At 44.5% G+C, this 81,973-nt stretch carries 65 protein-coding genes and 3 pseudogenes; 23 read left to right on the top strand and 45 right to left on the bottom strand.

Annotated features, from left to right (window positions below):
* The coding region (locus tag QUB56_RS16505; RefSeq protein WP_332956529.1) for a four helix bundle protein at positions 1 to 191 on the top strand (191 nt) is incomplete at its 5' end.
* A gap of 85 nt (positions 192 to 276) precedes the next feature.
* Here QUB56_RS16505 and QUB56_RS16510 read toward each other — a convergent pair.
* The 3 genes from QUB56_RS16510 to QUB56_RS16520 form a co-directional block, all read right to left on the bottom strand.
* A complete protein-coding gene (locus tag QUB56_RS16510) occupies positions 277 to 3,678 on the bottom strand; it encodes an EAL domain-containing protein (RefSeq protein WP_332956530.1) in 3,402 nt (1,133 codons plus the stop codon).
* A gap of 211 nt (positions 3,679 to 3,889) precedes the next feature.
* On the bottom strand, positions 3,890 to 4,747 hold the full coding sequence (locus QUB56_RS16515; protein ID WP_332956531.1) for an RNA-guided endonuclease TnpB family protein: 858 nt from the start codon (positions 4,745 to 4,747) through the stop codon (positions 3,890 to 3,892).
* Positions 4,748 to 4,780: 33 nt separating this feature from the next.
* A complete protein-coding gene (locus tag QUB56_RS16520) occupies positions 4,781 to 5,905 on the bottom strand; it encodes a transposase (protein WP_332956532.1) in 1,125 nt (374 codons plus the stop codon).
* A 44-nt stretch (positions 5,906 to 5,949) separates the two neighbouring features.
* On the opposite strand from QUB56_RS16520, the gene QUB56_RS16525 reads away from it, so the two are divergent.
* The 4 genes from QUB56_RS16525 to QUB56_RS16540 all read left to right on the top strand — a co-directional run bounded on the left by QUB56_RS16525 (position 5,950) and on the right by QUB56_RS16540 (position 9,347).
* Positions 5,950 to 6,135, top strand: a complete 186-nt coding sequence (locus QUB56_RS16525) for a hypothetical protein (RefSeq protein ID WP_332956533.1) — start codon at positions 5,950 to 5,952, stop codon at positions 6,133 to 6,135.
* 291 nt (positions 6,136 to 6,426) lie between these two features.
* Positions 6,427 to 7,428, top strand: a complete 1,002-nt coding sequence (locus QUB56_RS16530) for a zinc-dependent alcohol dehydrogenase family protein (RefSeq protein WP_332956534.1) — start codon at positions 6,427 to 6,429, stop codon at positions 7,426 to 7,428.
* 319 nt (positions 7,429 to 7,747) lie between these two features.
* On the top strand, positions 7,748 to 8,440 hold the full coding sequence (locus QUB56_RS16535; protein WP_332956536.1) for an Npun_F0296 family exosortase-dependent surface protein: 693 nt from the start codon (positions 7,748 to 7,750) through the stop codon (positions 8,438 to 8,440).
* A 214-nt stretch (positions 8,441 to 8,654) separates the two neighbouring features.
* Positions 8,655 to 9,347: an Npun_F0296 family exosortase-dependent surface protein gene (locus QUB56_RS16540; RefSeq protein WP_332956538.1), complete on the top strand. Its 693-nt coding sequence runs from the start codon at positions 8,655 to 8,657 to the stop codon at positions 9,345 to 9,347.
* Positions 9,348 to 9,770: 423 nt separating this feature from the next.
* Here the strand turns inward: QUB56_RS16540 and argJ are convergent, their stop codons facing one another.
* The 4 genes from argJ to QUB56_RS16560 all read right to left on the bottom strand — a co-directional run bounded on the left by argJ (position 9,771) and on the right by QUB56_RS16560 (position 12,146).
* Positions 9,771 to 11,012: a bifunctional ornithine acetyltransferase/N-acetylglutamate synthase gene (gene argJ / locus QUB56_RS16545; protein ID WP_332956540.1), complete on the bottom strand. Its 1,242-nt coding sequence runs from the start codon at positions 11,010 to 11,012 to the stop codon at positions 9,771 to 9,773.
* 312 nt (positions 11,013 to 11,324) lie between these two features.
* Positions 11,325 to 11,465, bottom strand: coding sequence for a hypothetical protein (locus QUB56_RS16550; RefSeq protein WP_332956622.1), 141 nt, complete (start codon positions 11,463 to 11,465; stop codon positions 11,325 to 11,327).
* 61 nt (positions 11,466 to 11,526) lie between these two features.
* Positions 11,527 to 11,721, bottom strand: coding sequence for a hypothetical protein (locus QUB56_RS16555; RefSeq protein WP_332956542.1), 195 nt, complete (start codon positions 11,719 to 11,721; stop codon positions 11,527 to 11,529).
* A 125-nt stretch (positions 11,722 to 11,846) separates the two neighbouring features.
* Complete coding sequence (locus QUB56_RS16560) at positions 11,847 to 12,146, bottom strand: hypothetical protein (protein ID WP_332956544.1); 300 nt, start codon at positions 12,144 to 12,146, stop codon at positions 11,847 to 11,849.
* Between the two features lie 134 nt (positions 12,147 to 12,280).
* On the opposite strand from QUB56_RS16560, the pseudogene QUB56_RS16565 reads away from it, so the two are divergent.
* A pseudogene (locus tag QUB56_RS16565) lies at positions 12,281 to 13,493 on the top strand (RNA-guided endonuclease InsQ/TnpB family protein).
* Positions 13,494 to 13,515: 22 nt separating this feature from the next.
* Here QUB56_RS16565 and rpsF read toward each other — a convergent pair.
* Positions 13,516 to 13,851: a 30S ribosomal protein S6 gene (gene rpsF / locus QUB56_RS16570; protein WP_332956545.1), complete on the bottom strand. Its 336-nt coding sequence runs from the start codon at positions 13,849 to 13,851 to the stop codon at positions 13,516 to 13,518.
* Between the two features lie 66 nt (positions 13,852 to 13,917).
* Between rpsF and QUB56_RS16575 the strand changes: the two genes are divergently transcribed.
* Positions 13,918 to 14,784, top strand: coding sequence for a carbohydrate ABC transporter permease (locus QUB56_RS16575; protein WP_332956547.1), 867 nt, complete (start codon positions 13,918 to 13,920; stop codon positions 14,782 to 14,784).
* A 90-nt stretch (positions 14,785 to 14,874) separates the two neighbouring features.
* A complete protein-coding gene (locus tag QUB56_RS16580) occupies positions 14,875 to 15,045 on the top strand; it encodes a hypothetical protein (protein WP_332956549.1) in 171 nt (56 codons plus the stop codon).
* A gap of 312 nt (positions 15,046 to 15,357) precedes the next feature.
* On the opposite strand, the gene QUB56_RS16585 is transcribed toward QUB56_RS16580, so the two are convergent.
* The 9 genes from QUB56_RS16585 to glyA all read right to left on the bottom strand — a co-directional run bounded on the left by QUB56_RS16585 (position 15,358) and on the right by glyA (position 27,459).
* On the bottom strand, positions 15,358 to 17,910 hold the full coding sequence (locus tag QUB56_RS16585; protein ID WP_332956550.1) for an HDIG domain-containing metalloprotein: 2,553 nt from the start codon (positions 17,908 to 17,910) through the stop codon (positions 15,358 to 15,360).
* Positions 17,911 to 18,136: 226 nt separating this feature from the next.
* Positions 18,137 to 19,276 (bottom strand): RNA-guided endonuclease TnpB family protein, encoded by a 1,140-nt coding sequence (locus tag QUB56_RS16590; RefSeq protein ID WP_332956552.1) that lies wholly within the window; start codon positions 19,274 to 19,276, stop codon positions 18,137 to 18,139.
* A gap of 381 nt (positions 19,277 to 19,657) precedes the next feature.
* Complete coding sequence (locus tag QUB56_RS16595) at positions 19,658 to 20,806, bottom strand: ADP-ribosylglycohydrolase family protein (protein WP_332956554.1); 1,149 nt, start codon at positions 20,804 to 20,806, stop codon at positions 19,658 to 19,660.
* Between the two features lie 207 nt (positions 20,807 to 21,013).
* Positions 21,014 to 22,204, bottom strand: a complete 1,191-nt coding sequence (locus tag QUB56_RS16600) for a transposase (RefSeq protein ID WP_332956556.1) — start codon at positions 22,202 to 22,204, stop codon at positions 21,014 to 21,016.
* A gap of 111 nt (positions 22,205 to 22,315) precedes the next feature.
* Complete coding sequence (aroQ, locus tag QUB56_RS16605) at positions 22,316 to 22,756, bottom strand: type II 3-dehydroquinate dehydratase (protein WP_332956558.1); 441 nt, start codon at positions 22,754 to 22,756, stop codon at positions 22,316 to 22,318.
* A 112-nt stretch (positions 22,757 to 22,868) separates the two neighbouring features.
* On the bottom strand, positions 22,869 to 23,006 hold the full coding sequence (locus tag QUB56_RS16610) for a hypothetical protein (RefSeq protein ID WP_332956561.1): 138 nt from the start codon (positions 23,004 to 23,006) through the stop codon (positions 22,869 to 22,871).
* A gap of 300 nt (positions 23,007 to 23,306) precedes the next feature.
* Positions 23,307 to 24,563, bottom strand: coding sequence for a competence/damage-inducible protein A (locus tag QUB56_RS16615; RefSeq protein WP_332956562.1), 1,257 nt, complete (start codon positions 24,561 to 24,563; stop codon positions 23,307 to 23,309).
* Between the two features lie 97 nt (positions 24,564 to 24,660).
* The gene (locus QUB56_RS16620) at positions 24,661 to 25,716 is read right to left on the bottom strand and encodes an MraY family glycosyltransferase (protein ID WP_332956564.1); all 1,056 of its coding nucleotides are present in this window, start codon (positions 25,714 to 25,716) and stop codon (positions 24,661 to 24,663) included.
* 459 nt (positions 25,717 to 26,175) lie between these two features.
* Complete coding sequence (gene glyA / locus QUB56_RS16625; protein WP_332956565.1) at positions 26,176 to 27,459, bottom strand: serine hydroxymethyltransferase; 1,284 nt, start codon at positions 27,457 to 27,459, stop codon at positions 26,176 to 26,178.
* A 168-nt stretch (positions 27,460 to 27,627) separates the two neighbouring features.
* Here glyA and QUB56_RS16630 point away from each other — a divergent pair, with 168 nt between their 5' ends.
* Both QUB56_RS16630 and QUB56_RS16635 read left to right on the top strand, forming a co-directional pair.
* Positions 27,628 to 27,825 carry a hypothetical protein gene (locus tag QUB56_RS16630; RefSeq protein WP_332956567.1) on the top strand — a complete coding sequence of 66 codons (198 nt, stop codon included), beginning with the start codon at positions 27,628 to 27,630 and terminating at the stop codon, positions 27,823 to 27,825.
* 142 nt (positions 27,826 to 27,967) lie between these two features.
* Positions 27,968 to 28,441 (top strand): Tic20 family protein, encoded by a 474-nt coding sequence (locus tag QUB56_RS16635; RefSeq protein WP_332956568.1) that lies wholly within the window; start codon positions 27,968 to 27,970, stop codon positions 28,439 to 28,441.
* A 66-nt stretch (positions 28,442 to 28,507) separates the two neighbouring features.
* Here QUB56_RS16635 and QUB56_RS16640 read toward each other — a convergent pair whose 3' ends face one another.
* The 3 genes from QUB56_RS16640 to QUB56_RS16650 form a co-directional block, all read right to left on the bottom strand.
* Positions 28,508 to 29,287, bottom strand: a complete 780-nt coding sequence (locus tag QUB56_RS16640; protein ID WP_332956570.1) for a fumarylacetoacetate hydrolase family protein — start codon at positions 29,285 to 29,287, stop codon at positions 28,508 to 28,510.
* 110 nt (positions 29,288 to 29,397) lie between these two features.
* Complete coding sequence (locus tag QUB56_RS16645; RefSeq protein WP_332956572.1) at positions 29,398 to 30,072, bottom strand: 5-formyltetrahydrofolate cyclo-ligase; 675 nt, start codon at positions 30,070 to 30,072, stop codon at positions 29,398 to 29,400.
* 183 nt (positions 30,073 to 30,255) lie between these two features.
* Complete coding sequence (locus tag QUB56_RS16650; RefSeq protein ID WP_332956573.1) at positions 30,256 to 31,221, bottom strand: NB-ARC domain-containing protein; 966 nt, start codon at positions 31,219 to 31,221, stop codon at positions 30,256 to 30,258.
* Here QUB56_RS16650 and QUB56_RS16655 point away from each other — a divergent pair.
* Positions 31,208 to 31,789 (top strand): annotated as a pseudogene (locus QUB56_RS16655) (tRNA uridine-5-carboxymethylaminomethyl(34) synthesis enzyme MnmG); the annotation flags it as partial. The gene QUB56_RS16650 and the pseudogene QUB56_RS16655 sit on opposite strands and share 14 nt — an antisense overlap.
* A 603-nt stretch (positions 31,790 to 32,392) precedes the next feature.
* Here the strand turns inward: QUB56_RS16655 and QUB56_RS16660 are convergent.
* Positions 32,393 to 32,941 (bottom strand): hypothetical protein, encoded by a 549-nt coding sequence (locus QUB56_RS16660; RefSeq protein WP_332956574.1) that lies wholly within the window; start codon positions 32,939 to 32,941, stop codon positions 32,393 to 32,395.
* A gap of 266 nt (positions 32,942 to 33,207) precedes the next feature.
* Here QUB56_RS16660 and QUB56_RS16665 point away from each other — a divergent pair, with 266 nt between their 5' ends.
* Positions 33,208 to 34,734, top strand: a complete 1,527-nt coding sequence (locus QUB56_RS16665; RefSeq protein WP_332956575.1) for a hypothetical protein — start codon at positions 33,208 to 33,210, stop codon at positions 34,732 to 34,734.
* Between the two features lie 79 nt (positions 34,735 to 34,813).
* Here QUB56_RS16665 and QUB56_RS16670 read toward each other — a convergent pair whose 3' ends face one another.
* The 4 genes from QUB56_RS16670 to QUB56_RS16685 form a co-directional block, all read right to left on the bottom strand.
* Positions 34,814 to 36,628, bottom strand: a complete 1,815-nt coding sequence (locus QUB56_RS16670) for an ATP-binding protein (protein WP_332956576.1) — start codon at positions 36,626 to 36,628, stop codon at positions 34,814 to 34,816.
* Between the two features lie 743 nt (positions 36,629 to 37,371).
* Positions 37,372 to 39,285, bottom strand: a complete 1,914-nt coding sequence (locus tag QUB56_RS16675) for a HEAT repeat domain-containing protein (RefSeq protein ID WP_332956577.1) — start codon at positions 39,283 to 39,285, stop codon at positions 37,372 to 37,374.
* Between the two features lie 333 nt (positions 39,286 to 39,618).
* Positions 39,619 to 40,788 (bottom strand): family 10 glycosylhydrolase, encoded by a 1,170-nt coding sequence (locus QUB56_RS16680; protein ID WP_332956579.1) that lies wholly within the window; start codon positions 40,786 to 40,788, stop codon positions 39,619 to 39,621.
* Positions 40,789 to 41,302: 514 nt separating this feature from the next.
* Positions 41,303 to 41,449, bottom strand: coding sequence for a hypothetical protein (locus QUB56_RS16685; RefSeq protein WP_332956580.1), 147 nt, complete (start codon positions 41,447 to 41,449; stop codon positions 41,303 to 41,305).
* A 122-nt stretch (positions 41,450 to 41,571) separates the two neighbouring features.
* Here QUB56_RS16685 and QUB56_RS16690 point away from each other — a divergent pair, with 122 nt between their 5' ends.
* The gene (locus QUB56_RS16690) at positions 41,572 to 41,853 is read left to right on the top strand and encodes a PEP-CTERM sorting domain-containing protein (RefSeq protein ID WP_332956582.1); all 282 of its coding nucleotides are present in this window, start codon (positions 41,572 to 41,574) and stop codon (positions 41,851 to 41,853) included.
* 35 nt (positions 41,854 to 41,888) lie between these two features.
* Here the strand turns inward: QUB56_RS16690 and metK are convergent, their stop codons facing one another.
* The gene (gene metK, locus QUB56_RS16695) at positions 41,889 to 43,151 is read right to left on the bottom strand and encodes a methionine adenosyltransferase (RefSeq protein WP_332956583.1); all 1,263 of its coding nucleotides are present in this window, start codon (positions 43,149 to 43,151) and stop codon (positions 41,889 to 41,891) included.
* On the opposite strand from metK, the gene QUB56_RS16700 reads away from it, so the two are divergent.
* Positions 43,151 to 43,282, top strand: a complete 132-nt coding sequence (locus tag QUB56_RS16700) for a hypothetical protein (RefSeq protein ID WP_332956584.1) — start codon at positions 43,151 to 43,153, stop codon at positions 43,280 to 43,282. The genes metK and QUB56_RS16700 overlap by 1 nt on opposite strands.
* A gap of 170 nt (positions 43,283 to 43,452) precedes the next feature.
* A complete protein-coding gene (locus QUB56_RS16705; protein WP_332956585.1) occupies positions 43,453 to 45,150 on the top strand; it encodes an AAA-like domain-containing protein in 1,698 nt (565 codons plus the stop codon).
* A 119-nt stretch (positions 45,151 to 45,269) separates the two neighbouring features.
* On the opposite strand, the gene QUB56_RS16710 is transcribed toward QUB56_RS16705, so the two are convergent.
* Together QUB56_RS16710 and QUB56_RS16715 are read right to left on the bottom strand one after the other, a co-directional pair.
* Positions 45,270 to 45,617: a rhodanese-like domain-containing protein gene (locus QUB56_RS16710; RefSeq protein WP_332956587.1), complete on the bottom strand. Its 348-nt coding sequence runs from the start codon at positions 45,615 to 45,617 to the stop codon at positions 45,270 to 45,272.
* Between the two features lie 137 nt (positions 45,618 to 45,754).
* Positions 45,755 to 46,384, bottom strand: coding sequence for a hypothetical protein (locus QUB56_RS16715; RefSeq protein ID WP_332956588.1), 630 nt, complete (start codon positions 46,382 to 46,384; stop codon positions 45,755 to 45,757).
* Between QUB56_RS16715 and QUB56_RS16720 the strand changes: the two genes are divergently transcribed.
* Both QUB56_RS16720 and rpsD read left to right on the top strand, forming a co-directional pair.
* Positions 46,383 to 46,532 (top strand): hypothetical protein, encoded by a 150-nt coding sequence (locus QUB56_RS16720; RefSeq protein WP_332956589.1) that lies wholly within the window; start codon positions 46,383 to 46,385, stop codon positions 46,530 to 46,532. The genes QUB56_RS16715 and QUB56_RS16720 overlap by 2 nt on opposite strands.
* Positions 46,533 to 46,579: 47 nt before the next feature.
* Entirely contained in the window at positions 46,580 to 47,188 is a 609-nt protein-coding gene (rpsD, locus tag QUB56_RS16725) for a 30S ribosomal protein S4 (RefSeq protein ID WP_172190738.1), read from the top strand.
* A 1,020-nt stretch (positions 47,189 to 48,208) separates the two neighbouring features.
* On the opposite strand, the gene QUB56_RS16730 is transcribed toward rpsD, so the two are convergent.
* The 5 genes from QUB56_RS16730 to QUB56_RS16750 form a co-directional block, all read right to left on the bottom strand.
* Positions 48,209 to 49,411 carry a catalase gene (locus QUB56_RS16730; protein ID WP_332956590.1) on the bottom strand — a complete coding sequence of 401 codons (1,203 nt, stop codon included), beginning with the start codon at positions 49,409 to 49,411 and terminating at the stop codon, positions 48,209 to 48,211.
* A 248-nt stretch (positions 49,412 to 49,659) separates the two neighbouring features.
* Complete coding sequence (locus tag QUB56_RS16735) at positions 49,660 to 51,309, bottom strand: peroxidase family protein (RefSeq protein WP_332956591.1); 1,650 nt, start codon at positions 51,307 to 51,309, stop codon at positions 49,660 to 49,662.
* A gap of 66 nt (positions 51,310 to 51,375) precedes the next feature.
* Positions 51,376 to 52,425: a DUF2235 domain-containing protein gene (locus QUB56_RS16740; protein WP_332956593.1), complete on the bottom strand. Its 1,050-nt coding sequence runs from the start codon at positions 52,423 to 52,425 to the stop codon at positions 51,376 to 51,378.
* Between the two features lie 727 nt (positions 52,426 to 53,152).
* The gene (locus QUB56_RS16745) at positions 53,153 to 54,586 is read right to left on the bottom strand and encodes an MFS transporter (RefSeq protein ID WP_332956594.1); all 1,434 of its coding nucleotides are present in this window, start codon (positions 54,584 to 54,586) and stop codon (positions 53,153 to 53,155) included.
* A gap of 845 nt (positions 54,587 to 55,431) precedes the next feature.
* The gene (locus QUB56_RS16750) at positions 55,432 to 55,647 is read right to left on the bottom strand and encodes a hypothetical protein (RefSeq protein ID WP_332956595.1); all 216 of its coding nucleotides are present in this window, start codon (positions 55,645 to 55,647) and stop codon (positions 55,432 to 55,434) included.
* Between the two features lie 254 nt (positions 55,648 to 55,901).
* On the opposite strand from QUB56_RS16750, the gene QUB56_RS16755 reads away from it, so the two are divergent.
* From QUB56_RS16755 to guaA, 3 genes are all read left to right on the top strand, one after another.
* Positions 55,902 to 57,113, top strand: coding sequence for a transposase (locus QUB56_RS16755; RefSeq protein WP_332956596.1), 1,212 nt, complete (start codon positions 55,902 to 55,904; stop codon positions 57,111 to 57,113).
* 2 nt (positions 57,114 to 57,115) lie between these two features.
* On the top strand, positions 57,116 to 58,258 hold the full coding sequence (cbiD, locus tag QUB56_RS16760) for a cobalt-precorrin-5B (C(1))-methyltransferase CbiD (protein WP_332956597.1): 1,143 nt from the start codon (positions 57,116 to 57,118) through the stop codon (positions 58,256 to 58,258).
* A 380-nt stretch (positions 58,259 to 58,638) separates the two neighbouring features.
* The gene (gene guaA / locus QUB56_RS16765) at positions 58,639 to 60,207 is read left to right on the top strand and encodes a glutamine-hydrolyzing GMP synthase (RefSeq protein ID WP_332956621.1); all 1,569 of its coding nucleotides are present in this window, start codon (positions 58,639 to 58,641) and stop codon (positions 60,205 to 60,207) included.
* Between the two features lie 162 nt (positions 60,208 to 60,369).
* On the opposite strand, the gene QUB56_RS16770 is transcribed toward guaA, so the two are convergent.
* Genes QUB56_RS16770 through QUB56_RS16805 form a run of 8 tightly spaced genes read right to left on the bottom strand, consistent with a single transcriptional unit; the run spans position 60,370 to position 69,167 of the window.
* Positions 60,370 to 61,380, bottom strand: coding sequence for a DUF6293 family protein (locus QUB56_RS16770; RefSeq protein WP_332956599.1), 1,011 nt, complete (start codon positions 61,378 to 61,380; stop codon positions 60,370 to 60,372).
* A gap of 30 nt (positions 61,381 to 61,410) precedes the next feature.
* A complete protein-coding gene (gene cas6, locus QUB56_RS16775) occupies positions 61,411 to 62,169 on the bottom strand; it encodes a CRISPR system precrRNA processing endoribonuclease RAMP protein Cas6 (RefSeq protein WP_332956601.1) in 759 nt (252 codons plus the stop codon).
* Between the two features lie 5 nt (positions 62,170 to 62,174).
* Positions 62,175 to 63,587 (bottom strand): type III-A CRISPR-associated RAMP protein Csm5, encoded by a 1,413-nt coding sequence (gene csm5 / locus QUB56_RS16780; protein WP_332956604.1) that lies wholly within the window; start codon positions 63,585 to 63,587, stop codon positions 62,175 to 62,177.
* Positions 63,584 to 64,693, bottom strand: coding sequence for a type III-A CRISPR-associated RAMP protein Csm4 (gene csm4, locus QUB56_RS16785; protein WP_332956606.1), 1,110 nt, complete (start codon positions 64,691 to 64,693; stop codon positions 63,584 to 63,586). The genes csm5 and csm4 overlap by 4 nt, the downstream gene beginning before the upstream one ends.
* Before the next feature lie 4 nt (positions 64,694 to 64,697).
* Entirely contained in the window at positions 64,698 to 65,738 is a 1,041-nt protein-coding gene (csm3, locus tag QUB56_RS16790; RefSeq protein ID WP_332956608.1) for a type III-A CRISPR-associated RAMP protein Csm3, read from the bottom strand.
* A 3-nt stretch (positions 65,739 to 65,741) separates the two neighbouring features.
* Positions 65,742 to 66,587, bottom strand: a complete 846-nt coding sequence (gene csm2 / locus QUB56_RS16795) for a type III-A CRISPR-associated protein Csm2 (protein WP_332956609.1) — start codon at positions 66,585 to 66,587, stop codon at positions 65,742 to 65,744.
* Positions 66,568 to 68,829: a type III-A CRISPR-associated protein Cas10/Csm1 gene (gene cas10, locus QUB56_RS16800; RefSeq protein ID WP_332956611.1), complete on the bottom strand. Its 2,262-nt coding sequence runs from the start codon at positions 68,827 to 68,829 to the stop codon at positions 66,568 to 66,570. The genes csm2 and cas10 overlap by 20 nt, the downstream gene beginning before the upstream one ends.
* 32 nt (positions 68,830 to 68,861) lie before the next feature.
* Complete coding sequence (locus QUB56_RS16805) at positions 68,862 to 69,167, bottom strand: CRISPR-associated protein Csx3 (RefSeq protein WP_332956612.1); 306 nt, start codon at positions 69,165 to 69,167, stop codon at positions 68,862 to 68,864.
* 530 nt (positions 69,168 to 69,697) lie between these two features.
* Here QUB56_RS16805 and QUB56_RS16810 point away from each other — a divergent pair.
* Positions 69,698 to 70,210: a transposase gene (locus tag QUB56_RS16810; RefSeq protein WP_332956613.1), complete on the top strand. Its 513-nt coding sequence runs from the start codon at positions 69,698 to 69,700 to the stop codon at positions 70,208 to 70,210.
* A gap of 583 nt (positions 70,211 to 70,793) precedes the next feature.
* Here QUB56_RS16810 and QUB56_RS16815 read toward each other — a convergent pair.
* From QUB56_RS16815 to QUB56_RS16825, 3 genes are all read right to left on the bottom strand, one after another.
* The gene (locus QUB56_RS16815) at positions 70,794 to 72,536 is read right to left on the bottom strand and encodes an EAL domain-containing protein (RefSeq protein ID WP_332956614.1); all 1,743 of its coding nucleotides are present in this window, start codon (positions 72,534 to 72,536) and stop codon (positions 70,794 to 70,796) included.
* A gap of 269 nt (positions 72,537 to 72,805) precedes the next feature.
* Positions 72,806 to 74,080 carry a response regulator gene (locus tag QUB56_RS16820; protein ID WP_332956617.1) on the bottom strand — a complete coding sequence of 425 codons (1,275 nt, stop codon included), beginning with the start codon at positions 74,078 to 74,080 and terminating at the stop codon, positions 72,806 to 72,808.
* 108 nt (positions 74,081 to 74,188) lie between these two features.
* A complete protein-coding gene (locus QUB56_RS16825; protein WP_332956618.1) occupies positions 74,189 to 79,645 on the bottom strand; it encodes an AAA family ATPase in 5,457 nt (1,818 codons plus the stop codon).
* 504 nt (positions 79,646 to 80,149) lie between these two features.
* On the opposite strand from QUB56_RS16825, the gene QUB56_RS16830 reads away from it, so the two are divergent.
* On the top strand, positions 80,150 to 80,305 hold the full coding sequence (locus QUB56_RS16830; RefSeq protein ID WP_332956619.1) for a hypothetical protein: 156 nt from the start codon (positions 80,150 to 80,152) through the stop codon (positions 80,303 to 80,305).
* 491 nt (positions 80,306 to 80,796) lie between these two features.
* On the opposite strand, the pseudogene QUB56_RS16835 reads toward QUB56_RS16830, so the two are convergent.
* Positions 80,797 to 81,000: pseudogene (locus QUB56_RS16835) on the bottom strand (transposase); the annotation flags it as partial.
* Between the two features lie 156 nt (positions 81,001 to 81,156).
* On the opposite strand from QUB56_RS16835, the gene QUB56_RS16840 reads away from it, so the two are divergent.
* Positions 81,157 to 81,633 carry a hypothetical protein gene (locus tag QUB56_RS16840; RefSeq protein ID WP_332956620.1) on the top strand — a complete coding sequence of 159 codons (477 nt, stop codon included), beginning with the start codon at positions 81,157 to 81,159 and terminating at the stop codon, positions 81,631 to 81,633.
* Positions 81,634 to 81,973 lie beyond the last annotated feature (340 nt).

Raw genomic sequence — 81,973 nt, forward strand, 5'->3', positions numbered from 1 at the left:
GCCAAGATAATCAGCGTTTTGTGAAAATTGCCCGAGGTTCATTAAACGAAACAAGACACTGGTTAAGACTTGCCTACGCTCGAAATCTTTTAACTCAAGAACAGAGCGCTCGCCTGCATCCCTTATTAAATGAACTTTCACCAAAACTTAATGCTTATCTTAACTCACTAAAACAAAAAGCCAAAGGTTAACAGTCAACAGTCAACCGTCAACAGTCAACCGTCAACAGTCAACAGTCAACAGTCAACAGTCAACAGTCAACAGTCAACCGTCAAATTACCATTTAGGTTGACTTTCTATCAAAAGTGTGGCTGCGATGCTGTCTACCGGCTTTGAGAAAAAGTATCCTTGTCCGTATTCGCATTGCAGTGCTCTGAGTAAATTAAGCTGTTCGAGGGTTTCGATGCCTTCAGCAATTACATCCATGCCTAAATGACTCGCTAAAATTAAAATAGTCTGTACAATAGCTTCGTTTCCTTTATCTTCACTCATGCGGCTGACAAAAGCTCGGTCGATTTTTAAAGCATCAGTTGGAAAAGTGTGCAGGCGGCTCAAAGAAGAATAGCCAGTGCCGAAATCGTCAATATATAATTGAATTTGTAATTTTTTCAATTCCGCGAGGATAGCGACTGCTGATTCAGCATTATCCATAATGACGCCTTCAGTAATTTCTAACTTAAAAGTGCGGGGGTCAAGCTGAGTTTCTTGTAAAATTTCGCGAATGCGATGGATTAAATCCGGTTGTTTAAATTGTTGATTAGAAAGGTTGACGCTGACAGTCAACGGCGGATTTGCTGGGAATTTTTGGTGCCACTGGTGGATCTGACGGCAAGCCGATCGCATCATCCACCAACCAATAGGTATAATCAATCTAGTTTCTTCAGCTACTAAAATAAACTCGCCGGGAGATACGACACCCCGCTGCGGGTGATACCACCGCAGCAGCGCTTCAAAACCGCAGATTCTACCGCTAGTTAGAGAGACTATGGGCTGATAGTAAAGCTGAAATTCCTCGGAGTCTAAAGCGCGCCGCAAGTCGTTTTCCAGTTGCAAAAGGGCGACGGCGCGAGTGTGCATACTTAAGTCAAAAACTTCGTGACGAGCTTTGCCCAATCCCTTAGCATGATACATGGCAGCATCTGCATCTCGAAGCAGTTCTTCAGGTCGATCGTACAATATTGCGAAGGGGACATTGGGAACACCAGAGTCGGAAGATAAGCCAGACAAACAAGTTTCCCCATCGATATTTCCCTGATTTCCGGGGTTCGACAGTTTGCTGGTTTCCCTTGGAGACCCAGGAAAACCAGAACAAACAATGCCAATGCTAGCACTGGTAAAAACTTGATACTCGTTAAGGTAAAAAGGCTGTGCCAGTTCCGCTTGCACTCGTTCGGCAATTAGGCTGGCATCCTCGGTGCTTTTGATATTTTCCAGCAAAATAGCGAATTCGTCACCGCCGAGACGCGCAACCGTATCTCCAGCGCGCAAACACATGGCCAGGCGCTGCGCGATCGCGATCAGCAACCGATCGCCCACTAAATGCCCCAAACTGTCGTTAACAACCTTAAAGCGATCGAGATCGATAAACAGCACCGCAAACAAAACCTCAGGGCGGCGTTTGGAAAGGTCGATCGCGTGTCCCAAGCGATCCATAAATAAAGCTCGGTTGGGCAAACCGGTTAGCATATCGTGCAAAGCATCGTGTACTAACTTTTCTTCTGCTATTTTGCGGACGGTGATATCTTCAACAGTGCCTTCGTAGTAAAGCAATTTGTCGCCAGCGCCCCGAACAGCCCGGGCGTTCTCGGAAACCCAGATAGTGGTGCCGTCAGCGCGGTAAACTTGGGACTCGAACTCTGACACAAAACCGTGTTTTTCGATCGCGTGCAAAAACTCGACGCGGCGCTTGGGATCGACGTAGACTTGGCGGTCAATGTTGCGTATCTTCGCGATCAATTCAGCGGCCGACTCGTAGCCATAAATTCTCGCCAAAGCAGGGTTAGCGCTGAGGTAGCGCCCCTCAGGCGTTGCCTGAAAAATGCCTTCGATCGCATTTTCAAAGATGCTGCGGTATTTCTCTTCGGCCTGTTGCAGCGCGAATTCAGCCTGCTTGCGATCGCTGATATCGGTCAACGTGCCGAGATAGCCCACAACTTCCCCGCTTTTGGCAATTTCTGGCACTGCTTGCCAAAATACCCAGGTGATCGAGTCGCCGTTGCAAAAGCGGTACTCTAAGTTACAGGGCAACTTGTCTGCGACAGCGCGATACCACTGGCTCAAAACGCGGGATCGGTCTTCGGGATGTATACTTTGCGCCCAACCTTCGCCCAGTGCCTTTGTCACAGTCAGTCCCGCCATCTCCAAAAATCGCTGGTTGACGTACAAGCAATCTCCAGCAGGGTCAGCGCGGAAAATCCCGACCGGCAGTATTTTTACCAAGGTGTAATAGCGGTATTCGCTTTCTAGCAGCGCGCTGGCCGCTACTTTAGTCTCCGTGATGTCAAACATTGCGCCTTGAAGGATGACGGACTTGCTTGCTTCATCGCGAACTGCGGTCGCTCGATCGCGGAACCAGACGACTCGGCCGTTGCGGGCGATCGCGCGGTATTCTGAAACCAGGGATCCCTCGCCGAAGATATCTTCTCCATCGGTAAATTTCTGTGTAGCGTTTTCAACTAACACGCGGTCGCGGTCTTCTGGGTGAACGAGTTTCAGCCACAGGTCCGGGTCTGCCCTCCATTCAGCTACTGAATAGCCCAGAAAAGTCTCGATTTGGGGGCTGATATAAAGTTTGGCCGCCGTGCGGTTGAGGGGAGAAATGTAGGTGACAGCCGGCATTTGTTCTACAAGGGCGCAGTATTTCGCTTCTACAGTGTACAGCGCTGCTTCTAGGCGCTCCCGCTCTAATTCGGCGGCGGCTCGTCCGGCAAAGATGCTGATAATTAGTCGGAAGTTGGCAAGATGTGCTTCCGGGAGGGGTCGATCGTGGAAAATACAAATAATGCCTAAAGGTTCGCCGTAAGAGTTTTTGAGCAACACTCCCAGGAAACTGCGCGCACCTGTAACTATCGGTCTGCGGTCTTCTGGAAAAGTTTCCAGGAGGCCGTCGGGACAGCAGTACATTCCCTGCTCGATCGCCAGCGCTTCGGGAGTATTGGCGGTGTCGCACTCAAAGTTTGGCTGCCACTGTCCATTGCTCCAAAAACTGATAACTTGCAATCTATCGAGAGCAGCATCGGCCCCTGCCTTCGACTTAATCGATTTGGCAGCCACGGCGCTGCAAACTCCGAGTGCCGAGGCTAAGTGGCGAACTAAGGCATCAAATAAATCTGTTCCCCCCGGCGAATCAGTACCTGCTAGGATTTCGCCGAGCAAGTCTTCCTGTAATTGGGGGGAAGCAGTGACTTTGGGAGGATTGTCGGCCTTGGGGCGATCGCGATTTTCCCCCATCGCACCCGAAATGCTCCGACTTAGGGTTTGGATACTTAAGGGCCCGACAAGAGGCGAAGAATTCACAGTTGGCCGCTGTTGCTCGGCTAATAATAGAGCGCGGCCCATACCTAAAACTTGACCCAAGAACTTGTCAGTTGGCGGCCACAGATTTGAGTTGGGGAAAATCCTAAAGTTTTTCCGAATTTTCAATCTCGCAGATAAATCCTCGGCGTTTAATTCTGCCAACGGCCGTTTCTCTGGGGCCAGAGGGAGACTGGGGGGTCTTCGCTGCCACTTGAGATAAATAGCCCACCCCAAGCCTACAGTCGCGGATAATCCCAGAAGATATGCAAGAATCTCAAAGTAAAAAAATAAATCTAGATCGAACATCGATTAGCACCGCTCGACAATTTTTGTATTTATCTGAAGCCAATCTATGTGAACCGGACGCTCATTGCTAGGCAATAGAGCGCAGGCTTCGGGCTTCAACGGCAACCGCCTCAGATACGGAAGACTTCCGAACAACATGAGGTCTTACATTGCCTCCACTGGCAGTAGCGCTGGTTGCCAACGCTAATATACCTAAGCCTTCATGGAGAATATTGATAGCTGAGTTTACATCTCGATCGTGCTTTTCCTGAAATTTGGAACAAGTCCAGCTCCCCACATTAAGAGGCAAGCTACCTACCTGATTGAGGTCTACATAACAAATCTTGCTTAATGGAAAGAACCGCCCGATTTCTAGGTAGGTCTTCCCATCTTTTTGAGCCTTGTATGTTAGTTGTCGGGTGAATTCTGACCAACCACAACCGCTAATTGCTTTGGTCTCACAGTGATTCTTCACCATGTTCTTGACTGCCAGATTCTCGACGACTATGACTTGGTTGTCGTTCACAAGTTTGCGAGATAACTTATGCTGGAAGTCGTTACGAGTATTGGCGCTGGGATCGTGGACTCGTGCCACAATCCCTCTTGCTTTCCCCCGACGCTTTGACCCTTTTTCTTTGCGTGAAAGCGAATGCTGCTTACGCTTAAGGTTTTTCTCACGATCCTTAAGGGGTTTGGGAGTGTCAAACTTGGAGCCGTCAGAAATGATAGCAAAATCGGTTAGCCCCACCTCAATCCTTACTGCCTTGCCCTCTGAGCTAATTTCTAATTCGGGCAGTCCATCATCAAACAAGAGAGAAGCGTAATACTTCCTTGTCTTGCCCATGCTGATAGTGACTGTTTTCAACTTTCCTTCCAACGTCCGATGCAATTTTGCCTTGACCTCCCCAATCTTGGGAATCTTCAATACATCCTCATCTATTGACATACTCTCCGGGGTTGACGCACGGGGATTGTAGGGTCAAACAGCAATTGCAGGCATAGCCTGTCTGACATCGCCTAACCTAACCGTTGATCCCCCAACAGCTTGAATGTTTAAGGCGGCATTTTCATCCTGTCGATTAATAGATTGACACGACGGCCAACGCCACTCTCTAAACGATATATCTAGGCTTTCGAGAACATTACCGCAATGGGAGCAGGTCTTGCTCGACGGATACCATCGCCAGAGGAAAACAACTGGTTTGCCTTTTCTAGTGGCAATCCCTTGGAGCATTTGTAGAAACTCTCCAAAGGCCAGGTCTAATATTTTGCGAGCCCAAAGACGCTGCATCCCTTTGATATTAAGTGTCTCGAAGCACAGCACATCAAATTTATCTGTCAATTCATGTGCCATTTTCCAGAACCAATTACAGCGGCGATTTGCCACATCCTCATGCTGGCGAACCAGATTTTTTCTAGCACGTTCTCGGTTGGCCGATTCTTTCCGTTTCTGAGAATCCTGACGACTTGCTGTTTTAATGGCGTTAATGGATTTTTTCAAAAATTGCGGTGATTCGATTTTTGTTCCATCCGAGATAGTGAGAAATGTTTTCCAACCAAAGTCAAAACCAGCGATTTTACCCGTCTTGAATTTTGCTGTTTGTTCGCTTTCATTGTCAACAACCACAATCATCAACAACTCGCCTAATGCCGTTCGCTTAATGGTTAAGGTTTTGACCGTTCCCTCAATTTCTCTAGAATTGCCATACTGATACACCCGATTGGCAATTTTGACCCTGTTGCCACCGATAAACTTATATCCGGCTGGCTTCAGAGTGAATGACTTGTATTTCTTGATTTTTTTGAATTCGGGGGGCGAGACTCCTTTTTTGTGAGGCTTGAAAAACAGTAGATACGCCCTTTCAATGCGTTGGCAAAGTTCTTGGACTGCCTGCGAACCCACGGTTTGCCAAAACGGCTTACGTTTTCGCAATTTGACCCTGTGCCTCTGAAGCTTAGCACAATTCAAGTGGTTGCCATACATCCGATAGTACCGACGATGGAGGGCAATCCAATGGTTGTAGATTACCTCGGCAGCATTTATTGACCGCTTGAGGTATCTATTTTCCTGATGATTGTAGAGCTTGAACTTCAGAGTTTTCATGTTAATTATGGTAGCAGAGATGGCTACTCATTGGCTACCCATTTATGAAGAAAATATTGAGTCTTCCTGTTGACTCAGAAAAAATTAAAAAGCTCAGAAGAATTGCCAAACAGAAAAATAAAACCCTGACTCAATCCATCGAGGAATGGATTGATAAACTGAAAGAAGAAAAGCCGTCAAGGGAAGGACGGGGCTTTAGACCCCTTATTTCCGGTCACTTGACGTTTTGAGGATATTGAATGGACTGCTTGTCATTTTCTCAGTTAATCATAAATATTATCTACTGCAAGCTGTTGTGCCACATAGATAATTGGCTTTTTTCTGCGCCTCCCCTTCCCTCGCCTTCGGCATTTGTCACAGGAGTGTCGTCAACAGCCCTGCTTTCATCCCGACGATCGCCCGCGTCGGCTACAGCGCGGGACTTCCAGCGAGTAAGTTAAAAATCACTAACTATCGTCACGGATGGGTAACTAATACAAGGTAGGATCGCAGTGAAGGCGATAAGAAAATTAACACCTCTGATGAAAGCAATCGTTTTTGAAACCCCCGGAAGCCCGTCGGTATTGAAACTGCAAGATATCCCGGCCCCTACTATACAAACAGAAACAGAAGTTTTGGTGCGGTTGCGAGCGGCGGGTATCAATCCGATAGATACTAAGTTGCGATCGCGCGGCACTTTTTACCCGGAGAAAACACCTCACGTTTTGGGGTGCGACGGTGCTGGTGTCGTAGAGGCTGTCGGTGCTGGCGTGCAAAGTTTCCAAGTGGGAGACGAGGTTTTTTTCTGCAATGGCGGTTTGGGCGGGCCGAGGGGTACTTATGCTGAGTTTGCTGTTGTAGACCAACGCTTTCTCGCCATCAAGCCTGCTCATTTAAGTTTTGCTGAAGCGGCGGCGGCACCGTTAGTTTTAATTACAGCATGGGAATCGCTGTACGATCGAGGGCGCTTGCAAGCGGGCCAAACAGTGCTGATTCAAGCTGGTGCCGGCGGTGTCGGCCACGTCGCGGTACAGTTGGCTAAGTTGCAGGGTGCTGAGGTTTGCACTACTGTTAGTTCTGAGGAAAAAGCCAATTTTGTCAAGCAGTTAGGTGCAGATTCAGTTATTTTATACAAAAATACTGATGTTGTCGATGAAGTTTTGACTTGGACTCAGGGACAAGGAGTTGACTTGGCTTTCGATACAGTCGGGGGACAAACTTTTTACCAAACTATTCCGGCTGTGAAGATTTATGGAGACTTGGTAACAATTTTGGAACCCGATCCGGCTTTGGGCAATTTAAAAACAGCGAGAACGCGCAATCTGCGAATTAGTCTCGAATTAATGTTAACACCGATGCTGCAAAATTTGGTGGAGGAACAGGAACAGCAGGCTCGTATTTTGCAGCAGTGTGCTCGTTTGTGCGATCGCAATTTGCTCAAAATTCACGTCAGCCAAACTTTCCCTCTCGAACAAGCTCAAGCCGCCCACGAACTGTTAGAAACAGGCTCAGTAACCGGTAAATTAGTTTTGCTAATTGCTTGAATCCCAAATCTCAAATCAAATCGAAAACAAACCTTCACCCTCAATAACGGCAGAGCGCTCACCCATAATCTTCCTCGTTGCTTAGATGATTTTTTTACACAAACTTCAAGGCTACTAAATTTGTGTTAATCTGGAAGACATCAAAAGAGAGGTTGGCTAAAGTTCAGCAGGATTTATTCATTGCACTCTACCCTACGCGATGCTTATAGATCTGTGTCTAACTAAATCAGTTGCAACTATCTCTAGGTAAGTAAGATTGGGTAACAATTCGTTGAGATTGTCTACTGTCAACATTTAGATTTTGGGAGCAATTAATCTCATGACTTCTATAAAGAAAGTGTCAGGCTCAATCATGGGAGCAGCAGTTTTTACTGTGATTTCCGCTCCAGCCGACGCGATTATGCTGACATTTGGGGGGACACCTGTTGCCGGACAAGGGCAATTCTCCAACGTGCCTGGGGTAACGACAATCGATTTCGAGTCGGGTGCGCCAACTAGCGGTTTGGCTGTTTACTCTGCTCCAGGTCCGGGTCCTGCGGTTGTTTCAGGCAACACTATTAGCTCTATTATTTCGCTGGATGACAACTCGAGATACCTGGCAGTTTCGGTATTGGGCGATGCAAGAGGAACCTCTCCAGTTACTATCGCCTTTGCTAATCCACTTGATTACTTTGGATTGTATTGGGGCACACCTAGCCCAAATAACACCATTAGTTTCTTCAACGGTGATACACTCCTTCAATCGTTTAGTGGTAATGCTGTTGACAGCAGTGTCCTCACCAATGGTGGTGTTTACGCTAATTTCTTCGGTGCACCGGGAGAGTCTTTTAACAAAGTAGTTTTAAGCGATAGCTCGATTGCTTTCGAGAGCGACAACCATGCATACAAAGTTGCTGACTCTACACCTGTTCCCGAACCCGCTTCGTCGTTAAGTGTATTGGCTGGTGTTGTAGCAGGGGCGCTGGTGAAACGCAAACAGCAACGGAAAGTTGTCGATGGCAGCGACAGGTGATTAATTAGAGAGGGTTTTGTGTTAACATGGACTCTCTCAAACGAGAGGGTGCCAAGGTTCAGCAGGATTTATTCCTTGCACTCTAGCCTACCCGATGCTAATACATCTGTGTCTCACTAAATCAGTTGCAGCTATCTCCAGGTAAGTAAGATTGGGTAACAATTCGTTGAGATTGTCTACTGTCAACATTTAGATTTTGGGAGCAATTAATCTCATGACTTCTATAAAGAAAGTGTCAGGCTCAATCATGGGAGCAGCAGTTTTTACTGTGATTTCCGCTCCAGCCGACGCGATTATGCTGACATTTGGGGGGACACCTGTTGCCGGACAAGGGCAATTCTCCAACGTGCCTGGGGTAACGACAATCGATTTCGAGTCGGGTGCGCCAACTAGCGGTTTGGCTGTTTACTCTGCTCCAGGTCCGGGTCCTGCGGTTGTTTCAGGCAACACTATTAGCTCTATTATTTCGCTGGATGACAACTCGAGATACCTGGCAGTTTCGGTATTGGGCGATGCAAGAGGAACCTCTCCAGTTACTATCGCCTTTGCTAATCCACTTGATTACTTTGGATTGTATTGGGGCACACCTAGCCCAAATAACACCATTAGTTTCTTCAACGGTGATACACTCCTTCAATCGTTTAGTGGTAATGCTGTTGACAGCAGTGTCCTCACCAATGGTGGTGTTTACGCTAATTTCTTCGGTGCACCGGGAGAGTCTTTTAACAAAGTAGTTTTAAGCGATAGCTCGATTGCTTTCGAGAGCGACAACCATGCATACAAAGTTGCTGACTCTACACCTGTTCCCGAACCCGCTTCGTCGTTAAGTGTATTGGCTGGTGTTGTAGCAGGGGCGCTGGTGAAACGCAAACAGCAACGGAAAGTTGTCGATCGCAGCGACAGGTGATTAATTAGAGAGGGTGGCGATCGCAAGGGTGAGCACCTCTTAATTTCTCTTGACAATTTCGTAAAAGTGTTGTTACCGAGGCTGGACTCGCATTTAAATGGGTTCGGCCTGCTTTATGCACGGGTCAAAACGTAAAACAAATCGGCATTGTCGAGGCGCAAAGTTGGGGCGCTAGAGAATGGCTCAATCCTGGAAACGAGAACCCCATTCTCGATGTTTTTCCGACGGTTCCTTGGACGGCATAATTTATACTATCGATCAATTAATCGCAGCAGAGCAACAGGTTCGGTTTCAGCCGATTATCAGGTCCGGTGATACAACTGATCTCGGTTTCGAGTAAGGACTTCAGCCCTTTTTTAGAGATTTCGGCATCTAAGGACTAAAGTCTTTACTACAAACGATATGCAAACTTGAGAATAAAAATTAAGTCGTATACTCCGCATTAATCTTCACGTAGTCGTAACTCAAATCGCATCCCCAAGCTTTCGCAAAACCGCTGCCATTCCCGACACTAATCTGAATTAAAACCGTATCAGCCTTCAAATATTCCCCCTCCGCAGCCGCTTTCATATAATTACTGGCAGCAGCGCGATCGAACTCCTTCGGTTGCCCGTTTTCCATCATCAAAAAATCCCCTAATTGAATCCGCAAATTCTCTTGCTCGAAAGGTACACCAGCGCGCCCAGCGGCCGCCGCAATTCTCCCCCAATTCGGATCGCGTCCGAAAATAGCAGCTTTCACCAAAGAAGAACCAACAATTGTTTTGGCAATTTTACTCGCAGAAACTTCGTCCAGCGCGCCGCTAACTTGCACTTCCACCAAACAAGTTGCCCCTTCGCCGTCACGGGCGATCGCCTTTGCCAAATGCACGCAAACTTCTGTCAGCATCGCCTCTAGTTTTTCAGCATCCGCCCCCATTTCTGTAATTGCGGGCGTGCGGGATTGACCGTTCGCCAAAGCAATTAGCGAGTCGTTGGTACTGGTATCTCCGTCAACAGTAATTTGATTGAAACTTCTGTTAGCCGCCCGACTCACCATTTCTTGCCACAAATGCGACGACACTGCTGCATCGCAAGTTACAAATGCTAGCATTGTTGCCATATTCGGGTGAATCATTCCCGAACCTTTGCAAATCCCGCCGATGCGCACGGGCCGATCGCCAAACATGGTTTCCAGGGCGATCGTTTTCGGCACTAAATCAGTCGTACAAATAGCCTTAGCAGCCGCATCGGAACCAGTGGCCGATGCCTCAGCAACTAATCGCGGAATCGCCGCCCGAAGGGGCTCCATTTTAATCCGCTGTCCGATGACGCCGGTGGAGGCCAAAAGAATTGATTCTGGAGGAATATTCAGCGCTTCTCCCAACAAATTGGCACTTTCGAGGGCATCTGCCCAACCTTGCTCGCCAGTAGCAGCATTAGCTTGTCCCGCATTGCACAAAATTGCTTTCGCGCTAGATTTAGCTTGCAAACGCTGGCGGCAGTAGTCCACGCAAGCGGCCCGGACAGTGGATGTGGTGAAGACTCCCGCGGCGATCGCCTCCACCTCTGACAAAATTAAACTTAAATCCGGCAAGCCTGAAGGCTTCAAACCCGCTGTAATTCCCGATGCTCGATACCCTCTGGGTGCTGTAACTCCGCCGCCAATTTCTTTCCAGTCCGACATGATGACCTCCCTAGTAGCCTTCCATCTGCTGAAAGCGGATTATACCATTTTAGATTTTAGATTTTAGATTTTAGATTTTAGACTTCGGCGTGAGCGCTCAGTCGAAGGATTTTAGATTTTAGATTCCCCATTCTTTTGAGCCCCATTTCCCATTCCCCATTCCCCATTCCCCGTTCCCATAAAACTAATCGCGGCTTCCTATCTAGAGTTAGAACTCAAGAAGAAGTCGCGACGGTTTTGTCACTGACATTATTAATTTTTAGCTGGCAAACAACAGACTCGATTCAACTATCTCGCCGTTGAAAAAACGAGTTATTTGCGATCGATACTCGCTTGAGAACCAGCATCTAAACCAACTTCAGCAGCCACACGGCTCAGCATGGATTCCTGACGGTTTTTAACGACGTGTTGGTGGCGCATCATCAGGTTGCGGGCTTGTTCTTGAGTTGACATAACTGGTTTCTCCAAATAATAGGTAATAAATTCGTAGGCAATTGGGCAATTTGAGCTTGCCCTAGCTCATGGTGGCGTTGCTGCGATCGTAACTGACTTGAAGGCTGGGCTGCGGTTTGCCTTGAATGTGACCCCAGTAGTGGGTATCTTCCATCCCGACTTCGGTAGCGGTGCGGTTGAGCATGGATTGCTGCCGGTTCTTCACCATGTGGTGGTGGCGCATCATCAGAGAGCGAGCTTGATTTTCAGTAGACATATGCGGTTCCTCCGTATTCTTGAGATTAATGTTGGGCTGTTTTTTTCTTTCTTTCTCTAACTATAACAGACAATTCTGTATCTAAAGCTACCAAATAAAAAATGTCACAAAACTTTACAATTGGGCTATTGGGGGAGAATGTCGATCGAGGTTGCAGGGAGTGCGATCGGGCGCAAGGCTGGTTGATTGGGACCCAACCTCAGAGGCTGTATGAAAAGTGGCAAAGCATAACAACTTAGGCTAATCGCCTGACCACAAACAGCCGTGAAGCCCTTTGTGCGATCTGGTAGACCGAAAGAGAGGACCTGTGCGATCGCTTCACGTTCAGGAACACTTGCTGCTGCGATCGCCACGGGCAGCACTAAGTCGAAGGTATCAAGGGCAGTGTGGGATTTTCGACCCTTGGTGCATGAAGGCTTTGTCAAACCCGACCCTCTGATGAACCATCGTTGCAGTCGCAATACTTTGACCAAAAATAATGGGACACAAGCCCCTTCTGAGCGTGGCCGGCTTTCTGTTAACTGTGTTAGTCTATTGATGTAGAGGTTTTCCAGGTCAAATGTTTGTCAAGGAGTTTAAAGCGAAAGGGAAAACAACTCAATATTCAGCGATAGACGAGGCGATTAAAACTGCTCAATTTGTCCGCAACAAGTGTGGCCGTTTTTGGATGGATAACAAAGATGTGGGGCAGAAATCTGTATCGCTATAACACATTGTTGAGAGCTGAGTTTCGTTTTGTTAACGCCTTAAACTCCCATGCTTGTCAAGCTTCGGTCGAACGAGCTTATTCATCAATTGCTCGGTTCTACGACAACTGCAAGAAGTCTATTCCCGGAAAGAAGGGTTTTCCAAAGTTCAAGAAAAACTGTCGCTCTGTCGAATACAAGACAAGTGGTTGGAAGCTTTCCGAGACTCGCAAGCAGATAACCTTCACCGATAAAAAGGGAATCGGCAAGCTCAAACTAAAAGGTACATGGGACTTAAACTTCTACCAATTAGACCAGATAAAACGGGTTAGGCTAGTGCGTCGTGCCGATGGCTACTACGTTCAGTTCCTAATCAGTGCTGATAACAAGGTGGAGTCTGAACCCACAGGTAAAACTGTTGGCTTAGATGTGGGACTCAAAGAGTTCTATACAGACTCCAACGGTCACACCGAACCCAACCCTAAGTTTTATAGAATCGGAGAAAAACGTCTAAAGTTTCGACAACGGCGTGTTTCTCGCAAGAAAAAAGGCTCTGCCAACCGCAAGAAAGCCATTAATCGACTCGGACGAGTACACCTCAAAATAAGTAGGCAGCGTGAAGAACACGCCAAGAGACTGGCACGTTGCGCAATCAAATCTAACGATTTGGTTGCCTAGGTCGAGTTGAGGATTAAGAACTTAGTCAAGAATCACTGTCTCGCCAAATCGATTAATGATGCGGGTTGGTATCAATTCAGGAAGTGGCTAGAGTAGGTCGGGGTAAAGTTTGGCAAGATAACCGTAGCGGTCAATCCGGCCTACACTTCCCAGCAATGCTCTAACTGCGGTGCAACGCCGTCAAAAAGTCTCTATCTATGAGAACTCACGCCTGTGGGTGTGGATTCGTTCTAGACAGAGACTGGAATGCTGCTATCAACATCCTGAAATTAGCCTTGAGTACGGTGGGGCACACGAGAACTTGGGTCAAAGACCCGAACGCTTCGGGAGATTCGACCTCTACTCTGGTTGGAGCAATCCAGTCGCCAGCAAGTTGGGTCTATGAACGAAGAATCCCATCGCCTTTAGGCATGGGAGTGTCAAACGAATGCTACTCGGCGACTTCCGCTTCAGCTTCAGCTTCAGGTGCATCTGGCAAATCTTGCTTGATAGTCAAATAGCGAATCACTTCTTCGCTCAGACGCATCGCGCGCTCCAGGGTAAAAATTGCAGCGCCCGGAGCTGTATAGTTCATTTGAACGTATACTCCGTCCCGGTGCTTGCCGATTTCGTAAGCCAAACGGCGCTTGCCGCGGTGCTGAGTTTCGATGTTTTCAGCACCTTGATCGCGCAAAATAGTTTGATATTTAGCGATCGCCTGGTCTGTCATTTCCTCACCCAAATCAGGGCGCAGAATGTACATAGTTTCGTAAATAAACGGTTTCATGGCAATAATCCCCTTATGGACAACAAGGCTTCTCACGAAGCAAGGACTTATTATCATATCCCAACAATGAACAATCTCAAAACCAAAAAACCAAATTCTCCAAACAACACTCCCTCGCGGTGGAGGGCCCTGTGGACGTACAGCATCATGAGCGCGATCGCACTTTTAATGCTGTTTCCCCTGCTGTGGCTTCTGAGTACCTCCCTCAAATCCCCCACCGAAAACATCTTTCAATTTCCCCCGCAACTGTGGCCGCAACAGCCAACTCTCGAAAACTTCATCAAAGTTTGGCAAACCAACCCCTTCGCCCGCTACCTGTTCAACAGCACCCTGATTGCCGGCCTCACAGTTAGCATCAACATTTTCTTTTGCGCCCTCGCCGCTTACCCCTTAGCCAGACTCAACTTTCGCGGTCGGGAAGCCATCTTAATCACAATCATTTCCACAATCATGATTCCCTTCCAAATAGTCATGATTCCCCTATACATATTGACAGTACAACTCGGACTAAAAAATAGTTATTTAGGCGTAATCTTTCCCGGACTAGCCTCAGCCTTCGGCATATTTTTATTACGACAAGCATTCCTAGCAGTTCCCAAAGAACTAGAAGAAGCCGCCCGCATCGACGGCTGTACAGAATTAGGCATTTGGTGGCACGTCATGATTCCCGCAATTAAGCCAGCTTTAGTCACTTTAGGAATTTTCGTATTTATCGGTTCTTGGAGCGACTTTCTGTGGCCGCTGCTAGTTTTAGACAGGCCGGAATATTACACTTTACCTTTAGGCGTAGCCAATTTAGCAGGGACATTTTCCTTAGATTGGCGTTTAGTTGCCGCGGGTTCCATTATTTCTATTGTTCCAGTTTTAGGACTCTTTTTGCTCTTGCAAAAATACATTGTACCAACAGAAACCGCCGCCGGAGTCAAAGGATAGAATCAACACCAAAAATCGGCGTTTATCCGCGTTCATCTGCGGTTAAAAATTAAAATCTTTTGAACTGACAACTCACAAAATTTATTTTTTATGTACGAACTGCCAGACATCCGCTGGATTATCGATCGCGCTGCGGTCGTAGATACGATCGTAGCCTCAGCCAATGCGATCGATGCCCAAGACTGGCAAAAATTGCCCTCGTATCTAGCAGACGAAATAGATATCGACTATTCAGCCCACATTCCGCACTTCTTAACATAGTCAAAAATATGTTGACGATCAAACGTCATCCTAGGAATTTAATCGCCAACATATTCTCGATAAATAATGACTATTGAGAACCCATAAACACTCCTTAATAAAAACTCATATTTCTACATATCAGCGGAATGCTTGTAGACAAAGAATTACAGCCATTTCGTACCAAAAACTCCCCAATTAATATTAAGACCTGCGGAATGTGGGATTCAGAATTTCGAGGTGAAACTCCCCGAAGAGTAACCGCAGAAGAATACATAAAATCTAATCCACAACTGAAATTCCCTCCTATTTTTCCTAACTCAAAATTTCCTCCTACCTGGGAGTAAAAACTGCGCTAGGATAAGCAATCCGCTTGTGATTGAACTGTTCCCAAACCCGCACAAAAATCTCCGCGATTAGAGACATATCCTCCCGAGTCAAACCCGAATCGAGCAACTGATTATCCTGCCAGCGAGCCCTCAAAATCCGATTAACCATATTCAAAGCCTCTTCATGAGTAGCATCCTTGAGCGATCGCAAAGCAGCCTCGCAAGAATCCGCCAGCATCAGAATCCCCGTTTCCCGCGACTGCGGAATCGGCCCGTCATAGCGAAAATCCTCCTCCCTCACTTGGCGACTTGGGATTGTTAACTTTGAATTATCAGCATCTGGCACAGTAATCTTTAACTCTTGTCGTTCTTTTGCAGCAATTTGCTGCGCTTGGTGGTAGAAATAAGCAATCAACATTGTACCTTGGTGCTCGGGAATAAACGCCTGAATTGCCTTGGGCAATCGATGCTTCCGCGCCATCACCAACCCCTCGGTAACGTGCTTTTTAATAATGTCCGCGCTCGTCCAAGGGTTATTAATTTCATCGTGTTTGTTAGCCCCGCCCATTTGATTTTCACAAAATCCGAGCGGGTCGTGCATTTTTCCAATATCGTGGTATAATGTGCCAGTTCTGACCAGCTCAACATTGCAGCCGATCTCCCGGGCCGCAGCCTCCGCCAAACTAGCCACAAACAGCGTGTGTTGAAAAGTCCCCGGAGCCTCTGCAGCCAATTTCTTCAACAGCGGGCGGTTGGGATTGGCAAGTTCCGCCAGCCGGATCGGCGTAATCAAGTCAAAAACGTGTTCCAAATAAGGGCTGATGCCGATCGCCACAACGCTCCAAGCCAAACCGGCCAAACTTTGTGCGCCCACCGTACCGAGTACCACGTACCAAATCGCACCGGTAGCCGCGCTGGCAATCAGAGTCCCAACCAGATAAACGGTGCCCTGAGTCAAGCCGACACCCACGCCCAAAAGAGCCAATTCCTCGCGCGATCGCAGCCGCCCGGCCATAAAAGCGCCCAGCAATCCGCCCGCCCCGCTAGCCACCAAATGAATCAACTCCACATTTAAGCCAACGGGCAGCAGCGCCGACAGCAGCCCCACCACCGTCACCCCCACCGCCGAACCGTAGAAGCCGCCCGCTAAAATCCCGATCGCGGGCAAACTCGTCCAAGGTAGCCCCAAACTCACCAGCACCGGCGCGCTCAAAGTCAGCAGCAGCAATAGCAAATGATCTCTCCGGCGCAAGCGGTAGTGCCTTTCCACCAGCAGTACGATCGCAATTGCCCCCGCAACTAAACAAACAAAACCCGCCAGCCCCAGCCAATTCACCCCCCGCCGGCTCAAACCAAAATAGTCGAGCAACACGAAATCTTGCTGCGAGATTTCTTTTCCTTCTGCGACAATTATCTCGCCCTGCTCTACTGCGATCATCACCGGTTTGACGTTTTGCGCCGCTAATTCAGCTAGCTGTTTGGTTTCCTCGGGATCTCTGACCAGATTTGGGTGCAAAATCGCTGTTAACCCCTCAATCGCCAAAGCTTGGGACTCTAACGGCACTTCACCTGCCACTTGCAGCTTCACAGCTTCTTTCAAAATTTCTTTTGGCAAGCCCTGCGGGATACCTTGAGCCACCATCCTTTTTGCCACCCGACTCATACCCGTTTGGGTTTTGTGCCAAGCTGCATCCGACAAATCAAACAGCGAAGTATCGTAAATCTGTCCGAGCCCGGAAACCGATGGTTTTCCCAGGGCCTGCACAGCATTGAGATAGCGTTGGCGAGCCGAGGAAATACTGTCTGTCAGGCTTTGAAACTCGGCAGCCCGGACCTCACGGCTGTAAGCTTGCAGTTGAGCGACAGCATCCTGCTGAGACTTGTTGTCAGTCTGCGCAGCAATGGCGGGGGAATCCAAACTCAACCGCTCGTCCGTTGCACTGTTGTCCCCCGCTTGCGCCAAAATCGATCGCCACTCCCACTCGGGACAGCCCCGCAAGTAAACCTGAGCCGCATTTGAGAGCGCCGAGGGACTCGCAAACGGAAACGGGCCTACCGCCTGCCGCAGCTCGCTTCCCTGCTGCAAAAATTGTTGTAATTCTTGATAAATTTGTCGATTGACCGCTGGATCGAGCATTAATATCGCTACAGCCCCGATCCGCGCTGCTTTCCGCTGTTCTTCAGTAGTTTTGTAATCCGGGATGCTAGCAGTAGCAGGAGCCTTAATAGTCTGAGGAGCTTTCGTCCCCACATCCAGTTTCGGCTGGTTGTAGAAGCGGTGGCCCAGAGTGCTGCTTAGGGAAACTACCGCTACCAGCGCCAACATAGGGGAACGAGCTTGATTTTTGAGGCTTGATTTTGAGGTTTTACTTGTAAATCTCGTAAAAGTCTCGGGCAGAACCCATTTCTCACCCGACAAACGGCTCAGGAGAGGCCCGCCAGCGCGTGAAGTATCTGCTTTGCTGCCGCCATTTTGCACTTTAGCAATGTGTTGGCGCAGTGAGCGCGCAGCGCCTAGCTGCTCAATCTGCCGCATCAATGAGGAGAGCGTATTCATTTGTGTTGAAGATATATCACTGTTATCCAGCAGCTTTGTCAGAAATTCTGACTCTGCATCTTGATTGAGTTTATCCGAACAACCGTGGCTGAATATTCAACCGTTACACAAGACCTACTCACAACTACTCATAACTAGACAAATCTACTCCTGAGTATTGTGAAACTTACTTCCTGCTTCATTCTGGCGGTGTCGGCACTAACCAGTCCACAGGCACGAGCCCCGTCTAACTGACGGTTTTTGACAAATTAATCGCTGCATTTAAATCACGGTCAATAACAAAACCGCAATGACCGCATTCAAACACTCGCTCAGAAAGTCCGAGTGTTTCTTTTTTGGTGGAGCAATTAGAGCAAGTTTTGCTGGATGGAAACCATCGGTCAACTACTACAAGTTTTGAGCCATACAACTTGCACTTGTAGGTCAATTGGCGTCGGAATTCAAAGAAACCCATATCAGCAATAGAGGCAGCCTGTTTATGCAACGCCATCATCCCGGACACATTGAGGTCTTCGATCACTACTGTGCCGTGGTTTTTGGCAAGCAATGTCGTTAACTTGTGCAACGTATTTTTGCGAATGTTAGCTATTTTTATGTGCAATCTCGCTATCTTAAGCTGTGCCTTTTTGCCATTGCGTGAGCCGATAGTTTTATGGCGATTGAGCCACTGCATTCTTGACAACTTGGCTGCGTACTTTTTGTAGGATTTTGCTCCGACAATCACTTTACCTGTTGAAAGAGTAGCTAATGCTTTAATGCCGAGGTCAACTCCCACAATACTTGTTTGGCATGACTCTTGCGGTTCTACGTCAAATCTGAAACTGATAAACCACCTGGAAGCTTGACGGGATATTGTACAAGACTTGGTTAATACTTGTGGCAACCTTTCGTAAGTCTTGAAAATGCCAATTACAGGAACTTGGATTTTGTTGTTACCCAAAATTTTGACTGTTCCTTCTAACGTGAAAGAGTCGCGCTGCCCTTTTTTCTTAAATCTCGGTACTCCCGCAGTCTTGTTAAAGCACCGCTTCCAAGCTTGGCGCAAAGCCATTAATGCCTGTTGCGGTGTAGATTTACTGCACTCGTAATACCACGGATTTTCTGATTTCACCAGGGTTACTAACAGTTTGTGCAGGTCAATAGCTGTGGGAAAGTTAAGTTTTTCATCGGGATGGGATTTGTTATACTCAAGAATGTTTTTGGTTAGCCACAATCCCCAATTCCAAGCATGGCGTGCTACTCCACAGTGCTTGGCGAGCATAGTGCGCTGCCTGTTATTCAGTTTCAATTCTGTTTTGAAGCCTAACAGCATTGTTACCTCTCGATCGCTTTGAGTCACACTATATACTGATTCACATCTACTCATTTCTTATGAAATGAGTAGATGTGAATAGGATTTTGGTTACAGCTTCTCACCCCTCACGCTACTTTGCGTAAGTATCGCCAGCAGTTGGGTTTCCTGACTGTGGCCAACAACGCCAGCAGCTTCTTTGCTTCCCTTGTCCATCTTGAACAAAAATCGCGCGCTGCGGCTAAAAACCCGGTTTCTCCCTCGATTCTTCCTTTTCCAACCCCATATTCTCGTAGAAACCCGGTTTTTTGGGGCAAGCGCGTCCGATTTAATTTTTTACTTTTTAATCTTTAATTGTCGCTCTCCTTCGGCTTTCGTTTTTGACTTGTTAATTGCTAATTGCTAACTGCTGATTGCTAATTTATGGTTTCGCCTCCCTGTTAAAAGCTCAAAAATTTATATTTTACGAGGTCTAATCACATAAGGTGCAGCCACCCATCGGGCTAGCGCTGCGGAAGAAGGGCCGACATCGGGTGTGTACACTCCCGCCCAAACAGCAAACAGGTTATTTGCTAACTCTACAATTTTTGCATCGCTGCCCGTTCCCCAGAGCGAGGGTTCTCGGCCACAGACCAAGGGCCCTGGTTCTAGCGTAGCCGAAGATACCTGTCGCCATTCTACAGGAATCGCAGCAGCGCCGTTGTAAGCTCCAGACAAAGCTCCCGTCAAAGCGCAGGTGAGTTGTCCGGCTATGCCACAGCGAGCAGCCCGCAGCACTGACAAGCGCAAGTCTTCTGGGGTGTTCAAGAAACAGTAGAAAGCTAGGGCAATGGGAATCAAATTTCCTGGGTGGACAATTGACTGGGTTGGTAATCTTTTCTCCCCCTCGCCCTGTCTTTCTCCCAAAGCTGCGGCGCTTTTGCACAGATGAGTGGTGGCTGTTTCTAAATCGGCTCCCCGTTCTAGTAGTATTTGCACTTGCAGCAGCAGCTCTGTTAAGGCATTATCTGTTTTCAGGTAAGCAATTGTTTGCTCGATTGCTGTCGCCGGGTCAAGTTTATTTTTGAGAGTTCTGGCGATCGCATATCCTACTGCTAAAATTGCTGTCTCCCATTCTGGTTTGTTTTCCTTGGGCCAAACCTCTATCGCCAGCATGATTTTTTCTCGCAGCTTGGCTTTATTTTCGTGAAAAAACATCGCCGATGGCAGCGCAGCAACGGCAGCTTCAGAAGGGTTAAGCAGGCTTTGAAACTCACTGCTTCGGGGATGATAGATTTCGGAATTGGCAAATGCTTCCCAAGTATCGCGCCAATCTTTTAAATCTAAACCCCTAGCCCGAATTAAACTTTGAGCGCACGCCACCCCAAGTCTCCCGCATTCGGATGATTGTTTGCCTGTTGGGATTTTTATCTGGGGAGAATTCAACGTTAATCTTGCCCCACCCTGTGTCAAGTGTTGGTGTTTCGTCAGTTGTAAAATCGGCGGCAAGTCTCCTATTTCGGGGGGAATACCCACGAGTTGCCTCTGGTATTGCAGACCTATAGAATCTCCTAAAACTGCCCCCAGGATGGTTCCTTGAAACTTGCTCAACAGGGAATGCCGCATTTTAATTTAACTCAAGTTCTTACTAATTGATAATTTGTAATTTGTAATTTATAATTGGCAATTTATAATTATTCCTGGTTTCCGTTACATAAGACTTACTCACAACTACTCACAACTAGACAAAACTCGTCCTATGTAGTTAGAAGCTTACTTCCTGCTTCATCCTGGCGGTGTCGGCACTCACCAGTCCGCAGGCACGAGCCCCGTCTAACTGACGGTTTTTGACAGAATAATCGCTGCGTTCAAATCGCGGTCAATCTTGAATGCACAATGGTCGCATTCAAACACTCGCTCATCCAAGGAAAGTGTTTCTTTTTTGATTCCACAGTTAGAGCAACTTTTGCTATAACCTTTCTCAGAAAAATGAGGTACTATAGGGCATAGGGCATAGGGCATAGGGCATAGGGCATAGGGCATAGGGCATACCTCACCACGCGATCGAACCGCTGTAGATGGGAACCAACGGTCAACCACTACCAGCTTAGAGCCATACAATTGACACTTGTAGGTTAACTGGTGGCGGAACTCAAAGAAGCCCAGATCAGCAATAGATGTTGCCAGATTGTGATTAGCCATCATGCCTGACACGTTGATGTCTTCAATAACTACTGTGCCGTGGTTTTTAGCAAGTAATGTCGTGAGTTTGTGCAACGTATCCTTGCGGATGTTAGCTATTTTCCCGTGCCGGCTAGCTATCTTCTTGACTTGTGCCTTTTTCCAGTTGCTTGAACCGATAGTTTTATGGGGATTGAGCCACTGCATTCTTGACAGCTTAGCTCCGTACTTTTTGTAGGATTTTCCTCCGGAAATCACTTCACCTGTTGAGAGAGTAGCTAATGCTTTAATGCCGGTGTCAACTCCTACGACGCTTGTTTGGCATGACTCTTGCTGTTCTACATCAAATCGGAAACTGATAAACCACCTGGAAGCTTGACGGAATATCGTGCAAGACTTGGTTAATACTTGTGGCAACCTTTCGTAAGTCTTGAGAATGGCAATTATGGGAACATAAATTTTGTTGTTACGCAAAATTTTGACTGTTCCTTCTAACGTGAAAGAGTCGCGGATCCTTTTTTTCTTAAATCTCGGTACTCCCGCAGTCTTGTTAAAGCACTGCTTCCAAGCTTCGCGCAAAGCCATTAATGCCTGTGGCGGTGTAGATTTACTGCACTCGTAATACCAAGGATTTTCTGACTTCACCAAGGCTACTAACAGTTTGTGCAGGTCAATAGCTGTGGGAAACTTGAGTTTTTTATCTGGATGAGCTTTGTTATGGTCGAGAATGTTTTTGGTTAGCCACAATCCCCAATTCCAAGCATGACGCCCTACTCCACAGTGCGGGGCTAACTGTGTCCGTTGTCGGTCGTTTAGTTTCAGTTCGGTCTTAAAACCTAGCAAAATCAAGCCACCTCTTTAACCGCTTGAGTCATGCCATCAATCAACTTCTTGTTCTTTTAAGGAATGGTTTTCCATCTAAAACCTGCCCTCCTCTGAACAATCAGTGAATTTTTAATTTTCAATCAGGTAAGTAACTAGAGCTTGCAGCCCCAGCCGGTAACTTTCCGATCCAAAACCGCTGATTTGCCCGATCGCCACCGCTGCGATAAACGAGTGATGCCGAAAAGCTTCCCGACGGTAAATATTGCTCAGATGAACTTCTACCGCAGGGATATTCACCGCGGCGATCGCGTCTCTAATTGCCACACTCGTATGAGTATAAGCTCCAGCATTGATCAATAAGCCTTGGTGCTGCCCTGACATCGAGTGAATTGCATCCACCAAGACGCCTTCATGATTAGACTGCTGAATTGAGACTTTCACCTGGAGGGCTTGCGCTTCTCGTTCTAGCAATTTGTTGATATCATTTAAAGTCGCAGAACCATAAACCCCAGGTTCTCGCTGACCCAATAGATTCAGATTAGGGCCGTGAAGTACCAGGATATTTAACAATTTTTAAAATTCCAGCGCCACAAAAATTCTGAGAGTTTTGACTTGGGATTTAGAACCAGTCTGCCACCTCAAACCTCAAACCTCACACCTCAAACTTCAATTCCCGTGCCGACTAACGGCGATTTCTCGGTTGGTTGACAGGAATAGGAATCGGTTCGAGTTCCGGTTGAGCTTCGGGATTCAGCAGTCCTTCTATCAGCTTGCGAACCCATTCTTTAATTTGTTCCAGCACCTTTTCAATGTCTTCCATTGAACGGATAGCTCCTTTTTTTTATAGTCTAGATTGCTAAACCGATGGCTAAATCCCTGAATATAAGCAAGCACGACTTTGAAACCAAAGGTCAAACTTGCTTTCTCGCTTGCTGGTTATTTTGAGCAATGGAGAGAATCAGTATATTTGCCGATCAGTCCTATCTTATTATCATAACGAATCTTTACAGATAATCAAGAGGCAAGGGGAAAATTGCGGAACTATCTCGGGGTACAGAGTGTTAAATAAAGCTTAAGGTTACGGCTGACTGTTGACAATTGACAAAACGCTGGATATTTTCTACGCTTTTGCCAACAATAATTTACGCCGGAGCCGATCGAGCGCCGTACAGCTACTGAGATTCCGAATCCAATCGCGGCCTCGGGCATCGCCAAAGCGGTATTCAAAACTTTCTGCGTCGCCACCTTTGCCCGCTAAACCAACATAAACCAGTCCGACAGGTTTAGCGTCTGTGCCGCCTCCGGGTCCGGCGATGCCTGTAATGCTCAATCCCCAATTGGTATTGAGACCCGCGCGCACTCCGGCAGCCATTTGTTTTGCCACTTGGTGGCTGACTGCCCCAAATTCGGCTAAATCTTGTGGATTAACAGCTAATAATCCTTCCTTAACCCGATCGTCGTAAGAAATAATCCCGCCCAAAAAGTACCTCGAACTGCCTGGAACACCGGTCAGCATCGCTCCCAACCCGCCTCCCGTGCAAGATTCAGCCACGCTAAGAGTTTCGCCAGCCAACAGCAGCAATTTACCCACAGTCGAGGCGAGGGTATCGGTATCGGCACCGTAACAGTCCTTGCCAGCAATCTGCAGCAACTGTTGTTCGATCGGCTCGATTAAATTCTTAGCAGCAGCCTTCGACTCTGCGCGGGCCGAAATCCGCAGTTTGACCTCGCCGTGATTGGCGTAGGGAGCCACAGTAGGATTAGTTAAATTCAGAAAACTATCTACCTTTTCTGCCAGTGCCGACTCAGAAATACCCCAAAATTTCAGCGTGCGGCTGTAAATAGTTTCGCTGCACCAGCCGTTATTTTGCAGGTAAGGAACGGCGGTTTCTTGCCACATCAAGTGCATTTCCGCCGGTACGCCGGGAAATGTCATAACTGTGACGTTAGGAACCGGCTGCCAAATAATCCCCGGTGCAGAACCGCTGCGGTTTGGCAGAATGTCTGCAGTTTCGGGAATTAAAGCTTGTTTGCGGTTGCTGGGACTCATGGTGCGTCCCCGCTGGGCAAATTTGTATTCGATATCTGCGATAATTTCCGGCTTTTCTATTAAGGGAACCCCAAAAAAATCGGCGATCGTTTCGACTGTGAGGTCGTCTGGTGTCGGTCCGAGCCCTCCGGTGAAGATTAAAAGTTGCGATCGACCCACGGCTATTTCTAACACTTGTTTGATGCGTTCTGGATTGTCCCCCACCACTGTTTGATAGTAGTGAGGGATTCCCAAACTCGCTAATTCTTTGGCTAAAAACTGGGCATTGCTATTAAGAATATCGCCTAACAGCAATTCAGTGCCAACACAAATAATTTCAGCAACCATTATTCGATTTTAGATTTTAGATTTTAGATTTTAGATTGGGGAATTGGGGAATTGGGGAATGACAAAAGTCAACAGTCAACAGTCAACAGTCAACTAACTATCGAGCGTGTCTCCAAACTTTCCAGCTAGCGTATCCCAGCAAACTTGTTGCACCCATAGCGTAAATTACGCCGCTCGGAAGCGAAAAAGCTAGGGCTAAACTTCCCACCCACAGTGTCAGCGAGTAAATAAATAAAACCGCAAATCGATGGGATAGTCCGGCTTGTAGAAGTCGGTGGTGGAGATGACGTTTGTCAGCAATAAACGGTGACTTGCCGTTGCGAAGTCGATCGAGAATCACCGCCGACATATCTAAAATCGGTACAGCTAAAATTAAATATGGCAGCAACACAGAAGTAACAGCCGTAGTTTTAACTAACCCAATTACTCCCACTCCAGCGAGAGTAAACCCGATAAAATAAGCCCCGCCATCTCCCATAAAGATTTGAGCCGGATTGAAGTTGTAGCGCAGAAATCCCAAGGCCCCGCCAGCTAAAGCTGCTGCAATCAGGGCCGCCGCCGGTTGGTGCATCGACAGACTGACAATCAGCATCACAACGGCAGCAATCCCTGAAACTCCGGCAGCTAAACCGTCCAAACCGTCAATCCAGTTGATGGCGTTGGCCATGCCGACGAGCCAAATCACGGTAATTGGCAAGCTCAGCCAGCCAATATCTGTCATTCCCAGGGAGGGAACTGTGAGAAACTCAATTTGCACGCCTGCCATCCAAGCGATGCTGGATACGCCAACTTGCATGAGCAAGCGTTTTAAGGCCGAGAGCGAAAATAGGTCGTCTGCTAAACCGATGAGGAAGAATCCGATGCCGCCGAGGGTGACTCCCCAAATTTCGTATTCGTCTTTGGGATTGAGAACTTGTCCGCTAGCATCGATGAACCCTCCTGAGAGCCAGACAAATAACAGAGCACTGAGAGTGCCGAGAAAGATGGACACTCCTCCCAAGCGCACCATCGGGCGCTGGTGGACTTTTCGCTCGCCTGGCCGATCGACTCGCCCGCTTTTGAGACCAATTTTTTTGACTATTGGCGTACTCCAGAGGACGACGATCGCAGAAACCAGAAAAGCTACTACGTGGTACAGATACTGGTGCGGCATCCGAAATCTATTTTAAATAGTGCGGGGCAATTAGGCTGTTAGGCAGAGTCTACTACATTTCAGATGGCTTATAACAAGGAAACATCTTGAAGAGTGACTGGGGGTTTGGCAGGCCCAGATTTGCCGGAGTGGCAGTTGCCGTGGCGCGAATTGTGAGGTTTTTAACTCATAACTCTCGAATTAACGATTTGAAATATCGACTCTTTCGCGATCGATCAAAAGAGTGGATATTTGGCGAGCGGGCGCAGCCCTAGCGGTATTTTTCGCAACCGACAATTACCGTTAGTCAAACCAGCCCCGCCCGACAAATATCTTTACTAAAAACCGTCCTGGCAATCGATATTTTTGGTAAAAACCGCTTGTCAATATCGCTCCCGACAACTCTCAATCTTTTGCTGCTCTTTTACCCTTTTACCCGTACACTTCCAACTACTAATTCCCCATTGCCGATCAGGAAAATTAAGCTAATGCCGGCACTTTCAAGTACAAGTGCGGATATAACGGGAAGCGATCGCACAGTGCCGCTACTCGTCGCAGGCATTCGGCCGCGACGCTTTCATCATCGGGATTTAGCAGTCGATCGGCGATAATATTGCCAATCTCGGTAAATTCTGCTGTTCCCATTCCCCTGGTGGTCATCGCCGGCGAACCGAGTCTCAAACCGCTGGTGACAAAGGGCGAGGCCTGATCGAAAGGCACGCTATTTTTATTAGCAGTAATATTCACACCGCTGACTAATTGGTCGGCTTGCTTGCCGGTCATATTTGCCGAGCGCAAATCAACTAGCATTAAGTGATTGTCGGTGCCACCGGAAACGAGTTTTAAACCCCGTTGCTGCAACTGTTCCGCTAAAGCGCGGGCATTTTCAATTACTTGACCCGAATAAGTTTTAAATTCAGGCTTTAATGCTTCGCCGAAAGCTACTGCTTTACCCGCAATGACGTGTTCTAAGGGGCCACCTTGAGTGCCGGGGAAAACTGCTTTGTCGAACTTTTTGCCGAGTTCCGGGTCATTGGTCAAAATCAAGCCGCCACGGGGACCCCGCAGGGTTTTGTGAGTGGTGGTGGTGACTGCATGACAGTGAGGGAGGGGGTTGGGGTGGTGCCCTGTGGCGACTAAGCCGGCGATGTGGGCGATATCGGCGAGCAGGTAGGCTCCGATTTCGTCGGCGATCGCTCTAAACTTCTCAAAGTCGATAATTCGCGAATATGCTGAATAGCCACAAATTAGCAATTTCGGTCGGTTTTCTTTTGCCCGTGCCAAAATTTCGTCGTAGTCGAGCTGTTCTGTTTCTGGGCTGACGCCGTAGTGAAAAGCTTTGAACCATTTGCCGGATACGTTGACCGGCGAACCGTGGGTCAAGTGTCCGCCGTGGGACAAATCCATGCCCATTATTCCGTCTCCGGGTTCCAGCAAGCTCAAAAATACTGCAAAGTTGGCTTGAGCGCCGGAGTGGGGCTGGACGTTGGCGTGAGCGGCGCCAAATAGCTGTTTGGCGCGGTCGATCGCTATTTGCTCGATGCCGTCAATAAATTCGCAGCCGCCGTAGTACCGTTTTGCTGGCAGTCCTTCGGCGTATTTATTGGTCAGCACTGAGCCTTGAGCTGCCATTACCGCGGTTGAGGTAAAGTTTTCGCTGGCGATGAGTTCTAGGTGGTCTCGCTGCCGCTGGAGCTCTTGCCCGATTAAATCGGCAATTAGCGGATCGGTTTTGGAAAGGAATTCTAAGTTACTGTCCGTCACAATAATCAACCTCTTGACAAATTTGGGATTGGGAATTGGGGATCTTATACCGTACTACGGATTTCGCACCATTGACATAAATATTACGTTGTGTTCAGGGTAAGCCGTTTGTCCCCAACTCCTGACATACAATGAAATTACTGGTGTGAAACCTGCCGGAGGTATCAAATGTTAGTCATTCTAATGGAAAATCAGATGCTTGCCCCTCAGTGTGTTTGCCAAAGTTGTTTGCTGGCCGATCGTACTGGCCAACCGCGCTGGAGCGGTGGAGAGCTTCGTTGCGGGCATCGAGTTGCTAAACCTACGGAAAATTTGCCCGATCGGTACGAGTGTCAAATGGGCTTCACTATCGCTAATATTAAATAAGAAAGCCTGCATCGGGTAGTTGAGGCTGCTCCCCGCTGAGTGAAAAGCAAGTTCCGGGCGAGTCGGAACACAAACCCTGCTGCTGCGTTATCCTGAGTTTAATGGAATTGATAGTTAATCGATCGACTCAGGAGACTTTTTTATGACTTGGCGCGGATCTACAACTGTTCCAGACCGGATTTTTGCTTCTTTGCCTTATTTGCTCCCGCTGATTGACGGGCTGTCGTTTGGCAGGTATCTGTTTGCACAGTTTCCTGTTTTGCAACTGTTTTTTGTCCCGCTAGCTCCTTTGCTTCAGATTTATAGTTTGCCATTAGCTAGCTTGATTATCTTCTTTGCCCTGTATTTAGGAGTAGTTAGAAACGAAAACATCAGTCACTTCATTCGTTTTAATGCGATGCAGGCGATTCTTTTAGACATTGTTTTGATGCTGTGCGGTCTGGTTTTGCCGATTTTTTCTAAAGGCTTACAAGTGGCATTGATTGCGGAAACTCTTTATAACATGGTGTTTCTGGGCGCTTTTGCTGCATTTGTCTATGCAGTCGTTCAGTCGCTTTTGGGACGCTATGCAGAGATTCCTCCGCTTTCGGATGCTGTTTATATGCAGGTTCGTTAGTCAATGGGCAGTTGGCAGTTGGCAGTTGTTAGTTGTTGGTGATAATTACCAATTACCCATTACCAATTACCGATTACTAATAACTACTGTATTTTCAAGACTGCCGATGCCTTCAATTTCAATGCGGACTCGATCGCCTATTTGTAGCGGCCCTACTCCTTGCGGCGTTCCAGTCAGTATCACATCGCCGGGAATTAGGGTCATTATTTGACTGATGTAGGAGACGAGAAAGTCGGGGGAAAATACCATGCGATCGATCTGGGATGACTGTACGGGTCGCTCGCTCTCATTGACAAAAGTTTGCAATTGTGCAGCAGGACTCAGCTCGCGGACAATCCAAGGCCCCAAGGGACAAAACGTATCGAACCCTTTGGCCCTGGCCCACTGGTTGTCCCGCTTTTGCAAATCTCTGGCTGTTACGTCATTGGCACAAGTATAGCCCCAAATTTTGCTGTGTGCTTGTTCGGGAGTGCAGTTGGTACAATGTTCGCCAATTACCAGGGCCAATTCTCCTTCGTAGTCTACCCTTTCCGACTGCTGCGGATAGCGAATCGCTCCACCTGGGGGGATGACAGCACTCGGAGGCTTGAAAAACAGCAGGGGCTCAGCAGGTACTGGGGTTCCCATCTCGGCGGCGTGATCGACATAATTTTTACCTACGGCTACAATTTTTGAGGGAGAGCACGGGGCGAGAATTTGGTAAGTATCTGGTGAAAGTTCCACATCAGTTGGTTGTCCTTTTAACCAGGGAGGTGCATCAAATACTTGAACGCTGTGACTAAGTTGCAGTAAACCGTAATGGATGTGTCCCTGTGTTGTTTTAACTCGAACGTAGCGCTGGGCCATAGGTTATACCATTTTAGATTTTAGGTTTTAGGATTCTAGATTCAAAAAGACTCGCGCAAGTCCTAAATAGAATATATATAAACATGGATTTAGGGAGAAATACTGAAAATTTATTGCTCGATCGACCTTCTTGATTTTTGCGGTACGATTGTCAAATCGATTTCTGTGCAAATTCCGTGCAGCGGTTTGTCCCAGGAGTCAACTGGTAGTTGCCGGACTAAGGCAAATTCAAAGATTGTGCCGATCGCTATTTTTGATTCCCACTCAGCTAAACTGAACATTCTGTCGTAATAGCCGCCGCCGTAGCCCAAGCGATAGCCACGAACATCGCAGCCTACGGCGGGTACAAGCATTAAATCTACTTCTGAGTGGTCTATTTTAGGAGCATCCGGCAGGGGTTCGAGTATGCCATAAGCTCCAGTATGTAAAGCATCTCCGGGCTGCCAGATGTGCCAGGATAGCTCTTTGCCGACACAGCGGGGAAATCCCCATTTTTTAGGGTTGGGAATGGCATTTGTGGGATAGGCATCTTGGGTGTCTCGATAATTGAGCAGCCAAGATGCCTCCTCCACAGAAAATGTAAATAGGGGACTTAAATCTGGTTCTTGGCGACAACTGAAGTAGGCGAGGATTGTTTTTGCTTGGGTGAATAGGGGCGAGTTTTGCAGGTGATTGCAGAGTCTGGCGCTCTTTTGTCTCCATTCTAGTGCTGATAAGGATTTGCGGGTGTTGAGGAGCGATTTTCTTAATTCTGTTTTAGTTAATGAAGGTTCAGCAGTATTCATATTTTCGATTGAATCTCTCGTTTTAGTTCCAGTCCCACAGGGGTTTTCAACCCCTGTCTCACAGAGAAAGTTCTCTAAAAGAAGACTACAATTAATTGTATTTTCATCACACTCTGTAGTCGGTTTTAACCGACTTTAGCTTTGAGGCAGGGGTTTCAACCCCTGGCGGACTGTCGGAAAGTATCAACAAACTGGATTTGATATTAAATATTGTCTCACCACAGGACAAAGATTGAATAAACTTTGATTCTCCTGTTCTTCTATTTCAACTAACGATCGCCTCCCCAAAGATTGCAGGCCGTTGAATAAGTCGGAGGGCGATAAATCGGTATCTTGTAGCAATTGCTCTATTGAGACTGAATTTGCTTCGCGACTGAGGCGACCTATGAGGTTTTTTTCTAATTCTGACAAACGATTTATCTGCGGGTGCAATGTTGCTGCCAATTCTTCCCCTAAGAATAGCATATCATATTTCAAAAATTCTGCAACCCTACCTCGGAATATTTCTTGAATGGTGGTGGCGACTATTTTTAACCACAATGGATTGCCTCGGTAGGCGTTAATTAAGTTTTGCCATGTTTCGGGATTGAGTAAACTTTTTTGTCGCAAAATTTCGGTAGCGGCTACACCTATGCCTTTGAGTTGCAAAGTACGAACTGGTGAATTTTCACCTTTTAAAGCGGTAATTTCTTTGGGAGGTTCCCAACTGTTGAGGATTAAACAACTGTTGTGGGTTGTTTCTCCGATTTGTCTGAAGAGGATGCTGTAATTTTCGCATTCTGGGCGGTAATTTCCTGCTAGTTGTCCGCTGCTGAGAATGGTTTGCACGTCGTCGAGGATAATGAGGCAGCGGTTTTTTCGCAGATATTCCATTAACAGGGAAAGTCGATCGGGGATGTTGGTAGGGAGTTCGATTTCGGGTTGATTTAAAATAAATTTTAGGAGATTTTTTAGGGTTGTTTCTAAGGGTGGGGAGTGGCGGAGACTTCGCCAGATGACGTATTCAAAGTTATGCTGAATTTTTGGGATGAGGTGGAGGGAAAGTGCGGTTTTGCCGATACCGCTGAGTCCAGATATTGCTGCGAGGGTGCACTTTTCTTGGACGATCCATTTTTCCAGGGTGGCGAGTTCGGATGTGCGATCGGACAATGCTGACCAACGCTTGACTCCCCTGGGACGGGAAATTGGTTTGATTGGCGATCGTCGCTGGGAGTTATTTGAGCGAAAATAAGCTAATATTATGGCGGAAAAAGCCCGTTTGTACTCGATTCGTGTGAAAGAACACGAGGAAGCTGGCAAGGCAATTTTGGCTGACACTCAACAAGCGATTAAAGGTTCAATTACTCTCGCTGATTTGCTGCGCCGTCCTGGTTTTCATTATGTCGATTTGGAACGGTACAATTTAGGCAATTCGAGTCTGAAGTTAGCTGAGAAAGAAGGTGCAGAAATTGACATCAAATATTCCGGCTATTTGCAAAGACAGCAAAATCAAATTGATGACATTGCCAAACACGAACGCCGACAATTGCCTGCAGATTTGGATTACATGGCAATTACAACTCTGTCGAAGGAGTCGCGGGAAAAGTTGGCTAAAGTGCAGCCGCTGACTATTGGCCAAGCGGCGAGAATTGGCGGGGTGAATCCGGCTGATGTTAATGCTTTGTTGATTTTTCTGGAACTGCGAAACCGTCAGCAGCCGGCGGGTGTCGGAAAATAATTTGATGTTGCTGGTTTCGACTACGCTCAACCAGCGGCAGATGATTAATTAACCACCAACCACGGGAGAATTTAATTTATATTGCTCCAGAAGATTATCCAATAACTGCAAAACATTCCCGAAGATAAGCTCGCACAACTTTATGACTTAATTGACTACTTTCCCCTGAGTTTACGGAGAGAGCGTGCACAGCCCCGCACTCCCGGTTTACTCACCGGACAACTCGGGGACGCTTTCTTTGAACCCCAACCAGAAGAGGAATTCAAGCAAGGCGAATGAGCTACCTCCTGGACACCCACATTTTGCTGTGGTGGCTCTTTGATGACCCCAAACTCAACAACGACTGGCGAGACATCGCATTCTCGTAAGCAGCGCCTCTGCCTGGAAAATTGCCACCAAATCACCCATCCGCAAGCATTTTTAGTATGGGCGCTAGGGACTTGACATATATCAAAATAATAGACTATATTAAATATGGATGCAGCAGACATGCTCTAAGCATGACATCCCGTTACCCACTAGGGTCGAGGAAATTCCGGTAAAGACGTTCTGAATACCAAAACTGATTTTTTGGCGAAGGCTCCTTAAGGAGCCTTTGTTATTTTATGGCTGCGGTAATTTCTTATTATTCAATAAGTTTTTGGCTATAACGAAGAAGCCGACTTTTTTCACTTTACCTATGCCTTCGTATTTAGGGTAAGCACTTAGTACGTGTAATCTCAGCTTTTTAACTTCTTTGAATACTGCAAACACAACGTAATAATCAACCTCTCTACCATTTGAGTCTAAAATTTTAACGGTGGCAAAGTTTCCATACCCAGCGTGACAAACTAACGTTTCTTTATCGCCCAATGAATTAATAATACTCGGTAACTGCTTTGATAGTTCGTATCTCTCAAAATTAAATTGTCTAGACTCTCTCGGCGCACTGTACATCAATAACTGTGATTCTTCGCTAGAAATATCATCTGAATCTTTAGTGAAGCAATGTAAACCATAAGTTACTATAAACTTGTACGTTATCTGATTTTTTTCGTCTCTTTGGTCTAGATACTCAACCCAGTGAGCATTAAGATGTGATAAGTCGTAGATATCACCATTTAGGATGAAATTTTTCCAGGCTATAACTTCGTTTACGGTATTGAACTTCATACTTACCCGAACATATTAACTAAGCTTCGGCTCATGTGTTTAAGACGAAGTGTTTGTCGGACTTGATTAAGGAGAGCCGACCCGGACAGTTTATAATACCCAGTACGTTTAGTCATGGAATGGAGACAAATGAGATAATCTAGAACGATAAAGGACACTATACCGCAAATCATAGATACTGGAAACTCCTAAATGTTTTTTGATTTGTTTTACAAAAAACCAAATATGCGGTATTATTAATGCTCTGCAAAAGTTAAAATACCTCTATGACTCATCCAGGATGGATAGGTGGTTTTCCGGGAAATTGGACTTATCAAGGTTATGCCAAACTGTTAGTTAAAGATACTGTTCAATTGATAACGATTAGCTTGCGTCTCATATTCATAGAAGAAGTTGAGATAGATGTAAAGCTAATTTGGGAAGGTATTGCTGACGAGGTTCTTCGGCAAATAGCTAGGCAAATGCACGAGGAGCGACAGCAAATTCTTGTTATTAACGGTAGCACATTACTAATTGGTTATTCTATCCCACCTTATGGTGGGATAACAAACTTTAATGTAGTCAAATTCATAACTTATTGGGGCTTAAATAAAGACTTTCATGTTGCAGAAAAGCCTAACTATCAAGTGAGAGCTTACTTAAATGATGAATTTTCATCAATTGACGATTCTTTTATTACAGAGTTTGAAAATACGCCAGGATCACGAAATATAGATGCCGATACCATAGCAGACAAGCGAAGTTTGTATTGTGCGTTAAACTCAGGTTATGAAGTCAAGTGCGGGAAGAAGTATGTTACTCATAAAGACCACGATATCTTGTACACAAAAAATATAGAAACTCTATACAAGCTTAGTTTTATAGATATTAGAATCCCCTTAAATAATCAGGGGATAAATAATTTGATTATCCAGGAAGCTCAAGAAATAGAAGTTTCTTTGGCTAGACACTTAGAAAATGTTCTTAATGATGTTTGTGCTTTTCTCAGCATTCTCTGCGATCGTGAAATCTTGCCAATTTATTATGATTATTCAATTTGCTCTCAAAATAAATACATTTCCGGTCGGATAATTCCTATTTGGGAGAGAAGAAGAATCCCCAGAATTAGCAAATCTTGGCCTACTGAAGGGATTCATTTTCTAGGTAATGTCACTTCATTCCTAGAATGTTGTCCTTTAAGTAAGCAACTTAGCAGGGGAATAAGACATTTAAAAATAACAGTTTACGAATCTACTGTCGAATTAAAACTTATGGCAGCATGTTCTGCAATCGAATACTTTTATTCCTACTGGTTTTGGGAAATAGACGGACTTTCAAAGCTAAGAGATGGATGTTCACAAAATAATCAACTTCTATCTGAACATAAAAATCTTGTCAAGAAGCTTAAAAATATTCAATCTTCCAGTGATAGCACGACACCAGCCCTTTCAAAAGTCATCCGATTCTTTGTGAACGACTTAAATATTGAAGGTAAAAAATACATGGATATGGATAACAAAGATATTCCTCTGTTTATTAAAGTTAGAAATGAGCTTTTGCACGGAAGTTTTATATCAGATGATCAAGAAATTTTTCAAGCTGAAGAGATAGCTCAAAAGTTGGATACAGAAATTTTATTGGCAATTATGAAGATAATTTCTAAAGCAGATGATGCTCAATCCTATGAAAGTTGGCCTGTCCGTCCACTAGAAAAAGATTTTTATAAATTTTCAGATGGCTGGCCTGAAATTAAAGATATATTAGATGAGTTACATAGTGAGGAAAAGTCTAAACGATTTTGGAATCGAGACTAAATATCCCACCTATATCAGTATACCCAGATACCCGACTTCTTTAAGCAGTCGGGTATCTAACAGCGATCGCATTTTACATTTAACTAGAATAACCTACTTTCCCATTTCCCGCCGGTATACGCGCAGTGACAATACAGCCTTTCCCCTCCTCGCTTTCTACCAAAATCTCCCCGCCCATCATCTCACAGTAGTGGCGGCTAATTGTCAGCCCCAATCCGGTGCCACCGTATCGTCGCGTTGTTGAACAGTCAGCTTGTACAAAAGCTTCAAACAACTTGTGCTGTTGTTCTTCCGACATTCCAATTCCGGTATCTTTAACAGATAAGCAAATCCAATCCCACTCTTCAACATTCAGGAGGGGACAAACTATCCCCACAGAATCAGTTTCACCCGCAGCCATAGAATTCTCAATACCCTCGCGCCCTGCAGCATTCGATTTTCCCCTTCCTGCAATCCGCCTGACACTCACTTTCACCGTGCCGTTTTTGGTAAACTTAGCAGCATTACTCAACAAGTGAATCAAAACCTGCCGCACTTTCTTAAAATCTCCGTGAATGATACCCGCACTTCTATCGCACTCTATTTCTAAAATATTTCCATTCTTTTCTATGGAAGGTTTCGCAGCACTCGCCACATTTTCTACCAGCAAATCGATGTCAAATTCATCGATTTCGAGTTTCGTCCTTCCCGCTTCAATTTTTGAAAGATCGAGGATATCGTTAATTAAGGATAGCAGATGCGTGCCGGCGTCGTAAATCTTCTGCAAGTCGGGTACAAAATTCTCCAATCCCTCCTCCTCGGCATCTTCTGAAAGTAGTTGACTGTAGCCGATAATCGCATTTAAAGGTGTCCGCAATTCGTGGCTCATATTTGCTAAAAACTGGCTTTTAGCAGTGTTAGCGGCGACGGCGGCTTCCTTAGCTTTTTCCAATTCTTTTGTATGTTCCGAAACCCGCTCGATTAGGTGATTGAGAGATACAGCTAATGAGCCTATTTCGTCTTGTCCGGTGACGGGGGCTCGCAAATCAAAATTAGACTCGGCGGCCACTTGTTCGGCAACCTGGGTGACGCTGATAACAGGTTGGGCGATCGCCCGACTCGTTTGGTAAGCCACCATTCCCGCCACCGCTACCGACACCAGCATACTCATAATAATTATGCCCTTTTCGAGGCCTTGCGCGTCCTCCATCAATTCACCGCCTTGCGACTCTTGCTGCTGGGCAATGTCAAGGATTTTGCTCACTTCCTGAAGGCGACTGTCGAGTTGTTTTGCACCTTCTCCGCTTTTAATTGCCAGCAATTTTCGGGCTAACTCTATCTGGGCTGGTGATAATTGTGCTCCCTGGATTTGCTGCAAGGTGGACAGGAGAGTATCGGCGTAAGATTCTAAATCTTCTGTGCAATCTTGCAGTAAAGCTTTGAGAATCGCAGGTTCTGCTGCCAGCCAAGCGGGTTTGCTGTCGGCAAACTTTTCTATTTTCAAGCGCAGGTTTTTTGCCTTATTAATACTCGCGCTCAACTGCTCTTTTTGCAATTCTAGTTGGGCCCCATTGTCTACAAAAGAATCTAGCTGCGCTCCCTGCAATTGCGCCGCCAGCGCTGAATCTTTAAAATTGCCCAGCAATTGGGCCTGCTGGTGAGCATCATTGAGTTGGTTTACTCCTTGTCCTTGGTAGTAGTCGGCTATTACCAGTCCGCTCAGGGAGCCTATAAATCCGATTCCTATTGCCAGGAAATACCCGCCACCAATTTTTTTATGGATTGGCCAACCGCCAATTTTAGATGGCAAGATTTTGCTGATTATTAAGGATGATCTTTCTACAAAATCCTGGCTGGATATTTTTTTTTGTGAGGTTTCTAGAGAAGCGACTTCTTCAGAAATAAAGAACGACATCAGTTTACCTACATTGCTATTTTTTGGGTTGACCTTTCGCGTTGCCACAGGTTTTTGCGGCGGGTTAAGTGGTTCTAACTCTAGATTGAACTCGCCCTGGCATTCCCAAACGGCAACTGATAAACTTGCTTCGTCCCCTGTTTTTTTTTAGCAAGCTAATTTTTGACATATGCAACCCCTGTATTTTGTTAAAATCTACCACGCTCTTAAGTTCTCCAAACGGAAAATGTTGTCTGTTTTCCAGTAGACATCTGCCAAAAAGCATCTGAAACTCTTGTCGAGTCAGAGGAGAAACTTAAATTCGGTTGATGTCTAATACATAATTAGGGTGTTGATGGCTGTTGCCAAAATACTTTTTCGACTCGTAAAAGTCTGCCACAGGCATAATAAAGAAAATTTTATCCGAGCATGGAGTTATTCCGGCCCAGAATTACACAGGCATAAAATTTTGTCTGACCGGTTTTGCCTGGGAGTGGCCCAAAGCTGATATTGTCTGTTAACAATGCACCCGATTGCTTCGCTTTGGACTTTCGCTGCCAGCAATGCGACGATTGCGGGACGATTTTTGTTGAGCATGCGACTAATTCACAGTACAGAATGTCACAAATGCGGCAGCCGATCGACTTTTTGCACCCTGGCGATCGACTTTTGGCATCGCTGCCCCGCAAAGACAAGTCTGAAGCGAAGTCGCGTAAGTTGAGTATAGCTGTAGGTCTTACCAAAAGAAACCCGGTTTCTGGGAGTCAACTGTTGGCAATTGCGAGTTCTGGAGTAGCAGGGGTCAATTCGAGCACTAGTGCTAACTTACCGTCTCTACCCAAAGCTTCATCTGCCAATTGTACCATCCAGCGATTGGGCTTAGCCTGGGGTCTGGCGGCCAGTACCACGGCCCACGCTTCTTGTTCTTTGCCGCGGCCCAACAGCGCAGCACAAACAGTCAAAGCTGTGGCTGTTGAACGGCTGATGCCGCTTTGGCAGCAGACGAGCAAATTGCCTGGGTGCGCCGACATTTTGAGGGCGAAGTCGATAATTTTTATTATGTCCTCAAGTTTAGCCAAAACCCGATCGGGGTCGTCAACGGGGGTGTCGAGGTCGTTAAATTCCAGCCGCAGTCGGTTCGGGACTTTGTGAAAATTTCTGGGTTCGCGCACGCCGGGACTGCCGATGCTGATCAGGTATTTGAGCTGGCGCCCGGCAGGGCGATCGACAATGTACTCGCTGGCTTCTGCTTCTGCAGCAATCAGGATTTTCGGCAGTTTTTCACCCGAGAAATCTGCAGAAGCTGAGGGGTCTAAATCAACGGTTTCTGCCGAGGTGCTGACATCGGGCAAGTATTGGGCTGCCAGGGCGCGAACGTCAGCAAATTCCCGGTTTAAAGCTGCTTCCAGAGCCAAAACAGCAGCCGGCGAGCCAATTTGACCGAGGGATTTAACAGCATTTTGACGCACTCCAGAGGTTTCGTCCCCCAGCAGCCGCACTAAACCTGCCACAGCTTCCTCTGTCCCAATTTGCCCCAAAGCAGCAGCAACTCTCCACCGCACATAAGATTCGCTGTCGCCGATGGCCAGCGCCAGTCCCGCTGTCACCATTTTTTGCAAGTTAGTATCTCCGGCTGTATTGAGGTTTCCGAGGGCAACCGCCGCCCTGCCGCGCACGAAAATGTCTCGATCCGAGAGTGCTCGCATTACCGCCACCGCAGCCACCTCGCTGCTGATTTCCCCCAAGGCAGAAACTGCACTGCCGCGCACGTCTGAGTCCTCATGGTTGAGGGCTTCCAGCAGGCCTGCCACAGCCGTTTCCGTGCCGATTTGTCCCAAGGCCTCGGCGGCCCTCAAAGAAACTGCATAGGAGTCGGGATCGTAGAGCAATTCTACTAAGCGGGGTACTGCCTCACAATCGCCGATTTTCCCCAAAGCCGCTGCTGCCCTAGCGCGGACGATGTGATTCGAGTCTTTGAGGGCGTTCATCAGCCAGGGAACTACCTCAGGGGCGCCGATTTTCCCGCAGTGGACGGCCGCCCGCCAGCGCACCTCGGAGTCTGGGTGTTTGAGCGCTTTGAGCAGTGCGGGGACGGCGATTTTGGGGTGAATTTTCCCCAAGGCCCAAACAGCCCAGACGCGCACCCCGGAGGCTTTGTGGTGGAGGGCTTTGACCAGTGCTCCGGCTGCTGGTTTCGAGTCGATTTCTCCTAAAGCCCAAGCCGCCCAAGCTTGCACTTGGGAATCTTCCGATTCGAGCGATCGGGCTAATTCCCTTACTGCTGCTTGGGAGCCGATTTTCCCGATCGCCCGAATGGCCATCCGGCGGACTGCACTTTCTTTGTGGTTCAATGCGGTTACCAGCATCGGAATTGCCCTATCGGAACTTGTCAGGGCCAGCAGTTGAATTTTGAGCTGGGGCGAGGTTGGGATTTTTCCGATTAATTTTATTGTGGCTGTTTGAAATTCTGGCTTTACCGTTCCTGCTAGCTTCGAGCCGAGTTTTAAATTTACTTTTAGGGCTAATTTTACTGCCCGCAAAGCCAGACTTTGCTGTTCTACTTGCGGCAATATTGTCGCCAAGGTGTGCATCCCTTGTTTTTGTTTCAAATATTTTTCATTGAATTGAGCATCGCTGAGCTCGGGTAGCTGTTGGATGAGGGTGGCTGCTGAGTTCATTGATTTACCTATTATTTTGGCGAGCGCTTGAGATTGCTCTTTTAAACTGTCTGTCTTAAAAAAAATACAGCGTCTACAAAACTCTACTTCTAAAAAAAGCTTGCACCACTTATAAAATATGTCCGATCCAACTATTTTTGCAACTCCCCAATTATTAATTATCGGGTTTGTTTGGGCAATCAGCTTGACAATTAGTAGCGCTTGCTGTTTGGCGGAGCTGGTTTTTTAGCTAGCCTAACTCTGCTATATCATTTTATAGCAAGTTGGCTGGAAATAGCGATCGGCTCCGTTGAACGCAGCGAACCGGAAACAGCTTGATTGCGAGACCGTCTCTCAACGAGCATAGGGCCCATTTTTCAAAACCTCAGCCAAAGCGTTACCGTTATCTCGCAAACCTTCGTAAAAAAACAGCACTTCTCCTTGAATGCCGCGACAGCGGTTGTAAGCAATTACTTGCAACAACAGCTCGGGATTTATGCTATAATGGCTGCCTCGATTCGCCAACAAAATACCGGGCGATACGCACTGTACTTGCTCGCCGCTAAGCTGTTCCCCAATCAGCCGATCGACCAATTGTTTGTAAGCGTTAAAATCGCGGCGATAAAACTGCGGGTGAAGCATATCGACCAACTTTTTGTCAACCCAAGATTGAGAATCTTGCAAATATTCTACCAATCCCCACTCATAAGGACTCGGCGACATCGACAGCAACAAATCAGGATTAATAGCTTTCAATTCTCGGTGCAGGCGAGCCACAAACTCAGTAATAATATCAGCGCGCCAGTGCAGCCAATGTCGCTCTCTACAATGCGCAGGCGGTTCTCTCCCGCACTCTTCTCGGTAGCGTTTAACCGTTTTTTCATCGTAACCGCCTTCTGCCGGCAGCGCAATGCGATCGTCTCCTTGAATGCCGTTTACCGGATAATTCTTAGCAACTTCCAGCATCAACCCCAGCAAAAATTCTTGCACTTCCGGGTCTAGAGAATTCATCCATTCAAAGTTATTTTTCTTAAGTAAATTGCCGCTGCAATCGCGCGCCGCCCATTCCGGTTTTTTCGCCAGTAAATGACCGCCGCTGAGATTGTAAGAACTCACAAATCCGTATTCAAACCAAGGAATAACTTTGAGTCCCACTCTATTTGCCTCAACAATTAATTCTGCCAAAGGGTCGCGACCTTGATAGCGGCTGTCAATTTCCGCACCAAATTCTTCGCGCATAATTTGAGAAGGATAAGCAGTAAAACCTCGGTTCCAAACTACAGGAAAAACTGTATTAAATCCCGTATCGGCGATAAAGTTCATTGCCTCAGCAATGTGCTGTTTTGAGGTGAGAACTTCGCAGTCGGTGCTGGGTATCCAAACGCCACGAATTCCCGGATTTTTAGATGCCAACGAACTTGGCAGCGCTGCTGAATTTCGTGCAAAAAAATCGCCCGCAAACCGCTGTTTGAGTTCCGAAGCCAAATGGCGAATTGCTGATTTAAAAGGTGTGAAAAATGGCATTTATTTATTCTTTTTTTGTTATAAGGTGCGCGCGGCGCACGCTACGTTGTTATTAATTGGTAGCACCGGATATTATTTATGGATAAGATGCTTTTATCGCTCGGTCTGCGAATCTAATTAAACGTCAAAGTTTTAGATATTGATTGATTGTAAAGAGCCTAGCTGATTTTTGTAAAGTTTAATATAATCTTTAGCTTTTGTATAGACATTCCATTCATCAAAGTTTAGAGTCCTAGCCTACAATAATTTATTCGGCATTTAAAAAATGGCAAAATACAAAGGGAATCAATTAAGTGTTGCGATCGCAAGTAGCGTCTTGGCTTGTGTAGCCATATTAACTCAATTTACTACCGAAGCACAAGCCGCTGTTCTCACTTAGGATTTTACGATCAATGCTACAAGCTTATTCAGGGACGGGCCCGATCCTTATATTGCTAATTACGAGGGTAATTTCTGCTTTGACCACTCATCTCTAAGGGGATATGGTGAGGAAGCAGTCAATCGATTTTAGATTTTAGATTTTAGATTTTAGATTGACCCCACGGATAAATGCTCTTTCTTGAGGATTTTCGATTTGAGATTTGGGATTGATTCCACGGATAAATCCGGGGGCTTGTACCATCAAGAAATGCTTGGTCAGTGTAATTTCTGCAGTATTCAATTATCTATTGTCCGGATTTGCACCGTCCTAGTATCAGAATGGTTGGTCTGAGAATTTTACGGAGACACCTAATTCAGAAAGTGGTGAGTATTATTTCACGCAGGTATCAGGTGGAGCGGTCAATGTCCGAAGAGAGGAAATTGGCAGGACTCAGCTTGAGCGGGTGCAGCTTCTGGGCTACTGTATCTGGAGTTACTTGGAGTATAGAGAATGATAAGTTTATGTCCCGTAGAACAGTTATCGGGCGTTCGATAGCAAATGATCCAAGTGCTACAGTTAGTTATTTTGGGCCAAAGATAGTGGTTTCCGAAGCAGTTCCAGAACCGACAACTATCGCAGGTGCTATTTTGGGTTTGACAAGTATTGTAGCAATCAAGAAAAGACAAAAGATGGCAAGTAACTAATAAATAGGGTGCGCACTGCGCACCCCAAAATTATACTATCGGGCTACTTCCAACAACTGCTGGCTTAAAGCTTCTTTCAAAAGTTCTGCCTTATCAGTTTGCTCCCAAGGCAAATCTAAATCACTGCGTCCGAAGTGACCGTAAGCCGCTACATCTTGATAGAAACGGCCGCCTCTTTCAGCGGGCAAATTCTGCAAGTTAAATGCTTGAATGATGCCCGCCGGACGCAGTTCAAAATGCTGCTTCACAACTTCCAAAAGGCGATCGTCATCAACTTTTCCAGTGCCAAAAGTTTCGATCATCATGCTAACAGGCCGCGCAACGCCGATCGCATAACTCAACTGCACTTCGCACTTTTGGGCCAAACCAGCAGCCACGATATTTTTAGCAACGTAGCGACAAGCATAAGCCGCGCTGCGGTCTACCTTCGTGGGGTCTTTCCCAGAAAAAGCGCCGCCGCCGTGGCGGGAATAGCCACCGTAGGTATCTACAATAATTTTGCGGCCCGTCAAACCCGAATCCCCTTGAGGCCCGCCGACGACAAATTTGCCCGTGGGGTTGACAAGGAAGCGAGTTTCTGCATCCGGCTTCACGCTAATATCGGCAAACACGGGTTCGACGACTGCAGCCCAAAGGTCTTCTTTGATTTTGGCTTGAACTGCGGCCGTTTCTGTGATGTCGCCGATCGTTTCGGTGTGCTGCGTAGAAATTAAAATCGTATCTATGCCAACAGGTTTGCCGTCCTCGTACATCACCGTAACTTGGCTTTTGCCATCGGGACGCAGGTAAGGTAACTGACCGGTTTTGCGGACTGCGGCGAGTTGACGGCAAATCCGGTGCGCCAGACTTATAGGCAGAGGCATCAATTCCGGCGTTTCGTTGCAAGCAAAACCAAACATCAAACCTTGGTCGCCTGCGCCGATGGCGTCCAATTCCTCTTCGCTAGCTTCTTCCCGGCTTTCCTGAGCCGTATTGACCCCTTGGGCAATATCGGGAGACTGAGAATCTAGAGCTACCAAGACCGAGCAGCTATTGGCACTAAAGCCGTTGTCAGCGTGGATGTAGCCAATATCGGCTATTTTTTTCCGCGCCAATTCTATGTAATTTATCTGAGCTTTAGTGGTGATTTCGCCCGTCAGCAGCATCAAGCCGGTGTTGACGACAACTTCGGCTGCGACGCGGCTTTTAGGGTCTTGGGTCAGTAGGGCATCTAAAATCGTATCTGAAATTTGATCGCAGATTTTATCGGGATGGCCTTCAGTGACCGATTCAGAGGTAAACAGGTAGTGGCGTGACAATGATTATTTCTCCTTTGATGGGGGCTGTTGCTGCGCGACATCAACGACCGACGAGTGATGTTTCAGGTAAAGACCCAGAATCATGGCGTCTGGGCTACCGTCGAATTTTTGTCGATCGAAAGAAGTCTTAAAGCAGGGTTTGAAATTGGGTAAAGTGACACTACTATAGCAAAGTCAGTCGAGGGAAGTCCTTAAAAACTTAGATTTTTTAGGATTCTCGATCGATCTTGTACACGGCTGGTCTACCCCCCTAACCTGATAAAGGTAAGATACAGTCAGGGTATCGCGTCGCGGAGGGACTATGGCAGGAATCCCAAAATCACCAAACTTAATCCAAACGGTTGCAGACCTAGAATTTCCCGGCGGCCCCATACCGATTGACTCTCCATTTTATATTGAGCGATCGCCCGCCGAAGCCCGAGCTTGCGCAGAAATTAGCAAGCCTGGGAGCCTGATTCGCATTAAAGCTCCCATAAAAATGGGCAAAAGTTCGCTGATGCTGCGCATAATTCACGCGGCCCTCGAGCGCGGATACCGCACAGTAACTGTAGACTTTCAGCAAGCCGACGAAGCGGTTTTTGCTACTTTAGATAAATTTTTGCGCTGGCTTTGTGTCAATGTCGCTCGACAACTCAAACTCGAACCAAATCTCGCTGAATTCTGGGATGAAGATATGGGCAGCAAGGTAAGCTGCTCTCTTTACTTTGAAAACTATTTGCTCGCCGAAAGTGACAGTCCGGTTGTCTTGGTACTCAACGAATTAAACCGAGTATTTAAACGCGCAAATATAGCTCAAGAATTCCTGCCACTGCTCCGTTTTTGGTACGAACAAGCTCGCGCAAGCGAAGCTTGGCAAAAACTCCGCATTGTCGTCATTCACTCGACAGAAATTTATATTTCTTTGAGTCTTAATCAATCTCCATTTAATGTAGGGCTGCCGATTAAACTCTCAGAATTTACTGCTGAACAAGTCCAAGATTTGGCGCGCAGACACGGACTGAACTGGAGCGATAGCTATCCGATCGAGCAATTAATGAACATGGTAGGGGGGCAACCTTATTTAGTGCATTTAGCGCTCTATCACCTGGCACTTTTACTGCAAAATCCTCTGTCGGTCGATCGGGATGAGTCTGGGGAGGAATTGGGGCTAGCCGAGTTGGAAGAATTGTTAATAGCAGCTCCTACTCACAGCGGAATTTATAGCGATTACTTGCGAAATCAGTCGATCGCCCTTCAACAGCAGCCGGAACTGGCATCCGCCTTCCAACAGGTTGTCGATGCTAAAAATAGCGTTCACCTCGAACCTTTTATAGCCTATCAGTTAGACAGCATGGGACTTGTCAAATTAGAGGGAAATAACTGTAGCTTGTCTTGCGAATTATATCGCCTGTATTTTCAAGAGCAAAATTTGTGCTCCGACAGTTTCTCGGCGGGTGGTTTGGAGGAGTTGCAGCAAGAAAATGAAAGGCTGCTAGCTTTGGTGAATGTGGACGAACTTACTCAAATTGGCAACAGACGGTATTTTGACAGTTGCTTGCGAGCGGAATGGAAACAGATGGCTCGCGATGGGTCGCCGATATCTTTGATTATGTGCGATATCGATTTTTTCAAAATATATAATGATACCTACGGACATCAAGCTGGAGATGATTGTTTGCGAGCGGTAGCTCAGACAATTCGCCAATCACTCCAGCGTCCTACTGATGTAGCTGCTCGCTACGGGGGTGAGGAATTTGCTGTGATTTTACCTCAAACTGATGCGGCGAACGCTCTGCTTGTTGCCGAACACATTAGAGTTAAAGTTAAAGATTTGAAGATTTTTTTTAAGCCGGAGAGATTTGACGGTCTGCCTAATTCTGTGGTAACGATTAGTTTGGGAATTGCCAGCGTTGTTCCGGGGCAGGAAAATGATGCAGCAACGCTGGTACTGGCGGCTGATGAGGCTCTTTATCACTCGAAAAGGCACGGGCGCGATCGCCTCACTATGAGTAGGCTTTGAAATTTTCGATTGGCTGCTGTTAATTAGGTAATTCGGGGGAAATATAATTCGTTTGTACACATACAAAGTCCGCCCGCGCGGACTCTGAAGAAAACGATAGTTAAGAACTGGATTTGATGTTAATAGCGGGGGACGGTTCGATCCACCACCATTGAGTAAGCATCGATACCGCCAACGATATTTTTAACGTTGGTAAATCCTCGCTCGGCTAACCACTGGCACATTTGAGCCGATCGCACTCCGTGATGGCACAGAACTAGGGTTTCTTTGTCGCGATCGAGTCTATCGTCAATTTCACCAGACCATTCGGGAAACTCGCTCAGCGGAAAAGCTGCAAATCCCGGCAGCGCCGCGAGTGCAATTTCGTGAGGTTCCCGCACGTCTACAAGCTGCAATTTCTCAGCATTGGTTTCGGCTAATTGGCGACCTAATTCTTCGACTGTAATTTCAGCAAAAAATTGTGACATTTGATTTAAAAAAAGTAGTCAATCGATTTTAGATTTTAGATTTTAGATTTTAGATTGTTAACAGTTAACAGTCAACCGTTAACAGTTAACCTTCATCAGTTAACAGTCAACAGTCAACCGTTAACAGTCAACAGTGATTAATTGAGGCGCGAAGGCGGTGAAATTAGCTCCGCAGGAGGCGTCGGTGCAGGAGGCCCGTCCAACTGGCTCACGCTGCCCCTCGGGTCAAGACAAGTGCCGATTAATCTGTCCGTGGGAAAGTCGAGCCTGCCGCTCAAGCCGACTACGCATTCAGCAAACTGTTCTGGCAATAAACTGCGGCGGCATCCATCGAGAACTAGCAGGGGAGCCGCTGGTTGAGTTCGAGTTTTGCCGTTAATATTCACTACGCAAGTAGCCAATTCGTTGGGACGCCTCACCCGCCGACAGCTAGAGAGCGCTTCGATACCAGAAATATTAGTTTTGCGGTTGATTTGGAGGGCGCATTTAGATATGTCGCGGGGGTGGAGCGCGTCAGCACAAGCGGCGGCGGCTGCCTCTGCCTCAACTCCGGCTTCGATTAGTTCCAGGGCGCAGACACGATAGGGATTCCTAGAGCGAGGAAATCTAAGAGTGATGGCTGATGCTGGCGAGATTGGCAGTGCACTGGCCAACAAACCGAGTGCTGCTAGCTGCGTGCCGAGAGCCAACATCCAGCGCCCGGTAGCGCTTGAGCCTGTCGGTGCTGGCTTTGGGGAAGAAGTGCGGGAAAAATTGCGGTTGTGCATGGCAGATCGAGTAGTGAGTTTTTTGGCTGATTGGGGCGATCGAGCGATCGGCTTTTCCTTCAGGATTTACCCCACATTATGGATCGCGCTGCGGTCGATCGTTTTTTTATCGATTTTTGTTGGAAATTTGACCGTTACTAACATATAATATAGAGTCTGCATAAAATTGCATACAGATATTAGAGAGGAAAATAAATGTCTCGATATCGAGGCCCCCGATTGAGAATCGTCCGTCGCCTGAAAGAGTTGCCGGGTCTAACCCGCAAAACCCCCAGACGAGATTATCCGCCCGGACAGCACGGTCAAAACCGCAAAAAGCTCTCTGAGTACGCGGTTCGCTTGCAAGAAAAGCAAAAACTCCGTTTCAATTACGGTGTGACGGAACGCCAACTGCTCCGTTACGTCCGCAAAGCCCGCCGTGTCACCGGCTCCACAGGTCAAGTGTTACTGCAATTTTTGGAAATGCGCTTGGACAATACTGTGTTTCGGATGGGAATGGCTCCAACCATTCCGTCCGCTAGACAATTGGTAAATCACGGTCACATAACTGTCAACGACCGTGAAGTCAATATAGCCAGCTATCAGTGCAAGCCTGGTGATGTGGTTGCGGTGAAAAATAGAGAGCGATCGCGCACAATGGTAGAAGCTAATCTCAAAGACCCAGGCTTGGCTCACTTGCCCAATCACTTGGAATTTGATAAGCAAAAACTGGTTGGCAAAGTTAACGGCGTTATCGAACGCGAGTGGATTGCTCTACAGATTAACGAACTGCTAGTGGTGGAATACTACTCGCGGCAAGCCTAATTTATTAGTCATCAGTCGTTGGTCATTAGTCATCAGTTGGTTGCTAGCAGAATAATTAATAATTGGGTACGAACCCAGTTATTGATTAATTGCTAAGCTGCGGACCATCTAAATTGAATGCAGAGACGGGTAGGATGCCCGTCCCACAAGAATTGTATAAAAATTGACTGTCAAATTAGATGCACAGCAGCTTACTGAATAATGAGGACTAAGGACTGACAACTAAAAATTAATAATTTTCAACACTCCCACCCCCTAAAAAGGGATGGGATTTTTTGAAGGTTTCGCTTCAAATACCCCTAAGCTTTTCTCCTATTTTATTGAAGTTTTTAACTAAACTTAAATAATGAAATAGGCATAAATAACTTATAATTTAGACAGGATAAATATTTCATGATGGTGGGGATCGCAGAGAATATCAAATGCCAACGATCGACTAGATATAAATATGCTTGAATAGCTTATCGGACCGACTGTCCAGCCAGAAAACCGGAGCGAGCGATCGCTAAACAGAGATTCAGCCGACGACGGGTTGCTCAATCGCGCCTCTTATTTTGCGACCCGAAATTAATATTAAGTCTGTAGTGGATAGACTAGCGCCTGCAATGAGCAACTGACTCAGTGAGTAAGTTGCTTTCATTTGTCATGTGGATTCCGTGGAATTCGAGAAGCCAGCGCCTTAGCGCAGCTTCGATCTATAAGTACGTTAATAGAGTGCGTTAGCTTAAGTATAAAGCAATACTGTTCGGTTAAGGATATTTGTAGACCCAGAAACCCGGTTTCTTTTTTGGTGCTTATCCAAACAGTATTGAAGCGTAACGCACCCTACTAATACTGTCTAATTTATTCCACCCATCGGCAGAATGTTGGTTTACTGTTAACTTCCTTGACTTGCCATTTGCTCAAACGAGACCTGGCTGATGGCATTAAATCATGTCATCAGCCAAAATTATTCCCTTAAAAAGTTTCTTGTCCTGTTGGTTCGTGGTCGACAAGACCTCGCTAGCCAAAATTATTCCCTTAAAAAGTTTCTTGTCCTGTTGGTTCGTGGTGGACAAGACCTCGCTTTTTAAGGCGATACTCCGCTACAACCGGGTAAACAACACCGCGTATCCGATTGATCGCACCTACTGGACGATGAACTGCCAAACCGTTCCAGGGAGAATATCTCAGGTTTTCGTTGAAATCAGATTGTTTTTCATAATCAATAATCTGATGCTTGACGGTGAGACGACCTACTCTCAAGAACGGTGATTCCTTTTCCTTCCAGACATTGATGCCATCGTCGATCGGCATTTTTAGGCTGGTTTGGAACTGAATACCAAAATCCCACCAGTATTCGGCATTAGGTTTTGCCAAAGCTTGAATTAGATCGTCCCGGTAATAATTGTCTGGTTTATTGGGATCTAAACCCAAGGCTTTAGCGCGATCGACAAAGGGAATTTTAGGAATTCCCGCACGAGATTCTTCTGGAATTATCTCGTGCGGTGGTTGGGATGAAACCGGAGTAAACCCATACTTAATTACAGCAGGATATTCGACAGGAACTAGACCAGGCTGGGAGGGATCGAAATCGGGATTGAGACCCAAAGCAGAGGGTGAACCGCTCCAATATTTGGTTGTTAGCAAACTCTTCGGAGTTCGGCTACCCGTAAGCGTCGAGACCGCTATAAAGTGTCTGGGATGTCGTATTAACCACTTTTTCAATGTCTCTGGTGATTCAACCAAAGCAGAAAAAAAGCCGTAGTAATCTTTGATGGTTTGGCTCACAAATAGCTCTGAATTGTGAACAATGATATCCTGGGTTTTTGACTCGTGGCTTTGCGCGAGTCGTTCCCCTTCCACCCCCATCACTTTCACTGACATTGAGCGCGAATCTTTTTGGTAATCAGGGTATACTTTGGTAGCCCCGTTAGCAAATCGCAACCAAACAGGATATTCTTTGGGTTTTGCTAACAAACCTTGCTTAAGGGAAATAGCATTGAGTTGCGAAGAACTTAACGAAGCGCGTTTGCCCAATTCCCCTTTAATCGCTTCCTCATCAAAGTCAAAAATTTCCAGAGTTCCTTTAACACACGCATGAGTTTTGGCGTGAGTATCTCGCAGCGCCCGCTCCTTATCTCCGTAAAGATTATCCATCCGAAGCTTGGCCTGTTCAACCAAAAGATCGTAGTATTTGCGTTCGTCCTGTTCGGGATATTCGGTAAATAACTTCTTGCTCATAAATAACCTTTGAAAAGCTGATTGTGGCGAGAATGGTTGGCATTTTTCCCTTCTATTTTACCTGATTTTTCACGTAAGGTCTAGGGAACTCAGGTGTAAGTTGTTCGCGGTTAATTGCGTCATCCTCTAAACCGCGAACAACTCACCACTGCGACTGTCGGCTCTTATTGAACACGAGTTATACATTGGGAAGAAAGGTGTACACTTTACAACTTGTAACCCCACTTTCCTCGTGTTCTGTCAGCTAATTAAGATGGTTTCCAATCCTCATTATAAAAAGAAACTTTGTACTCTTTACCGCCAGGAACATTACGGTTCAGCACCTGCGAGAGGGTCTTGGTATTCATAATCTCTTCCCAACCTACAGGTGAAAAAGTTTCGGGATTGAAGATATTTTCGGCTAAGAGAGGATTGGTGAAAGCTTCAGAAAAGGCATCAATTCCTATCAGTCGTCCGACTAAAGGAGGTAAGGCTGAATTTTGCCGCAAATCTTCTGCGTAGAGTCCAACATACAACTCAATGTTGTCTACGTGACCGTACAATCGTTTCAATTCTTTTTGGACATCTTCATCGCCAGTAATTTGATTGAAATCGGTCACCCGTGGATACTTACACAGTTCGCGGTAATCGTTGTAGGTTCTTAATTTGGCTGCACGACCTGCACGAATACTGGCGGTCTCGGTTGGAATTAGGAACTCAGGCGTATTGAATAAACCCAATTGCGCTGCTGGTTGGGAACAACTTTCTTCAAACATAGCTCCCAAACCCTTGTTAATGATCATATCATTGTTCCACATCGACTCGGGCATAGGCATTTCCTTCCCGTCATAGATTAGCTTATCGGGCAGCATACTATGCCAACGATAAACTAAAGTAAATTCTACCGACATCCAATTGGTGCGATACCATTTTTCATCAATAAACGCTGGGGGATCGACGAAGAATTGGAAGTGATAGGGAGTAATGTGATTGATATAATCCTCAAGCACAATTTTCAGAAACTCCGCCATTACGATATTTCTGGCGGTTTGGAAAAGGCGTTCATCATCCCAAGTTGGATAATTCTTTGCTAAGAGGTCGCACACGCGATTGTGTTCTCTTAAGCCAAGAACGTTGAGCATTACATAGCCAACTTGCACATTGACTCGCTCTAACTCTATCCCCATTACAAATAATTTTTGTCTCTTTTCCGGGGGTATTTTATCGGATTTTTTTTCGTCGTATTCACCGACTATTTGATGGGGAATCCCTTTGAATTCTTCTTTAGGCTGTCCGTTCTCATCATAGTAAAAAGGAGGATATTCTTCGCCATTGAGAATTTGGCTTTTTAGCTTGCCTCCTTGATAAGACCTCAGCAGGCGAGTAATATTTGCGTTCAACCCATAGACGTTACACAGATCGATTTCGTGGTTGGAACTATTTCTGCGCTGATCCAGTCGATCGGTTCGCAGGAAACTGTCGGTAAACCATTGCACGAAATAGGGGAACATCAGAGAGGATTTGGGCGAATATTTCGTCTTCCCTCCTTTTTTGCGGTACAAGACCTCCAAATCCTTAAGAGGCGGGAGATTTTTTTCAAAATTCTCTGTGGGGCTTAAATTAACCCCTATGTAGTTTTTCTCCGGTACTAATGGCTTCCAATCAGTAGGCGGTAGATGAAGTCCCGAATAAGTGCGATCTTTTAATGACTCCCAAGAGGTGTAGGGAGACATGGTACTAAACGGATAGGGGCGAGTTGGAATTTTTAAGATGGCATTGTTAATCAGAGTTTTGTTGACTTTTTTGCTAAGCCCCTCGTTGCTTTGAATGAAGCTCCAAAGCGGCTTGAAGTTAGTTAAAAGCAAAGTCTCGATTTTGTTTTTCTGCCCGTCTCTTGATGTGTCTCTTTTTGAAGGCATAATTGTTTTTCCTTTGGGTGGTGGTAGATTTGATTAATTGCCAAGCCTCAATTCCGGGAGTTCGATCTAGTGTTGTTTATCCTTTTCAATTGGTTTTAAGTTTTTAGAGAAAAGCGGTTCTAGATTCTTGGGGCGGTACGGTATGTCTGGGCTTTCAAAACGCTTGATCGCGCTTTCATGAAGATCGTCAATGGTCTCGGCAACCACCTCGCGCAACTTGATCCCTGCCAATTTGAAGAACCCAGGTTTGTTTTGAAATGGAACCTTATAATCAGGCTGGATATCCTTAATGGCATCTGGCTCGAATTCCAGCTTCAATTCAAGGTCACTGATTTGATCCACCATCCACTTCAAGACAGTATCTGATAACCCGCGGTATGCTGGCGTACCACCGCCGATGCAGCCATGCTCGCCTGGAAACCAAACTTGACGAAGCTTCTGCTTCGGGGCATCAGGATTTTTCTTCATCAGGGTAACATCAAAGATTGCCCGAACTTCGTCGATCGCAACGGCGTGCAACGCATTCTCAATATCCTTATTTAAAGTGGTGTCGTGGAATTTGTACCTTGCTTTGATCTGTGGCTCAAACTTCTTCAAGGCGGGTACAAGAGGAATACCGAGGGCTCCAACGGTGTCGAAACAACCAAGCAAGGTAATCGGGACGCGATCGCCCTTATCTTTGCCGTAATTTTCGCGGAAACTCTTTGCTTCCGGATGCTTTGGCGAAACCTCTCGCTTACGGTAAAGCTCGTAAGCTTGTGATGCCTTGGTAACATGAGTGCGGGATAGGAGACCGGAGCAATAGATCATCCCCGCTAGACTCCTGACTGTGTAAGCACCGCGACTGAACCCGAATAGATAGATTTCGTCACCGCGATCGTAGTTGAAAGAAAGAAAGCGATAGGCATCTTGGATATTTTTATCGATTCCCAGCCCAGTGACTCCGCCCACAATCTTGTTACTGTCTACTCCTATTCCCTCGTCATAAAACACGATCTGCGGAACCCCGTCACTGGCTGTCCGTTTCACGGCCTGGGCAAGCCTAACCACATTAGTTGGGCACTGAGTATCTAGTCTGTTCCAAGTTCCATCACAGCAAACGATCAGACGTTTCATTTTTACATTCTCTCTTTTCTCTGAGATTTGATAGCGAGCTGTAATTGCTAATCGGTTACTTGAGAATTGCCAATTCCCCTTTTTGGGCCGCCTCAGCAGGCGATCCCTCCTAATTTCTTGCTCGAAATTGTTCTCTGGTTGGGCAATCTTGAGTTATTTCGGTTCTCAGGATATTAGTCCCTAAACACCATCTAGTCTAGTTGGCTGTATTAAAATGTTAATTTTATTTATATTTCTTAAATTTTTTAAATTAGAGCGTGAAATCCTAGGTTTGGTTCGGGGAAAATGCTCGATTTTCCTAACTGGAGTATCGATCCGACGCCCTTGCTAACAAATCTTTAAACACATTTACGCTATGCCTTGTCAGCTTTTAAAACAGCTAGATCTTATCGATTTGTCAGTTGGCTGCCAGATAATAGTGACGTATTGGCCGCACCCATATAGCAATCCTCGCATCAGTTTCAATAACTTCCAGGCTCTGCCTCTTAACCGATGTCACTCTTGCTCTGCCTCGGCCCAGACTATGGAGGCTCTTCCTCCGGATCTGCGTTACCAGGCTCTTCCTGGTAACGAGTATAATCATTTAGGATTGCTATAGCAGGTTTGGGTTATGGGTGCGGTTAAAATTTGTTTAAGTCACTTTAAGCTTTTCTGCTATGTTCTTGAATTTTTTAACCATGTGTGGGATTTTCTGGTTTCTCGATCGGTAAATTTGTGCGAAAATTTCCTAGCCCCGGTTAAATTTGAAGCGTCCAAAAGTGGGGACGATCGATCGCAGCGAGAAGCTGCGGGGTTCTCGCACCAAAATCAAAGGCAGCAAGCCGAAGAGGCGCACAACAGCCGAGAGGGCAAACAGTGCTCCCAAACTCATGCCGGGAAGTTCGGCAAGAAAGCCGCCGGCGGTAGTTCCCAAAGCCCCAGCTACTCCCGAAACAGCAGCGGCGATCGCAAAATAAGTCGAGGGTTGCTCGATCGAAGCTATCTCCATTTGAATATTGTTAGTACACAGCCCGATCGCCCCTAAAGTCGTTCCCGCCAGCAAGTGCAGCAGCGGCAGCCACACCCACACCGCAAACGGGTAATTGCCCGTACCCAACCACAGCAAGGGCGTTACGGCCACCACCAGCCCAACAGCAATTAGCAGGGGGCGATTTCCCCAGCGATCGGCCAATTTGCCCCAAAACATCAGCAGCAGTAGATTTGCCCCGGAACTCAAGCTGCTGTAAATCGTTACCAAACTCACATCCAAGCTTAAATTTTTCAGCAGGTAGATATTAAAAAAAGGCGCGCTGAGATTAACTGCAAATGTCCACAGGCTCAAGTAAAGAATAAACATTAAGAAATTAGAATCTTTCAGCGCCGAAGGCACAAAATCTGTTATTTGCTTTTCTTTTTTGTCTGAAAGTCGATCGTTCTCTGCATCTTTTTTGTATAGCTGCGGATTCACATCCACCATGAAGTATTGGCACCCCAAACTAATCATTCCAGCCAAAACACCCACCAATAAAACAATACCGTAGCCGAAAATTGGATCGGCCCCCCAAGTTGACACGGACCATCCCATCAACGGCACTCCCAGCAAAGTAATTAAGCTCGTAGCACTGTTGCGAAAGCCAAAATAGCGTCCCCGCAAGCGGTGAGGAACCACGGCTGCCATCCAACTGAACCAGTTAGAACTGCCAAAAGCTCCCAGCCCGCTAGCTGCTACGACTGTTACCAGCGTCCATTGCAGCAGTTGGTGGGGGTCTGCGTGCTGGGAACCCCAAACAATTGCCACCGCGAACACCAGCCACAGCAGCCGGGACACGCCGAATATCCCTTGGTTGTACCAGTAGCGGCTGGTTGTGCGGTCTGCGATGTATGCCCCTAATGGTTGCAGGAGATTTACCAGCATCGGAATAGCCGAGAATATACCTATTTCCACGCTGCTGGCGCCGAGTTGCAGCAAGAAGTTGCTCAGCAGCACGCCGGCGGTCGCCGACTCGAAGATAATGGCAAAAATGCCGTCTAAAGTCGAGGCTTTTAGGGTCGATCGAACGTCTTGTTTAGAAATTTTGAGATCTGTTTTTGGAGATAGAACGAGCTGAGAAATTTTCTTGTCTAGTATTTCTGGAGTCTGAACAGATAGAGGTTCATTTAACTGTGCAACTGGTTCAACCATAGTTATAGGATTTTATATTTGAGATCGTAGATGAAATAATTGCCAAATCAAGCTCAGGCAAGGGTTTGAGGCTGGCTGGCCATTAAATTATTTTTCACGCGCAGGTGTCAATAAAATTTAATTTTTCTGCGAGTAATTGCTGAGCTAGCCTGTTAAGATAAAACCAGCCCCGCCTTCAAGGTGTGAGCTTGAAAGCTAGACTGGCACTTCCGGGTAATTGTAATAAATATAGGTGGCAAGCGATGGCTGGGACATCAACCGCTTGGGAGATTTGACACTCCCCTGGCTGAAGCCGAGGGGATTCTTAATTCAGCGACTGACCTTAAAATGTTCTGTCAAGAGCGGCAATTCTTAAACCTTTCAACCCTGGGGATACCACCAATTGACGAGCCTAACTCAGAAACATCAAGCGCGGATCTATCTCCAAAAGCGTACGCTTGATATTTCCCGCTTTGTTCGGGTATGCCCTACCCTACTTAACAATTCGAGCGTAAAAAAGTTTGTGTTTGCTGGATTGAAACCTACATTTTCGGTTTCGACTGTTTATAGTGTTTTCGTCGCACTTTGTCCCCCAGTTTATGCCTAAAAGTGTGTCTCATGTCCCGTTTCACGATGGCAAGGGAGTTTAACCGTGACCGTTTCAGTTTACCATACTGTCCCGTCGTGTCCAAAACTTTTCACGAAAGTTTTTTGAATTGAAAAGATGAGATTTTAGATTCAGGACTGGGGTAAATAGAGCAAGCAGGATTTATCCTGCAACGCCCTTTCATTTCCGGACTGAAGTCACGGGGTTTTCAGGGTATTCCTTATAAATTTGCCAATTGTCAAAAAGTAGGTTTTAGGGCTTAACAAGGAAGCGATCGCAGCATTTCGCCTGCCAAAAACTGCTCGAGTTCGGCCTCAAACAGTCCCAGCGCTGGCGATCGAGATTCCGGGTTTTTTATGGAAATCGCCCGCACCGGTCCGTAAGCCTTCGGAGTGGGTTGTTGGCGATCCTCTACGAGGGCTCCGCTAACGGACCTCAACAAAAGTGTAGCTGCGATCGGCAACTGGCAGGACAAAATTATGACTTGACAAAATTTACGCCAACTGATGATAATGGCAAACCCTAGAATTAAACTTCAATGTTTGAGGGGTATCAGTGCTAAGGCGTGATGTCGATCGGCAGCAAATTTACTTCTTTCTGCATTTGAGCGTGACCACAACTCAACCTTTATCAGAAAATTGGGTCTAAAACCCCTTCTGAGCGTGGCCGGCTTTTAGTATTGTATTTTTCCCAGATATTTGTTGCTTTCTCAGTGTAATATATTGTACAATGAAAACGACGCTGACAGATTGGACGATGAAAGCAAGATATCAATACAGGTTCTACCCCACAGACCAACAGCGATTGAGCTTAACTCAATTGTTTGGTTGTGTGAGAGTGGTCTGGAATGATGCGTTAGCTTTGTGCAAATCTGCCGATCAACTACAAAAATACAACCAACTATCTGCACTATTAACCAGTACCAAAAAGACCGAATCAAGAGTTGGGTTCAACGAGGTTTCGTCTGTTCCTTTGCAGCAGTCTTTGATGCATCTAGCCACGGCTTACAAGAACTTTTTTGATTCCCCTAATGGCAAGAGAAAAGGGGGTAAAGTTGCAGCGCTTAAGTTTAAGAAGAAGACCAACAATCAATCAGCGGAGTTTGCTAAGTCGGGATTTTCTCTTAAAGGAACTCAAGTAAACTTGGCAAAAATAGGGCTGGTCAGTCCTATTATGTCTAGGAAATTGCCCTCCAAACCTAGTTCGGTAACAGTAATTAAGGACTGTGCAAATCGGTATTTTCTAAGTTTTGTAGTAGATGTAAGACCTCAAGATTTAGAGCATATTAATCCTTCAATTGGCATTGATTTGGGTTTAAAAACCTTCGCTACTCTCAGCGACGGAACGCAAGTTAAAAGTCCAGACTACTCAAAATCGGAGCGCAAGATCGGGAAGTTGCAGCGCAGATTTGCTCGGCAACAAAAAGACTCAAAACGCCGTCATAAGACCCGCATTCAAATTGCCAAGTTGCACAATCAAGTGACTGACAGCCGCAAAGACTTTTTGCACAAACTATCAACCAAAATAGTCAACGAAAACCAAGTGAGTGTTTTGGAAGACCTCAATGTGTCGGGCCTGGTTAAGAATCGGCGCTTAGCTAGAGCGATTAGCTCTCAAGGATGGAGAGAATTTCGGGAGCTCTGTGAAGCTAAATCCGACAAGTTTATTCGGGAGTTTAGGGTAATTAGCCGGTGGGAACCTACAAGCCAAGTCTGTTCTAAATGTGACTATCGATGGGGTAAATTAGACCTCAAAGTCAGAACTATTACCTGTTTAAGCTGCGGTACAACTCACGATAGAGATGAGAACGCAGCCAAAAATATAAATAAAGTCGGGATAGGGCATTGCCACGACTCTAAACGGACGCAGAGGGGACGTAAGACTACTTCAGTAGCAGACCCCAAAGAAGCGTCAAGAATCACCGCACTTTTAGGGCGGTGAGTATGTCAACCGGGTATACATTGCCAGTATTTGCCTGTGCGGCGGCACTTGCAGCTTTGCGGTGCTTGCGTGATGGTATTCAGTCTCTAGAGAGCGTATCAGTAAATTTACTGGAACCGCAAATAACTGCAGAAATTCCGATCGAGCAGGCGTCTGTACTCAAGACTGGTACGGCTTTGGGCGTGACTCGCTCAGATCCGGGGGAGAACCTCGATCTGACTCGCAATACACCTGTTTGGGCAATGGTGGAATTGGGGAGAGGGTGCGATGCCGAAAGCGGCAGAGAGTCCGAGAATGGGGGAGAGTCCGAGCAGATTGTGATTCTCGGCGGTGAAGGTATAGGGCGTCACACAGTCGGTGGAGGAGCGGCGATCTATGATTACGCAATGCGACTGCTGCGATCGAATCTGAGCCGAGAACTCGCACCGTCCGAAAAAATTACTGTCACCGTGATTCTGCCGTCAGGGCGGCAACTAGCCACCCGCACTTCTAACGAAGCTTTCGGCGTGGTAGAAGGACTTTCGCTGCTGGGTACAAGTGGGATTTCTCAACCCCTGAGCACGCCGGGACAGTTGGAAGTTTACCGCGAACAACTGCAACAAAAGGCCCAACTGTTTGACTGTTTGGTTTTCTGCATCGGCGAAAACGGCCTGGATTTGGCGCGACAACTGGGGATTAATCCCTCTAGGCTGGTGAAAACCGCTAACTGGCTCGGCCCGCTGCTGGTAGAAGCAGGATGTCAGGGCGTGCAGTCAATTTTGCTGTTTGGCTATCACGGGAAACTGATGAAATTGGCGGCGGGAATTTTTCACACTCACCACCACCTGGCCGACGGGCGCAGGGAAATTCTCACAGCTTACTGTGCTAAGGCCCGAATGCCTGCGGATGCGTGTTCCGCAATTTTTGCCGCCGCGACAGCGGAAGACGCTCTCGGGCAACTGCGGGCTTTGGATGCCCAAACTGGGAGCAATTGGGTCGATCGAATTTACGGCGACATCGCCCGACAAATAGACTTGCGCTCATCGGATTGCATTTTTACTCACACTAACTTGCGCATCCCCGTGGGCTCGGTGATGTTCGGGCGCGATCGCAAAATTATTGTTAAAAGTGATATAGGAGATACATTTCTGACCCAAATTTGTTAATCTAGTGTGAATATCCCTGAATTCTGTTTAAAACATCAATCAGGGATAATGTTTAACAAATAATAATTCTTAGTCCCTAGACCTTAATTATACTAGGTTGCTTTGGGACGCAATTTCTGACGCAAGAGTTCAATTAATTAGGGTAAGGCTCGAAGTAAATCTATGCTTGCCCTGTGCCCGATTAATCGGCTAACATCGCTGCCAGCAATCTAGTATAAATAAGATTTATTCCTAGCGACTAATAATTATTTGCCTTCCTCAGTCTTGTACTGAGACCGCGACAGATATCTCCGCTACGTTCGACCCAATTAGCAATTAGCAATTACGCAATAACCGTGACTACTCAAATAAAAACTGAATCAGTCCTCACAAACACTTTTATGGGGCAGATAGATCGCCAGATGATCGTGATTCTCGACTTCGGTTCGCAATATTCCGAACTGATTGCTCGCCGCATACGCGAAACTCAAGTATATTCAGAAGTTATTTCTTACCGCACTACGGCAGAACAGTTAAGAGCTATCAATCCTAAAGGAATTATTCTTTCAGGAGGCCCGAGTTCTGTATACGATGAAAAAGCACCCCAATGCGACCCGGAAATTTGGAATTTGGGAATACCGGTGTTGGGAGTGTGTTACGGGATGCAGTTGATGGTAAAGCAACTCGGAGGTAAGGTTGAGCGAGCTAAATTAGCGGAATACGGCAAGGCATCGCTATTTATTGACGATCCTACGGATTTGCTGACAAATGTCGAAGAGGGGAGCACGATGTGGATGAGCCACGGAGACTCCTGTACTCAACTGCCGCCGGGTTTTGAGATCCTGGCTCACACGGACAATACTCCGTCTGCTGCTGTTGCTAACCACGAGAAAAATTTGTACGGGGTTCAGTTTCACCCAGAAGTAGTTCACTCGATCGGGGGAATAGCTTTAATTCGCAATTTTGTTTACCACATTTGCGAGTGCGAACCGACTTGGACGACTGCTACTTTTGTGGAGCAATCGATTCGGGAAATTAGAGAGCAAGTGGGAGAGAAACGAGTTTTGCTGGCTCTATCGGGCGGTGTAGATTCTTCTACTTTGGCTTTCTTGCTGCACAAGGCGATCGGGGATCAACTTACCTGTATGTTTATCGACCAAGGGTTTATGCGGAAGTATGAACCAGAACGGTTGGTAAAATTATTTAAAGAGCAATTCCACATTGACGTTGAGTATGTTAATGCTCGCGAACGCTTTTTAGCTCAACTTGAAGGGATTACCGATCCGGAAGTAAAACGCAAGCGGATCGGTCACGAATTTATCAATGTATTTGAAGAAGAATCGAAGCGTCTGGGTCCCTTTGACTACCTGGCACAAGGTACTCTTTATCCGGATGTGATTGAGTCGGCTGACACTAATGTAGACCCGAAAAGCGGCGAGCGAGTTGCTGTTAAAATTAAAAGCCACCACAACGTGGGGGGTTTGCCGAAAGATTTGCGATTTAAGCTGATTGAACCGCTGCGAAAACTGTTTAAGGATGAGGTGCGAAAAGTCGGCAGGTCGATCGGGCTACCGGAAGAAATTGTGAACCGACAGCCTTTCCCGGGCCCGGGATTGGCGATTCGGATTATAGGAGAAGTTACCGCAGACAGACTAAATATTTTGCGGGATGCTGATTTCATTGTTCGCCAAGAAATTAACCGCCACGGATTGTACAGCGAACTTTGGCAAGCTTTTGCAGTTTTGCTACCGATTCGCAGTGTAGGGGTGATGGGCGATCAGCGCACTTATGCTTACCCGATCGTTCTGCGGTTTATTAAGAGTGAAGATGGGATGACGGCTGATTGGGCGCGGGTTCCTTACGAGTTGTTGGAACTGATCTCGAATCGGATTGTGAATGAGGTTAAGGGGGTGAACCGGGTGGTTTACGATATTACTTCTAAGCCGCCGGGTACGATCGAGTGGGAGTGATGGGTAGTTAGTCATTAAGTAGGCGGACAGATTTTGTTGTCTGTCTACTTATTGTGATTTTGGATAAAAGGCCGATTCCCTAGGGGATAGCTACGCTTCACGGGCTTCAGGGGATGGGGGAGTGCGAAGGGCGATCGGCCATTATATTTTCTCATTAGCCAACTATTTCAATTGAATTTCCTGCATCGTAATCCAGTCTTCCTGTTCCGCAAGCTTTTCAATAGTTAGCTTTTTTCGCTCTGCCTTATCTATAACTTCCTTCATAATCTGTTCATACTGCTGGATTAATTTCCATTGAGAACCAACTCTGCAAATACCTGTATCTTTCTCAACTGATATGAATCCTATTTTTTTCATAGACCGTAGACATTTATCTTTGAAATCTTCAGGTGAGTTAAAATCTTGAACCAGATGCTTATGCTGACTTTTTAATCGGCTGTATAATTGTTTGTCCTGAATAGCCTTTTGTATATTCAAAATATTTAATATTTCATGATTGAGATCGCTTATAGCTAAAGGTATAACTAAAGACATGACAGGCAACTCAACCCAATAACTTTCTTTGTTAGTGTAGCGCACACATTTTTCAGCGTTTTCGTTAGCGGCTTGAACGTAATAAAGACGAGCCACTTCACCTGATAAGTTTGCTGCTAATTCCAAAGCGAAGTTAATGACGTTATTACCACCCGTCAGATTCAGCCAGATTTCTTTTCCCTGTTCGCCTGTTCCTTTGGCAAGAGATGCAACTACTTGAGCAACTCGTTTAAATGTTTTTTCGATGTCACGGCGATCGACTTCACACCAAAAAATGCAACCTTTATCTCTTCCACCACTAATATTTGACCACTCTTCTTTTAACAGAGATTCTAAAACTTCCTTCATGGGTTTAGACTTCTCTTCTCTAGTATCTATTTGATTGGGACGATTTTTAACATACTTATCTGCATAAAACTTTTTATCTTGTCCATCAATCACTTCCTTTGTCGCAAAAAGCACGATGGCTTGAATATCCCCAACTTTGTCTCCCTCTTTTCTCTGATCTTCTTCTCCAGATCGACTAAAAAAATATTGTCCTTCTTTGTCCCAATTTTTATACATTTCTGCTAGGTAAGAAATCGGTCCGGTGATTGCTCCTGGAGAAAGACCTAAACCCATTAAGTGATAAACTCCCATAGAAACCTCCAATTTTTGATAGAGTGACAACTAAACGATCGCTGTTTGACCCATGCCTAACCGAGTTTTCATCCCCGTTCCTGCAAAATGAGCGTAGCGAACCAGTAGGTTTGCCACATTTGCAAGTAAAGGATCGGCGTATCTTAAGACTTGTAGTGTACCATAACCTGTAAATCCGTTGACATATCCATGCGGAAGACTGAATAAGCGAGTTTGGATTTTATGAGACTTGAGTGCAACTGCGTCGCTCAAGTATGCCAATAATTCATCACCACCCAAATAAACAGGAGCAAAATAATTCCACCTTTCTAACCAACTGCGAAACATTAACAGCGGTATCGGGAGTGGTAAATGAGTGCGGTTTTGAGCAAAAGCAGTTGGAGTGATAAATTTTAGCTTAAATCGAGCGATAGGTTCTGGTTCCATCGCCACTAAATCTTGATAGAGACTTTCATAACTGCTAATTTCATCATCGCGGCTAACTACATTAAACTTAGCGCCAAAGATTTGGATAGAGGCAGATAGATCGAGGTTAGAAATTGCTTTGGCTGCTCGTTCTTGTAATCCACATAAGGATAATTTGTAAAACTGTTCTGGATTAAAATTCACAAACTCTTTGGAACCCGAACAAAAACCTAAAACTCCTGAGTAAGTGATGCTAGGAATTTCTGTTTCTCCCATTGGCAAGTTCATTTGTCTGTGTAAGTCTTTCACCAACTCCAATCCATAAGCTCGTGGTATAGTTGCTGGTTCCGATAGCGTTAATGTCCAAGTAGAACGAATAAGCATAAAATTTACAATGGTTCAAGTTTTACCCATCCTAAAGGTTTTCTGATTGAATTTCCTTGCTCCGGTATTGTTGCAGTACGCCGAGATTTTGGAGCTTCTGAGCTATTAGTTGGCTTTCCACAAGCATCGCGAATACTAGCTCTAGTTTGTTCTTGAAAAAGCAAACCTACTGTCGTTCCCGTCATCCCACTTCCCCATCCCAATCGGAGGTTATGCGAGCAAGGAGAGTTATAAAAATGGTGAATGGAACTAAAATTTAGACTTGGACTATTTGTAATTTTATTCCAGTAGTTTTGCTCGTGTTCCCACTGAGCTTCTGCGAATTCATGACAGATATCTAAAATACCTTGCACTTTTTTGAGTTGAGCTGGAATTTCCACTCCCTGTTCGCGATGAAACCAATCAAGCATGGTTTTATCAATACAGATGTATAAGTCCGTCTTGAGATTAGAAATCATTTCTAGGTAATTTCTAGCTCGGTCTGCTACTATTCGCTCACCATTACTGGCTTGAAAGCTAGAAGTAAGGACTTCAGCAACTATCGGTAAATTTATCTTCTGCTTTCGGTCAATGTTAATTGGATCTGAGTCGCTAACTTTAATGGCTCTCATCAAGTCTGTATTGGCCTTGTTAATTTTTGATTTTCCGAACGCTCGATCTTGATATCTAAAAGTGAAATTAGAAAACAAATAGCTATTTAGAGATACTGTACTTTCCAAAAATAAGTTATCATCTAAGAACTTTTTCTTGTTGTCAGCCATTTTGGGATGTATAGCTTGTCTCAACTTTTGCTCAATATCACTCTCTTTTGTAGGTGGTTGGTGTTTTAGTAAATAGTAGGCGATCGCCGTCCGAATAGCCCCTTTAATAGAAGAACCGGGAATATAGATTTCTCCAAACCCATTCCTAATCATCGGTGCTATTACATCGGTATCTTTGGTTAAAAGACGATTAACCCACATAGCACTAATACCTGTTTTAGGAAATATATCTTTATCTTTTAACCATTCTGAACCCAGGGCTTCTTGATATAAATTTTTTAATCGTTCCAGAATATTAGCAATTTGTCTATCTTTTTCTCTCGGATTAGCTTGGCTCTCGATTATACTAATATATTCTTGCGAAAGCTTTTCATATTGTTCTAGTAATCCCGATCTAGAGCTTTGCTGTTTTGTGAACCTTTGTAAAGCTTTATTTTGTTGAGAAGTTTTGGAATTTTGTAGAGCTTCTGCTAGAGCAGTTGGGTTAGGGAAATAGATAGATTTATTCTCTTGAATGTACTCAAATAGATTTAAAGAACCTGCCGCACCTACTCCAATGTGCAGCAAAGGGCTGGTTAATTGAATCCGTTGGCATACATAGTTATCTTTTTTGTAATCGTTGAGCTTTTCTAAAGGAGAATTATTGCGATCGCTCATAGTCTTGCCTCCGGTTCATTTATGGGTAAATTAATACAAATACCACTGCGATAGATTGAGTGGTTAGCTCTAAAATCTTCTGGCGTAACATCAGCTAGTTCTCCTAAAACAGAAATTGGAAAAACTGAACCTTCAGCAAACATCCGCACGGATTTTCGCCGCAGTTGGCGACCTGAAAAAGGAGAGGAAATCCAGCCTCTTCGCTCGACCACTTCATAACTAGCTGATTCTCCTAATAGTCCATTGGGGATACCTTTTTTAGGATTTTGCCAATATAAGCTAATTAAGCAGTAGTGTGAGTTATTCAAATCTTGTTGGTTCAAAATAGCTTCCCAAGTTTCATCTAAATCTGACCATTCAGGTTTAAATCTTCCTGCACCACTCGATCTTTCTCCACCTAATCCTTCTTCTCCCAAAAGTTCTAATGAAGTTTTGACATTTTCTTTAATCCTACGATCGAAGTTCTCAGGAAAATAAATTAAGCAGTATAATCCTGTATACTCGTCTTGTTCGGGTTCCCAGCGAAACTTGACAAAGCCTGTATGATAAAAGTTAGTGGCTCTGGTAATGCGGTCTACTGCTACTTTTGGAATCAAACAAGTATTGAAAGTTTCACCGTAAGCAAAAGTTCCAGATTTGTACAGTTCTCCATTTTTAGGAAAGTCATATTTAGTCTTGGTTTCAGCAATTTCTATCAGTTCATCAAGGTCATTAGTCATCCCTTCTTCGCTCTGATACCAACGATGCCAAATTTCTAAAGGCAAATAGTTAAGTTTTTTATAAACCTTATCTATTTTCCAATCATCTTCTTGGGGATAACCTTTGGGAAATGTCAAAGGACGTGGTAGGTAGTAGGTATATTCATTTTCGTAACAACGATAAATAAAGGTAGAACTGATGCGAAAAGCTAGCTGAGGATTTTGTTCGTATTCAGCGAGGATTTTCCCAACTTCACCTTTCCCAAACAATTTAGCATAGGCACTCATCCAAGCACTAAAAAGCGTATCAGAGCGTACCCGCTCGCTGGTTTGTTCTAAACCAATCCCTAGCTCGCCAAAATGAGCATTATTTCGACCAAAATTAAGCTTAACTAATTGCCAACACATTTTGCTACCCTTGACTGGTTCCAAGTAAAAATTGCTGGACTGTTTTACCTGAATCTTCAAACAGCTTTAGAAATTCCTGGGTGTTATTGGGAGCTGCCAACGGCCTGATAAAGTCCTTAGCACCTCCACGAATCTTGTTATAGTCGTGATAGCAAAGCTGAAACCTTTGAAATTTAACTTTGCCATAGCCTCGGGAGCCATGTCCTCCAAGGGCATCATCTTCTAAAATAGCAAGAGCGATCGCCAAGTTCTCTAAATCTCTTATTATTACTTCTTGCTCCTCAAGCGAGAGACTATCAGTTGCTGAAGTTAGTTTATTAGTTTCTTCTTTTCGTTCAATGGTATAAACCATTTCCAAATCGAACTTAGCTCCCTTTGGTACTCGCTCAAATTGTCTGGGAGTTGCTGCCGATGTAATTCTATCTAGTCCATTCTCCCACTTTCGTTCAGTCATCAGTAAACCTGTATTAATCGTTTTGAGTTCTTTGACTGATTCGTCTTGCAAATGGGAGTCGCGGACAATTAGACGAGCGGGACAATTTCTGCCTTTCACTTTGACGTGCTGTTCACCTTTTTCATCTTGCCTACCTTGATAATCATTAATTGAGATTTTTTTAGTTTGTGGGTTAGGTGGAGTTATATCATCAGCGTCAGCATCTACTTTTTTCACCCAAGTTTCTTTACCTGTCGAACCAAACAAGCGACTGAGTTCGCAAGTGCGAGCGCCTTTATAGTAAATCAGTAGCGATTTAACTTCTGTAAAGCCATCTAGCAAATCGTCACTTTCATAACGCCAAGTATCGTTAGATTCTCGATTAACTGGTTTATTCAAAAAGCGCTCTAAAATCGATCGCAATTTACCTTTAATCGAGGAACCAGGAATATAAGGATGTTCGCTAATTGGATCGCGAACAACAAGCTTGTCAATTCCCCCGATATCGAGTTTTCCCTCACCACCACCAATGTGAAGTCCTGTTTCAACTTCAATGGTGCTTGTGATATATAGCTTGCCCAGCAATTGTTTCTGTAAAATAGTTCCTGTCATAATTTATTCTCCTCCTGCGGCTTTGTGATAAGCAATAATTGACTCAACCAGCTGAAAAAAACGTTCAAAATCCTCTGAATTTTTAACTTTATCTATGGCAGCCTCCATGACTTCTTTCAAAGGTTTAACAGCCTTTTGCCTAGCAGAAGCGTAAGCAAGTTTTTGTTTAAGCAATATGAACTCAACATCAATTTTAGGGACTTCCGACAGTAATAATGCTTGACTTTGATCTTCATCGATATTCTTTTTTTTGATTTCAAGTTTTAGCTCTAGTTTAATACGATTAACTGCATCTAAAAATTTGCGAATTTGGTTTGTTCTCAAGTTGCGATTTTTAATATATTTACCAAATTCTTCAGTATCTTTAACTAAGGTGCGAATAGGATATTCTTTGAGAGATGGAGTTGCCTCATTAATACTTCTCAGAATTTTTTTGACAATATCTGCCATGTTCTCTCCCAACAATCTTAAAACCTCTAAATCTTTCTCATCCTGAACTTTATTAATGCCAGCTTCTATAACTTTTTCCATATATTGGACTATGTTATTATGGCTAGTTTTACCCTCAAGCTTTTTTTGACCAGTAGTAGATGGTATGATTTTCTTGGTTTTTGGCTGATTTATCTCTTTTGTAAAGTTTTGTAGTTTTTTGTTGAGTTCCTCAAGAAAATTACTGCTATCAATACTTTGTAATCCATGTTCCCAAAGTGCATCACTAAACCTCTCAACTTGAGTAAAATTTTGAAAATCTTTGAGAGTTCCTGGTTGTCCAGTCTTATCGTGCAGATTTTGAATCTGGTTGACAAGTTTATTGCTGAGTTCTTCAAGTTTAGTCGTTGTTTGAGTCATAACTATCTTTCCGAGTGAGTAGTTCTATCCAAGTAGCGATCGCCTGAAAATAAGGCGCATTGTACGGACTCTTTAATGATTTACGAAAATCTTCATCACCTAACATTCTATTGGGTAATCGTGCCAAAGTATAAGCCACTTTTGGCAAGTGCAGATAATAGCGAATATCTTGCTCTTGTTTTTGATACTGGGGTTGTTTTCGTTTTTCCTGAATCTCCTTAATCATTTGATTTTGAACTTGGGCCGTGTTGAGAAGATTTCTGACAAAGGTTCTAGAATAGTTAGGATCTATATTATAGAGTTTTTCGACAAAAGGTAGAATACCAAATAAGTTAGGAATATTTTCGGGTTTCAGGTATTCTTGAATTTCCGGGGCGATCGCGCCTACCTTACCTGTTCCCAACCATTCATCCCACTTAAACACCTCTCCAAACAATCCTAAACTATCTCGACCCTTTCCTTTTGCAGCTTCCTCAGCTTCACCCGATTCACTAGCTGCTTGATACAAAGGAAATTTTACATCATTAATACTGATTCCTCCTGATAACTTAATATCTGGGTTCCTACCTGTATACTCTCGAAAAGCTTGGTAAACATCAAAGGCAAACTCAACGACTTGGTTCCAAGCGCCGCTGATAAATAAGTCGTCACCTCCTGCATAAATAAATACTAATTCCCAACGTAATTCTTTCGTTAAATATTTGGCATTTTTTAATGACTCTATAAAATTTGTATCCCGATTTTTTGCCAAGCTGTTGAGGTAAGTTTTAAAGAAGTAACTCATCTGACGGGAAAGTCCAGCTAATCTGGGCAAAGAGTATTTGTTACCTAAACCTTTGGCAAAAATCTTGCCCAGATTATCGACATCCATCCGTAAATATCCTACTCGTTTAATACCTTTTGACTTTTCGGCTAACTCTCCAGCACGCATTTTTTCTTGGGCATAATTACCCAACAGCAAAGAAACCGAATTTTTAATTCGATAGCTTTGTGTTTGCCAATTATTGATGTAAAATACTATTTCTTTCTCTTGTAATTGTGGAAGGCTATCTTGATTCTCAAAAAGATAATAGTGTGTAAACTGAAAAGAAATTTTACCGATCTTACTTGGTATATCTTTGCGACGCGATCGCACAACTACTTGAGTTTTAAATAACTGGCTCCCTAATTGAAACATTTTTTCACAAGTTGGACATCGGATAATTAACTCGCCATTCTCATTTTCACCCTCCTTTAAATTTAGCGTATCATCTCGATGACAAACTCGACACCGCTGTTCGTAGCTGAGCTTTGGCTTGAGTAAACCGCTAATTTCGTTTAAAAATTTACGAGACTTTTGTTGATTGACTACTTTGATAGAGCTATCCCAATATTCGGCAAATTTAGCATTTGCTACATCTACCACTGGGAAAGGCTCTGAAACAGCCAAAGCCAAGAAAATTTTAGCTTGAAATTTTCCCAGCAACCATTTATTGAAAGTAGTTTGTACTTCTTGAACAACAGTTTTAGTATTTTCAGTAGCAGGCGCTAGTAAATAAAAGTTTCCTCCACCAGCATAGATAACACTGGTACGCGGTAAATTCAGCTTTTCTAAAAGCTGCTGTACGATTTCTTCTGCAACTAATTCCAGATAAAAACTTCTGGCACGCAGAGATTTAAGCGCTCCATCAGAAGAGATGGTGTAAATAAACTTTTGAATTCCCGATAAATCGCCTGCGATTAAACAAATATTATCTGCTTCAGGATTGTGAGCGAGCGCACAAGCAACAGCCGCAGTCGATCGCACCATATCTATCAAAGCAATATTCCCAGCGCCAAAGCTGAGACAAGAACCGTACTTCTCTAAAATCAGAGTTAGCAGTGATAAGTTGTGCCAGTTTTGTTCTCCAATATTTTCTAACCCTTTTTGGACATTTTTTTTATATTCTTCTAAATCGGGACGTTCTGTCAAAGGATAAGGAATCGACGGGTAAGAATTATCGCTAGCCTCGATCGCCACAGCCGGACAATAGTGTTGCTCCTTTTTTTTGTTATTCTCTGACAACTTAACCGCATCAAATAGCAACTCCAAATAACTTATTGTCGGCTCGTCATGCCATAATAATTCTTTTGCTTTAGTCACCGCTAGATGTTCTATTGAAAGTTGATGCGGAAACCAATTGCGGAAACTTGAGTCAGCCCAATCTGCTAAAGTGCAGATAGCTTGCTGGATAACTTGGAGAGCAACTTCTTCTGATGTCATATCTAAAACTTCCTCAATTACCTAGCAAACTATCAATCAACTAAGTCACCCAAATTATACTCGGGATTGTGAGTAATAGCAATTACATATTTGCCCAACTTGGGATCGAAAACTCCAACTGCACCGTAAAGATGAGAAACTTTGTGAACCAAAACACAAGCTACAGGTACAGATGCCGGCCCATTAATTTTAATTAGCCGCCCTCCCGACAATTCCCCAGAATTGCTCATTTCTGCCAAACGAGTTGCCGCATCTCGCACAATTTGGTCGTTTTGAGCAGCTTCTCCAAATCCAATTTTTAACACTTCACCCTGAAGTTCAATCTTGTAAGTAGTCATCAGCTCTTCCCACTTGATCGATCTCCCGGATTATTGCATACCATTGGAAACACCCCCTTCCCATCGCCCTTACGCCATAAAACTTCAGGGGGCGACAAGCGCCCCCAAATCAAGATGAATCAAAGGTTGTAGGACTCAGACGGCGTGAAAAAATTCCAGCTTATGGACAACCGACTTTTTTCACCAAAAAATAAACCTTAATTCAGCCTCCAGATTATGGTAAAAAAGAACGGTCTTATTATTTCAACAAGGCCGCAATTAAAATGCTGCCTCAATTCTACCAAACCCACCTGCAAAAATACTTGAGTGAATCGCAACTGATTACCTTAAAATTATTAGTATGGGTCTTGCAAAGCCAAAAGCAAGTAAAAATAGAAAGGTTAGCAGCGACATTACCTTTACCAATTCAGCAGAATAGTCACCGTCGCCATATACAACGCTTTTTGAAATTGACCCGGTTAAGTGTGGTTCTGGTTTGGTTTCCCCAGATTTAAAAAATTATTACTCAACGTATACCCAAGGGAAAACGATTGATTATTGCTTTAGATAGAACCTATTGGCAAGAGAATAATATTTTGATCGCCAGTGCGATTTATCAAAAACGCGCTTTCCCTATCTTTGGGATTTTACTATCGAAAAAAGGAACCAGTAATTTGAGAAAACAACAAATCGTCTTGCGCCCTGTAATTAAACTATCTAAAGCTCATCAAATAGTGATTGCGGGAGACCGAGAATTCCATAGCGTAGACTTGGCACAGTGGATAGGCCGTCAAGGAGTGAAGTTCGTATTAAGGGAAAAAAAGGACACGAACTTTCGCCTGCGTAGACGAAAGTTTAATTCTTTATCAAGCGTTCAGACAGCCCCCGGTCAACAAGAATTTTTCTCAAAAATTAACATTACCAAAAAAAAAGGGTTTTGTCCGTTTAACCTAGCTGTTTGCTGGCGAAGGAAATATAAAAACAAACAAGAGAAAGACCCTTACTATCTGCTGACTAATTTAAGAGATTTAGAAACGGCTGTGAAAGCTTATAAACAACGCTGAGGAATAGAAGCGATGTTTAAGGATTGCCAAACTGGTGGTTATAACGAAAGAAGATTCTCAAGCTTCACAGAATAAATTAGTACGTTTAGTCTTGTTAATTGCCATCCGGATGACTACTGCTTGGTTACAAGGCGAAAAAACAAGTATTTTGGGGAAATCTCTTTATATTTGTCGGCCAAAGGAAGCAGGGAGAACTAAACGAAGACATAGCAATTTTTGGGTCAGTTTGTACGGTCACAATTGGATAGTCGCCTTTCATGAGTGAGAGGAATGGGTAGAGGAATTGGTCACTTCTGTTCGCAATAAGCGCACATTTTATCAACAGGGATTAAAAGCTCTAACCCTTATCCAGCAAGCTTTATAGCCCCCTTCTCGCCCCTTGAAGTCGCCCGGCCTAAACTGTTGACCGTGAATTTTTGGCCGTCCTCTACCACTATAGGCTGGGGGTGTTGACCATAAGCAACGATTGGAGCGAATACGCATTAGTTTATCACCGGCGATCGCAGCAGTAGCTTGGGAGCGTGTCACTGTACTTAATAAACCAGGTCTACGCTGTATTAGTTTGCCTTGAAATATCAGCTCTTTAAGCATTGTTGAACAGCCTTGCAGCACTCAACATAGCAACAGCACCTTCCTCCTCCAAAGGCCGCGAAAAAAAGTACCCTTGATAGGAATTGCATCCCAAAGAACGGAGTATAATTAGTTGCTCTTGCGTCTCCACCCCTTCTGCGATAGCCTCTAATTCCAAAGAACTCGCCAGATTTAAAATTGCCTCCAGCAAAGTCAAATTTTTCCCTCCTTCCTCCAGGCAGCAAACAAAAGAGCGATCAATTTTGAGAGTATCAATCGGCAGCAATTGTAAGTAAGATAAATTTGAATAGCCCGTGCCAAAATCATCCAAACAAACCTTAATCTGCCGAGCTTTTAATAGCTCTAGTACCCCAGCAGCCTCCTCAGCATTTTCCATTAAAACACTTTCGGTAATCTCTAACTTCAAAAATTCGCCCTTTAAATTATGCACTCGAAGTAGTGAGTCTAAGAGTGGTAACAAATTAGGAGCAAATAGCTGAATTCCCGATAAATTAACACTCATATTTAAAGGCCAATAGTCAGGGAATTGCAACTGCCATTTACTTAAACAAGCCACTGCTTCCGACAGTACCCACTCCCCTAGTGCCACAATCAAACCCGTTCTTTCCGCCGTCGGGATAAACTCGCTCGGATAAACCAACCCGCGTGAAGGATGCCGCCATCTTACCAATGCTTCAAACCCCACTATTTTACCAGTTACCAAAGATACAATTGGCTGATAATTAAGGTAAAACTGTTGCAAATTAATTGCATTTTGCAAGTCATTTTCTAACTGGAGTTGCTCTAAAGCTCGTGATTGCATATCCGCATCAAATACAACAATGCTACCAGCACCCCGAACAAACGCCTCATGTCTAGCCGCGTCAGCCGCTCGCAGTAAATCTTCCGGCTCTTCTGTGCCAATCCCACCTAAAGCAACACCAATACTAACGCTAGAAAAAACCGTAGTTCCGCCCAAGTTAGACGGTATTTCTAATTCTTGACGAATCTGTTTTGCTGCATCTAAAGCTAACTGAGAATTAGTAATATCGACCAGCCAAATTGCAAACGCATCTTCTCCCACTCTGGCTATAAGATTCCTAGGTAGAGCGCAACCCTCTAACCGTCGTCCTACTTCTACTAGCAACTGCTCTCCTCTAGAATGGCCTAAGCTATATTTAACAATTTGATAGCGGTTAAGAGTCAGAAATAAAATAGCTTTTAAATGACCTAATTCTATTAGAGAATTTACGCCACTACGCATCTCTTTTAAAAGCAAATTACGGTTAGGTAAACCGGTTAGCTCGTCGTAAAAGGCTTGGTAGTGGATTTGTGCATTCGCTGTAGCCAGTTGCTGCTCTTTTTCCCTAGTAATTCGCACAACCTCTAAACTTTTATTAATGGTAATTTTTAAGTCATCAAAATCAATCGGCTTCGTTAAAAAATCAAAAGCGCCCCTATTCATAGCTACCCTAATATTGGGCATATCCCCGTAAGCTGAAACTACTACAGCTTTGAGAGTCGGGTCAATAGCAGGCAGATTCTCTAGCAAAGTTAAACCGTCCATTTCGGGCATATTAATATCAGTTAGCACTAAGTCAAAGGAACGATCAGCTTGCAGTTTATCTAAAGCTTGGACTCCATTAATTGCAAACTCAAACTCCAATTCTTTAGTGCTGATTTGATGCCGAAATAGCTGAAGGATTACATATTCTAAAAGTGGTTCGTCATCAACTACTAAGATTTTAGCTGTCATGTAATTGCTCTTGTTAGCAAGTAGCCAGGATTTTAATTTTCTCTATTGTAGAGTAATCCCTCAGGGGTCACCCCCCTGTGGTTGCACCGTAAGTAAGTTTGGGGCAGGCATGGAAGGACTGTTCCTACAGCAAACTTATCATCATTTTAGGACTTACGCTCCTAGATCGGCTTTCTCTGACAAATTGAAGATTATCCCTAAATATCTACGAAGAAATCCGGTTTCTAGCCTAGACACGCGTAAGTCCTGATTTTATCAGTTTTCACCCATTAAGTGGGAATTTCAATAATAAATTCCGTTCCCTCACCAGGTGTAGAGTTACAAGTGAGCCATCCCCCGTGTTTTTCTTCGACAATAGACCGCGAAATGGACAACCCCAATCCCGTTCCTTTACCGACAGCTTTTGTAGTAAATAAGTAGTTAAATACCCGCTGTCTCACTTCTTCGGTCATTCCCTTCCCGTTGTCAGTAATAGAAATTATAACATGAGAAGTGGAATTATCCTGGAGATTTTTTTCACTCTCATTGGTAAGGAAAGTGCGAATCGTAATAAAATTTGGATTCGCTTTAATTTCATCGCGACTTCGCTCTGAATCCCGCTCTTCCAATGCGTCTATAGCATTAGCAAGGATATTTAAAAATACCTGACTTAACTGTCCGGGATAACACTCTACTGGGGGAAATGTTCCGTAGTCTTTTATCACGTTTATTTCGGATTTACCTTCATTTGCTTTAAGCCGATGCCTCAAAATTAATAAGCTACTATCAATTCCTTCATGGATATTAAAAGGAACTTTAGATGTACTATCTGCCCGCGAAAAACTTCTGAGAGAGATGCTAATTCCCAGAATTCGTTCAGTTCCTCCTTTCATAGAATTGAGCAATTGTGGCAAGTCTTCTAAGAGAAAAGGAATGTCAAGAGCTTCAATTTGAGTTTGTACTTCTGGATTATTTATGGAGCAGTGTTGTTGATAAATGCTGAGAGCCGTCATCAATCCTTGAAAGTAGTTTTCGGCGTGTTCAATGTTTCCTATAATAAAGCTAATAGGATTGTAAATTTCGTGGGCAACTCCAGCCACTAACTGGCCGACGGAAACCATTTTTTCGTTTTGAATGAGTTGAGTTTGTACCTCTTGAAGTTCTGTTAAGTTTTTTCTCGCTTGTGTAACAGTTTCTAAGGCTCTTTGGATAGTGATTTCCATGTCCTGAAAATCAATGGGTTTTGTCAAAAAGTCAAAAGCTCCGCGGTTCATAGCACTTCTAATGTTTTGCATATCTCCATAGGCAGAAATGACAACTGCTTTTAATGTATTATCGATTTGTGAGAGTTTTTCTAGTAAAGTTAACCCGTCCATTTCGGGCATATTAATATCTGTTAGCACTAAATCGAAGGGTGGAAACTCAGCAATTTTTTCTAAAGCTTCTTTACCATTATGAGCAAAAACAAATTCAATTTCTTTTGCCCGGATTTTTTGCCTAAATTTTTGTTGAATGACGTATTCTAAAAGTTGTTCATCATCGACGACTAGGATTTTGGTTGTCATGGGGATCTATCCTGTATCCTATGGTAGACATAACTAGGGTGATTGTTTACTATAGCACGTTGTTTAATTTTTATAAACAAGTGAATTAATTGATTAGGAATAAATAACTTATGCTTTGGGTAGAGTAATAATAAATTCCGTGTAATCTCCCGGACTTGTTTGCACTTCTAAATTGCCTCGATGTTGACCAACAATGATATCATGAGTGATAGATAAACCTAAACCTGTTCCCTGTCCGGGAGGCTTGGTAGTGAAGAAAGGGAGGAAGATTTTTGGTTGATTTTCTTGGGGAATGCCAATGCCGTTATCACGAATGCAAATTTCTATTGCCGTGCCTAAATTTTTAGTTGTAATAGAAACGGTGGGATTGAAATCAGCGGTCATTTTAAATTGTTTAATATAGGAGGCATAGCAAGCATTATCGATGATGTTAATGAAAGCGCGGCTGAGGTCAGAAAAAACGACATCGAGTTCTTCAATTGATTGATCGTAGTCAGTTTTAATGGTAAGGTTAAATGTTTTATCTTTGGCACGAATGCTGTGGTAAGCTAATTTTAGGGATTGAGCGACGAGGGCGTTGATGTCGGTTTTTTGGCGGCTACTACCCTCGCTACGAGCGTGCAGTAGCATACTTTGAATAATGCTATTAGCACGTTGTCCTTGTTCGTTAATTTCTGATACGTTCCGCTTGAGATAAGTAAGGTTTTCGTTAATTAGTTCCAGGAATTGTGAATCTAAGTTTTGGGATTGGCGGTCTATTTGTTCTGCGATTTCAGATGTTAAGTCTTCTGAGAGTGTAGCCAGAGAAGTGACGAAGTTGAGGGGATTGCGGATTTCGTGAGCAATACCTGCGGTGAGAGCTCCGAGGGATGCGAGTTTTTCTGAGGCTACTATTTGTTTTTGAGCTGTTTTTAATTCAGTAGTTCGTTCTTCAACTTTCTGTTCCAGGGTTTCCGAATATGCTGCAAGTTGTTGGTTAGCTTGTTCTAAATTGTGGTTAAGCTGATTAACTTCTGCGTAGAGTTGGGCATTGGTAATAGCGATGGCAGCTTGTCCCGATAGCATTTGTAAGACTGTGAGTCTATCAGTTGTAAATGCGACGGTAGTCAAGTTATTTTCTAGATAGATTATCCCTGTTAGTTGACCTTGATTGAGCAGGGGCGTACACAAAACTGATTTGGGCTGATTTCGTTGAATATAGGGGTCTTCTTTAAAGATTCCTTCATGAATGGCATCGTTTAAAACGACTGTTTGTTTAGTGCGAGTAACGTAATTGAGAATTGAGACGGGGACTGAATTTTCTAGAGGAACAACAATAACTTTATCTTCTGATTCTTGAGAATTGGTCAATACGGTGAGGTCGTTACTTTCCACGATTCCCGTGGCTGAAATCACCCACTGCTCCTCACTTTCGTTAGATAAAAAAGTGGGTTTTGTGAGCAGTACTCCGCGAGTAGCTCCGGCATTTTCTATGAGAATGGTCATTAATTTACCTAGCAATTCGCTGAGAATAATTTCCCCAGATAACGCCTGTGCTGCTTTCATAATTGTACCGAGGTCAAGTGACGTTGAATGATCGGAAGTAGAGGTTGTAGTCGGGTTTGAGGTAGTTGTGCTAGTAGGGTCGAGGTTCATAGGTTCAGGTTGCTGGGTGCGGGAGCTGAGATGGAAATATGTTTCTTCTAAATCTCTGACTTTGGCTACTGCTCCCCAGCGAATGTAGCAGTGATAAGCTTCGGTCATGTAGGTTTTGGCTACTTTTTCTCTACCAAGCGCTAGATAGAATTCAGCAGCGCGTTCGTTGGCTAAAGCTTCTTCTTGGATGAATCCTTGTTCTTTGGCTCCCTTGATGGCTCGTTCGTAGTAGGTTATTGCTATCTCGTTTTGTCCTAATACTCGCGCTTTTTCTGCTTCTACGAGGTCGTATTTGTGCTGGAAGTTCATGGGGGCGTGATGCGCCCAGGTTTTCATTTGTTTTTGAGCGGACGCTACTTTCTTCCGGTATTGCTTTTGTTCGGTTTTGTTGGTGGCTGGGTAGTGAGCGAGGAGGGCTAAGGAATAGTAAAACTTGTATTGAGCGATATGTACTTGACCGCTAATACTTTCTTGGCATTCTTCGGCTAACTTAGCCACTTTTAGAGAACCCCAATAATCTTTAAATAAATAAAGTAAAATAAGTTTGCTCAGATAAACATTAGCTATAAGGGTTTTATTATTAGTTGATTTTAAAATAGGAAGTCTTGTTGTTTCATCAAAACTCCGTCCTTTCAAGCAATAAGGAATTTCATTGCCACCCATTAAATTACAAGCAAACTGATTCCATATTTGACTCACTTCAAGGTTAACTGCTTGCTTGTTTTTTTGGAGGTAACAAATATATTTATATTGGGTAGTACATACGCTTTGTAAATGTTCTCCACTCCACAGTACATACTGACAATATCCCCCAGCTATATAAGAAGCATATTCTATATCTCCTGTTGATATGGCGCTTTGAAAACCCTCAATAAACCCTGGCAAAGCCTCCTTTATTGGTTCTTTCCAATGTTTCACGAACATATTAATAAAAAATAATATTTTAGCTGTTATTTTGACTTTTTTACTCTCTAGCAAATTCAGCGCTAATTGCCCAAACATATATCCAGAATTAATATCCCCCAATGGACCACACATTAACAAAGCATAACACGCATAGCCATAACTAGATAGAGGAGAATTTCCATATTTTATAGACAGACTAACCATTTTAAAAACTATCAAGGGGAAAAGAGCAGGATTTTCCATAAAAGCAGCCGGAACAGCATTCATCAAAATACGCATAGCTGCTAGTTTGTAAGAATCTGTCATTAAGGGGAGGGCTGCTAAACTTGATATTGGCTGTTTGGCGATGATTGACTTAGTGTATATAAATTCTAGTAAAATGTTAATTTTTTTAGGCTTGGTCGGAAGAAAAACGCCTAGGAATTGTAAAGTTTGCAAAGACAATTCTAAAGATAGATGAGGCTGGTTTTGCTGTAAATAAAAGGGTATTTTTAGTTCATTTACTTGAACTTTTTCTAGTAAGCTTTTGCTCTGAGATAAGAGAATTTCAGACAAATTCTGCGCCTTTTCAAAATTAACATTAAGGTATTCTGCCTCCAGTGTTTCTAGGTAAATATCGTGCGTTAGTTCATAATGACTTTGCCAGCATGATTCAGGTAACAAATCCAACGCCACATTTAAGCACTTACTAGCTACTTCATAGGCCGTGGCAGCTTTAGCCTTTCTCCCAGCTATCAAGTTCAAAGTAGCTAATTCTTCTTTATCTTGAGGATCAATAATAAATTCACGTCCTATATTTACCTGATTGACAATATCAAAAATATTGTCTTCAAGATTTTCCCGGGGCGTATTTTTCCACAGCAATTGACCTATTTTTAGGTGAGTTGCTTTTTTGTCTGATTCTGGAATCAAAGAGTAAGCTGCCTGTTGTACTCTGTCGTGTAAAAACTTGTACCCAACTCGCGATTTATCAAACAACAACTCGCTCTTATCTTCTGATTGAAATAATAAAGCTATTTTATAATCATTACTCAGAGGTAAAATTAAACCTGCTTGCAAAGCTGACCACAAGTATTCCGTAGTATCAGTAGAAGATTTTTCATGGACAATCGCCAAAGCATCCAAATTAAATCGGTTGCCAATACAAGCTGCTAATTTAAGAATTTTTTGGGTATTTTCTGGCAATTTACGAATATTCCTAGCTACCAATTCGACTACTTTCAAGTCTGTAATCCCTAAGCTTTGAATCTTCTCAAGGCTCCACTGCCACTGATTTAATTCAAAATTAAAAATTAAAAACTTTTCAGACGCTAAAGTTTTAAATAGCTGCGTTAAAAAAAATGGATTTCCTTGAGTTTTATTATATAATAACTCAGCTAACTTAGAAATACGGTTATCGCTGATAGCCACCTCGCTCAAAGTATCGCCTACTAACTCACTGACATGACTAATATCTAAAAGTTGCAAAACAATATTATTTATGGTAGAACCCGCTTTTTCAATCTTTTCTAAAGTTTGAATGGTGGGGTGAACTGGACTAACTTCATTATCTCGATAGGCTCCAATCATTAACAGATAATGGCTATCCGAGTCCGTCATTAACTGTTCGATTAAATTTAGAGACGCTAAATCTGCCCATTGTAAGTCATCAAGAAACAATACAAGGGGATGCGAGGGTCGAGCGAAAACATAAATGAATTGCTGAAATATACGATTGAAAAGATTTTGAGTTTCTGGAGGTCCTAATTGAGAAACTTCAGGCTGTTTGCCAATAATTAGTTCCACTTCTGGAATAACGTCAATAATAATCTGCCCATTTTCGCCTAAAGCTACGAGCAGTTTCTCTTTCCAAACAGCAATTTCGTCATAATTTTGTGTCAAGAGCTGCCGAATAAGTTCTTGAAAAGCTTGAGTAATGGCAGCATAGGGAATCTCTCGCTTAAATTGATCGAACTTACCGCTAATAAAATATCCCCTTTGCCGAACAATTGGTTTGTGAATTTCCTGAATTACGCAAGTTTTGCCAATACCAGAATAACCAGAAACTAACATCATCTCGCTTTTCCCTAAACTGACCCGTTGAAAGGCTTGTAAGAGAGTTTCCACTTCCACTTCCCGTCCATATAGTTTTTGCGGAATCAGGAATTGTCCGGTTTTATCTACTCGACCCGGAATAAAGTCTTCAATTGTTCCTGTTGTTTGCAGTTGCGTTAAACAGTCTTCTAAATCAGCTTTTAATCCCAAGGCACTTTGATATCTATCTTCAGCATTTTTAGCCAGTAATTTTGTAACGATATTCGCTATGGTTATTGGTAATTCTGGATTGCGTTGGTGGAGTGGGATGGGGTTTTTCGCGATATGGCAATGTATCAATTCCATTGGATCTACTGCATCGAAAGGTAATTGATCGGTCAACATTTCGTAGAACGTGACACCCAAGGAGTAAAAGTCAGTCCGATAGTCAATGGTGCGGTTCATTCTCCCAGTTTGTTCTGGGGACATATAAGCGAGAGTGCCTTCAATGCAGTTGGGATTCATTGGGCTTTGGGTTTCTATTTCCAAGCGAGTGGCAATGCTAAAGTCAATTATTTTTACTTGCCTAGTTTGCGGATTGATAATAATGTTTGACGGTTTAATATCTTTATGAATTACTTGAGTTTGGTGAAGTCGATCTAAAATTTCTGCTATTTGAATAGCAATATTTAGGAATTGCTTTAAGTCCAATTTTTCGGAATTAATAAAATTTTTTAAAGATTTAGATTCAAAATACTCTAAAACTAAAACTAAGCTATTTTCCTCGTTCGTTAATTCAATGGGTTTAATAATTCCTTCTATTTTTTTTAAAGTTTCGAGTATATTGTATTCATGTCGAAGGCGGGCTATTTCTTCTAATGTAGGATATTCAGATCTGAGAGTTTTTATAATGACGGAAGTATTATCGGAGAGTCGTTTGGCTTGATAAATAACCGTTTTAAAGCCTTCGTAAATGGGTTGGAAAAGTTGGTAGCTTTTGAGTTTTAGCATGATTTAAGCTCTTCAATTTGTTTGATAATTAGACTGTAGAGAGTAAAAACAGTACCCATATAATCAATAAAAATAACACATATTTGACATAGAGTGTGAAAGCTAGCCGTGTCAAGGTGGCAAAAATCCGGATCATAGATGGTTGGGATACCCGAGTCGGTACCGAGTGTGGACGATGTGGGTCACTTTTAGTGACTGGAGGACACCGAAATGCTGGATGCAATTTTGGAGCCGTTTGTGGTAAAAAGGCTAAGCAGTGTCATGCTAAGAGGATTGATGGAATCTGTGTTGACGCCGGACAAAATGGATCTAATCTTTGAAAAAAACGTGGCTCTCCAGTAAACTAGGGAGTTATTATTTTCGAGTTGGGTCGATTTAATTAGTAGGGTCGTATGTGAAATGCACCCATCGGTCAACGCCGCCTATCGGGCTTCATCGCAACAGTTAAATGTCAGTTGTACCGCCACTTACGACCCATTAAATGGCGTATAACTGACGGTAAGTGTGGCAATTGTCAGTGAAATGGCAATAGGAATGGCGTCTTTAATTAAAGTGATTGAAGGCAAATTACCACAATTATTGGTTCCCTACCGAGTCCAGGTAATCGATGGGAATTGTCTGGTAGAAACCGACCCTGGTTTAGAAGGGCTACGCATCTGACGGGGTGACAAACCTGTCAAAAGCCCTGCAATAAAGCAGTTTGAGATGTTTTATGGTAAAAAAAGATGGGGCGATCGTTGTCAATACCCCCATCTCACGAAAAATGATTCCTTTATTTTAGCAAAACAGTTTGGAAAGTCAACTCAAAAAAACTGAATACTTAACTTTTGTAATCGTTGTCTGCCTTTTACAAATGCATAAACAAGTCAGTAGACCTCTTGCAAAAGTCGTCGCTGGGGTACTATGGAGTCTGAATAAAAGCGAGCGCTAGCCGTCAATCATCCATGGTGTTTATTATTTGGCTGATGGAACCGAAGTTCGTAATTGTATTGCCCAGCTATCAGATTAAACCTTAAACCAAATCTTTTTCGGCGATTTCTATAACGGTCAGCTAACATTTTCAATATTTTCAGTTTTCGGTTAATAAGCTGTTGTGCCTTTAAATAGGGTATAATAAAAACTTAGGACTCTTCCTTACTTACTATGCTAAACTAACAATTAAAAAGCCAAGTAAGCAAGCATATATTTTTGTAATTATCGAAATTTATAAAGCCATAGGCAGAACGTTTTATTAACTTGAGCTTGTTGTTGATACCCTCAACAACACCACTTGTCGTCCTATTCTCAAAGTAAGCAATTATTTCATCCAGCCACTGGATAATAGTGTTCCCGCTATTGGGAAAATATTTTTGGGCTTTTTGTGCCATTGTTCAAGTTTATAGCGCTACGCGCTAACGTTAGGACAGTTTTCTGAAGGGGCGACACGCGCGCCATAGCCATGAGTCTGTAAAGGATGAAGCGAATTGTGGTAAAAAAAAGATAGGTCAATTATTGTCAAGAAGACCTATCTATTGAAAATGCTTCCTCCATTGTATCAAACCTGTCTAGAAAATCAACTAGAAAAATCTGACTTGTTACTGTTGACGCTTCTCATTAACGTTCTACAAGATATCAAAGAAGTTAGCCTTGAGAAAATCGCGAATGCTTTGCCACTGCCAATTTTATTTGAAAGCAGACGTAAGAAAGTCCAACGATTTCTATCACAACCCCGTTTGACTATCCAAAATCTTTGGTTTCCCCTAATCGCTAACTGGCTATCTCAAAACTTTTCTCAAAAGCAAAGACTTTATTTAGTTATTGATCGGACGAAATGGCAACGGAACAATTTACTGATGATTAGTCTAGTATATGACCAAAGAGCGATTCCTCTGTATTGGGAAACCTTAGAGAAATTAGGAAATAGTGATTGGGCAACTCAAGTCCGAGGATTTTCTCAAGTGTTGCCGTTATTCAAAACTTATAAAATTGTGGTGCTAGGGGATCCGTGAGTTTTGTTCGGTCAAATTGGCAAACTGGCTGAGAGAGCAGCAAGTACAGTTTTGTTTAAGATTAAAAAAGAATGAGTTTATTCAAGCAGAATCCGGGATCTGGCAAGACCTTAAAAGTTTGGGGTTAAAACCGGGAATTTCTCAGTTTCTGCCGAATTGTCAGGTCACAAAAACTCGGAAAATATCGGGCTTCAATGTAGCTTGTAAATGGCAGCGAACCCTCAAGGGTAAGTCAGCTCAAGAGGGCTGGTTTATCTTAACTAATACCAATTTTCAAAAATCATGCAACAGTAGCTAGGGCTGACAAAATGTAATCCCATCCAGTTATAGATGCTATTGT

The organism is Microcoleus sp. AR_TQ3_B6 (genome assembly GCF_036702785.1).
Classification (GTDB): Bacteria; Cyanobacteriota; Cyanobacteriia; order Cyanobacteriales; family Microcoleaceae; genus Microcoleus.

What these genes read in the sequence shown, in the direction of transcription:
- QUB56_RS16515 (WP_332956531.1), bottom strand. Translation starts at nt 4,747, where the DNA reads ATGTCAATAGATGAGGATGTATTGAAGATTCCCAAGATTGGGGAGGTC.
- QUB56_RS16520 (WP_332956532.1), bottom strand. Translation starts at nt 5,905, where the DNA reads ATGAAAACTCTGAAGTTCAAGCTCTACAATCATCAGGAAAATAGATAC.
- QUB56_RS16525 (WP_332956533.1), top strand. Translation starts at nt 5,950, where the DNA reads ATGAAGAAAATATTGAGTCTTCCTGTTGACTCAGAAAAAATTAAAAAG.
- QUB56_RS16530 (WP_332956534.1), top strand. Translation starts at nt 6,427, where the DNA reads ATGAAAGCAATCGTTTTTGAAACCCCCGGAAGCCCGTCGGTATTGAAA.
- QUB56_RS16535 (WP_332956536.1), top strand. Translation starts at nt 7,748, where the DNA reads ATGACTTCTATAAAGAAAGTGTCAGGCTCAATCATGGGAGCAGCAGTT.
- QUB56_RS16540 (WP_332956538.1), top strand. Translation starts at nt 8,655, where the DNA reads ATGACTTCTATAAAGAAAGTGTCAGGCTCAATCATGGGAGCAGCAGTT.
- argJ (WP_332956540.1), bottom strand. Translation starts at nt 11,012, where the DNA reads ATGTCGGACTGGAAAGAAATTGGCGGCGGAGTTACAGCACCCAGAGGG.
- QUB56_RS16550 (WP_332956622.1), bottom strand. Translation starts at nt 11,465, where the DNA reads ATGTCAACTCAAGAACAAGCCCGCAACCTGATGATGCGCCACCAACAC.
- QUB56_RS16555 (WP_332956542.1), bottom strand. Translation starts at nt 11,721, where the DNA reads ATGTCTACTGAAAATCAAGCTCGCTCTCTGATGATGCGCCACCACCAC.
- rpsF (WP_332956545.1), bottom strand. Translation starts at nt 13,851, where the DNA reads ATGAAACCGTTTATTTACGAAACTATGTACATTCTGCGCCCTGATTTG.
- QUB56_RS16575 (WP_332956547.1), top strand. Translation starts at nt 13,918, where the DNA reads ATGAACAATCTCAAAACCAAAAAACCAAATTCTCCAAACAACACTCCC.
- QUB56_RS16580 (WP_332956549.1), top strand. Translation starts at nt 14,875, where the DNA reads ATGTACGAACTGCCAGACATCCGCTGGATTATCGATCGCGCTGCGGTC.
- QUB56_RS16585 (WP_332956550.1), bottom strand. Translation starts at nt 17,910, where the DNA reads ATGAATACGCTCTCCTCATTGATGCGGCAGATTGAGCAGCTAGGCGCT.
- QUB56_RS16590 (WP_332956552.1), bottom strand. Translation starts at nt 19,276, where the DNA reads ATGAGTAGATGTGAATCAGTATATAGTGTGACTCAAAGCGATCGAGAG.
- QUB56_RS16595 (WP_332956554.1), bottom strand. Translation starts at nt 20,806, where the DNA reads ATGCGGCATTCCCTGTTGAGCAAGTTTCAAGGAACCATCCTGGGGGCA.
- QUB56_RS16610 (WP_332956561.1), bottom strand. Translation starts at nt 23,006, where the DNA reads ATGGAAGACATTGAAAAGGTGCTGGAACAAATTAAAGAATGGGTTCGC.
- QUB56_RS16615 (WP_332956562.1), bottom strand. Translation starts at nt 24,563, where the DNA reads ATGGTTGCTGAAATTATTTGTGTTGGCACTGAATTGCTGTTAGGCGAT.
- QUB56_RS16620 (WP_332956564.1), bottom strand. Translation starts at nt 25,716, where the DNA reads ATGCCGCACCAGTATCTGTACCACGTAGTAGCTTTTCTGGTTTCTGCG.
- QUB56_RS16630 (WP_332956567.1), top strand. Translation starts at nt 27,628, where the DNA reads ATGTTAGTCATTCTAATGGAAAATCAGATGCTTGCCCCTCAGTGTGTT.
- QUB56_RS16635 (WP_332956568.1), top strand. Translation starts at nt 27,968, where the DNA reads ATGACTTGGCGCGGATCTACAACTGTTCCAGACCGGATTTTTGCTTCT.
- QUB56_RS16640 (WP_332956570.1), bottom strand. Translation starts at nt 29,287, where the DNA reads ATGGCCCAGCGCTACGTTCGAGTTAAAACAACACAGGGACACATCCAT.
- QUB56_RS16645 (WP_332956572.1), bottom strand. Translation starts at nt 30,072, where the DNA reads ATGAATACTGCTGAACCTTCATTAACTAAAACAGAATTAAGAAAATCG.
- QUB56_RS16660 (WP_332956574.1), bottom strand. Translation starts at nt 32,941, where the DNA reads ATGAAGTTCAATACCGTAAACGAAGTTATAGCCTGGAAAAATTTCATC.
- QUB56_RS16665 (WP_332956575.1), top strand. Translation starts at nt 33,208, where the DNA reads ATGACTCATCCAGGATGGATAGGTGGTTTTCCGGGAAATTGGACTTAT.
- QUB56_RS16670 (WP_332956576.1), bottom strand. Translation starts at nt 36,628, where the DNA reads ATGTCGTTCTTTATTTCTGAAGAAGTCGCTTCTCTAGAAACCTCACAA.
- QUB56_RS16675 (WP_332956577.1), bottom strand. Translation starts at nt 39,285, where the DNA reads ATGAACTCAGCAGCCACCCTCATCCAACAGCTACCCGAGCTCAGCGAT.
- QUB56_RS16680 (WP_332956579.1), bottom strand. Translation starts at nt 40,788, where the DNA reads ATGCCATTTTTCACACCTTTTAAATCAGCAATTCGCCATTTGGCTTCG.
- QUB56_RS16690 (WP_332956582.1), top strand. Translation starts at nt 41,572, where the DNA reads ATGTCCGAAGAGAGGAAATTGGCAGGACTCAGCTTGAGCGGGTGCAGC.
- QUB56_RS16700 (WP_332956584.1), top strand. Translation starts at nt 43,151, where the DNA reads ATGATTATTTCTCCTTTGATGGGGGCTGTTGCTGCGCGACATCAACGA.
- QUB56_RS16705 (WP_332956585.1), top strand. Translation starts at nt 43,453, where the DNA reads ATGGCAGGAATCCCAAAATCACCAAACTTAATCCAAACGGTTGCAGAC.
- QUB56_RS16710 (WP_332956587.1), bottom strand. Translation starts at nt 45,617, where the DNA reads ATGTCACAATTTTTTGCTGAAATTACAGTCGAAGAATTAGGTCGCCAA.
- QUB56_RS16720 (WP_332956589.1), top strand. Translation starts at nt 46,383, where the DNA reads ATGGCAGATCGAGTAGTGAGTTTTTTGGCTGATTGGGGCGATCGAGCG.
- QUB56_RS16715 (WP_332956588.1), bottom strand. Translation starts at nt 46,384, where the DNA reads ATGCACAACCGCAATTTTTCCCGCACTTCTTCCCCAAAGCCAGCACCG.
- rpsD (WP_172190738.1), top strand. Translation starts at nt 46,580, where the DNA reads ATGTCTCGATATCGAGGCCCCCGATTGAGAATCGTCCGTCGCCTGAAA.
- QUB56_RS16730 (WP_332956590.1), bottom strand. Translation starts at nt 49,411, where the DNA reads ATGAGCAAGAAGTTATTTACCGAATATCCCGAACAGGACGAACGCAAA.
- QUB56_RS16735 (WP_332956591.1), bottom strand. Translation starts at nt 51,309, where the DNA reads ATGCCTTCAAAAAGAGACACATCAAGAGACGGGCAGAAAAACAAAATC.
- QUB56_RS16740 (WP_332956593.1), bottom strand. Translation starts at nt 52,425, where the DNA reads ATGAAACGTCTGATCGTTTGCTGTGATGGAACTTGGAACAGACTAGAT.
- QUB56_RS16745 (WP_332956594.1), bottom strand. Translation starts at nt 54,586, where the DNA reads ATGGTTGAACCAGTTGCACAGTTAAATGAACCTCTATCTGTTCAGACT.
- QUB56_RS16755 (WP_332956596.1), top strand. Translation starts at nt 55,902, where the DNA reads ATGAAAACGACGCTGACAGATTGGACGATGAAAGCAAGATATCAATAC.
- cbiD (WP_332956597.1), top strand. Translation starts at nt 57,116, where the DNA reads ATGTCAACCGGGTATACATTGCCAGTATTTGCCTGTGCGGCGGCACTT.
- guaA (WP_332956621.1), top strand. Translation starts at nt 58,639, where the DNA reads ATGGGGCAGATAGATCGCCAGATGATCGTGATTCTCGACTTCGGTTCG.
- QUB56_RS16770 (WP_332956599.1), bottom strand. Translation starts at nt 61,380, where the DNA reads ATGGGAGTTTATCACTTAATGGGTTTAGGTCTTTCTCCAGGAGCAATC.
- cas6 (WP_332956601.1), bottom strand. Translation starts at nt 62,169, where the DNA reads ATGCTTATTCGTTCTACTTGGACATTAACGCTATCGGAACCAGCAACT.
- csm5 (WP_332956604.1), bottom strand. Translation starts at nt 63,587, where the DNA reads ATGAGCGATCGCAATAATTCTCCTTTAGAAAAGCTCAACGATTACAAA.
- csm4 (WP_332956606.1), bottom strand. Translation starts at nt 64,693, where the DNA reads ATGTGTTGGCAATTAGTTAAGCTTAATTTTGGTCGAAATAATGCTCAT.
- csm3 (WP_332956608.1), bottom strand. Translation starts at nt 65,738, where the DNA reads ATGACAGGAACTATTTTACAGAAACAATTGCTGGGCAAGCTATATATC.
- csm2 (WP_332956609.1), bottom strand. Translation starts at nt 66,587, where the DNA reads ATGACTCAAACAACGACTAAACTTGAAGAACTCAGCAATAAACTTGTC.
- cas10 (WP_332956611.1), bottom strand. Translation starts at nt 68,829, where the DNA reads ATGACATCAGAAGAAGTTGCTCTCCAAGTTATCCAGCAAGCTATCTGC.
- QUB56_RS16805 (WP_332956612.1), bottom strand. Translation starts at nt 69,167, where the DNA reads ATGACTACTTACAAGATTGAACTTCAGGGTGAAGTGTTAAAAATTGGA.
- QUB56_RS16815 (WP_332956614.1), bottom strand. Translation starts at nt 72,536, where the DNA reads ATGACAGCTAAAATCTTAGTAGTTGATGACGAACCACTTTTAGAATAT.
- QUB56_RS16820 (WP_332956617.1), bottom strand. Translation starts at nt 74,080, where the DNA reads ATGACAACCAAAATCCTAGTCGTCGATGATGAACAACTTTTAGAATAC.
- QUB56_RS16825 (WP_332956618.1), bottom strand. Translation starts at nt 79,645, where the DNA reads ATGCTAAAACTCAAAAGCTACCAACTTTTCCAACCCATTTACGAAGGC.